This window comes from Haloleucobacter ellipsoideus, from assembly GCF_052491725.1.
Genome location: NZ_JBQWAR010000018.1, coordinates 168,603 through 282,306, shown reverse-complemented (window position 1 = coordinate 282,306; position 113,704 = coordinate 168,603). Strand labels below are relative to the sequence as shown.

At 64.2% G+C, this 113,704-nt stretch carries 104 protein-coding genes (1 of these 104 running past the window's edge); 32 read left to right on the top strand and 72 right to left on the bottom strand.

Features of this window, described 5'->3' with window-relative positions; all coding sequences use genetic code 11:
• The 3 genes from ACT6QG_RS08555 to ACT6QG_RS08545 all read right to left on the bottom strand — a co-directional run.
• Positions 1-716, bottom strand: partial view of a hypothetical protein gene (locus ACT6QG_RS08555; protein WP_444977149.1) — the 5' portion only. It extends 658 nt beyond the left edge of the window; the window shows 716 of its 1,374 coding nt (coding positions 1-716); the start codon lies at positions 714-716; its stop codon lies off the left edge, out of view.
• Positions 717-771: 55 nt separating this feature from the next.
• Positions 772-1,581, bottom strand: coding sequence for a WecB/TagA/CpsF family glycosyltransferase (locus ACT6QG_RS08550; RefSeq protein WP_444977148.1), 810 nt, complete (start codon positions 1,579-1,581; stop codon positions 772-774).
• Between the two features lie 64 nt (positions 1,582-1,645).
• Complete coding sequence (locus ACT6QG_RS08545) at positions 1,646-2,509, bottom strand: polysaccharide biosynthesis/export family protein (RefSeq protein WP_444977147.1); 864 nt, start codon at positions 2,507-2,509, stop codon at positions 1,646-1,648.
• A gap of 532 nt (positions 2,510-3,041) precedes the next feature.
• Between ACT6QG_RS08545 and ACT6QG_RS08540 the strand changes: the two genes are divergently transcribed.
• The 7 genes from ACT6QG_RS08540 (at position 3,042) to ACT6QG_RS08510 (ending at position 9,723) form a co-directional block, all read left to right on the top strand.
• Complete coding sequence (locus ACT6QG_RS08540; protein WP_444977146.1) at positions 3,042-3,518, top strand: FeoA family protein; 477 nt, start codon at positions 3,042-3,044, stop codon at positions 3,516-3,518.
• The gene (feoB, locus tag ACT6QG_RS08535; RefSeq protein WP_444977145.1) at positions 3,515-5,908 is read left to right on the top strand and encodes a Fe(2+) transporter permease subunit FeoB; all 2,394 of its coding nucleotides are present in this window, start codon (positions 3,515-3,517) and stop codon (positions 5,906-5,908) included. Before ACT6QG_RS08540 ends, feoB begins: the two co-directional genes overlap by 4 nt.
• Entirely contained in the window at positions 5,905-6,165 is a 261-nt protein-coding gene (locus ACT6QG_RS08530; RefSeq protein WP_444977144.1) for a FeoC-like transcriptional regulator, read from the top strand. The genes feoB and ACT6QG_RS08530 overlap by 4 nt, the downstream gene beginning before the upstream one ends.
• A complete protein-coding gene (locus ACT6QG_RS08525; protein ID WP_444977143.1) occupies positions 6,165-6,470 on the top strand; it encodes a hypothetical protein in 306 nt (101 codons plus the stop codon). The genes ACT6QG_RS08530 and ACT6QG_RS08525 overlap by 1 nt, the downstream gene beginning before the upstream one ends.
• 94 nt (positions 6,471-6,564) lie before the next feature.
• Complete coding sequence (locus tag ACT6QG_RS08520; protein WP_444977142.1) at positions 6,565-6,948, top strand: hypothetical protein; 384 nt, start codon at positions 6,565-6,567, stop codon at positions 6,946-6,948.
• Positions 6,949-7,004: 56 nt separating this feature from the next.
• Positions 7,005-7,634, top strand: coding sequence for a hypothetical protein (locus ACT6QG_RS08515; protein ID WP_444977141.1), 630 nt, complete (start codon positions 7,005-7,007; stop codon positions 7,632-7,634).
• 7 nt (positions 7,635-7,641) lie between these two features.
• Positions 7,642-9,723 (top strand): heavy metal translocating P-type ATPase, encoded by a 2,082-nt coding sequence (locus tag ACT6QG_RS08510; protein ID WP_444977140.1) that lies wholly within the window; start codon positions 7,642-7,644, stop codon positions 9,721-9,723.
• 89 nt (positions 9,724-9,812) lie between these two features.
• On the opposite strand, the gene rlmH is transcribed toward ACT6QG_RS08510, so the two are convergent.
• The 5 genes from rlmH to proB form a co-directional block, all read right to left on the bottom strand.
• Entirely contained in the window at positions 9,813-10,295 is a 483-nt protein-coding gene (gene rlmH / locus ACT6QG_RS08505; RefSeq protein ID WP_444977139.1) for a 23S rRNA (pseudouridine(1915)-N(3))-methyltransferase RlmH, read from the bottom strand.
• Positions 10,296-10,324: 29 nt separating this feature from the next.
• Positions 10,325-10,735, bottom strand: coding sequence for a ribosome silencing factor (rsfS, locus tag ACT6QG_RS08500; protein ID WP_444977432.1), 411 nt, complete (start codon positions 10,733-10,735; stop codon positions 10,325-10,327).
• Positions 10,736-10,860: 125 nt separating this feature from the next.
• On the bottom strand, positions 10,861-11,529 hold the full coding sequence (locus ACT6QG_RS08495; protein ID WP_444977138.1) for a nicotinate-nucleotide adenylyltransferase: 669 nt from the start codon (positions 11,527-11,529) through the stop codon (positions 10,861-10,863).
• 5 nt (positions 11,530-11,534) lie between these two features.
• Positions 11,535-12,833 carry a glutamate-5-semialdehyde dehydrogenase gene (locus ACT6QG_RS08490; RefSeq protein WP_444977431.1) on the bottom strand — a complete coding sequence of 433 codons (1,299 nt, stop codon included), beginning with the start codon at positions 12,831-12,833 and terminating at the stop codon, positions 11,535-11,537.
• A 122-nt stretch (positions 12,834-12,955) separates the two neighbouring features.
• Entirely contained in the window at positions 12,956-14,101 is a 1,146-nt protein-coding gene (gene proB, locus ACT6QG_RS08485; RefSeq protein WP_444977137.1) for a glutamate 5-kinase, read from the bottom strand.
• A 200-nt stretch (positions 14,102-14,301) separates the two neighbouring features.
• Between proB and ACT6QG_RS08480 the strand changes: the two genes are divergently transcribed.
• Entirely contained in the window at positions 14,302-14,751 is a 450-nt protein-coding gene (locus ACT6QG_RS08480; protein WP_444977136.1) for a GNAT family N-acetyltransferase, read from the top strand.
• Positions 14,752-14,853: 102 nt separating this feature from the next.
• On the opposite strand, the gene obgE is transcribed toward ACT6QG_RS08480, so the two are convergent.
• Positions 14,854-15,891 carry a GTPase ObgE gene (gene obgE / locus ACT6QG_RS08475; protein WP_444977135.1) on the bottom strand — a complete coding sequence of 346 codons (1,038 nt, stop codon included), beginning with the start codon at positions 15,889-15,891 and terminating at the stop codon, positions 14,854-14,856.
• Between the two features lie 222 nt (positions 15,892-16,113).
• Here obgE and ACT6QG_RS08470 point away from each other — a divergent pair, with 222 nt between their 5' ends.
• Entirely contained in the window at positions 16,114-18,309 is a 2,196-nt protein-coding gene (locus ACT6QG_RS08470; RefSeq protein ID WP_444977134.1) for a primosomal protein N', read from the top strand.
• Positions 18,310-18,353: 44 nt separating this feature from the next.
• Here ACT6QG_RS08470 and ACT6QG_RS08465 read toward each other — a convergent pair whose 3' ends face one another.
• From ACT6QG_RS08465 to ACT6QG_RS08455, 3 genes are read right to left on the bottom strand one after another with little or no spacing between them, the layout of a single operon-like run.
• Positions 18,354-19,541 (bottom strand): FAD-dependent monooxygenase, encoded by a 1,188-nt coding sequence (locus ACT6QG_RS08465; protein ID WP_444977133.1) that lies wholly within the window; start codon positions 19,539-19,541, stop codon positions 18,354-18,356.
• 5 nt (positions 19,542-19,546) lie between these two features.
• Complete coding sequence (locus ACT6QG_RS08460) at positions 19,547-20,851, bottom strand: MFS transporter (protein ID WP_444977132.1); 1,305 nt, start codon at positions 20,849-20,851, stop codon at positions 19,547-19,549.
• Positions 20,851-22,800: a TonB-dependent receptor gene (locus ACT6QG_RS08455; protein ID WP_444977131.1), complete on the bottom strand. Its 1,950-nt coding sequence runs from the start codon at positions 22,798-22,800 to the stop codon at positions 20,851-20,853. The genes ACT6QG_RS08460 and ACT6QG_RS08455 overlap by 1 nt, the downstream gene beginning before the upstream one ends.
• A gap of 260 nt (positions 22,801-23,060) precedes the next feature.
• Between ACT6QG_RS08455 and ACT6QG_RS08450 the strand changes: the two genes are divergently transcribed.
• On the top strand, positions 23,061-23,999 hold the full coding sequence (locus ACT6QG_RS08450) for a helix-turn-helix domain-containing protein (RefSeq protein ID WP_444977130.1): 939 nt from the start codon (positions 23,061-23,063) through the stop codon (positions 23,997-23,999).
• Positions 24,000-24,078: 79 nt separating this feature from the next.
• On the opposite strand, the gene cueR is transcribed toward ACT6QG_RS08450, so the two are convergent.
• Both cueR and ACT6QG_RS08440 read right to left on the bottom strand, forming a co-directional pair.
• Positions 24,079-24,528 carry a Cu(I)-responsive transcriptional regulator gene (gene cueR, locus ACT6QG_RS08445; RefSeq protein ID WP_444977129.1) on the bottom strand — a complete coding sequence of 150 codons (450 nt, stop codon included), beginning with the start codon at positions 24,526-24,528 and terminating at the stop codon, positions 24,079-24,081.
• A gap of 18 nt (positions 24,529-24,546) precedes the next feature.
• Positions 24,547-27,039, bottom strand: a complete 2,493-nt coding sequence (locus ACT6QG_RS08440; RefSeq protein ID WP_444977128.1) for a heavy metal translocating P-type ATPase — start codon at positions 27,037-27,039, stop codon at positions 24,547-24,549.
• 160 nt (positions 27,040-27,199) lie between these two features.
• On the opposite strand from ACT6QG_RS08440, the gene ACT6QG_RS08435 reads away from it, so the two are divergent.
• The gene (locus ACT6QG_RS08435; RefSeq protein WP_444977127.1) at positions 27,200-27,397 is read left to right on the top strand and encodes a heavy-metal-associated domain-containing protein; all 198 of its coding nucleotides are present in this window, start codon (positions 27,200-27,202) and stop codon (positions 27,395-27,397) included.
• A gap of 625 nt (positions 27,398-28,022) precedes the next feature.
• Here the strand turns inward: ACT6QG_RS08435 and ACT6QG_RS08430 are convergent.
• From ACT6QG_RS08430 to ACT6QG_RS08395, 8 genes are all read right to left on the bottom strand, one after another.
• Positions 28,023-28,445 carry a F0F1 ATP synthase subunit epsilon gene (locus tag ACT6QG_RS08430; RefSeq protein WP_444977126.1) on the bottom strand — a complete coding sequence of 141 codons (423 nt, stop codon included), beginning with the start codon at positions 28,443-28,445 and terminating at the stop codon, positions 28,023-28,025.
• A 241-nt stretch (positions 28,446-28,686) separates the two neighbouring features.
• Positions 28,687-30,123 (bottom strand): F0F1 ATP synthase subunit beta, encoded by a 1,437-nt coding sequence (atpD, locus tag ACT6QG_RS08425; protein WP_444977125.1) that lies wholly within the window; start codon positions 30,121-30,123, stop codon positions 28,687-28,689.
• Positions 30,124-30,156: 33 nt separating this feature from the next.
• A complete protein-coding gene (locus ACT6QG_RS08420; RefSeq protein ID WP_444977124.1) occupies positions 30,157-31,032 on the bottom strand; it encodes a F0F1 ATP synthase subunit gamma in 876 nt (291 codons plus the stop codon).
• 39 nt (positions 31,033-31,071) lie between these two features.
• The gene (atpA, locus tag ACT6QG_RS08415) at positions 31,072-32,601 is read right to left on the bottom strand and encodes a F0F1 ATP synthase subunit alpha (protein WP_444977123.1); all 1,530 of its coding nucleotides are present in this window, start codon (positions 32,599-32,601) and stop codon (positions 31,072-31,074) included.
• A complete protein-coding gene (locus tag ACT6QG_RS08410) occupies positions 32,601-33,155 on the bottom strand; it encodes a F0F1 ATP synthase subunit delta (RefSeq protein ID WP_444977122.1) in 555 nt (184 codons plus the stop codon). The genes atpA and ACT6QG_RS08410 overlap by 1 nt, the downstream gene beginning before the upstream one ends.
• Before the next feature lie 455 nt (positions 33,156-33,610).
• The gene (locus tag ACT6QG_RS08405; protein WP_444977121.1) at positions 33,611-34,969 is read right to left on the bottom strand and encodes a S41 family peptidase; all 1,359 of its coding nucleotides are present in this window, start codon (positions 34,967-34,969) and stop codon (positions 33,611-33,613) included.
• Entirely contained in the window at positions 34,966-36,360 is a 1,395-nt protein-coding gene (locus ACT6QG_RS08400; RefSeq protein ID WP_444977120.1) for a murein hydrolase activator EnvC family protein, read from the bottom strand. The genes ACT6QG_RS08405 and ACT6QG_RS08400 overlap by 4 nt, the downstream gene beginning before the upstream one ends.
• 150 nt (positions 36,361-36,510) lie before the next feature.
• Complete coding sequence (locus tag ACT6QG_RS08395) at positions 36,511-38,361, bottom strand: M3 family oligoendopeptidase (RefSeq protein WP_444977119.1); 1,851 nt, start codon at positions 38,359-38,361, stop codon at positions 36,511-36,513.
• A gap of 519 nt (positions 38,362-38,880) precedes the next feature.
• On the opposite strand from ACT6QG_RS08395, the gene ACT6QG_RS08390 reads away from it, so the two are divergent.
• A complete protein-coding gene (locus tag ACT6QG_RS08390) occupies positions 38,881-41,292 on the top strand; it encodes a L,D-transpeptidase family protein (RefSeq protein WP_444977118.1) in 2,412 nt (803 codons plus the stop codon).
• A 592-nt stretch (positions 41,293-41,884) separates the two neighbouring features.
• Positions 41,885-43,387, top strand: coding sequence for a peptidoglycan L,D-endopeptidase MepK (locus tag ACT6QG_RS08385; protein WP_444977117.1), 1,503 nt, complete (start codon positions 41,885-41,887; stop codon positions 43,385-43,387).
• Between the two features lie 205 nt (positions 43,388-43,592).
• Here ACT6QG_RS08385 and ACT6QG_RS08380 read toward each other — a convergent pair whose 3' ends face one another.
• Positions 43,593-43,856 carry a DUF2312 domain-containing protein gene (locus tag ACT6QG_RS08380; protein WP_444977116.1) on the bottom strand — a complete coding sequence of 88 codons (264 nt, stop codon included), beginning with the start codon at positions 43,854-43,856 and terminating at the stop codon, positions 43,593-43,595.
• A gap of 334 nt (positions 43,857-44,190) precedes the next feature.
• Here ACT6QG_RS08380 and ACT6QG_RS08375 point away from each other — a divergent pair, with 334 nt between their 5' ends.
• A complete protein-coding gene (locus ACT6QG_RS08375; protein ID WP_444977430.1) occupies positions 44,191-44,733 on the top strand; it encodes a DUF1036 domain-containing protein in 543 nt (180 codons plus the stop codon).
• A gap of 149 nt (positions 44,734-44,882) precedes the next feature.
• On the opposite strand, the gene ACT6QG_RS08370 is transcribed toward ACT6QG_RS08375, so the two are convergent.
• From ACT6QG_RS08370 to ACT6QG_RS08340, 7 genes are all read right to left on the bottom strand, one after another.
• Entirely contained in the window at positions 44,883-45,659 is a 777-nt protein-coding gene (locus ACT6QG_RS08370; protein WP_444977115.1) for a tetratricopeptide repeat protein, read from the bottom strand.
• Between the two features lie 151 nt (positions 45,660-45,810).
• A complete protein-coding gene (gene ykgO / locus ACT6QG_RS08365; RefSeq protein WP_444977114.1) occupies positions 45,811-45,936 on the bottom strand; it encodes a type B 50S ribosomal protein L36 in 126 nt (41 codons plus the stop codon).
• A gap of 139 nt (positions 45,937-46,075) precedes the next feature.
• Positions 46,076-46,798, bottom strand: coding sequence for an NUDIX hydrolase (locus tag ACT6QG_RS08360; protein WP_444977113.1), 723 nt, complete (start codon positions 46,796-46,798; stop codon positions 46,076-46,078).
• An 8-nt stretch (positions 46,799-46,806) separates the two neighbouring features.
• The gene (locus ACT6QG_RS08355) at positions 46,807-47,901 is read right to left on the bottom strand and encodes an alkene reductase (RefSeq protein ID WP_444977112.1); all 1,095 of its coding nucleotides are present in this window, start codon (positions 47,899-47,901) and stop codon (positions 46,807-46,809) included.
• Between the two features lie 226 nt (positions 47,902-48,127).
• Complete coding sequence (locus ACT6QG_RS08350; protein ID WP_444977111.1) at positions 48,128-49,030, bottom strand: PhzF family phenazine biosynthesis protein; 903 nt, start codon at positions 49,028-49,030, stop codon at positions 48,128-48,130.
• Positions 49,031-49,111: 81 nt separating this feature from the next.
• Complete coding sequence (gene pdxY, locus ACT6QG_RS08345) at positions 49,112-49,960, bottom strand: pyridoxal kinase PdxY (protein WP_444977429.1); 849 nt, start codon at positions 49,958-49,960, stop codon at positions 49,112-49,114.
• 172 nt (positions 49,961-50,132) lie between these two features.
• The gene (locus ACT6QG_RS08340) at positions 50,133-51,377 is read right to left on the bottom strand and encodes a porin (protein ID WP_444977110.1); all 1,245 of its coding nucleotides are present in this window, start codon (positions 51,375-51,377) and stop codon (positions 50,133-50,135) included.
• Between the two features lie 994 nt (positions 51,378-52,371).
• Here ACT6QG_RS08340 and ACT6QG_RS08335 point away from each other — a divergent pair.
• A complete protein-coding gene (locus tag ACT6QG_RS08335) occupies positions 52,372-53,583 on the top strand; it encodes an NRAMP family divalent metal transporter (RefSeq protein WP_444977109.1) in 1,212 nt (403 codons plus the stop codon).
• Positions 53,584-53,856: 273 nt separating this feature from the next.
• On the opposite strand, the gene ACT6QG_RS08330 is transcribed toward ACT6QG_RS08335, so the two are convergent.
• The 10 genes from ACT6QG_RS08330 to ACT6QG_RS08285 form a co-directional block, all read right to left on the bottom strand.
• Positions 53,857-54,237, bottom strand: coding sequence for a hypothetical protein (locus ACT6QG_RS08330; RefSeq protein ID WP_444977108.1), 381 nt, complete (start codon positions 54,235-54,237; stop codon positions 53,857-53,859).
• 142 nt (positions 54,238-54,379) lie between these two features.
• Entirely contained in the window at positions 54,380-54,655 is a 276-nt protein-coding gene (gene sciP, locus ACT6QG_RS08325; RefSeq protein ID WP_444977107.1) for a CtrA inhibitor SciP, read from the bottom strand.
• Between the two features lie 466 nt (positions 54,656-55,121).
• Positions 55,122-57,377 (bottom strand): glycine--tRNA ligase subunit beta, encoded by a 2,256-nt coding sequence (glyS, locus tag ACT6QG_RS08320; protein WP_444977106.1) that lies wholly within the window; start codon positions 57,375-57,377, stop codon positions 55,122-55,124.
• 5 nt (positions 57,378-57,382) lie between these two features.
• Positions 57,383-57,988 carry a cysteine hydrolase family protein gene (locus ACT6QG_RS08315; protein ID WP_444977105.1) on the bottom strand — a complete coding sequence of 202 codons (606 nt, stop codon included), beginning with the start codon at positions 57,986-57,988 and terminating at the stop codon, positions 57,383-57,385.
• Positions 57,985-58,905, bottom strand: a complete 921-nt coding sequence (locus ACT6QG_RS08310) for a glycine--tRNA ligase subunit alpha (protein ID WP_444977428.1) — start codon at positions 58,903-58,905, stop codon at positions 57,985-57,987. The genes ACT6QG_RS08315 and ACT6QG_RS08310 overlap by 4 nt, the downstream gene beginning before the upstream one ends.
• Before the next feature lie 327 nt (positions 58,906-59,232).
• Complete coding sequence (locus ACT6QG_RS08305) at positions 59,233-60,327, bottom strand: TRAP transporter substrate-binding protein (RefSeq protein ID WP_444977104.1); 1,095 nt, start codon at positions 60,325-60,327, stop codon at positions 59,233-59,235.
• A 260-nt stretch (positions 60,328-60,587) separates the two neighbouring features.
• Complete coding sequence (locus ACT6QG_RS08300; protein WP_444977427.1) at positions 60,588-61,748, bottom strand: Mrp/NBP35 family ATP-binding protein; 1,161 nt, start codon at positions 61,746-61,748, stop codon at positions 60,588-60,590.
• 170 nt (positions 61,749-61,918) lie between these two features.
• Positions 61,919-62,515, bottom strand: a complete 597-nt coding sequence (locus ACT6QG_RS08295) for a uracil-DNA glycosylase family protein (protein WP_444977103.1) — start codon at positions 62,513-62,515, stop codon at positions 61,919-61,921.
• A gap of 101 nt (positions 62,516-62,616) precedes the next feature.
• Complete coding sequence (locus ACT6QG_RS08290) at positions 62,617-63,228, bottom strand: glutathione S-transferase family protein (protein ID WP_444977102.1); 612 nt, start codon at positions 63,226-63,228, stop codon at positions 62,617-62,619.
• Between the two features lie 73 nt (positions 63,229-63,301).
• A complete protein-coding gene (locus tag ACT6QG_RS08285; RefSeq protein WP_444977101.1) occupies positions 63,302-63,967 on the bottom strand; it encodes a DUF421 domain-containing protein in 666 nt (221 codons plus the stop codon).
• A gap of 259 nt (positions 63,968-64,226) precedes the next feature.
• Between ACT6QG_RS08285 and ACT6QG_RS08280 the strand changes: the two genes are divergently transcribed.
• Positions 64,227-65,369 (top strand): sensor histidine kinase, encoded by a 1,143-nt coding sequence (locus ACT6QG_RS08280; RefSeq protein WP_444977100.1) that lies wholly within the window; start codon positions 64,227-64,229, stop codon positions 65,367-65,369.
• Between the two features lie 36 nt (positions 65,370-65,405).
• Here ACT6QG_RS08280 and cobT read toward each other — a convergent pair whose 3' ends face one another.
• From cobT to ACT6QG_RS08195, 17 genes are all read right to left on the bottom strand, one after another.
• The gene (gene cobT / locus ACT6QG_RS08275) at positions 65,406-66,431 is read right to left on the bottom strand and encodes a nicotinate-nucleotide--dimethylbenzimidazole phosphoribosyltransferase (protein WP_444977099.1); all 1,026 of its coding nucleotides are present in this window, start codon (positions 66,429-66,431) and stop codon (positions 65,406-65,408) included.
• Positions 66,432-66,523: 92 nt separating this feature from the next.
• Entirely contained in the window at positions 66,524-67,564 is a 1,041-nt protein-coding gene (cobD, locus tag ACT6QG_RS08270; RefSeq protein WP_444977098.1) for a threonine-phosphate decarboxylase CobD, read from the bottom strand.
• A 167-nt stretch (positions 67,565-67,731) separates the two neighbouring features.
• On the bottom strand, positions 67,732-69,654 hold the full coding sequence (gene ftsH, locus ACT6QG_RS08265; RefSeq protein WP_444977097.1) for an ATP-dependent zinc metalloprotease FtsH: 1,923 nt from the start codon (positions 69,652-69,654) through the stop codon (positions 67,732-67,734).
• A 195-nt stretch (positions 69,655-69,849) separates the two neighbouring features.
• Positions 69,850-70,917, bottom strand: coding sequence for a tRNA lysidine(34) synthetase TilS (gene tilS, locus ACT6QG_RS08260; RefSeq protein WP_444977096.1), 1,068 nt, complete (start codon positions 70,915-70,917; stop codon positions 69,850-69,852).
• Complete coding sequence (gene ybgF, locus ACT6QG_RS08255) at positions 70,904-71,788, bottom strand: tol-pal system protein YbgF (protein ID WP_444977095.1); 885 nt, start codon at positions 71,786-71,788, stop codon at positions 70,904-70,906. The genes tilS and ybgF overlap by 14 nt, the downstream gene beginning before the upstream one ends.
• 235 nt (positions 71,789-72,023) lie before the next feature.
• Entirely contained in the window at positions 72,024-72,521 is a 498-nt protein-coding gene (pal, locus tag ACT6QG_RS08250) for a peptidoglycan-associated lipoprotein Pal (protein ID WP_444977094.1), read from the bottom strand.
• A gap of 404 nt (positions 72,522-72,925) precedes the next feature.
• Positions 72,926-74,251 carry a Tol-Pal system beta propeller repeat protein TolB gene (gene tolB / locus ACT6QG_RS08245; protein ID WP_444977093.1) on the bottom strand — a complete coding sequence of 442 codons (1,326 nt, stop codon included), beginning with the start codon at positions 74,249-74,251 and terminating at the stop codon, positions 72,926-72,928.
• Between the two features lie 153 nt (positions 74,252-74,404).
• Positions 74,405-75,385, bottom strand: a complete 981-nt coding sequence (gene tolA, locus ACT6QG_RS08240; RefSeq protein WP_444977092.1) for a cell envelope integrity protein TolA — start codon at positions 75,383-75,385, stop codon at positions 74,405-74,407.
• Between the two features lie 8 nt (positions 75,386-75,393).
• Positions 75,394-75,855, bottom strand: coding sequence for a protein TolR (gene tolR / locus ACT6QG_RS08235; protein WP_444977091.1), 462 nt, complete (start codon positions 75,853-75,855; stop codon positions 75,394-75,396).
• A gap of 2 nt (positions 75,856-75,857) precedes the next feature.
• Complete coding sequence (gene tolQ / locus ACT6QG_RS08230) at positions 75,858-76,535, bottom strand: protein TolQ (protein WP_444977426.1); 678 nt, start codon at positions 76,533-76,535, stop codon at positions 75,858-75,860.
• Positions 76,536-76,989: 454 nt separating this feature from the next.
• Complete coding sequence (gene ybgC / locus ACT6QG_RS08225; RefSeq protein ID WP_444977425.1) at positions 76,990-77,511, bottom strand: tol-pal system-associated acyl-CoA thioesterase; 522 nt, start codon at positions 77,509-77,511, stop codon at positions 76,990-76,992.
• Positions 77,512-77,700: 189 nt separating this feature from the next.
• Entirely contained in the window at positions 77,701-78,114 is a 414-nt protein-coding gene (locus ACT6QG_RS08220; protein ID WP_444977090.1) for a DUF2852 domain-containing protein, read from the bottom strand.
• Between the two features lie 79 nt (positions 78,115-78,193).
• A complete protein-coding gene (locus tag ACT6QG_RS08215; protein WP_444977089.1) occupies positions 78,194-78,826 on the bottom strand; it encodes a TetR/AcrR family transcriptional regulator in 633 nt (210 codons plus the stop codon).
• 48 nt (positions 78,827-78,874) lie between these two features.
• Complete coding sequence (gene ruvB / locus ACT6QG_RS08210) at positions 78,875-79,915, bottom strand: Holliday junction branch migration DNA helicase RuvB (protein WP_444977088.1); 1,041 nt, start codon at positions 79,913-79,915, stop codon at positions 78,875-78,877.
• Between the two features lie 188 nt (positions 79,916-80,103).
• On the bottom strand, positions 80,104-80,721 hold the full coding sequence (gene ruvA, locus ACT6QG_RS08205) for a Holliday junction branch migration protein RuvA (RefSeq protein WP_444977087.1): 618 nt from the start codon (positions 80,719-80,721) through the stop codon (positions 80,104-80,106).
• A gap of 151 nt (positions 80,722-80,872) precedes the next feature.
• Positions 80,873-81,385 carry a crossover junction endodeoxyribonuclease RuvC gene (gene ruvC / locus ACT6QG_RS08200; RefSeq protein ID WP_444977086.1) on the bottom strand — a complete coding sequence of 171 codons (513 nt, stop codon included), beginning with the start codon at positions 81,383-81,385 and terminating at the stop codon, positions 80,873-80,875.
• Between the two features lie 195 nt (positions 81,386-81,580).
• Complete coding sequence (locus ACT6QG_RS08195; protein WP_444977085.1) at positions 81,581-84,106, bottom strand: hypothetical protein; 2,526 nt, start codon at positions 84,104-84,106, stop codon at positions 81,581-81,583.
• A gap of 334 nt (positions 84,107-84,440) precedes the next feature.
• Here ACT6QG_RS08195 and ACT6QG_RS08190 point away from each other — a divergent pair, with 334 nt between their 5' ends.
• A complete protein-coding gene (locus ACT6QG_RS08190) occupies positions 84,441-84,875 on the top strand; it encodes a MerR family transcriptional regulator (protein ID WP_444977084.1) in 435 nt (144 codons plus the stop codon).
• Between the two features lie 103 nt (positions 84,876-84,978).
• On the opposite strand, the gene ACT6QG_RS08185 is transcribed toward ACT6QG_RS08190, so the two are convergent.
• On the bottom strand, positions 84,979-85,728 hold the full coding sequence (locus tag ACT6QG_RS08185) for a YebC/PmpR family DNA-binding transcriptional regulator (protein ID WP_444977083.1): 750 nt from the start codon (positions 85,726-85,728) through the stop codon (positions 84,979-84,981).
• 349 nt (positions 85,729-86,077) lie between these two features.
• Between ACT6QG_RS08185 and pdeM the strand changes: the two genes are divergently transcribed.
• Positions 86,078-86,773, top strand: coding sequence for a ligase-associated DNA damage response endonuclease PdeM (gene pdeM / locus ACT6QG_RS08180; RefSeq protein WP_444977082.1), 696 nt, complete (start codon positions 86,078-86,080; stop codon positions 86,771-86,773).
• A 32-nt stretch (positions 86,774-86,805) separates the two neighbouring features.
• Here the strand turns inward: pdeM and ACT6QG_RS08175 are convergent, their stop codons facing one another.
• From ACT6QG_RS08175 to ACT6QG_RS08165, 3 genes are all read right to left on the bottom strand, one after another.
• Positions 86,806-87,387, bottom strand: coding sequence for a Smr/MutS family protein (locus ACT6QG_RS08175; RefSeq protein ID WP_444977081.1), 582 nt, complete (start codon positions 87,385-87,387; stop codon positions 86,806-86,808).
• Complete coding sequence (gene mltA / locus ACT6QG_RS08170; RefSeq protein WP_444977080.1) at positions 87,384-88,574, bottom strand: murein transglycosylase A; 1,191 nt, start codon at positions 88,572-88,574, stop codon at positions 87,384-87,386. The genes ACT6QG_RS08175 and mltA overlap by 4 nt, the downstream gene beginning before the upstream one ends.
• Before the next feature lie 388 nt (positions 88,575-88,962).
• Complete coding sequence (locus ACT6QG_RS08165) at positions 88,963-89,694, bottom strand: Tim44/TimA family putative adaptor protein (RefSeq protein WP_444977079.1); 732 nt, start codon at positions 89,692-89,694, stop codon at positions 88,963-88,965.
• Between the two features lie 475 nt (positions 89,695-90,169).
• On the opposite strand from ACT6QG_RS08165, the gene ftsE reads away from it, so the two are divergent.
• The 5 genes from ftsE (at position 90,170) to ACT6QG_RS08140 (ending at position 94,215) form a co-directional block, all read left to right on the top strand.
• Positions 90,170-90,829 (top strand): cell division ATP-binding protein FtsE, encoded by a 660-nt coding sequence (gene ftsE, locus ACT6QG_RS08160; protein ID WP_444977424.1) that lies wholly within the window; start codon positions 90,170-90,172, stop codon positions 90,827-90,829.
• The gene (locus tag ACT6QG_RS08155) at positions 90,816-91,940 is read left to right on the top strand and encodes a cell division protein FtsX (RefSeq protein WP_444977078.1); all 1,125 of its coding nucleotides are present in this window, start codon (positions 90,816-90,818) and stop codon (positions 91,938-91,940) included. Before ftsE ends, ACT6QG_RS08155 begins: the two co-directional genes overlap by 14 nt.
• 176 nt (positions 91,941-92,116) lie before the next feature.
• Positions 92,117-92,785 carry a YdcF family protein gene (locus tag ACT6QG_RS08150; RefSeq protein WP_444977077.1) on the top strand — a complete coding sequence of 223 codons (669 nt, stop codon included), beginning with the start codon at positions 92,117-92,119 and terminating at the stop codon, positions 92,783-92,785.
• A gap of 146 nt (positions 92,786-92,931) precedes the next feature.
• Positions 92,932-93,693: a lysophospholipid acyltransferase family protein gene (locus ACT6QG_RS08145; RefSeq protein ID WP_444977076.1), complete on the top strand. Its 762-nt coding sequence runs from the start codon at positions 92,932-92,934 to the stop codon at positions 93,691-93,693.
• 81 nt (positions 93,694-93,774) lie between these two features.
• Positions 93,775-94,215, top strand: coding sequence for a hypothetical protein (locus tag ACT6QG_RS08140; protein WP_444977075.1), 441 nt, complete (start codon positions 93,775-93,777; stop codon positions 94,213-94,215).
• A 61-nt stretch (positions 94,216-94,276) separates the two neighbouring features.
• Here the strand turns inward: ACT6QG_RS08140 and ACT6QG_RS08135 are convergent, their stop codons facing one another.
• Positions 94,277-94,861 (bottom strand): gamma-glutamylcyclotransferase, encoded by a 585-nt coding sequence (locus tag ACT6QG_RS08135; protein WP_444977074.1) that lies wholly within the window; start codon positions 94,859-94,861, stop codon positions 94,277-94,279.
• Positions 94,862-95,107: 246 nt separating this feature from the next.
• Between ACT6QG_RS08135 and ACT6QG_RS08130 the strand changes: the two genes are divergently transcribed.
• Together ACT6QG_RS08130 and argB are read left to right on the top strand one after the other, a co-directional pair.
• Positions 95,108-96,172 (top strand): DUF2125 domain-containing protein, encoded by a 1,065-nt coding sequence (locus ACT6QG_RS08130; RefSeq protein ID WP_444977073.1) that lies wholly within the window; start codon positions 95,108-95,110, stop codon positions 96,170-96,172.
• Between the two features lie 156 nt (positions 96,173-96,328).
• Positions 96,329-97,237, top strand: coding sequence for an acetylglutamate kinase (argB, locus tag ACT6QG_RS08125; RefSeq protein WP_444977072.1), 909 nt, complete (start codon positions 96,329-96,331; stop codon positions 97,235-97,237).
• A 96-nt stretch (positions 97,238-97,333) separates the two neighbouring features.
• On the opposite strand, the gene ACT6QG_RS08120 is transcribed toward argB, so the two are convergent.
• The gene (locus ACT6QG_RS08120; RefSeq protein WP_444977071.1) at positions 97,334-97,849 is read right to left on the bottom strand and encodes a GNAT family N-acetyltransferase; all 516 of its coding nucleotides are present in this window, start codon (positions 97,847-97,849) and stop codon (positions 97,334-97,336) included.
• A gap of 92 nt (positions 97,850-97,941) precedes the next feature.
• The gene (locus ACT6QG_RS08115; protein ID WP_444977070.1) at positions 97,942-98,730 is read right to left on the bottom strand and encodes a Bax inhibitor-1/YccA family protein; all 789 of its coding nucleotides are present in this window, start codon (positions 98,728-98,730) and stop codon (positions 97,942-97,944) included.
• 235 nt (positions 98,731-98,965) lie between these two features.
• Between ACT6QG_RS08115 and ACT6QG_RS08110 the strand changes: the two genes are divergently transcribed.
• Entirely contained in the window at positions 98,966-99,766 is an 801-nt protein-coding gene (locus tag ACT6QG_RS08110; protein WP_444977069.1) for a hypothetical protein, read from the top strand.
• Here ACT6QG_RS08110 and ACT6QG_RS08105 read toward each other — a convergent pair.
• Positions 99,754-100,722, bottom strand: coding sequence for a glucokinase (locus ACT6QG_RS08105; RefSeq protein WP_444977068.1), 969 nt, complete (start codon positions 100,720-100,722; stop codon positions 99,754-99,756). The two genes, ACT6QG_RS08110 and ACT6QG_RS08105, sit on opposite strands and share 13 nt — an antisense overlap.
• Positions 100,723-100,743: 21 nt before the next feature.
• A complete protein-coding gene (locus ACT6QG_RS08100) occupies positions 100,744-101,241 on the bottom strand; it encodes a universal stress protein (RefSeq protein ID WP_444977067.1) in 498 nt (165 codons plus the stop codon).
• 174 nt (positions 101,242-101,415) lie between these two features.
• Here ACT6QG_RS08100 and ACT6QG_RS08095 point away from each other — a divergent pair, with 174 nt between their 5' ends.
• Positions 101,416-101,880 carry a GlcG/HbpS family heme-binding protein gene (locus ACT6QG_RS08095; protein WP_444977066.1) on the top strand — a complete coding sequence of 155 codons (465 nt, stop codon included), beginning with the start codon at positions 101,416-101,418 and terminating at the stop codon, positions 101,878-101,880.
• 120 nt (positions 101,881-102,000) lie between these two features.
• Here ACT6QG_RS08095 and ACT6QG_RS08090 read toward each other — a convergent pair whose 3' ends face one another.
• Positions 102,001-102,591 carry a malonic semialdehyde reductase gene (locus ACT6QG_RS08090; RefSeq protein WP_444977065.1) on the bottom strand — a complete coding sequence of 197 codons (591 nt, stop codon included), beginning with the start codon at positions 102,589-102,591 and terminating at the stop codon, positions 102,001-102,003.
• Positions 102,592-102,787: 196 nt separating this feature from the next.
• Here ACT6QG_RS08090 and ACT6QG_RS08085 point away from each other — a divergent pair, with 196 nt between their 5' ends.
• A complete protein-coding gene (locus ACT6QG_RS08085) occupies positions 102,788-103,882 on the top strand; it encodes an AbrB family transcriptional regulator (protein ID WP_444977064.1) in 1,095 nt (364 codons plus the stop codon).
• 56 nt (positions 103,883-103,938) lie between these two features.
• Here ACT6QG_RS08085 and ACT6QG_RS08080 read toward each other — a convergent pair whose 3' ends face one another.
• On the bottom strand, positions 103,939-104,718 hold the full coding sequence (locus ACT6QG_RS08080; RefSeq protein ID WP_444977063.1) for a M48 family metallopeptidase: 780 nt from the start codon (positions 104,716-104,718) through the stop codon (positions 103,939-103,941).
• Between the two features lie 119 nt (positions 104,719-104,837).
• The gene (locus tag ACT6QG_RS08075; RefSeq protein ID WP_444977062.1) at positions 104,838-106,256 is read right to left on the bottom strand and encodes a polyhydroxyalkanoate depolymerase; all 1,419 of its coding nucleotides are present in this window, start codon (positions 106,254-106,256) and stop codon (positions 104,838-104,840) included.
• Positions 106,257-106,429: 173 nt separating this feature from the next.
• On the opposite strand from ACT6QG_RS08075, the gene ACT6QG_RS08070 reads away from it, so the two are divergent.
• Together ACT6QG_RS08070 and ACT6QG_RS08065 are read left to right on the top strand one after the other, a co-directional pair.
• Positions 106,430-107,785: an ActS/PrrB/RegB family redox-sensitive histidine kinase gene (locus tag ACT6QG_RS08070; protein ID WP_444977061.1), complete on the top strand. Its 1,356-nt coding sequence runs from the start codon at positions 106,430-106,432 to the stop codon at positions 107,783-107,785.
• Between the two features lie 40 nt (positions 107,786-107,825).
• Entirely contained in the window at positions 107,826-108,380 is a 555-nt protein-coding gene (locus ACT6QG_RS08065; RefSeq protein WP_444977060.1) for an ActR/PrrA/RegA family redox response regulator transcription factor, read from the top strand.
• 54 nt (positions 108,381-108,434) lie between these two features.
• Here the strand turns inward: ACT6QG_RS08065 and ACT6QG_RS08060 are convergent, their stop codons facing one another.
• Complete coding sequence (locus tag ACT6QG_RS08060) at positions 108,435-108,914, bottom strand: MmcB family DNA repair protein (protein ID WP_444977059.1); 480 nt, start codon at positions 108,912-108,914, stop codon at positions 108,435-108,437.
• Positions 108,911-109,807 (bottom strand): YihY/virulence factor BrkB family protein, encoded by an 897-nt coding sequence (locus ACT6QG_RS08055; RefSeq protein WP_444977058.1) that lies wholly within the window; start codon positions 109,805-109,807, stop codon positions 108,911-108,913. Before ACT6QG_RS08055 ends, ACT6QG_RS08060 begins: the two co-directional genes overlap by 4 nt.
• A 196-nt stretch (positions 109,808-110,003) precedes the next feature.
• Between ACT6QG_RS08055 and ACT6QG_RS08050 the strand changes: the two genes are divergently transcribed.
• Together ACT6QG_RS08050 and ACT6QG_RS08045 are read left to right on the top strand one after the other, a co-directional pair.
• Positions 110,004-111,071 carry an FUSC family protein gene (locus ACT6QG_RS08050; RefSeq protein WP_444977057.1) on the top strand — a complete coding sequence of 356 codons (1,068 nt, stop codon included), beginning with the start codon at positions 110,004-110,006 and terminating at the stop codon, positions 111,069-111,071.
• Positions 111,072-111,214: 143 nt separating this feature from the next.
• Complete coding sequence (locus ACT6QG_RS08045) at positions 111,215-112,906, top strand: acyl-CoA dehydrogenase family protein (RefSeq protein ID WP_444977056.1); 1,692 nt, start codon at positions 111,215-111,217, stop codon at positions 112,904-112,906.
• A gap of 212 nt (positions 112,907-113,118) precedes the next feature.
• Here ACT6QG_RS08045 and ACT6QG_RS08040 read toward each other — a convergent pair whose 3' ends face one another.
• Entirely contained in the window at positions 113,119-113,679 is a 561-nt protein-coding gene (locus tag ACT6QG_RS08040) for a prolyl-tRNA synthetase associated domain-containing protein (protein WP_444977055.1), read from the bottom strand.
• Positions 113,680-113,704 lie beyond the last annotated feature (25 nt).

Below are 113,704 nucleotides of genomic sequence, written 5' to 3'. Positions count from 1 at the left end.
AGCCTCTGCTTGTAGATCAGCAGCATGATCACATAGGCGACGAGCATGTAGAACAGATGGCTCCATTTGCGCTCCGCAATGAAGCTGCGCCCCAGATAGAACACCAGGATCATGCCGAAAATGGTCGACAGATAAACGCGGTTACCGCGCTCATTGTCATATTGCAGCAGCTTGCCATCCTCGGGCTTGGTGGCATACCAGGAATCCGGCGCAAGCACCCAGAGCACAACGAACATGATGAAGGTGAGAACGCCGAACCCGAGGAAGATCCGCTTCACCTTCACCATGGGCAGGGCCAGAACGGACAAAGCCCCGGCCAGAGCGAAATAATAGGTAAAAGGCCACACCTTGACCGTGGTGGTCATGGCATCAATGAAGTTGTTCCCCAGTTGCATGACAGAAATGAGCGGTGTGAAACCGATCATATAGGCCAGCAGAACAAAGAAGAGATCGCGCCCCGGCAGCCGCATCCGAAACACCGCATAAAGGGTGAAGGGCAGCATCAGGATCGGCCAGATCTTGGAGAGATAATAGGGCGGCGGCATCTCCAGCGTGTAGTGGAACACCTGTGCGAAGAAGGGCAGCATGAAGATGAGCACAAGGCTGCGCCAGAGAGGAACGGCCTGCACAGGCATGACCTGACGCCGCTGCTTCAGCGGCATGTCCACCCGGTGTGCGGGCCGTGGATTGACCCGGCCTGTTCTCTGCAATGTCATGCCTCACCGCATTCCCGCGCGCGCCTGTGCGCCCAGAGGGCGTGCCGCACCTCTTTCAGCCTTGTGGGCCTTTCTTTTCCGCCATGCCATAGGCCGCCGGGTTTCTCCAGGCCTTTGCGGCGGTCAGGAAAACCGGCATGGAATCCACGAATACGCGGCGCACATACAGCTTCGGGTCCTGGATCAGCCGGTGCAGCCATTCCAGCCCCCGCTTGCGAAACGCCTCCGGCGCGCGCTTGGACAGGCCAACAAGGAAATTCAGCGAATTGCCCACGCACAGCCCCGTGCCGATAGCCCCGCCACGCTGATAGACCAGCCGCGTGACATATTCCGAGCGCGGCGAACCGGTGACGAAGAACACATAGCGCGCGGGGTGATCCAGCACGAACTGCACGCACTTTTCCACCTCATCCGGCTTGTTGATGAAGCCCATGGGCGGCACATGCATGTGCACATTGGTCAGGTGGTAGCGTTCCACCAGCAGGCGCAGCATCTCGTCGCTGCCGCCAATGATGGTGATGGCGTCATCGGGCTGGATGAAATGGTTGAACAGCTCCGCGGTGATATCACTGCCCGGCGCCAGCGGGATGTGCAGATCGAACAGCTTGCGGGCGATGGCGCGCGGAATGGCGACATCCATGGTGTGCAGCCATGCGTCCTTGTAGATCTCGATGAAGACCGGATCCTTCAGCTCGTTCAGGCGCACCAGATTGGAGGCATTCGGCGTCACCACATAGGCGAAGGGCGCATCGGCCGGGCGCGCCGCGATGACGGCGGCCGCCTCCCGGTAGTCCAGGCATGCAAAGGGCACCCCCAGAAAAGTGATGGTCTGGCAAGAGACCGCGCTGACATCACCTTGGGACATAGAGGCTCCATTCATGCCACATGTCCCGGCCGCAAGGCACCCGGGACATGAGACGTCCAGATGATCACATCCCGAAGGGATTCACGCCCGGGTTCGTCTGGGAATACGTGCCCACCGTATAGCTGAACTGGCGCTGGAACGGCACCACCTTGTTGATGAACTGGTCGATCCACAGATTGACTTCGGAAATGGCGCTGTAAGGCACGAACACAACGTCACCGCTCATGAGCGGAACATCGGAATCCGAATATCCCTTCTCAATGATTTCCTTCACATCCACCACGCGCAGCATGGGCAGATTGTCCGGCCCGCGGCGGATGACGGCGACCTGGGTCGTGCGGCCGGTCTCGGAAATGCCGCCGGCCATCATGATGCCCTGAAGCACGCTGATGCCGTTGCTGTCCAGCTTGTAGACCGCCGGATTGACGACCATGCCGCCCACATAGATCTTCGGCGAGGCCGCCTCTTCCAGAGCGACGACCACCTTCTGGTCCACCAGCTCCTTGCGGGATTCACGGCGGATATATTTTTCCAGCGCCGGCAGGGACATGCCGTCCACCTGCATCTGGCCGATGGCGCGCGGGGCAATGGTGCCATCCGGCCCCACGATCAGCCCCTCATCCATCTCGCGCGTGATGAAATATTTCACCTGGAGCTTGTCGCCCGGGCCGATGCGGTAGCCCGGCATCTTGTTGGTCCAGGGGCGGAAACGGTCCGAGTTGATTTCCGTGAAGCGATAATTGTGGCCGGTCGAGAGCGGGGGCGTGCCGGTATGGTTGATCTGCCCCTCATTGGTCTTGCACCCGGCCACGGCAAGCGCGCAGGACAGCATGACGGCAGCCTTGCCGAAATGGTGCCTGCGGGTATTCCTGACGGCCAGCGCCGGCATGCGAGCGGACCCCATCCAGTCGCAGAAAGCCAAGACCATAAAACACTCCCGAAGCGGCGCGGCGAGAAACAGGCTGAAACAAACCATGTGCCCGAACCACACCGCACCCCTTTGAAAGAGGCAGGGCAACACGGCCGGAACAAATCACTCGATTTGCGAATATGGTGAACAGATATAGTTAATGCTTCGTAAACGTTGTATTGCCCCAATCAAATTTTGGAAACAATTGTTAAAATTATCCACAAGATGCAACCTGAGAGTGCGCTCATAATTGAAAAAATGGCGGGTCCTATATTCACCCCCGCACAGGAGCGCCTTCACTGAATCTCACCTCACGGGCCAGCCTCCGGATGCCGGAGAGTCACCTCATCGGCGCATCGCAATCAGCAGAATTCCATAGATTATAATTATTCAAATTCATGTATTCATCGGAATATACACTGATTTTTTCAGAAACCCCTGACAATCATCAAAGTTTATATTCACATACAGATGCAAACCATGGTCCTATAGATTCGGATGCCCGAATGTTGCGATTCAGGTTCGGCCGACCAAATGGGGCGCGAGTGTCATGGCGCAGGTAAAACTGTTTGAAGTCAAAACCGGCAAGGTGCGCGTGCGCCTGCTCGAAGGCGGGCCGGCGGAGGAAAAGCGCCTGAGCGATCTGGGCCTGCACCCCGGTTCGCGCGTCGAGATCCTCCAGCACAATGGAGAGAACGGCATCCTGCTTGCGGTGAACGAGGATACGCGCCTCGTGCTCGATCGGGAGACCGCCTTGCGCGTGTGCGTTGCAACCCTGGAGCCCGCCGGCCCCACCACATCCATCTCCGCCCTTCAGCCGGGAGATCACGCCCGCATCGTGGGCCTTGGCAAGAGCCGGCCGGAATATCGCCAGAAGCTGATGTCCATGGGCCTCACCCCCGGCGCCACCTTCGAGATCACCCGCGTCGCCCCGCTGGGCGATCCGGTGGAAATCAAGGTGCGCGGCTTCTCCATGAGCCTGCGCAAGGATGAGGCCGAAATGATAGCGGTGGAGAAGCTGTCATGAATGCCGCACGCAAGCCCGGGGAGAAAGTCACCGTCTGCGTGGTTGGCAACCCCAATTGCGGCAAGAGCACATTGTTCAACGCCATCACCGGCGCGCGGCAGGAAGTGGGCAACTGGCCCGGCGTGACGGTGGAGAAGAAGTTCGGCAGCTATACCCATGAGGGCATCACCTATGAGGTGGTGGACCTTCCGGGCGTCTACTCCCTCGGCGCGACCATCGAGATTTCCGAGGATGAGCGGGTTGCGCGCGATTATGTGCTCTCGGGCGAGGCCGACCTTGCCATCAATATCATCGATGCCTCCAATCTGGAGCGGAACCTCTATCTGACCACCCAGCTTCTTGAAATGCGGGTGCCGGTGGTGGTGGCGCTCAACATGATGGACATCGCCGAGCGTCGCGGCCTGAAGATCGATGTCGAGGCGCTGAGCGCGGCGCTCGGCTGCCCGGTTCTCTCCCTCGTGGCCGCGCGCGGCACGGGTATTGAGAAGCTCAAGACATATGTGGCCAGGCTGACGGCCGATCCTCACCCGCCGAAAGTCGAGCCGCAATACGGGCAGGTCATCGAAGCCTGCGTGAAGGATGTGGCCGCAAAACTGGAGCCGCTTGGCGTGGCGCAACCGCGCTGGCGCGCCCTCAAGCTCATCGAGGGTGACGCCCTCACCACACAGGAGACCGAGGCTGGCCTTGAGCCTGTGGTGAAGACAGCCCGTGAAACGGTGAGCGAGACCGAGGGCGAGGACACCGACATCGTGGTGGCCGATGCCCGCTTCGGCTTCATCACGGCGATCGTGGATTCCGTTCTCACCCGCCCGCGCGAAGCCTCGCGCACCTTGTCCGACCATATCGACAAGGTGGTGCTCAACCGCTTCCTCGGCATCCCGATCTTCCTGTTCATGATGTATGTGATGTTCGTCTTCACCATTTCCATTGGTGGTGCGTTCATCGATTTCTTCGATCAGGCTGTCGGCGCGGTTCTGGTGGATGGCGGCACGCAGGCGCTCACCTCCATCGGCCTGCCGGACTGGCTGGTGGTGCTGCTGGCGCAGGGCGTTGGCGGCGGCATCCAGACGGTGGCGACCTTCATCCCCATCATCGCCTTTCTCTATCTCTTCCTCTCCTTTCTGGAAGATTCCGGCTATATGGCCCGCGCCGCCTTTGTCATGGACCGGGCGATGCGCACCATCGGCCTGCCGGGCAAATCCTTCGTGCCGTTGATTGTCGGCTTCGGCTGCAATGTGCCGGCCATCATGGCCACCCGCACGCTGGAAAGCCGGACGGACCGCATTCTCACCATCATGATGGCGCCGTTCATGTCCTGCGGGGCGCGCCTGCCGGTCTATGCCCTGTTTGCGGCCGCCTTCTTTCCGCAGACCGGGCAGAACCTCGTCTTCCTGCTCTATATCATCGGCATTCTGGCCGCCATCGGCACCGGCTTCCTGCTGAAGAACACCGTGCTGAAGGGCACGGTCTCTCCCTTCATCATGGAACTGCCGCCCTATCATATCCCCACCCTGCGCACGGTTTTCCTGCGCGCGTGGGACAGGCTGAACAGCTTCATCTTCCGCGCCGGACGCTTCATCGTGCCCATGGTGGTGGTGCTCACCTTCCTCAATGCCATTGGAACGGATGGCACCTTCAACAATCAGGACAGCGAGAAGTCCGTTCTCTCCGAAGTGGGCCGCAAGCTGGTTCCGGTGTTCGAGCCCATGGGCATGCGCGAAGACAACTGGCCGGCGGCGGTGGGCGTGTTCACCGGCATTCTGGCCAAGGAGGCGGTGATCGGCACGCTGAACGCGCTCTACAGCCAGCTTGGTGATGCCGATGCCGCCAAGGCGGGCGACGAGCCGGCCAAGGCGGAAGAGGAAGAAGAGACGATCAGCGCCCAGCTCATGGCCGCTGTCGCCACCATTCCCGCCAATCTGGGCGATGCGCTCTCCAGCCTGACCGATCCGATGGGGCTGAACATGGCCTACACGCAGGATGGCGAGGCCGCCGCCGAAGAGCTTGAGGTGCAGCCCTCCGCCTTCCGCGCCATGGCCGCGCGCTTTGACGGACAGGCCGGGGCATTCGCCTATCTTCTGATGATCCTGCTCTACATGCCCTGCGTGGCGGCGGTGGGGGCGATCTATCAGGAAACCGGCTGGCGCTGGACCGCCTTCGCGGCGAGCTGGACCACCGGGCTTGGCTGGTGCGCCTCGGTCATCTTCTATCAGGCCATGCGCTTCGACCGCTCGCCCGCAACGGCCACATTCTGGCTGGTTGTGTGCGGCCTCATCCTTCTGGCTGCCTTTATTGCGCTGTATCAGACCGGCAAGCGCGTCGCCGCCATGCGGCAGAAAGAGCACCGGCTGATTCTTCCGGACGGGACATTCAAGGAGATGCGTCCATGACCACTCTGTCCGATGTGAAACGCTACATGCAGAACCACCACCGCGTGACCGTGGACCAGCTGGCCATTGGCGTTTCCACAACCCCTGATAATGCACGCAGCCTGCTGGAAATGTGGCGGGCAAAACAAAGGGTGCGTTTCATTCCATCCTCTTGCGGCACCTGCGGCAAAGGGAGCTGGGGAGGGTGCAACTGCCCTATGGCAACCCTTGATCCAGAAGTATACGAATGGGTGGAAGACAAGGAGCGCCAGCCGTAATGATCCCCGATCTGACCCCTTTTCTCCATCTGCGACGTTACATAACGATCGTGCATCATGTGCCGGGCCGCATCCGGCTCAAGCTCAGCCTGACTGCGCTGGCACATCTGCCGAAGGTCGATCCCGCGCCTTTTGTTGATCTGGTTGCACGGGTCAAGGGCGTGAAGGAGACGCGGGTCAACAAGTCCGCGCTTTCAGTCGTGGTGGAGTATGATCCCCAGGCCATTCCCGCACCGTTGTGGGAGCGTCTGCTCACGGCGGAGCCTGAGGAAGTGACGGCTATTCTGGAAGCCCACACGGCCTGAAAACCAAGATGTCACCATATCCCGGCGCATGGAAACCACATCCTGCGCCGGCCTATCCAGGACCTCCCGAGTTCCAAAGTTTAAGGGGAAGCTGATGTCGAATTACAACCAGCAATGGGGTGGCCCGCAGTCTGGTCCCTTCTATGGCCAGAATGGCTATGGCGCAGGGGCGCAGGGCAGAGGACAGCAGGGTGCAGGTTCCCAGGGCACGGGCCCGCAGGGGGCGGGTCCCCAGGGTGCAGGTCCGCAGCCGGGCGGCGCGCGGCGCATTGATGCGCTGGACGTGCTGGAAGGCGTGCTGCGTGACGGCTTCAGCCTCAGCAACTTCACCCGCATTGCCCGCGCCAGCGGTTCCAATTTCTGGATCGGCGCCGCCATCGGTGCCGGTGCCGTGGTGCTGATCAACCGCCATGATGTCCGCTCGGCGGTGAGCAACGTGTTCAAGGCCGCCTCGAACAAGGACAAGGCCGAGGGCTGATCGCTCCGGTTTCCGGATTTCCAGCCTTTTATTCCATTTGCAGGAGCAAGATGACAATGTCGAACAAGAACGGTTCGGACAAGAACGGTAGCGATCAGGGCGTTCACTACCACTATCACTTCTACGGTTACGGCGCGGGCCCGCAGGGTCAGCCGCAGGATCCGCAGGCCCAGCCGCAGGACCAGAACGGCTATTATGGCGCCCCCCAGGCTGCCGATCAGCAGGGCTCCTCCCAGAACGCCTCCTACCAGCAGGATGCGCGGGCCGAGGACTATGCCGCCCGCCCGCAGCAGGCTCCGGGCTTTGCCCCGGGCGCGGTGCCGCCTGGCTTCCCCTTCCCTCCCGGCGCCCCCTTCCAGCAGCAGCCGAACGGCGCGGCCGGTAACGGACAGGCAGCGGGCAATAACGGGCAGGCGGCTGGCGCCGCGGCCGGTGGCCTCAACTGGCATCAGCACCCCTCCGCGGACTCGCTCATCAAGGGTCTGGCGATTGGTGCGGGCGCGGCCTATCTGCTGACCAATGAAACCGCCCAGCGCACCATTCTGCGTTCGGCCGTACAGGTCTGGGCCCTGCTCCAGAACGGTATCGAGGAACTGAAGGAACGCCTGCAGGACGCGGAAGCGGAAGTTGCGGCTGCCGCCGAACCCGCTGAAGAGAGTGACCTCCCCACCACATCGGGGAGCTGAACCGGCCATGAACATCCGTGTCGCCCACGAGGTCGCCACGCGGCTGCGCTTGCGGCTCGACGCGGATCCGGACTTCCTGTCGCGCTCAGCGACAGCGGTCCGTGATTTGCGGGGCGTGAAGGCGGTTCGGATCAATCCCGGATGCCGGTCGATCATCGTCACCTATGACGGTTCGCCGGAAGCCCGGGAGCAGATCCTCTCCACCGCCGCCGCGCCGCCCAGCAATGTTCCCCCGCTGGCTGAACCACCCACCACCAACAGCTCGCCGCTGATCCTTTCCGGTGCGGCGCTGGTGGCGGCCAAGCTGCTGCCCAAGCCGGCAGCGGGCGTCGTCACCTGGCTCAACATCGCCCCCACCCTCGTCAAGGGCGCGGTGGCCGGTGTGCAGCACGGGCTGAAGGTGGAAGTGCTGGATGCGCTGTCCATGGGTCTGCCCAGCCTGCGCGGTGACTACACCACCGCCAACTTCACCCGCTTCCTGGTGGAGCTTGCCGACTATATCGAATCCACCACCGCCGAACGTTCGGACGAGTTGCTGCGTTCGCTGCTGCACCGCACGCCGGATGATGTGTGGGTTCAGCTGGAAACCGGCGAGCAGGTCCAGGTGCCGTTCAAGTCGCTCAAGGGCGGCGAGCATGTTGTTGTCGGCGTGGGTGAAACCATCCCGATCGACGGCACGGTGATTTCCGGCGATGCCTATGTCGACCAGTCGGCGGTGACAGGCGAGAGCCTGCCCATGCCGCGTTCGGCGGGCAGCCCGGCGCTTGCCGGCGGCATCATCACCGATGGCAGCCTGGTCATCCGCGCCGAGCGTGTGGGTGAATCCACCACCACGGGCCGTATCACGCGCTACATTCAGGATGCGCTGGAACGGCCGGCGGAAATCGAGGCCATCTCCGACCAGATCGCCGACAAGCGCGTCGGCATCACCCTTGCCTCGGCAGCGGGCGTGTTTGCGCTCACCCGCAGCGTGCAGCGCATGGAATCGGTCTTCATGGTGGATTATTCCTGCACCGTGAAGCTCGGCACGCCCATCGCGCTGAAGACCGCAATGTATCAGGGCGCCCGCAAGGGTTGCCTCGTGAAGAGCGGTCAGGCGATCGAGGGGCTGGCGGCTGTCGACACCGTGGTGTTCGACAAGACCGGCACGCTCACCGAGAACACGCTCCAAGTGACGGACATCTGCTCCCTCGCCGATGACGTGACCGAGGAACACGCCCTTGCGGTGGTGGCCTCGCTGGGTGAGCACACCACCCACCCCATCGCCCGCGCCGTGGTGGCTTTCGCCCGCGAAAGGCATCTGGCGCACATCCCGCATGAGGAAGTGAACTTCATCGTCGGGCATGGCGTGGAAGGCGTGGTGCAGGGCGAGATGATCCGCTTCGGCAGCCGCCGCTTCCTGGAAGAGGACGAGCATGTCTCCTTCAAGGAAGAGAACGCGCTGATCGCCAAGTTCCAGGCGGAGGGCAAGTCCCTTCTCTATGTGGCGCGGGACAACAAGCCGCTCGCCGTGATCGCCCTGCGTGACCAGCTGCGGGCGGATGCGGAGGCCACGCTTGCCCGTCTGCGTGAACTGGGCGTGAAGCAGCTTGTCATGATCACCGGTGATGAGAAGGCCAAGGCTCTGGCCTTCGGCAAGACGCTGGGGATCGACAAGGTGTTCTACGAGAAGAAGCCCGAGGACAAGGCCAACATCATCACCGAGCTGAAGAACGCCGGTGCGAAGGTGGCCTTTGTGGGTGATGGCGTGAATGACGGACCGGCTCTCATGGCAGCCCATGTGGGCGTGGCCATGCCCAAGGCGGCCGATATTGCGCGGGCCACCGCCGATATCGTGCTGACCGAGGACCGGCTCGGCTCTCTCTCCTCGATCCTGGAGATTTCGCAGGAGGCCATGCGCCTCATCAACTCGAACTTCAAGATCGCGGTGGGTGCGAACTCCGCCATTCTCGCCAGCGCGGCGGCGGGCCTGCTGTCGCCGATCGCCACCTCCGTGCTGCACAATGGCACCACCATTGCCGTGCTCATCCGCTCGCTTCTGGCCGGGCGTGAGCATGCGGAGCGCGCGCATATCGCCTCCAAGCAGTGACAGGTCCACCCTGGCCTCACGGTCAGGGTGCCCAAAAGAAAAGGCCGGAGGACGCCCCTCCGGCCTTTTTCATGTCTCACGCTGGAAGATCAGGCGCGGTGATAGGGATGGCCGGCAAGAATGGTCATGCCGCGATAGAGCTGCTCGGCCAGCATCACCCGCACGAGCTGGTGCGGGAAAGTGGCGGCACCGAAAGCCAGCAGAAGGCCGGCGCGGCTGCGCACGGCATCGCTCAGCCCATCCGCTCCGCCAATCAGCAGGCACATGGCCGCGCGTCCATTATCGCGCTCCTGCCCCATGCGGGTGGCAAGGTCTTCGCTGGAAAGATTGCGGCCGCGCGGGTCCAGCGCCACAAGCAGGGCACCGGGCGGGCAGGCCGCGAGCAGAGCCGTCCCCTCCTCCGCCATGCGATCCTCGGCACGGCGGGCGGAAGATTCGGCAATCTCCACCATCTGGACATCACCGAAGCCGAGCGCACGCCCGGAAGCCCGCGCCCGCTCGATATAGCGCGCGACAAGATCCCGTTCGGCCCCGGCTTTCAGCCGTCCGACACTGGCAAGAAGAAGACGCAAGGTGTTTCCGGGCCTTGTCCAGCCGGCCCTCAGGCCGGCGTGGACCCCGACCACATCTTCTCGATATTGTAGAAGCTGCGGACTTCGGGCTGGAACACATGCACGATCACGTCATTGGCGTCGATCAGCACCCAGTCACAGGCGGGCTGGCCTTCAATGCGCACATTGCGCAGGCCGGCAGCCTTCAGCGACTCGACAAGATGATCGGCGATCGCGCCCACATGCCGCTGCGAGCGGCCCGAGGCAATGACCATGAAATCGGCAATGGAGGTCTTCCCGCGCAGATCAATGGAGACAAGCTCTTCAGCCTTGTCGTCTTCCAGACGCGCGATGATGAGTGCGAGTGTTTCTTCCGCGTCCTTGGGCGCTTCAGAAACGGGGGCAGGCGTGCTGGCGTTGGTGTTCGCCTCGGCGTCTGCCGGGAGAGCCGTCGTGGACAGGGCTCCGGTTCCTCTTCAGTTGCGGGCACAAGAGCGTGCACCTTCTCTGTCTTTAGATTGCAGACAAACGCGCCATTTTTCAAGGCGGCAGTGCTGCTTTCACGTGCAACACCCACTTTCCCGCATCATTGTGCCCTGGCGGCACGGATTTGGGTGGAGGACATGGCGGATTTCAGCCCATGCAGAAACACCCAGACCGGTGCCTTCATCACCGGCAGGCGCATGGCCTCGCGCTCCGGCAGGCGGTAGCGGCCAAGGGCGCGGGCGGCGGGCGCGCAGATGGCGGCATGGCTGGCCCCTGCCCGGTCCACCACCGCAATGGGCATCAGCCCTGCAATCTGCCGCCATTTTTCCCAGCGGCTGAACTGGATGAGATTGTCCGCCCCCATGATCCAGACAAAATGCACCCCCGGCAGGCGGCGCTTGAGCTGCCTAACCGTATCATGCGTATAGCGCACGCCCCACAGCGCCTCACACCCCGTGACGATGATGCGCGGATGACGGGCGAGATTTCGCGCATAAGCCACCCGGGTTTCCAGAGGCGGCAAGGCGGAATTGTCCTTCAGCGGATTGCCCGGAGTCACCAGCCACCACACATGGTCGAGCTTCAGCCGCTTCATGGCGAGCAGCGCCACGGCCCGGTGGGTGTCATGCGCCGGATTGAAGCTGCCGCCCATGAGGCCGATGCGCATGCCCGCCCGTGCAGGCGGCACGCGGCGCACATCCCCCACTCCGGCCGGAGGTTCCCCTCCCGCCGGAAGCAAGGGCGGGCGCTCTTGCACAGCACCCGCCATGCTGTTCACGCCCGCGTCTGGCCCGCACCATGAATGCGGTATTTGAAGGAGGTGAGCTGCTCCGCCCCCACCGGCCCACGCGCATGCATGCGCCCGGTGGCGATGCCGATTTCGGCGCCGAAGCCAAACTCCCCGCCATCGGCAAACTGGGTGGAGGCATTGTGCACCACGATCGCCGAATCGACCTCGGAGAGGAAGCGCAGGGCGGCTTGCGGATCTGCGGTGATGATCCCGTCCGTATGGTGGGAACCGTGGGTCTCGATATGGTCGATGGCCTCATCCAGCCCATCCACCAGCTTCACCGAAATGATGGCGTCGAGATATTCGGTATCCCAGTCCTCATCACCGGCGGGCTTCACGCGCGGGTCCACCTTCTGGACATCGCCATCCCCGCGCACCTCGCAGCCGGCATCGAGCAGCATCTTCACCAGCGGCGCGAGATGGGTGGCGGCGACACTCCTGTCCACCAGCAGCGTCTCTGCCGCGCCACAAATGCCGGTGCGACGCATCTTCGCGTTCAGCACCACGCTCTTGGCCATCTCCAGATCCGCCGCCTTGTCGACAAAGACATGGACGATGCCTTCCAGATGCGCGAACACCGGCACGCGTGCATCACTCTGCACCCGCGCCACAAGGCCCTTGCCACCGCGCGGCACAATCACATCCACATTGCCGCCAAGGCCCGCCAGCATCATGCCCACGGCAGCACGGTCCGCCACATTCACGAACTGCACGACATCAGCAGGCAGCCCCGCCGAAACCAGCCCGGACACGAAGGCGCGGTGAATGGCGCCCGATGAGGCAAGGCTGTCCGACCCGCCACGCAGGATCACCGCATTGCCGGCCCGCACACACAAGGCGGCGGCATCGGCTGTCACATTGGGGCGGCTTTCATAGATGACGCCAATCACCCCGAGCGGCGTGCGCACCCGATCGATGGTCATGCCATTGGGACGGGACCAGCTTTCCAGCACCTTGCCGACAGGGTCGGGCAGATCAGCCACCAGCTCCACGCCGGCGGCCATGCCCTCCACCCGGGCGGGGGTCAGGGTGAGGCGGTCAATGAAAGCCTCATTGGCCCCATCCGCACGGGCGCGGGCCACATCACGGGCATTGGCCTCAAGAATATCCTGCGCGGCGGCGCGGAGGGCGGCGGCGGCGGCGCGCAGGGCGCGGGTCTTCACCTCGCCATCCATGAGCGCGAGCGTGCGGGCAGCGGCGCGGGCGCGCCGGCCCATCTCCACCATGGCCGCTTCCAGCTCCGCCGGCGGCATGGCCTGCTCCGCAACAGCGGGGGCATTCATGCGGGGGGTGGAAGCGATGGACATGATACAGATTCCCTCTCAGCGGGGGTTCAACGGGAGGATCTGTCTATCATGAAGCGCAGGCGGGCAAAACCACGAACCCGCGCAAGGCGGCCCCGCGCCTATTTCGCCCCCAGCGCCATGTCATCGCGATGGACCATTTCCGAACGGCCGTGATGGCCCAGCAGTTCCTCGATCTCATGGGTGGAACGGCCAATGATGCGCAGCGCATCCTCGGCATCATAAGCCACCAGCCCGCGACCGATCTCGCCGCCATCCGGCCCGCGCAGCAGCACCGCATCGCCACGCTCGAACTGGCCCTCGATGCGACGGATGCCGGCCGGCAGAAGGCTGGCCCCGCGATGGAGCGCGGCAACCGCGCCCTCATCCAGATACAGCGTGCCGCGCGGCTCCAGCGCCCCGGCGATCCAGCTCTTGCGCGCACGCACCGGATTTGCGGATGTGAGGAACCATGTGCAGCGCCCGCCCTCGCGAATACGGCGCAGGGGGTTTTTCACCTGTCCCGAGGCGATGACCATATGCGTGCCGGCATTGGTCGCGATCTTGCCCGCCTCGATCTTGGTGCGCATGCCCCCGCGGGAAAGCTCCGATGCAGCGGCTCCGGCCATGGCCTCGATCTCCGCGGAAATGCGCGGCACCACGGGAATATGCGTGGCATTGGGGTCCTTGGCCGGCGGGGCGGTGTAGAGCCCGTCAATATCGGAAAGCAGCACCAGCAGGTCCGCGCTGGCCATGGTGGCCACGCGGGCGGCGAGCCGATCATTGTCGCCATAGCGGATCTCGCTGGTGGCGACCGTGTCATTCTCATTGATGATCGGCACCGCGCGCAGATCAAGCAGCCGCTCCAGCGTGGAGCGGGCGTTCAGATAGCGGCGGCGCTCTTCCGTGTCTCCCAGGGTCAGCAGAACCTGTCCGGCGGTGATGTCCTCATGCGCCAGAGCCTCGGCCCATGTGCGCGAGAGCCCCACCTGCCCCACGGCGGCTGCGGCCTGGCTGTCCTCCAGGCGCAAGGCGCCGCCGGGCAGCTGAAGCACGGTGCGCCCCAGCGCTATCGCGCCCGAGGAGACAACCATCACATCACAGCCGCGCCGGTGCAGCGTGCCAATATCCTCCACCAGAGAGATCAGCCACGGCAGCCGCACCCGCCCCCGGTCACGATCCACCAGCAGGGCCGAGCCGACCTTGATGACGATGCGCTTGAAATCAGTCAGCGCGGGAACGGGAAGTGCAGAATCCACGATGCTCATGGGGGTTCACAAAGCCGCAAGGCGCCCGCCGGAATGCGGTGCGCGGAAGAAGGATGGGGCCTGATACAGCTTTTTGCGGCGGGCGTCGATGCAGCGCGCAAGGGTGAGGCACCTGATGACGCTTTTCTTTGTGACAAGAGAGGATCATGCTGCCGTCACCCGCCACAGCCGGCCGGCATGCATCTTCCCGTGAGGACATCATGACTCTTCAGATCCGCGATATCGAGGAGCGGGACGAGGCCCGCTGGCGCGCATTATGGGCGGGCTATAACCGGTTTTACGGTGCGCAGGTGCCGGATGAGGTGACCTCCCACACATGGCAGCGCCTGCTGGACCCCGCCGTGCCCATGCGGGGCCGCGTGGCGCAAGAGGACGGGGTCCTGTCCGGCTTCAGCCTGTGCGTGCTGCATGAGGGCAGCTGGGTGCGCGGCCCGGTGTGCTATCTGGAAGACCTGTTTGTGGACCAGAACTGCCGCGGGCGGGGGATTGGCCGCGCGCTGATACAGGACCTGACCGATCTCGGCCGGGTGGAGGGCTGGTCCCGCCTCTACTGGCATACACAGGCCGGCAATCCGGCCCGCAAACTCTATGACAGCTTCATTCCGGCGGATGATTTCGTGCGCTACCGGCTCACCCTCCAAGAAGGCTAGGCGGCAGGGGCAGAGGCGCGGCCCCACGCCCTGAAGGGGGGCTCCCCGGGAGCACCCCTTCAGGATGGTGTTTTCAGGGCCGCCGGTTCAGGGCTGCCAGCTTCAGGGCTGCCACGTCTGGTGAGCGGTCTCGGCTTCCTTTTCCTCCGCCCGCGCGCCCTCGACGATGGAGAGCAGCGCACGCAGCGCCTCCTGCACGCCCTGGCCCGACTGGGCGGAAAGCAGAAGCGGCTCCTGCCCGCAGGCCGCCTTCAGCCGGGCCTTCTGCTCGTCCAGAAACTCCGGGGTCAGCGCATCCACCTTGGAGAGAGCAACGATTTCCGGCTTCTCATCCAGCCCGTTGCCATAGGCTTCCAGCTCGCCGCGCACGGTCTCATAAGCCTTGCCGGCATCCATGCTGGACCCGTCCACCAGATGCAGCAGGGCGCGGCAGCGCTCCACATGGCCAAGGAAACGGTCCCCGATGCCCACGCCCTCATGCGCGCCCTCGATCAGGCCGGGAATATCGGCCAGCACGAATTCGCGCCCGTCCACCCGCACCACGCCGAGGCCCGGATGCAGGGTGGTGAAGGGATAGTCGGCAATCTTGGGCTTGGCGGCCGTGGTGGCGGCAAGGAAGGTGGACTTGCCGGCATTGGGCAGGCCCACAAGCCCGGCATCGGCAATCAGCTTCAGCCGCAGCCAGATCCATTTTTCCTCGCCCTCAAGGCCGGGATTGGCGCGCCTCGGGGCCTGGTTTGTGGAGGTCTTGAACTGGGCATTGCCGAAGCCGCCATTGCCGCCCCGCAGCAGGCAGATGCGCTGGCCCACCTCGGTCATGTCCGCCAGCAGCGTCTCGTCATCCTCATCGAAGATCTGCGTGCCGGCGGGCACGCGCAGCACCGCATCGGCGCCCTTGGCCCCGGTGCAGTTCGCGCCGCGGCCATGGTCGCCCTTCTTGGCCTTGAAATGCTGCTGGTAGCGGTAGTCGATCAGCGTGTTGAGGCCATCGACGCACTCAATCCACACGTCACCGCCGCGTCCGCCGTCGCCGCCATTGGGCCCGCCGAACTCGATGAATTTTTCGCGCCGGAAAGAGACGCACCCTGCGCCACCGTCACCGGAGCGCACATAAACCTTGGCTTGATCTAGAAACTTCATGGCCGAGCAGGTAGAGGCGCGGCGCACACAAAGCAAGGGGGCAGCCTGCCGCGCGCTGGCCATATCCGGTTTATTTTGCCAGATACGGCCTTTCCGGCTGCCCCTGCATCATTTGCAGGCAGGATAGACCAGACACGCCGTCCTGCACAGGGGCCACCGCCGGCCTGTGAAAGATGCCTCCCGCCCTTTGACGTTTGGCTCCCCGCAGCCCACAACACGCCCATGGATCTGTTCGCCGCCCCACGCCTTGTGAATGTGCTTCTGCCCATCGCGCTGGACGCCCCCTACAGCTATGCCGTGCCGGATGGCATGGAGCTGGCGCCGGGCGATATTGTGCGTGTGCCGCTGGGCAGCCGGGTGGTGCTGGGCTGCGTGTGGCCCTCCCCCGGCAGCGCGCCAACACCGCCCCGGCTGGACCTGAAAAAGCTGAAGGCGGTGAAGTCGAAACTGCCCTACCCGCCCTTGCCGGCCGAGCTGCTGCGCCTGATCGACTGGATGGCCGACTATACGCTTGCCCCGCGCGGCATGGTGCTGCGCATGGCCCTGCGCCATGGCGAGACGGTGAGCGCCCCGCGCGAGCGTGTGGGGGTGCGCGCCACGGGAAAGCAGCCGGAACGCAACACCGCGGCCCGCGCCCGCCTGCTGGAGTTTCTTGCCGACGGTTTCGTGCGCGGCAAGACGGAAGCCGCGCGCGAGGCAGGTGTTTCCCCCTCCGTGGTGGATGGGCTGGTCGATGATGGCGCACTGGAAACACTGGTGCTGCCGCCGGAGCCTGCCGCCTATCCGCCAGACCCGGACCACGCCCCGGCAACACTCGCCCCCGCGCAGGACGAGGCGGCCGCCACCCTGCGCGCTGCCGTGGAGGCGCACGGCTTTCAGGTGTTCCTGCTGGATGGCGTCACCGGCTCCGGCAAGACCGAAGTATATTTCGAAGGCGTGGCACAGGCCATTCGCGATGGGCGGCAGGTGCTGATCCTGCTGCCGGAAATCGCCCTCACACAGGCCTTTCTGGATCGCTTCACCAAGCGCTTCGGCGTGAAGCCGGCGGAATGGCATTCCGGCGTTTCCGCCCGCCGCCGCGCCCGCACGCTGGACGGGGTCGCCTCCGGCGAGGTCAAGGTGGTGGCGGGGGCGCGCTCGGCCCTGTTCCTGCCCTTTGCGTCCCTCGGCCTTATCATCATCGATGAAGAGCATGACCCGGCCTACAAACAGGATGACGGCGTTTCCTACAATGCCCGCGACATGGCGGTGGTGCGCGCGCGCATGGTGGGCGCACCCATTGTTCTCGCCTCGGCCACGCCCTCCATCGAGACCGAGGTGAATGCGCGGCGGGGCCGCTACCAGCGCCTTGCCCTGCCGGTGCGCTTTGGCGGGGCCAAGGTGCCCGGCCTCTCGCCCATCGACCTGCGCAAGGAAGGCCCGCCACGCGGGCGCTGGATTGCCCCGCGCCTTGAGGGCGAAATCAACCAGACCCTGGAAGATGGCGGGCAGGCCCTGCTCTTCCTCAACCGGCGCGGCTATGCCCCGCTCACCCTGTGCAATTCCTGCGGCCACCGCATGCGCTGCCCCTCCTGCACCGCATGGCTGGTGGAGCATCGCTACCGGCGGCGGCTGGAGTGCCACCATTGTGGCTATCAGGCCCCCGTGCCCGAGCACTGCCCGGAATGCAACGCCAAGGACAGCATGGTGCCGGTTGGCCCCGGCGTGGAGCGCCTGCAGGAGGAGGTTCAGACCCTGTTCCCCAATGCCCGCTCCATGGTGCTCTCCTCCGATATTCTGGGCGGTGTGGAGCGCATGCGGGCGGAGCTGGACGCCGTGGCGAAGGGGGAGGTGGATGTCATTGTCGGCACCCAGCTCGTGGCCAAGGGGCATAACTTCCCCGGCCTTGCGCTGGTGGGCGTGGTGGATGCCGATGTGGGCCTTGGCCATGGCGACCCGCGCGCGGCGGAGCGCACCTTTCAGCTCGTGCATCAGGTGGCCGGGCGCGCCGGGCGTGGCAAGACCGAAGGGCGCGGCTTCATCCAGACCCATATGCCGGAACATCCGGTGATGCGCGCGCTGGTGCTGGGCGAGCGTGATGCCTTTTATGACACCGAGATTGCCGCGCGTGAGGAAGCCATTCTGCCCCCCTTCGGGCGGATGGCGGCGCTGATCATCTCCGCCAGCACCGGGCCCGCGGCGGAAGGCCATGCCCGCCGCCTGCTCGCCAGCGCCCCCATTGTGCCGGAGGTGCGTATTCTCGGCCCCGCCGAAGCCCCGCTCGCCGTGCTGCGCGGGCGCCATCGCTGGCGCCTTCTGGCCCGCTGCCCGCGCGAGGTGGACCTTTCCGCCTATCTGCGCGAATGGCGCCGCCTTGCCCCCCGCCCCACCGGCGATATCCGGGTGGCCATAGATGTGGACCCGCAGAGCTTCTTCTGAAGATCCGCGAGCCCCCTGGCACGGGCAGGATGCCCGGCGCGCAGCTATGCCGCCCGCTGGTCTTGCTTCAGTTCCGGCCCCTGCGCCGCAGCGATTTCCGAATGCACGGCATTGAGGAAATAGCGGCCGATCCATTTGCGCGGCACATGCCGCAGGAACATGTTGCGCAAGCCGAAGGCGAAGGCGGAGCGGGGCACGAACATGCCTGCCATCTTCCGGCTGCGGGCCTGAAGCCGCAGAATGGAGGGACGCAGCCGGGCATCATGCGCGCGCAAGGCTTCCGGCACCGGCAGATGCGCCAGCTCATCCGCCAGAATGGCCGCCGATGTCAGGGCCATGCCGGCCCCCTGCCCGGAAATGAGCGTGAGGCAGTGGGCGGCATCTCCCAGCACCATCACCCGGCCGGTATGCCATGTGGGCAGTTCCACGAGCGAGAGATCATCCACCAGCGGCACTACACCTTCGGCGCGGGCAATCTCCATCTGCTCGCGCACAATGGTGTTGCTGCGGGCACAGACCTGCGCCAGCACGGACCAGCGCTCATCCGCCGGCACCGGGCCGGAGACATCCGAGCACCACACATGAAGGGCCGCCAGACGACCCTGCGTCAGCGTGTAATATTCCACGATGTGGCCCGGCTCCGTATAGGAGGCGAAATCCACACCCAGCCCCAGCCTGTCCTCCAGATCATACACCGCGAAACGGTAGCCCATGGGCTTGAGGCAGGCCTCATCCGGCGCAAAGAAGGTGGAGCGCAGGGGAGAGCGCATTCCGTCCGCCAGCAGAACGAGATCGGCCTCATGGGTGGTGCCGTCGGAAAGGGTGACGCGGGCGCGCTCTGCCCCATTCTCGATTGCGGTCACGGTGGTGGCGAGGCGCAGATCAACGCCCTCGGGCAGATCCTGCGCAAGGGCCGCGACCAGATCCGTGCGCCGCATGGCCACATGGTTCAGCCCCTTGGTGAACTCGTGAAAGCGCAGGCGCACCACTTCGCGCCCCTGCCTGTCGCGATACACATTCTCTTTCACATCATAGGCATAGGGCAGGATCTTCTGGAGAATGCCCATGCGCTCAGCACTCACGAAGCCGGGCCCGGACAGGCTCATCATATAGCCGCCGGCGCGCAGGTCCGCCCCACGCTCGACCACCTGAACCTGCCAGCCCGTGCGGGCCAGCCACCAGGCTGCGGCAAGGCCGGCAACCCCGGCCCCGGAAATGATAACGGATGGCATGATGCTTACGCTTTCATGTGCAGGGCCGCATGCGCGCGGCCAATGAGAAGGGGAAGAATGAGCAGGCTGCCGGCAGCCACCGCAGCCGCGGCCGCAAAGGTGATGCCATAGCCGAATTCAGCCGCGATCCGCGCCGCCACATATCCGGCAAGGCCGGCGACAGCGGCATCCGCGCACTGGAACAGGGTGAAATCCACCCCCGCCTGCTTGAGCGATGACAGCCCCATCAGCAGCGCATAGAGCGAGACGAACCCCATGGCCATGACCAGCGTTTTCAGCAGGACAAGGGCTGTCAGCGGCACCACGCCGATATGGAGGAAAGCCCCGGCGGCGAGCAGCGCCAGCGCCACGGCCTGTGCGGTGGCCGCCACCATGACCGCACGCTCGGCCCCCGCGACCCGGACCAGCAATCCGCCCAGAAGGGTACCCACGAGGCCCAGCATGACCCCGCCCACACCATTCACGATGCCCAGGGTCGCCAGATCCAGTCCGCGATCAATCAGGAACGGACCGGCCAGCACCTGCAACAGCCGCACGCCCGCCTCGAACAGGACCGCGATCAGCAATCCGGCCCGCACCTCCGGCCGGCGCAGGGCAAACCCCAGCGAGGGGCGGTGCCTGTCTTGTGGAATGGCCTGGGCCGGTTCCGGTGTCAGCAGGAAGGGAGCGGCCAGCACCAGCATGAAGAGCGCCATGACGCCCATGGCCACAGCCCAGCCGACCGAGGGCACGAGCACCAGAAACAGCCCGCTGCCCAGCACCATCCCCACATAGCCGCCGCCCACCTGGGCACTGTTGCCCCAGCCGCGATGCTCTTTCGCCAGTTGCTCCACCGCGAAGGCATCCGCCGCAATATCGACGGTGGCGGCGATGATGGCGACGACAGCCAGAATGGCGAACATCGGCCCCATGGCCTGCGGCCCAAGCCAGGCCAGAAGCGCCAGAAGCAGGGCGCAGGCCAGCTGCCCGATGCCCACCACCCGACGCGAGCGGCGCGTGCCATCGGGCCGGATGCGATACCTCTCCGCAAAAGGTGACCACAGGAATTTCAGCGCCCAGGGCAGCATCAGCAGAGAGACGAGACCGATCTGGTCCAGCCCCTTTCCCTCCGCCCGCAGCACGGCGGGAATGCCCATGAAGGTGATGCCGCCAATCATGCTCTGGGCGACATACACCCCGCCAATCGCCAGCAGGATCCGCCAGAGCGGCAGGGCGGCCAGCAAGCCGCCCTCCTCTTCCCGCACGGCCGGTGCATCGGCCGGAAGGCCGGGCGGGTCGCCCGGCAGCAGGCCGCCATCCATCTGCGCCATCAATAGGCCCCGCGCAGTGTCACACCAATCAGACGCCCCTGCCCCACATTGGAGAACACGTCGGCGCCGGAGGCGTAGCTATAGGTGCGATAGGTTTCGTCGAAGATGTTCTCGGCGAACAGGCGCAGGCTCACCCCGGAATCCCAGGCCAGCTCCAGCGCGATGTCGGCCGTGGCATAGCCGGGCTGGGACAGGGTGTTGGCCTCGTTGAACCATGTGGTGCTGATATAATGCACCGCACCTTCAAGCGCGATATTGCCGGCGATCAGGTTCTGCTCCAGCAGATAGCGGGCATAGAGATTGGCGGTGGCATTGGGCGCATAAGGCAGGGTCTTGCCATTCAGGTCCTGCCCGCTCACCGGATCGATGAAATCCGTAAACACCGAGCGGCCCCATGTGCCGGTGGCGGAGAAGCTCAGCCGTTCCGTCGCCTTCCAGCTCGCCTCCACTTCAACGCCATAGCTTTCCGCCTTGCCGACATTGCGGATGACCTGCATGCCCACCGGCCCCACATAGATCTGCTTGTTGTCAGAGGCGATGTAATAGAGCGAGGTGGACAGCTCGATCCGCCGGTCCGGCGTGGCCGTGCGCAGGCCGAGTTCATAGTTCCATGCGGTTTCCGGGTCGTAGGGGTTCACATCCTGGGGGAAGATGACCGCATGGTTGAAACCGCCCGGCTTGTATCCGCGCGAGACAAGACCATAGAAACGGGTCGTGTCATTGAGCTGATAGCCCAGCGAAACCTTGGGCTGGACACTGGTGAAATTGGCGCTGTTGTCGAAACTTCCGGCATAATAGCCATGATAGTTGGAGCCGAAGCGGGTGAATTCCACCGATGTGTCATCGTAAGAGACGCGCGCGCCGCCGGTGAGATCCAGCTTCGGGGAGATGCGCCATGTCACCTCGCCAAAGGCGGCATAGCTGTCGGTGTTGATCTGGTTGCGGGAAGGCCCGTAATAGGGGGAATAGCCTTCCGATTTCCGGGTGAAATTGTCATGCTGGTAGAACAGGCCCGCAACGCCCGCCAGCGGCCCGCCGGCATCATAGGCCAGCCGCAGTTCCTGCGAGAAGGCGGCATTGGTTTCCGGGAAGGACATCAACATGTTCGGCCCGGCTGCCACATCGCGCACCATGGTCACATCCTGATAGGATGAGATGCTGGAGAGGCGGAAATTGCCGAAATTCCAGTTACCGGTGGCGGCAAGCGTGGTCACGTCACGCTCCAGCATGGGAACAGGGCCCTGCCGGGTGCTGAAATAGACCCGGTCGCCGATCTGGTGGTCATACAGATACAGCTCTTCCTTGCTGCGGGTGCGCTCGCGGCTGGCGGTGAGGGCGCCATCGAAATTGCCCCCTTCAGGCGCATAGCGCAGGGCCACCCGGCCGATCATGTCGGTGGAGGTATCCACATTGCGCGAAGCGGTGGCCCAGTCATCCACCGTGCCGAAGGCGCGCTCGGCCTTGATGCCGAAATCGAGATAGGTGCTGCCGGGCACCACCGGCATGGTGCCGTTCAGCTCACCCCAGGATTGCGGCGTGCCGGCCGTGATCGCCCCGCTCACCCGGCCCTTGTCGGCTTTCTTGGTGATGATGTTGAGAACACCGCCATAGGCGTTGCGCCCGTAAAGCGTGCCCTGCGGGCCGCGCAGAAACTCCACCCGCTCCACATCCAGCAAGGGCTGCGTGAAGGCGGAGGGCTGCTGGGGCACCCCGTCCACATAAATTTGAACGGTCGGGTTATAATAATCCGGTGACGACATGCCACGCGCGCTGATATTGGCATAGGCGCGATTGCCGCGGGTGCGGATCACAAGTCCGGGGAAGACCTGCTCCAGGTCCGCCACAGTCGTCACGCCTGCCTCGCGCAGTTGATCCGATGTGCGCACGGAGACTGCACCATCCACCCGCTCCAGTTCCTGGGCGCGTTTGTTGGCGGTGGTGACTGTCAATTCCTCAAGATTAATCAGACTGCCCTCAAGAGGCTCCGAATTTTGAGCATATGCAGGCCATGCTACAAGTGAAAATGAGACTGCAAGAGCAGAATAACTTGCTTTTGAGAGCATTTCTAAAATAATCCCGAGCCGTTCGCCGATGTGCTCTACATGCGCTATGCTTACGCCTTCCCCCTGTCTAACACTTTTGGGGAATGAACTTTGCTGATCGGGGATTTTTAAAGGTTATGGAGTTGAGGCAGAACAGACGCATCTGCATGGGGGGCACACCGCAAACGGCCTATGCCCGGTGGCTGTCGGCCGCCGTTCCGCTGATGCACGACCTGGACTGGCAGCGCCATCTGAAGGTGGAGCAACCCGGTGAGGGCATTTCCATGGCCCTGCTCGACATCATGCCAAGAGAGGATGCGCATATCGCCGTTTCCGGCCCGCCCACCTTCTCCATCTCCATGTTTCTGGAAGGGGCCGGCACGCTTTCCATCGATGGCGGGGAGCCGCTGGAAATACAGTCCGGCATGGCGGTGTTCTGCACCACGGACCAGACCGTCACCGGCCTGAATGTCATTCGTGGCGGCACGCGCCTGCGCATGGTGGATGTGCGTTACGCCCGCTCTTTCCTCACGGATCTCGGCGGGCCGCTCTGGCGCAACTATGGCAGCGGCCTGCTGGTGGACCGCAGCGTGCCGGAACAGGGCGCGCTGATGATGGGCTTTCCCGCCTCCCCGCCCCTGCTGCTGGCGGCACAGCAGATCACCACCTGCCCCTACCAGCAGGAGGATGTGCGCCGCCTCTATCTGCGGGCCAAGGCTCTGGAAATTCTGGCCGGCCTCATCACCGCCCTGCGTGAGGCCGCATCCGAGCCGGAGCTGCGCAACGAGCGCGACCGGCAACGCATTGTGGAAGCCCAGCAGCTCATCGAATCCCGGCTGGATGAGCCATGGACGATTTCACGCCTCGCCCGTGCGGTGTGCCTCAACGAGAAGAGCCTGAAAAGCGGCTTCCGCACGCATGTGGGCCACTCCATCCATGCCTATCTCATCAAGGTGCGCATGGAAGCCGCCGCCTCCATGCTGGCGCAGGGGCAAAGCGTGACCGAGGTGGCACTGGCCACGGGCTTCGGCAATCTGAGCCACTTCTCCAAGACCTTCCGCAAGGCGACCGGTCTTTCCCCGCGCGAATATGCCCGCAGGACATAGGCCGGGAAAACATGGCCCGGCAAGGCACAGAGGGGCAGAAGCCGCGCCTTCATGAGGCTGAAGGCGCGGCCTGCAAACCTTACCGGCGCGCCAGCGCACCCCGCATGCGGCCATGCCCGGCCGCTCCCTCCGGCAAGGGGTCCGCGCGTTCCAGATCATCCAGAATCGGACAATCGGGCCGCTCATCGCCGGAGCAGCAGAGCGCCAGATGCTCAAGCGTTCCCGCCATCTGCTCCATGCCGGCGATACGCGCGCGCAGATCGGAAATGCGGGCTTCCGCTATCGCCTTCACATCCGCGCTGCGCCGGCTCTTGTCCCGCCACAGGCCGAGCAGATCGGATATCTCCGGGATGGCGAAGCCAAGATCACGCGCACGGCGGATGAAGCGCAGCTCATGCACATCCGCCGCATCATAATCGCGATATCCCGAGGCCGTGCGGCCAACCGCCCGGATGAGACCGATCTGCTCATAATAGCGGATCATCTTGGCGCTGACCCCGGAGGCTTGTGCTGCCTGTCCGATATTCATCGTGCCACTCCTCTCCGCTCAGACCACCGGGGCCCGGAAATGGCGCAGGCGCAGGGCATTGCCCAGCACGAACACGCTTGAGAGCGCCATCGCCGCCGCCCCCAGCACCGGAGAGAGCAAGATGCCCCACAGCGGATACAACACGCCCGCCGCAACCGGGATGAGCGCCGTATTATAGGCAAAGGCCCAGAACAGGTTCTGCTGCACATTGCCGATGGTCGCCCGCGAAAGGGCGATGGCATTGGGCACCCCCTTCAGGCTGCCCGACATCAGCACCACATCCGCCGTCTCGATGGCGACATCGGTACCGGTACCGATGGCAAAGCCCACATCCGCCTCGGCCAGGGCCGGGGCATCATTGATGCCGTCCCCCACATAGGCCAGGCTGCCATATTGTGCCTTCAGCTTGCGCACGGCCTCCACCTTGCCCTCGGGCAGCACCTCTGCCACCACCTCGTCTATGCCCAGCTGCCGGGCGATGGCCTGCGCCGTGCGGCGATTGTCGCCGGTGATCATCGCCACCTTCAGGCCCTGATCATGCAGGGCGCGGATGGCCTGCGGGGTGCTCTCCTTGATGGGGTCCGCCACCGCAATGATTGCGGCCAGACGGCCATCCAGCGCCGCATAGAGCGGGGTCTTGCCCTCGCCTCCCAGACGCTCGGCGCTGGCTGCAAAGGTGGAGACATCCAGCCCCAGCTTCTGCATGAAGCGGTCTGCGCCAATATCCACCCGCATCTCCTGCCCGTCTTCCACGCGCACCTGCGCGCTGACACCAAAGCCCGTGACGGATTCGAACGTGCTGACGGCCGGCAGGGCAATGTTCTGCGCCTGAGCCGCCTCCACGATCGCGCGGGCTATCGGATGCTCGGACTTGGCCTCCACCGCGGCGATCGCCCCCAGCACCACGCCATGATCAAAACCTTCGGCAAGATCCAGATCGGTGAGTGCGGGATGCCCCTCGGTGAGCGTGCCGGTCTTGTCCACCGCCACAACCCGCGCATCCTTCAGCAGCTGGAGCGCCTCACCCTTGCGGAACAGCACGCCGATCTCCGCCCCGCGCCCCGTGCCCACCATGATGGAGGTGGGCGTCGCCAGCCCCATGGCGCACGGGCAGGCAATGATGAGCACCGCCACCGCATTCACCAGCGCAAAGGTCAATGCCGGGCTGGGGCCGAAAATGAGCCAGACAATGAAGGTGAGCGCCGCAACCCCCATCACCGCCGGCACGAACCACATGGTGACCTTGTCCACCAGCGTCTGGATCGGCAGCTTGGAGCCCTGCGCCTCCTCCACCATGCGGATGATCTGCGAAAGCACCGTTGCCCCGCCCACGGCCGTGGCGCGGAAGGCGAAGGCCCCCTTCTGGTTCACCGTGCCGCCGACAACCGTGCTGCCGGCCTTCTTCTCGACAGGGATCGGCTCGCCGGTGATCATGGATTCATCGACATAGCTCGACCCGTCCACCACCTCGCCATCCACCGGCACCCGTTCACCGGGGCGCACCTCAACCACATCACCGGGCGCAACATCGGCAATGGCCACTTCCTGGGTGCTGCCCGCGCGGCGCACACGGGCGGTGCGCGCCTGCAGCCCCACCAGCCGGGTAATGGCCTGCGAGGTGCGCCCGCGCGCGCGTGCCTCCAGATAGCGGCCGATGAGAATGAGGGTGACGATAACCGCCGCCGCCTCATAATAGACATGCACCGTGCCCGGCGGCAGCAGGCCGGGCAGAAAGGTGGCCACCACCGAATAGGCATAGGCTGCCAGCGTACCCACGGCCACCATGGAATCCATATCCGGCGCGAGCTTCAGCAAGGCCGGCACACCCTTGCGATAAAAGCGCAGGCCCGGTCCGAAGAGCACGGCCGTGGTCAGCACGAACTGGAGAATCCAGTTCGCCTCCATGCCAATGGTGTCCATGATGAGATGGTGCATGCCGGGAATGAGATGGGAGCCCATTTCCAGCAGGAAGACCGGCAGCGTCAGCACCGCGGCGATGATCACCGCCGTCCTGAGATGCGCGGCCTCGATTTCCTTGCGCTCGGAAACCGTGTTTTCCTGCGGGCCACTGCCATCTATCAGGCGCGCTTGATAGCCCACCTTGTCGACAGCCTGGATGAGCTGTTGCGCATCCACATTGCCCTCGACACTCGCCCGCTCCGTCGCCAGATTGACCTGCGCGCGCGTCACGCCCGGCACCGCCTGCAAGGCCTTTTCCACCCGCCCGACACAGGAGGCGCAGGTCATGCCCTCGATGGAAAGGGTGAGCGTGGCGGGGCGCACATCATAGCCCACCTTCTCCACAGCCGAGACCAGGGCGCTGTAGGGCACAGAGGCGGTCGCCTGCACACTGGCCTTTTCCGTCGCCAGGTTCACACTGGCCGCCTGCACACCGGGCACGGCGCGCAACGCCTTCTCAACCCTGCCCACGCAGGAGGCGCATGTCATGCCATCCACAGACAGCGTGACCGACCTGACCCCGACAGGTTCATTTTTCACCGGCGCATTCACAGTTTTCGTCCTTCAAGACAGGGAACAGGCTTGCTGATTACGCCTTCCAACCTTGGGAAGGTCAACAGCCTGCCATCCGATTGGAATATTTCAGCCCTTGACCTTCCAACGCTGTCAGGTCCCATCTTCTGCACAGACAGACTCACCAGAGGACCATGCCATGCAGTTTCATATCGAGAACATGGAGTGCAACGGTTGCGCTCGCAGCGTGACCAAGGCTGTTGAAAATGTGGACCCGTCCGCGCAGGTGGAAATCGACCTGCCGCAGCGCAATGTCACCATCACCTCCACCCAGCCGGAAGCCGCTTTTGAAGCCGCCCTCTCGGAAGCCGGCTTCCCTGCCCAGAAGCTGTCCTGAGCAAGGAGGGGCCTGCTGAACAGCAGGCAGGCCCCGCTTTTTGGAGCTGGGACATCATGCGGGTGCATCCCGCCTTGCGGGCCGTGTTCAAATGGCTGTGTCTGCCGCATGCGAATGCCTCGCCATGCGTTCAAGGCTGCGACGCTCTCGGCACGGCGGCTCTTTTACACATGCTTACAGCCGGGCATGCACAGGGCGATGAGCTGCAAGGGGGCATGCTCAGCCCCCAAACCGCATATCCGCTCAGCGCTTGAGCACATTGCGGAAGTGGCTCTGGATCTTATGGCCCGGGCGGCGGGCCTCAACGGCAGCCGCGGATCTGCATCCCCATCCGGCCCGACACCCGGAGAGACCAGCGCGCAGAGGCCGGAAGAACTGCCCCGGCTTTGACTCTGGAAAGCGCGCCGCCCCAGTCCACGCACCTTCAGGGGCTCGGCACCCCCCTGTCGAGCACAGACCCGATCCGACACACCTGCAGAGCAAAACCAGTCACTCTGGCCAGATTACGCGCAGGAGCTGACGACACATGAAAAAGCCGGGGCGACCTTGCCACCCCGGCTTTCAAAATCATATCCGCATCACGGCCGAAAACAGGAGAGATCCTCCTCTTTCCTGAAAGTCACGCTCAATGCGTGTTCTTGCCGCCCAGACCGTTGGCCAGTGCATCCGCAACCTGCTGAAGGTCCGAAAGCAGGGCTTCGGCGCGCTGCCTGGCTTCATCGCCCTTGGCATCGGCCAGATCTTCACGCGCATTCTGGATCTGCTGCTGAATGTGCGAGGGATCCAGATCTTCCGTGGAAATCGCCTCTTCGGCGAGCACCGTCAGGCCAGAGGCATTCACTTCGGCAAAACCGCCGCGCACAAAAAAGCGCTCAGCAGCACCTGCCGCACGAATGGTCAGGATACCCGGCTTCAGCATGCCCACAAAAGGACCATGCCCCGCCAGCACGCCGAACTCACCCTCAGCGCCGGGAATGATCACTTCCGTCGCCTCGCCGGAAAACACCAGCTTCTCGGGCGAGACCAGCTCAAAGGAAAGAGTCGCCATCGTTATTCGTCTCCGACTCGCGTCCCGTAAGGACCTGTCTGCACGGCACATGCCGATGGCACGTGCCTGTCGCTTGGCCTCGATCAATGCCTGCCCCGCAACGGAACGGGCACATTCTGCATGCGTGTTTCAGATCTGAAAACCACGCACCCCGTCAGGGTGATCTCCAAGCCCGGAATTGCTCATGCCGCAATGGCATGTGTGTTGAAGCGGGCGCTCTCACGCCCGCTTCAACATGTCATCAGGCAGCCTCGGCAGCCATCTTCTTGCCCTTCTCGATGGCTTCCTCAATGGAACCCACCATGTAGAAGGCCTGCTCGGGCAGGTAGTCATACTTGCCTTCCACAAGGCCCTTGAAGCCAGCAATGGTGTCCTTCAGGTCCACCAGCTTGCCCGGCGAACCGGTGAAGACTTCAGCCACATGGAAGGGCTGGGAAAGGAAGCGCTCGATCTTGCGGGCGCGGGCAACGGTGAGCTTGTCCTCTTCGGAAAGCTCGTCCATGCCCAGGATCGCGATGATGTCCTGCAGGGACTTGTAGCGCTGCAGGGTCTGCTGGACCTGACGCGCCGTGTTGTAGTGCTCCTCGCCCAGAATGGCGGGGGAGAGCATGCGCGAGGTGGAGTCCAGCGGATCCACGGCCGGATAGATACCCTTTTCAGCGATGGAGCGCGAAAGCACGGTCGTCGCATCAAGATGGGTAAAGGAAGCGGCCGGGGCCGGATCGGTCAGGTCGTCGGCCGGCACGTAAATGGCCTGCACCGAGGTGATCGAACCCTTGGTGGTGGTGGTGATGCGCTCCTGCAGGGCACCCATGTCGGTGGCCAGAGTCGGCTGATAGCCCACCGCCGAAGGAATACGGCCGAGAAGCGCGGACACTTCCGAACCCGCCTGCGTGAAGCGGAAGATGTTGTCCACGAAGAACAGCACGTCCTGACCCTGGTCACGGAAATGCTCGGCAACCGTCAGGCCGGTGAGGGCCACACGGGCACGCGCGCCCGGAGGCTCGTTCATCTGGCCATAGACCAGCGCGCACTTGGAACCGGCGGCGGAACCACCGTTCTCGCGCGGATCCTTGTTCACGTTGGACTCGATCATCTCGTGATAGAGATCGTTCCCCTCACGGGTCCGCTCACCGACGCCCGCGAACACGGAGTAACCACCGTGCGCCTTGGCGACGTTGTTGATGAGCTCCATGATGAGCACGGTCTTGCCCACGCCGGCGCCGCCGAACAGGCCGATCTTGCCGCCCTTGGCGTAGGGCGCCAGCAGGTCCACGACCTTGATGCCGGTGACCAGAATCTCGGCTTCCGTCGCCTGCTCGGCATAGGAAGGAGCCGGCTGATGGATGCCGCGGGTTTCCTCGAAGGAAATCGGGCCCACTTCGTCCACCGGCTCGCCGATCACGTTCATGATGCGGCCAAGGGTGCCATCACCCACCGGGACCTGAATGGCCTCGCCGGTATCGGTGACATCCTGACCGCGCACCAGACCTTCAGTGGCGTCCATGGCGATCGTGCGAACAGTGTTCTCGCCAAGATGCTGGGCCACCTCGAGCACCAGACGGTTGCCCTGATTGGTGGTTTCAAGCGCATTGAGGATCGCCGGCAGATGGTCGTCGAACTGCACGTCGACGACGGCGCCGATGACCTGGGTGATGCGTCCGACCTTTTTCGCCATTTTCGTCGTCCTTCGTATCTCGGTCGTGAAGCGTCAGAGCGCCTCGGCGCCAGAAATGATCTCGATGAGTTCCTTCGTGATCATGGCCTGGCGGGTCCGGTTATAGGTGAGCGTCTGCTTCTTGATCATGTCACCCGCATTGCGGGTTGCGTTATCCATGGCGCTCATCTGCGCACCGTAGAAAGACGCCTGATTTTCAAGCAGGGCACGGAAAATCTGCACGGCCACATTACGCGGCAGAAGGTCGGCGAGAATCTCTTCCTCGGCCGGCTCATATTCGTAGACTGGCGCTGCTGCATCCGCTTCCCGCTCGGGGAAGCTGGCAGGAATGATCTGCTGGGCCACCGGCTCCTGCTGGATCACGCTCCTGAAGTTCGAATAGAACAGCGTGCACACATCGAATTCGCCACGGTCCAGCATCGCCAGAACCTTGGTCGCGACATCCTGAGCTTCCTTGAAGCCGAGGGTGCGCACGGCGCGCAGGTCCACCAGCTCAACAATATGGTCAGGATACACGCGGCGAAGCTGGTCATATCCCTTGCGGCCGACGCAGAAGATTTTCACTTCCTTGCCATCTGCCAGAAGGGACTGTGTCTTCTCGCGGGCGAGACGCACGATGGAGGTGTTAAAGGCCCCGCACAGTCCACGCTCGCCTGTACACACCAGCAGAAGATGTGTTTCAGCGCGCCCGGTTCCGGCCAGAAGGACCGGAGCCTGCGCATTACCCACAATGCCTGCGGCAAGGTTGCCCAGCACGGTTTCCATGCGGCTCGCATAAGGGCGAGCCGCTTCCGCTGCCTGCTGGGCACGACGCAGCTTCGCCGCGGCGACCATCTGCATCGCCTTGGTGATTTTCTGCGTCGCCTTCACCGAAGCGATGCGATTTCTAAGTTCCTTCAGACTCGCCATCGCGCCCGTCCGTCAGGTTCGAGGAACGTGAAACGCCGATCAGGCGAAGCTCTTGGAAAAGGTGTCGAGCACCTTCGTCAGCTTCTCAGCAGTTTCCTTGGAGAGTTCCTTGGACGTACGGATCGCATCCAGGATCTCGGAGTTCTGAGAGCGCAGCGTCAGCAGCAGGCCCTGTTCGAACTCGTGCACCTTGTTGACCGGCAGCGGGTCCAGATAGCCCTGGGTACCGGCATAGATGACGGCAACCTGCTCTTCCACCTTGAGCGGAGCAAACTGGCTCTGCTTCAGCAGCTCGGTGAGGCGTGCGCCACGGTTGAGCAGCTTCTGGGTGGAGGCGTCAAGGTCCGAACCGAACTGGGCGAAGGCCGCCAGCTCACGATACTGGGCCAGCTCGCCCTTGATCTTGCCCGCAACCTGCTTCATCGCCTTGATCTGGGCCGAGGAGCCCACGCGCGACACCGACAGGCCGACGTTCACGGCAGGACGGATGCCCTGATAGAACAGATCGGACTCAAGGAAGATCTGACCGTCAGTGATCGAGATCACATTGGTCGGAATATAGGCGGACACGTCGTTCGCCTGCGTCTCGATCACCGGCAGCGCGGTCAGCGAACCGGCGCCATTGGCGTCGTTCAGCTTCGCGGCGCGCTCCAGAAGACGGGAGTGCAGATAGAACACGTCACCCGGATAGGCTTCACGGCCCGGAGGACGACGCAGAAGCAGCGACATCTGACGATAGGCCACGGCCTGCTTGGACAGGTCATCGTGGATGATCAGGGCATGCATGCCATTGTCGCGGAAATACTCGCCCATGGCGGTGCCGGTGAAGGGCGCCAGGAACTGCATCGGAGCCGGATCGGAAGCGGTGGCGGCGACGATGATGGAATATTCCAGCGCGCCCTGCTCTTCCAGAACCTTCACGAACTGCGCGACGGTGGAGCGCTTCTGGCCCACCGCGACATATACGCAGTAGAGCTTGGCCTTCTCGTCATCACCCTGGTTGATGGGCTTCTGGTTCAGAATGGCGTCAAGAGCGACAGCGGTCTTGCCGGTCTGGCGGTCACCGATGATGAGCTCACGCTGGCCACGGCCGATCGGGATCAGCGCGTCAATGGCCTTCAGGCCGGTCTGCATCGGCTCATGCACGGACTTGCGCGGAATGATGCCGGGAGCCTTCACGTCGACGCGGCGACGCTCGGTGTACATGATCGGACCCTTGCCGTCGATCGGGTTGCCGAGAGCGTCCACGACGCGGCCCAGCAGACCCTTGCCGACAGGGGCGTCCACGATGGCGCCGGTGCGCTTGACGGTCTGGCCTTCCTTGATCTCACGGTCGGAACCGAAGATCACGATACCGACATTGTCGACCTCGAGGTTCAGCGCCATGCCGCGCGTACCGTTCTCGAACTCGACCATCTCGCCGGCCTGGACATTGTCGAGGCCATAGACGCGGGCGATACCGTCACCGACGGAGAGAACCTGCCCGACTTCGGAAACTTCAGCTTCCTGCCCGAAGTTCTGAATCTGCTCTTTCAGGATCGCAGAGATTTCAGCGGCTCGAATGTCCATCAGCGGACCTCTTTCATCGCATGCCGGATAGAATTGAGTCTGGTCTTCAGGGAAGCATCGACCATGCGAGAGCCGAGCTTCACAATGAGACCACCGAGAATGGACGGATCGACGGTCACGTCGAGATGCACGTCCTTGCCGGTCTTTTGGGCCAGCGTATCTTTCAGGGCCGCAAGCTGCTCATCGTTCAGGGGGGCAGCCGCAGTCACCTGCGCTGTAACCTCGCCACGATGGGCGGCAACGAGCGCGGCGTAATCCGCGATCATGCCCGGCAACCCGAACAGGCGGCGATTCTTCGCCACCAGTTTCACGAAGTTTCCGGCAAGACCGGCAATCTCCGCCTTATCCAGAATCGCACTGATGGCCTTCAGCTGCTCATCTGCCGTGAACACCGGGCTCTTGACGAGCCGGGTCAGATCCGCGCTCTCGGCAATCATTGCCGAAAGACGGTCCAGATCCGCTTTCACGGTATCGATGGCACCCGCTGCCTCAGCCAGTTCGAACAGCGCTGTCGCATAGCGCCCTGCCATGCCTGACACGATTGTCTCCGCCACCCCGCACCTCTCTCGGACTTGCAGCCGCCCCGCACACTTCAAGGCACCGTCTCAGCCCAAATCCTTGATCTGTTGGGAATATTCTTATGCGACCTCGTGAGCAGAGAAAACCCGACCCTCGAAAATCCCGGTGTGCCTAACACAGCCCGATCAAGGCGGCAACATGACCGAAGGATGGCAATTGGGCTGAATTGACGCACGGTGAGGCGAAAAAGGCTTGTCGCACCGTCACTTGCCCCACCAGAAGGCTATTTTGCGCTGAAACGAGATTCCTTTTCTCCACACCTTTCCAGAGCCGGAACCGGCCTTGGAACCGTTGCAGAACAAGGGCTCGCACCGGATATATCATGCCTTTGATGTACAGATTGTCGCAGGAAGATTCTTTTTATGGGCCGCACGCGAAAAACCCCGCCCAAATATTAGGCGGGGTTTCATTTTCGTGAGAAAAATCGAACTCAGTTGGCGCGGCTGGTCTTGTCCGGGCTGGCCGGGAAGGCGGCATTCTTCACCGAACCCTTCATCAGCTCGATCGCCAGCTTCAACTGGGTGTCATCCTTTGATTCTGGCGGAACATAAGACGGCGAACCGGATTGCTCCTCCTCGCCATTCTTCAGGTGCCCGCGCAGGGAAGCCTCGCCCTTGGAGGGGCCAACAGGCGCGCCCAGCTTCTCCTTCACCTCATCCGGCATGTCCTGCACCAGAACGATGTCCGGCTCGATTCCCTTGGCCTGGATGGAGCGGCCGGAGGGGGTGTAATAGCGTGCCGTGGTCAGGCGCAGGGCGCCATTGGAGCCCAGCGGGATGATGGTCTGCACCGATCCCTTGCCGAAAGTGCGCGAGCCCAGAACCGTGCCGCGCTTCTGGTCCTGAAGCGCACCGGCGACAATCTCCGAGGCCGAGGCCGAACCGCCATTCACCAGCACGATGATCGGCTTGCCCTTGGTGATATCCCCCGAACGCGCATTGAAACGCTGGGTTTCCTCCGCATTGCGGCCACGGGTGGAGACGATCTCGCCCCGATCCAGGAAGGCATCCGAAACCGCGATGGCCTGATCCAGAAGCCCGCCCGGATTGTTCCGCAGGTCGATGACATAGCCCTTCAGCTTGTCCTCGCCGATCTGCTTGGTGAGATCCTCGACGGCCTTCTTCATGCTGTCGAAGGTCTGCTCGTTGAAGGAATTGATGCGGATATAGGCCACATCGTCGGCCTCGACGCGCGAGCGCACCACCTGAATCTTGATGGTGTCCCGCACCACCTTGATATCAATCGGCTTTTCGGTGCCCTTGCGGACGATGGAGAGCGTGATGGGCGTGTTCACCGGGCCGCGCATCTTGTCCACGGCCTCATTCAGGGAAAGCCCCTGAACCTGGTCCCCGTCCAGCTTCACGATCAGGTCTCCGGCCAGCACGCCGGCGCGCGCGGCGGGGGTGCCCTCCATGGGGGCCACGACCTTCACCACACCATCCTCCATGGTGACCTCGATGCCAAGGCCGCCAAACTCACCCTTGGTCTGCACCTGCATGTCGCGGTGATTCTTCGCGTCCATATAGGAGGAGTGAGGGTCCAGAGACTGGAGCATGCCATTGATGGCTGATTCGATCAGCTTGGCATCTTCCGGGCTCTCCACATAATCGGAGCGGACCCGCTCAAATACATCGCCAAACAGGTTGAGCTGGCGATAAGTGTCTGAGGATGCTGCCTCTGCTGCCATTCCGAACAGGGAATCAGGCAGAAGCCGCGGCTGCACCGCACCCATCGCCACCAGGGCGCCGGCTGCCACGCCAAAAACAAAGAAAGAGGCCCGACGCATCATCCGCGTACCTTCCGACTGTCCGTTACTGCCCACCACGGGGCAGGATCGATAGAGTTCCCGTCCTTGCGGAATTCAACATATAAATGGGGCTGTCCCGAGGCCGCGCCAGAGGGGGATGTGCCACTTCTTGCGGCACCGCCCATGACCCCGACCGGCTCACCCGCCAGCACGAACTGGCCCAGCTCCACTTCAATCCGTTCCATGCCCGCCAGCAGGATATGGTATCCACCTCCGGCGTTGATAATCAAGAGTTGTCCGTAACTGCGGAACGGGCCGGAATAAACCACCCATCCATCCGCCGGCGCACTCACCTGCGCGCCGGGGCGGGTGGCGATGGTGATACCCTTTTCCTGCCCGCCAACGCCATCATCCGCACCGAAGTTCTTCAGCCGCTTGCCGGCGACAGGCAGGGGCAGAAGGCCGCGCGCATTGGCGAACGCCATGGCCGGGGCAATTCTTCCCGGATCATTGAGGGCGGCAAGCCCGGCGGCGCGGCTGGCCTCATCGGGCGGGCGGGTTGCCTCGGCGGCCTGTGCAGCGCCGGCGGCCCGGGCGGCGGGCGCAACCTCCGCCTCCAGCCGGTTCACCAGCGTATCCACCTCACCGGCATTGCGCGCCACGGCGGCGGCCCGGGTGCGGTCATCCGGCGAGACCGGGTTTTGCGCCACCTGCAGGCGCTGGCGCTCCTTCACCAGCGTTGCGATCCGCGCCTGATCCTCCACCAGCGCGGCGCGCAGGCTGGTCAGGGTCTCCCGGGCCTTGGCCAGTTCCGTGCGCACCCGCACCAGCTCGGAAAGATCGGCGGCCAGCGTTTCCGCCTCCACCCGCATTTCCGGCAGAAGAGCGCCCATGAGAATGGCGGAGCGCACCGAATCCAGCGCATCATCCGGGCGCATCAGCATGGCCGGGGGCGGATTGCGGCCCATGCGCAGAAGCGCGGCCAGCACCTCGCCCAGCACTTCACGCCGCTGGGCAAGGGAAGCGGTGAGCTCCGTCGCCGCGCCATCCAGCGGCTGCAACCGCGCCTCGACCACACTGAGCTGCTGCTCGATGGTGCGGGCGCGGGTGGTGCTTTCGATCAGCAGCTTGTTGAGCTTGGCCCGATCGCCCTTCGCCTCCTCCACCTCGGCCAGCAGGCGCGTGCGCAGCTCTGCCTCGCGCGCCAGATCCGCCTTCAGCGCCTCTGTATCCACCCCTTCCACCAGCGCGCGCGCGGGTGGGCGCGGCGGCAGGGGCACGATGGCGCGGGAGGGCGAGGAAGCCGGGGGCGTGGATGCGGAAGAGCCGGGAACCGGTGGAACGGGAGGGGAGGAAACGGGCGCCGCAGGCGATCTCTGGGCACCGGCGGCAGGAGCCGGGCTCTGGGCGTGCACGAGCGCTTGCCCGGCCATGCCGAACATCAATGCACATACAAGCCGGCCAGTGCGCCACATCATGCGGAGAAGATGCCCAGCAAAGGGTTGAAAACATGTAAAGCCGGGCCGCTCATCGCAGCCCGGCCCCACAGATTACAGAAAAAGCGCCTCCCGGCCCAGCCTGTCTCAGGCCTCCATGCCTTCCAGCTCGCTGATCATGCGGTCAATGAGCGAAAGGCCGGTCTGCCAGAAGGCCGGGTCGCGCGCATCCAGACCAAAGGGTGCCAGCAGTTCGGAATGATGCTTGGTGCCGCCCGCCGCCAGCATCTCCAGATAGCGCTCGGCAAAGCCTTCATTGGCATTTTCATAAACCGCATAGAGCGAGTTCACGAGGCAATCCCCGAAGGCATAGGCATAGACATAGAAGGGCGAGTGGATGAAGTGGGGGATATAGGTCCAGAAGGTCTCGTAGCCGGACGAGAGATTGATCGCCGGGCCGAGGCTTTCCGCCTGCACCTTCATCCAGATCTCGCCGATCGCCTCGGAAGTCAGTTCGCCCTTGCGACGCTGGGTGTGGACCTCGCGCTCGAAGGTGTAGAAGGCAGTCTGGCGCACCACGGTATTGATCATGTCCTCCACCTTCTGCGCCAGCATGATGCGGCGCGCCTCCGGGGTGGCGGCGCCATCCAGCAGGCGACGGAAGGTGAGCATCTCGCCGAAAACGGAAGCCGTCTCGGCCAGAGTCAGCGGGGTCGGGGCCATCAGCGCGCCCTGCCGGCCGGCCAACACCTGATGCACGCCATGGCCCAGCTCATGCGCCAGCGTCATCACATCGCGCGGCTTGCCCTGATAGTTCAGCAGCACATAAGGATGGGCTGAGGGCACGGTGGGATGGGCGAACGCGCCGGGAGACTTGCCGGGGCGCACCGGGGCATCGATCCAGCTCTTGTCAAAGAACACCTGCGCGATCTCGGCCATGCGGGGCGAGAAGGTGGAATAGGCGCCCAGCACCGTATCGCGCGCCTCGGCCCAGCTGATCTCGCGCGTCTCCACCTTGGGCAGCGGGGCGTTGCGGTCCCAGAACTCCAGCCTGTCCTTGCCGAACCAGCGCGCCTTCAGCGCATAATAGCGATGCGACAGGCGCGGGTAGGATGCGCGGATGGAATCCACCATCGCATCCACCACCTCCTGCTCCACCCGGTTGGCCAGATGGCGCGAGGAGGCGACATCCGGGAACTTGCGCCAGCGGTCGGAGATTTCCTTGTCCTTCGCCAGCGTATTGGTGATGAGGCTGAACAGGCGCAGATTCTTCGAGAAGGTCTCGGCCAGTGCCTGCCCGGCGGCCCGGCGCACCTCCTCCTTGGGGTCCTGCATCATGTTGAGCGTGGGCTCGATCGGCAGGTCCTGCCCGTTCACATGGAAGCGCAGGGAGGTGATGGTTTCATCGAACAGGCGGCTCCATGCGCTGCGCGAGGGCCCGGCCTTTTCATGGAAGAGCTGCTCGATGCGGTCCTCGAGCTGATAGGGCCGGTCCTTGCGCAGATCCTCGATCCACGGGCGATAATGGCCAAGCGCCGGCTCCGCCATGGCGGCCTCAAGCGCCGCATCATCCAGCAGGTTCATTTCCAGCGTGAAGAACAGCAGATGGGTGGAGGCGTCGGTGAGGCGCTCCTGAATATCACCATAGAACTTGGCGCGGGCGGGATCGGAGGTATCTCCCGCATAGACAAGGCTGCCATAGGAGGCGATGCGGCCGATGAGATCCTCGATCTCCTCATAGCGCTTCACCGCCCCGGCGAGCGCGGCGCCGCCCTTGCCGCCATCCAGCACCGTGGCCAGCCTGCCCTTGTAATCCGCCTCGAACGCCTTGCAGCCGGCATCCGCCTTGACCAGATCCGCTTCCAGCTCCGGCGCATCCATGGCCGAATAGAGATCGGTCAGGTTCCACTCCGGCAGGGTCTGCACCAGCGGCACCGCCGAGGCATCACAGGAGGAGCGGGAGAACAGGCCTGCGAAGGAGTCATCGAAAGGGAGCATGGGGCCTCCGGTGCAAAGCAATAGGGTCCCTCTCATACCGCGCCGCACGCCCGGCCTACAATGCAGCATTCTCACAGGAGCCATGCACGCTGCCGGAACGGGGCAAATCCTCCTTTTGCCAGCGCCGGTTAGGATTGGTTAACCATGATGGGTGATGCGACCCGCCGCTGAAGGGCACCATGGCACCATCGGCGCCTATCCCTCCGGCACCACCGCAGGGGATGTGCATGAAACGGCCTCCCGAATCAGCCCTGCTGCATCCGGCTGTCGCGCCATCCCCTTATCCGTGGAAAGATTGTTGCGGCGGAGTAACAGCCCCCCAAAATGCCGGCCCAAACACCCTGCTGTGAGTTGATCCTTTAGGATTGTCGCTGCACCACATGGGTTGGGGCGAGAGGTGTGAAGGAGGTTGCCATGCGGGCCGGCGGGCGGAACGAGCATTTTCAGTGTGTTACACAGAATCAGTCAGGGTCGTTCCATGTTCTGGCGCTGCCCGCGCGCAAGGCTGCACCGTCTCGCATGCTGCGCGGCGCAGTGATGCGCCTGTGCATTGCGGCCTCTGCCCTGGCCCTTCTGGCGCATCCGGCTCTGGCGCAGCAGGGACAGCCCAAACCCGGCCCTTCTGCCGCGGCGGTGACAGCACGTGAAATTCTGAACGGCCCGCGCCCTGAAATTCCCGTCACCACGGATCGCGCCGGCATGGGCACCCGTGAGGCACCGTCTGCCGCTCCGGCGCAGCCCCGTACTCCCGCACAGGGCACGGGCCCCGCTCAACCCGCATCCGCACCGGCGCAAGCAACAGCACCGGCGGCGGCCACATCCCCCAACGCCGCCACTCCCTCCGCTGTTCCCTCCGCCGTGGAGAAGCCCTCTTCCGCGCCACAGGCCGGGGCACCGGCGGCCGCACCGTCATCTGCCGCAGAAAGCGCTGCCCCCGTCACAACCGCCCCGCCCAAGGCCGAGGCCAAGGTTGAGCAGCCGGCCCCGGCCCCTACCGCTGCTCCCGCAGCCGCGACAGCACCTGCCACCTCGGCCGGCACTGCGGCTTCCGCTGCGGCTTCCACGCCTGCTGCACCCGAGCCCCCTGCTCCGGCCGCCTCACCCGCTGTTCCACCTTCCGGTTCAGCACAGGCTCCAGCGCCGGTCCGTGGTGGCATCGACAGTGCGGGCGATGCCGCACCCGCGCCACAGGCCGCCGCCACTCCCGCAGCCCAGACAGCAGCACCGGCCCATGCTCCGGCCCCGGCAACCCCTGCCGCGCAGGCCAGCACCGCCCCGGCTGGAAGCGCGCCTGCCGGAACATCCGCTGCCGGCCCAGCTTCTGCCGGCGCCCCGCCAGCCACCTCGGCCCAGACGGCACCGCCACCCGCCACCACACCGGCCGCCCCCGTACAGGGAGCGGCTTCCGCTCCGCCCGCCAAGGCGCTCTCCCCCATCGCTGATGCCCTGGCCACGGCCCTGCTCTCGCCCGAGAAGCTGGCGGCGACCAGTGATGAGCGTCAGGCGCTGTTCGTCTTTTATGCCGCCCGTGGCTATGAGCCTGTTTTCATGAATGAAAAGGGCATCACTGCGCGCGGCTCGGCCATTCTCAAGCGCCTTCGGGCCGCTGGCGAGGATGGGCTGAACCCGGCGGACTATCCCGCAAAGGCGCCGGCTGCGGGGGCGCAGGCCCCGGCTCTGGCCGAGGCGGAGCTGGATCTTGCGGTCGCGGCGCTCACCTATGCCCGCCATGCGCAATCCGGCCGGTTCAACCCGACCCGCATCTCCGCCATGGTCACGCCGACCCGGGACATTCCCCATCCCCAGGCGATTCTGGCGGACCTTGCCTCCGCCCGGGACCCCAATGCAGCGCTGGCGGCCTATAATCCTCCGCATCCGGGCTATCTGCGCCTGAAGGCTGTTCTCGCCTCAATGACAGAGAGGGAACCGGCCAAGCAGGTGACCATTCCGCCCGGCCCCCTGCTGCGGCCCGGCGAGCATGATGACCGCGTGCCCGCCCTGCGCGCCCGCCTCGGCCTGTCGCACGGCGAGGGCGATGAGCGGACCTATGACCCGGAGCTGATGGAAGCGGTGAAGTCCTTCCAGGAAACCCGCATGCATATCAAGCCCACCGGCATGGTGGGCAGCGCCACCGTGCAGGCGCTGAACCAGCGCAGCAGCCGCGGCGCCGGCGCCACGGCCGACATCATCGCCAATATGGAGCGCTGGCGCTGGCTGCCGCGGGACATGGGCCAGCACCATGTGGTGGTGAACATTCCCGAATACATGCTGCGCATCTATTCCGACGGCCGGGCCATCCACTCCACCCGTGTGGTTGTCGGCAAGGCGGATACGCCGACAGCGCTGCTCACCAAGCCCATTTCCTATGCGGTCATCAATCCCTCATGGACCGTGCCCCCCGGCATTGTGCGCCGGGACATGATGCCCATGCTGCAAAGGAACCCGGAGGCCCTCGCCCGTCGCGGGATCGAGGTCACCAAGACCCGTTCCGGCGGCTACACCTTCCGGCAGAAGCCCGGCCCGAACAATTCGCTCGGCCGCGTGAAATTCATGTTCCCGAACGATCACGCCATCTATCTGCATGACACCCCGAGCAAGGCGCTCTTCGGCAATGCCCGCCGTGCCAGCAGCGCCGGGTGCGTGCGCGTGCAGAACCCGTTCGATTTCGGCTCGGTTCTCTTCAATCTCGCGATGGAGGGACAGAAGTGGGATGAGACGCGCTTCACCAGGATGTTTGGCCCCAAGGAGCGCTATATCAACCTCAAGCAGCCCATCCCGGTGCATCTGGTCTATTTCACCACCTCGGCCGATGAGAGCGGACGCCTCTCCTTCCATGAGGACATTTACGGCTTCAATGCCGCGGTGAAGAACCGGCTGGGGCTCGACAGCCGCCGCCACGTGGCGGAGCAGGGCTCAACCCGGAAGAACTGAGCCGGCATCATCAGGGTGCGGGGCATGTCCATGCGGAAACCAGTTGGGACATGATGCCGCACCCTGACGCAAGCATCTGTCATGACAGGAGCTTGCTTGTGTCCGTTCCATCACAGGCATGCTTTTGTTTGCCGCGTGTTTTGTCCATACTGCGCTTCCATTGGCCCTCATGGTCGATACAGGATGACAGGTGAAATCCCTTGGGGACGCACGGCCCAGGCCGGCCCGGCCGCCATACAGGCTCCATAAGGGATGAAGCTGTCAGGATGAGCCTGAACCGGCATATCCGCCCAGGAGATGTCCGTGCCTGAAAATGGCCGGACGCATGCGAAAGCCCGTTGCCTGATGCATCGGGTTTCCCGGAGGCGATGAGAATGAAGCGGTGTGGACGTGACGGCCCGGAAATCTGCGGCGTCAACCTGACCTTAACTGGACCTGGAGAGACTCCATCCGTTTCATGCCGCGATTCTTCTCGCGGCACTGTTCAAAACTGAGTCTCGGGTTCGCGACATTGGCCACAACAACACCGCCGCCCACCACCTGCATTCCGCGCCCTGGCATGCGCATGCCTCTTCTGCGCCGTGGCGCAGGCATGCTGCGCGCATGCCTCGTCGGCGCGGCGCTCCTGGTGGCAGGAACCAGCGCACTGCAAAACGCAGTTGCCAATGGTGACACCCGGACCCTCAGCTTCAAGCACATGCATCGTGGCGAATCCGCCACCTTCACCTTCAAGAAGAACGGGCGTTACGACACCGCCGTGCTGAAGCAGATGGACTATTATCTGCGCGACTGGCGGAACGATAAACAGATCCGGATGGACCCGCAGCTGTTCGACATTCTGTGGGAGGTTTCCCAGGAAACCGGAGCGCGCGCGCCCATCCACATTCTGAGCTCCTACCGTTCGCCTGAAACCAACTCCATGCTGCGCCGGCGCAGCCGGGGGGTCGCCAAGCTTTCCCAGCACACGATGGGCAAGGCGATGGACTTCTTTATTCCCGGCGTTCCGGTTGCAGACCTGCGCGCCGCCGGCCTTCGGCTCCAGCGCGGCGGCGTGGGCTTCTACCCCACCTCCGGCTCGCCCTTCGTGCATCTGGATACCGGAAGCGTGCGCCACTGGCCGCGCATGACCCGCGCGCAGCTCGCCCGCGTGTTCCCGGATGGCAAGACCCTTCATGTGCCTTCCGATGGCAAGCCGATGTCCGGCTATGAAACCGCCCTTGCGGAAGCACAGGGACGCAAGTCCTCCACGGCCTCCAGCTCCGGCGGCAAGAAGAAGAACTTCTTCGCGGCCCTGTTTGGCGGCGGCCATGATGAGGAAGAGGATTCCGCGGCCGTGGCGGCAGCGCCCGCACCGCGTTCCGCACCGGAACCGCGCGCCACTCCGGCCCGCGCAACCGCCGTTGCCGAAGTTGCCCCCCGGCCTGAGCGCCAGCCTGAACTGCGCGCCCCGCGCCCGGCAACCGTAGCCTCCGCCGCCCCCCTGCCCGCCAGCCGGCCCGCAGCCCTGCGCGCGGATGAGGCTCCGGTGCCCCAGCCGCCCCAGATTGCCCGCGCCACGGAAGCAGAATCTGCGCATGCCCGCCTTGCCAGCGCAGCCCCCCTGCCGGTCCGCCGCCCATCGGAGCTTGCGGCGCCCGTGGCCGGTGTGACTGTTGCCCGTCTTGAGCGTGCGCCCCTTCCTGCTGTCATCACCCGCGGTTCCTCCGAAAGCGAGGGCACCCGTGCACTGGGCTATGCCGCAGATGGCGAGATTTTCGGGCCTGAGCCTGTGACCCGCATGGCTTCCGCCCAGACCGCCTCCTCCGCACGGCGCGCGGTGGAAACCCGCCGCAACCGTCGCGAACAGGCGCAGACCCCGAAGATCGCTTTCGACCAGCTCTTCCTCTCTCCGCGGCTGGCCAACACGCTGTATCTGCGGACCCCGGAAGTGCGCATCTTCACCTCCTTCGTCTCCGCGCCGCGTGAGGTGGTGGTCTCCAGCTTTGCGCAGGATCCCAGCTTCGGCCTGACCTCGGGTTTCACCGGGGATGCGATTGCCTCTCTTGATACCCGCAGCTTCAGCCCGCCCGCCATCGCCCTTTCCGGGCGCATGTAGGCGCTGAAGCAGACAGCGCGCCTGTCCTGCACAGGCCCCTAGATATCCGGCCCGCCGGCCCCCGAAGCCGGCGGGCTTTTTCATGCCTGCCGCACGCCTGCACACGGCCGGGCAAGGCACAAAAAAGAAGCCGGCCGAACTGATGTCCGGCCGGCTTCTTTTGCTGTCCCGTCAAGGCCGGGGCCATGACGTGAACGGCTTCAGCTCACAGATAGATACCCAGTGCCTGGCAATAGAGCTCGACAATGGCGTCATGCTCCTTGCGCGCATCCTCGTCTTCCTTGCGCAGCTTGAGAATGGTGCGCAGGGCCTTCACATCGAAACCATTGCCCTTGGCCTCCGCGAACACATCCTTGATGTCGTCCGAGATGGCCTTCTTCTCTTCCTCAAGGCGCTCGATACGCTCGATGAAGGATTGCAGCTGTTCCTTGGCGAAGCCCGCGGGGGCATCCGAAACGTCTTCCGCCACCTGGCAGATCTCCTTGATATGGGGTCAACGCGCCGTTCCGGGAAACATGTTCCCGGCATGCGGCCGGTGATGACATGCACTGTCATGCAGGAAGGGGGCAATATCGCGCCCCCGATTCCGCACAAGTGAGCCATCTCTATCATGCCCGCACGGGAGCAAACAGGAGGTGAACGACATGTTCCGCCTCCATGATGCCCTGATCGCGGCGCACAAGAGTGGACAGATGAAGATGTTCAAGGCTGTATAGCTCCTGTCCGAGATTGACGGGGCCTCTTCTGACAGGCACACAAACGGTCACATGTCTCACAGCTCTGTTCATACTGCCCCCTCCGCCATGGATCGCACCTCGCCCGTGCCATGCCGCATGCTGCTGCGCCGGCTGCGCACATTCACTCTCGCCGCCATGCTGGGCGTGCTGCCCGGCTCCATCCTCATGTCGAGCCTGGCCCATGCCGAGTTCCGCCTGTGCAACCGCACGCAAAGCCGTATCGGCATTGCTGTCGGCTACAAGGAGGGGAATGTCTGGCATACGGAAGGCTGGTGGAATGTCGGTGCGGAAAGCTGCGAGACGCTGCTGCGCGGAGACCTGATGGCCCGCTATTATTATGTCTATGCCGTGGATTACGATCAGGGCGGCGAGTGGACCGGCAAGGCCTATATGTGCACCCGCGACAAGGAGTTCACAATTCGCGGCGCGAATGACTGCCTGGCCCGCGGATTCGAGCGCACCGGCTTCATGGAAGTGGACACGCAGGAGCAAAGATCCTGGACGGTCCAGCTCACGGACAACAACCAGCAGCAGAACACGGCGAGCAACAAGCAGGCCGAAGCCCCGCCCTTGCCCATCGCCCCACCCCCCAGCGCCCGCAAGGACTAGGACAGCTCTGCGGCCCCTCTCCTCTGCGGCCCTGCCCGAAGGTTCGCATCATGCAGCGCGAGACAGGTAAACAGGCCGAGCAGGGCTGACCCCGATCTCCTGTCGCCGGCACATGGTGAGAGACTCAGGCCGCGGATAGGCCTGAAAGCTCAGGCCTCCCGCCCTTCGACAGTCAGGGTAAGCTGGCGCTCCATCTCACGCGCGCTTTCAAACTGCGGGTTCACCACAAGCGCCTTGCGCACCGCTTCCAGCGCCAGCTTGTCCTCACCCATATCCTTCAGAATCAGCGCGAATGCATAGAGCATGGTGAAGTGACGCGGTTCACGCGCCAGCACTTCGCGAATATCGGCAAGGGCCGCGCCGAAATCATCACGCAAATAATGCAGGGTGGCGCGGCGGGCGCGCAGGCCGAGGGCATCCGGCTCGATATCTATGGCCTGATCGAGCAGGTTCAGCGCCAGATCATTCTGCTTGGCATGCAGGGCCGCCGTGGCGCGGGACATCAGCAGATCAATCGCCGGGCTGCCCGTCTCCGCGAACAGGCGGTCGAGACGATCGCCAATCATCTGGGCGCTTTCCGCATCCGGTGCCAGACTGAGCGCGGAGAACAGGGCCTCAAGCCGTCCGCGCGGGTCCATCGGCTTTGCCGGGCGGGCGCTTTCGGGTTCAGCCGGCTGTGTCTTGTCTGTTCCGGCCTGTGCGGATGGGCGCGGGGCGCGCAACTCCATCGCCGGATCATCCGGCCGGATCTGCGGCCGAGACTGGGGCGCGGTGAATTCGGATGGAGGCAAAGCCCCCTCCCCCTCATCGGCCTCATCTGGGCCGACAAATCCGCAGAGCAATATGGCCAGAGCCGCACCGCCCATGGCGCGGGCAAAGGCCAGCCGCGCATGCGAACCATGGCCAAAGGGAGAAGAGAACTTCATCCGGCGCTCTCCTGCTTCCAGCAGGCCAGACAAACGAAAGGGCGGAAGCGCGACATTCATCCGGGGAATGTCGGACCTTCCGCCCGTTTCGTCAACCAATCTGAACATGCTCCACCCGAAACGCCTGCCTTGCAGGCGGGTGGAAGCGCAATCAGCCCTGACGCACCTTGAAGCGCTTCTGGGTCTTGTTGATGATGAAGACGCGGCCTTTGCGGCGCACCAGACGGTTGTCACGGTGGCGGGTGAGAAGCGCCTTCAGGGAATTACGGATCTTCATGACAATTGACCTTCGGCCGACCGCGGCGCGCATGCCGCGCGGCTCGTCGACACTGTTGTGTTGAATCTGGCTCGGGTGATAAGGGGCGGCAGGCGTCCTGTCAATGGATTCGCCCCTTCATCATGCTGACATATCAGATTCATGCACCCTGCCAGCGCGCCCGCAGATAATGCGCGGCGAAGGGCACGATGGCCGGCACCATATCCTGCTCGCCATGCACCACCAGCACATCGCTGAACTCCGGCATCTCCTCCCGGGCGATGAAGGCGCGGATGCGACAGGCCAGCTCCTGTGCCGGCATGGCAAAAACCAGCCGCTTCAGCAGGGCCAGCCGCGGGCCATCATACACAGCGGTGAAGCCCAGATCCTGCGCGACATCCTCGGGCAGGAGGCCGGTTTCCTCGGTCAGCTCGCGGGCGGCGGAGGCGGCCAGATCCACTCTCCCACCAGCCGTGACATCCGACAGGTCCGGCGTGCCACCGGGGAAATAGATGCGCCCGCTGGCGGATGTGTGCGGTGCCATGACACCCAGCACAATGCCACCGTCCGAGCCTTCCAGAACGTTCAGGGCAAAGGCATTGCGCAGGCCCATATCCGGCCAGCCCTGCGCCTGCCACCACAGGAAGGTGGCGAAATCGGTCTGGCGGAAAGCCCCGCGCAACACGCCATTTTTCAGTGCCGCATCGCGCAGCAGCAGAATCGCCCCATTCCACAGATGCGGATTGGCAGCCAGGCGCATCGCAAAATACGCCTCCACTTCGGCCCGATGCGGTTCCGTTTCCGGCCAGCCACCGGGCTCCAGCGTGAAGTCCAGCGCACGGACCGGCACGATGCGCCGGTCCTCTTCTTCATTCCAACCCAAAGCGGGGCTCACGCCTTCACGCCATCAAGCGCGGGATAGTCCACATAGCCCTTCGCACCACCGCCATAGAGGGTGGCCCGGTCCAGCTCGTTCAGCGGGGCATCCCGGCGCAGGCGCTCCACCAGATCGGGATTGGAGATGAACGGACGGCCAAAGGCCACCAGATCCGCCTTGCCTTCGGCAATCACCTTCCCGGCAAGGGCCTTGTCATAGCCGTTATTCACCATCCATGGCCCGGTGAAGCGGCGGCGCAGCTCATCGAAGGAGAAGTCCGGGGCAATGTCGCGCGGGCCGCCGGTTGCGCCCTCCACCACATGCACATAGAGCGGATGACGCTTTTCCAGTTCCTCCAGCACATGGTTGAACAGCGGCTGGGGGTTGCTCTCGCTGATGCCATTGGCCGGCGAAACCGGGGAGAGGCGCAGGCCGGTGCGGGCCGCGCCGATTTGTGCGATCACCGCATCCATCACCTCGAGCAGGAAGCGGGTGCGGTTGGCGATGGAGCCGCCATAGGCATCCGTGCGCCTGTTCGCGCCATCCTTCAGGAACTGGTCGATGAGATAGCCATTGGCCGCATGCACCTCCACGCCATCAAAGCCCGCCTTCACGGCATTGGCCGCAGCCTTGCGGTAATCCTCCACGATGCCGGCAATCTCGCCGATTTCCAGCGCCCGCGGCTCGGAAACATCCTCAAAGCTGTTGTTCACATAGGTCTTGGCCTGCGCGCGCAGGGCGGAAGGGGCCACGGGTGCGCCGCCGCCCGGCTGGAGCGAGCTGTGCGAGATGCGGCCCACATGCCAGAGCTGGATGACGATATGCCCGCCGGCCGCATGCACGGCATCCGTGATGGCGCGCCATGCCGCCACCTGCTCATCGCTCCAGATGCCGGGCGTGTCCTGATAGCCCTGCCCCTGCTGCGAGATGGGGGAAGCCTCGGTGATGATGAGTCCGGCGCTGGCGCGCTGGGTGTAATAGTCCACCGCCAGTGCGGAGGGCACATTATGGGCATCGGCCCGGTTGCGCGTGAGGGGGGCCATGACGATGCGATTGGCCAGCGTCATGGCACCAAGCTGAAACGTGTCGAACAGGGAAGGCGTGGTCATGAATGGTTCCCGCTTTGCCCGGGTATCAGGCCGAGCCTGCCCGGTTCCGGAGAAAGACGCCGCCCGCCGCATGGGATGGTTCTTCATCCATGCGCCCTGAAGGCTGCCTCTCCCGACAGGGAGAGATTGGCGTCAGCCCCCGGGACAACAGCGGTTCTGCCAGCGGCGCTCTGCGTATCGCGGTGCAGGATACGCCCTTCATGTGACAATGCAAAATGCCGCTGCGTCAGATATGCAGCACCCCTTCGGTGATGATGACCGCATGGCCGCCCACCGTGACCGAACCTTCCACCAGCGCGCCATCGCGCACGCTGAAGCCCAGTTCCATCCGGCTTGGCCGGCCCATCTCCACACCCTGGTCGATACGCACCTTGTGGTGACCATCCACCCGGGTTTCCGCATCCAGCAGAAGGGCGGGAAAGGCCGCGGCGGCGGAGCCGGTGGCCGGATCCTCCAGAATGCCAAGGCCGGGAGAGAACATGCGGGCGCGATAGTCCGCATCCCCCTCCTCATCAAGCGTGTAGACATAGACCGTCTCGCCATAGGCCCCGAGGGTTGCGAGGGAGGCGGCCTCATCCGGGCGGGCGCGGGCAAGGGCGGTCAGGTTCGCCACAGGCACATAGAGAAAGGACAGGCCCGCTGTCGCCACCACCGGGCGGTGGGCATCAAAGCCGATATCCTCCGGCTGAAGATTGAGCGCCTGCGCGCAAGCCTCGCGCGAGATGTCCACCGTGCCCAGCTCGCAGCGGCGCGGCACGGAAAAAACGGCGTGTCCCCGGCGCGGCTGGTCTTCCTGCAGGCTCACCTCGCAGCTCACCGGGCCGATCATCTCCTCCAGCACCATTTTGCCGCCCTTGCGCTGGGCCTCCATGGCCAGCAGGATGGCCGTGCCCACCGTGGGATGGCCGGCAAAGGGCATTTCATGGGCAATGGTATAGATGCGCAGGCGCGCCCGCCTCTCCGCCTGCCGGGGCGGAAACACGAAAACCGTCTCGGAAAGATTGAACTCGCGCGCAATCTGCTGCATCGCCGCTTCATCCAGCCCCTCGGCATCGAGAACCACAGCGAGCGGATTGCCGCCAAAGGGGCGTTGGGTAAACACATCCAGCGTCACGAAGCGGCGCGGCATCGCATTCTCCCTTCAGGTTCAGATGGAAGCGGCATCCCGGCAGGCGCACCGCAAACAGGCAAGGCAATGCCGCAGGCTGCCTCAAATCGCCACGGGCGTGAAGACCCGTGAGGGCCGCACAAACTCTTCCTGCGCCTCCACCAGCAGCAATTCGCGCGAGTGTGCCTTTTCCGTCTGCTCCAGAACCCCGAAAATGGAGGACACAGCCGCCTCCAGCGCCGTGGCGGAGCTGCCCGAGCGCAGCCAGTGGAAGAAGAACAGCGCGGCAATGGCATCCCCCGCGCCATTGGGCACCAGATTGAGCCGCGGCGTACGCACCAGAAAACGCCCCTCCGGGCCCGAGGCCAGAAGATCGATAAAGCCTTCCGGCGTTTCCCGCGTATGCAGGCTGGTGATGAGGATTTCCGCCGGTCCGCGCCGATGCAGAGCATCACACGCCTTCAGCGCATCAGCCAGATCCACCACCTCATGGCCGGCCAGATATTCAAGCTCGAACTGGTTGGGGGTGATGACATCGGCCCGGGGCAGCGCCTGATCGCGCATGAATTCCGGAATGCCGGGGCCGACAAAAACCCCGCGCCCCACATCGCCGATCACCGGATCACAGCAATAGGCGGCCCTGCCATTGGCAGCGCGCACCCGGGCCACGGCAGACAGAATCGCCTCGCCAATATCGGCAGAGCCCATATAGCCGGAAAGCACGCCATCACAGCCGGGCAGCACGCCCCGCGCGGCAATGCCCTCGACCAGATCGCCGATGATGCCGGCCTCGAACACCTGCCCCTGCCATGCCCCATAGCCGGTATGGTTCGAGAACTGGACCGTATGGATGGGCCACACCTCGACACCCAGACGCTGGAGCGGGAAAACCGCGGCGTCATTGCCGACATGCCCATAGGCGACATGGGACTGAATGGAGAGAATATTCATCCGGCGCATCATGGCGAAAGCTCTGGCAACCCCAGGAAGTGCAACGCGGCAGCGCTGCATGCATTCTGCCGGTATGCCTTCACCATGTGGCAGGATGCAAACACATTCGCCCGCAAGCCTGCGACAAATCCTCCGCAGGCAACAGTTCGCACCGTCACGGCCCACCGCCCGCTCAGAACACCCTTTGCGCCATGAGCAGGATCTGGGACGCCTTCTGGGCAGGCTCCGGCAGGCCATAGCCGGTATTCACATAGTCCCTGGCCTTGTACATGTTGTAATCATACTGGAGATACATGCTGAACGATGATGTGGCCTGCCAGACAATGTTTCCGCCAAAGTTGTAATTGACCCCGCCGGAAGCACCCAGGCTGGCCTGCGCCTCGGCACTGTTCAGTTCGAATGCGCCATAGCCGCCGAACAGGGTCACATTCCAGTAAGCGTTGAAATTATGCACATATTGCGCGGTGGCATTCCAGCCGCTCACCGTACTGATGCTGCCATCCGAATTGATGAAAGCATCCGGCGGATTGAAATTGCCGGATGGATTGACGAGGCCGAGATAGGAAACAGCACCATCCGTATAGGCCGCCTGCAAATAGAGATTATCCCCCTGAGCGATCTGCGGCAGATTGAACATCAGGCCGGCCTGTACCGCATAGCCCCAGATCGCGCCTTGCTGCCATGTGCGCAGGCCAGCGCCCGTGCCCTGCGTGGCAATGGCCGCCTCCCGGTGCAGGGCGCCGGAGAGCTGGAACTCGCCCCAGTCTCCGCTCTGCTGAATGTTGCCGACAAGATCGGGCAGTTTCGATCTGGCCGCGAACTGCCGCGCGATGGCGGCATTGGCATGGCTGATCCCCTCATTGCGCACGGATGATTCCTCCAGCGCCAGGGTCGCGGACCAGCCGCCGCCAAACTCCGTCGTGTAAGCCAGTATCGGAAGATGGGTTTCATCACCCACCGTTACAGGGTCTGTGCCATAGATATTCAGATTGGCGTAGAAATCGAAGGTGGATTGCTTCACCCCCGCTGTCAGCCCGCCAAACTGGAGATAGGCGCGCCAGGGCACCAGCACCGCCTCAGCACCGCCATTCGGCATGGACAAGCCCCAGTCCTGCGCGGTGCGCATCTGGAAGCGCAGATCCATCATGCTGCGCAGCAGGCCATATTCTGTATTGGTGCGCGCATCCAGCTCAAAACCATAGGTCGAGATGCTGTAAGAGCGGTGATCCTGCTGCGGCATGCCGGTATATGTATTGTAATATCCCTCTGCCCACAGATACCCGCCGAGACTGATGCAAGTGTCCGTTCCCGGTATCTGCCAGAATTTTCCATCAAAGCTCTCCCCATAGCCCGTGCACTGGCGGACATGGGAAGCGGCATGAGCCTTTCCGGTTCCGGGAAGCGGTTCTGCGGCCATCAGGACGGTCGAGGGTGAGGCAAAAGCCAGCACACCACTGAAAGCAAAAAGAATTTGCCGACCTGCCACCATCCAGCCAGATGTCTCATCCACCACGAATGCCCGGCCCCACCCGGAACAGGATCGTCCGGGAAGAGAGCCTTGAGGGAGCATCATCTCCCGCGAGGGGAAGAGGAATACACCATCCGTCGCATTATTCTAAGCGGCGCATCCATCCGGCAAGATGTGAAGGCCCGCATTTCCGGGGCGCACATGTCCGGCCCGGCGGATGGATGGTGACCTGCTGACGCCGGCCCTTCGCGCTATCTGTCGGGACTCACAGGCATGTTTGCGCGGCCGGGAATCGGGAGCGCCTTTTCCGGAGGCATCCCCAGCGCGCGACCTCCCGCTTTCTCATCCCCAAAAAGTTTAACATCCGGTGAAGAGAGGCGAAGGCGCATTCCCGATTGGAGCCGCATCAAGCAAATGCCATGGATATACTGTGAATATCAGCAACAAGCTGATCGGCCAAAATCTCCACAGATTTAACATATCACCTCATGAGCAATGTGCTTTATGTTTATTCTGATGACAAATAACATAAGAATACCATCGCCCTAAGCCGGATACAGATGGGGTGAAGACAGCAAATCCCCCTTAAAGCCATGTTTTTCTGGCATATGACATATGCGCGGACAGGCCGCTCTACGATCCAGAAAACCCGCCATCTGAAAGAGCCGGCCTTCACCCTGCAGCATTCACATACCGCTCCCGAGGCCTTTTCCAACAGTGGGAACCTCATACTTTCAGTCTAGGCGGGACCTCTTTTATATTTGATCTAAGGTACTGATATTGCATGGATTTCCATGCCAGCTATAATCCCTGCCGAGAGCATTATCTTGTTCATACTTTGGTACGACAAGAAAAGAAGGGGGATACTTTAATGGCAGAGAATTCAAACTCATCCAGTTCGAAGGGGGCGACTACAACCTCCACTGTAAAGCGCAATGCCTTTATGGCGTATCTTGCGGTAATGGGCCCCGGCCTTGTGGTGATGCTGGCTGATACGGACGCCGGCAGCCTTATTACAGCCGCACAAAGTGGTGCGCAGTGGGGTTACACTCTTCTCTCTGCCCAGATCATCCTCATCCCGATCGTATATATGGTGCAGGAACTCACCATTCGTCTTGGTGTCGTCACTGGCAAGGGCCATGGCGAGCTGATCGAGCATCACTTCGGTCGCGGCTGGGCCTATCTTTCCGTTTCCACCCTGATCATCGCCTGTGTGGGCGCGATTGTGTGTGAAATGAGCGGCATCGCCGGCGTGGGCCTGATGTGGGGCATTCCCACCTGGGTCTCCTGCGGCGCAATGGCTGTCTTCCTCATTCTGGTGGCTGTCACCGGCTCCTATCGCCGCGTGGAACATATCGCCATCGCCATCGGCCTGTTCGAGCTGGTGTTCCTTGTCACCATGGTCATGTCCAACCCGGACCCGAAGCAGGTGGCCGAAGGCCTGGCCAGCTTCCCCTATTCCAACCCCAACTACATGTTCCTCGTCGCGGCCAATATCGGCGCCGTGGTCATGCCCTGGATGATCTTCTACCAGCAGTCCGCCGTGGTGGATAAGGGCCTGAAGATCAAGGACATGGAGGACTCCCGCTGGGATACCGCCATCGGCTCCGTTATCACGCAGCTGGTCATGATCGCCATGCTGGTCACCACCGCCGCAACGCTGTGGGCCAATAATGAAGGCGGCGTGGACCTGAACACCGTGGAGCAGATCTCCGAAGCCATCACCCCGCATCTGGGTGAAACGGCCGGTCGCATCCTGTTCTCTCTCGGCATGGTGGGCGCCGCCCTTGTGGCTGCCATCGTGGTGAGCCTCACCGCGGCCTGGGGCCTTGGTGAAGTCACCGGCTATCGCCGCAGCCTGGGTGATGGCCTGAAGGCCGCCCCGTGGTTCTATGTGGTGTATGTGCTGGTTCTGGCCATCGGCGCGTCTGTCGTGCTCTCCGGCGTGAACCTGATCGACGTGAACATCTTCGTGCAGGTTGTGAACGCCCTGCTGCTGCCCATCGTGCTCGGCTTCCTTGTGGTGCTGTCCATGAAGGCGCTGCCGGAGAAGTACCGCCTGAAGGGCGCCTATATGTGGGTGGTCATCGTGGTGTCTGTCGTGATGTGCGCCCTGGGTGTGTATTCCGGCATCATGGGCATCTTCATGAGCTGAGGGCCCTGCCCGCTTCCATATCTCGACCGGCCGGGGCGACCCGGCCGGTTTTTTCATGCGCTCTTTCATGCGCGAAAGCGATTTATAGGGGCCTGAATGCGGATGACGCCGGAGCGCAGATACGCTCCGGCGTCATCCTGATCGAAGGGCCTCTGTCATCCACATGACGGGCCGGTGCCAGCGGAGCCGGAACTCAAACCAACCCCAGTATAACTGCGCCAACGAAGCCGAAGGCTGCACAAAACTGGACGATGGTGAGCAGATACTCCGTCATCACGGGCACCTCTCGCTATCGATCTTGAAAAGAGAATAGCCGAACCAGAAATTTTGAAAAGCCCCAAGATGTGCTGCATCGCAGGCAAGAAACCGCCGCAGCGCAACAGGATGAGAGGGGCAAAAATTCATGTGCCGGAGCTTCAATGCATTTTCCATCCCGCAGCATAGGTGCGGCGCAATACTGTGCTCTGGAAAATCTGAAAATATGAATCCGGGCGCGGCAAGAAAAAGCCATGGAACATGGCGCGCCTGATTCCTGTGCGGCCCCGCGGAGGCTTTGCGCTCAGGGCCGGACGGATCAAGCGGCAAGGTCAGGCGGCATCTACACGCCCGGACTTGTGAGGAACTGCCCTTGTGCTGCTCCGGGCTGAATGCCATCAGCCCCACCCGCTTGCGAGCGGGGAGCGAGGTGCAGGGCGGGAAGCCCTGACACCATCAATCCACTCTTGAAAAGAACCGGCGCACCGCGAACATCAGATCCCCTCAAGGAGCCGATGCAGCGCCGCGCAGGCGGGCGCCATCACTGGCGGTAATGCTGAATGCGCGTGGTGCGCAGGCCCGGCAGGCCATGGCGATCAATGGAAGCCTGCCAGGACAGGAACTCGTCCACTGTCAGCGTATAACGGCGGCACGCTTCATCCAGCGAAAGCAACCCTCCACGTACGGCCGCCACCACCTCCGCCTTGCGACGGATGACCCATCGCCGTGTATCTGGAGGTGGCAGGTCTGCAATGGTGAGCGGGCCACCATCAGGGCCGATCACATATTTCACCCTCGGCCGGCAGGCATCGGTCATCTCTACGCCACCTGTTCACTACTCAATACAGGCTGATAGTGGCCCAATGCCATGAACATTTTGCTAATGAAAACAATAACCTGAGTGTTTACCTCTATTAATGGAAGGTGAATTAATTATTTTATTTTGGTAAACGCCGGAAAATTGCCAGTGATAGAAAAACATATACTCAATTACTCAAGTTGAAATACAGGATACAAGACACATAAAACACACATCCGCCATATGATACCCCGATACCTCAGCAGAATAATGCGCTTCACTTGTAGCCGAATGGCGTATTACCCCCGCAGCCAGCTTGCGTGGAGGCGGCAAAATCTCTCCCGCGCCACCATTGGCAAAACAATGATCCTTCAGGCGCAGGCCCGCTGATGCAAAAACGAGAGGCCCGGAATGCGCATCACCGCATATCCGGGCCTCTTTCTGTATCCGCTCAGCCTTTTACAGCTTCAGATCCGCGCAAACCTTAACCTTCGATACGGTCGAAATCGGCAATGCCACGGGTGGCCGCGCGAATTTCATCCAGCAGTTTCAGGCGGTTCTCACGCAGTTCCGCTTCGGGCGCATTCACGGTCACCGCATCGAAGAAGGAATCCACCGGGCCACGCAGGTCCGCCAGCGCGGTCATCGCGGCCTCGAAATCCTCAGCCGCCACGGCCCGTGCCACCCGCCCCTTCACATCCTCGATGGCGGAAGCAAGCTTCTCCTCCTCCGCCAGCTTCAGCAGCGTGGCATTGGTGGGGCCGGCATAGGCGCGCCCATCCTTCTTTTCCTCGATGCGCAGAATGTTCACGGCGCGACGGTAGCCCGCCAGCAGGTTCTTGCCGTCTTCTGTTTCAAGGAAGCGGGCCAGCGAGGTCATGCGGTTGACGAGCTGGAACAGGTCATCCTGCCCCTCCAGCGCGAACACCGCATCCACCAGATCAAACCGCGCGCCATGATCGCGCAGATGCACCTTCAGGCGATCGGCGAAGAAGGAGAGGAGATCAGTAGCACAAGAATCAATTTTAGAGCGGAAACGGGGATGATCCAAGAATACAAAGCTATTAACATCTTCCGGGTCATCTGGGACAATATTCCCTGTTAGACGTGTTGCTACATCCTCTCCGAGATCCATACGTCCTGTCTGCTCACCAATATGCTTTGAGAGCTGTAACGCGGCTTCAACATCTAAAGATTGAATGGTTTCTAAAACCCCAGAAACACCAAGCCTAAACAAATCACCCAGCCGCACCCGCACCCCGTTCTCCAGAATGATGCGGATGATGCCGAGCGCGGCGCGGCGCAGGGCATAGGGGTCCTTCGAGCCGGTGGGCTTTTCATCAATCGCCCAGAAGCCGGCCAGCGTGTCGATCTTGTCGGCCAGCGCCACGGCGATGGAAACCGGCGCGGTCGGCACGCGGTCACCCGGCCCCTGCGGCTTGTAATGCTCCTCACTGGCCGCCGCGACTTCCGCCGGCATCCCCTCGCCCGCCGCATAATAGCGGCCCATCAGGCCCTGAAGCTCGGGGAACTCGCCCACCACCTCGGTGAGCAGGTCGGCCTTGGCCACCAGCGCGGCCTGCTCGGTGAGCGCCGCATCGGCCCCCACCTTTGGTGCCAGCACCTTCGCCAGCCGCACGATGCGCTCGATACGCGCCTGCTGGCTGCCCAGCTTCTCGTGGAAGGTGATCTGCGCGAATTTCGGCAGGTTCTTTTCCAGCCCGTTGGCCCGGTCCGTATCCCAGAAGAACTTGGCATCGGACAAGCGGGCGCGGATGACGCGGCCATTGCCGGCCACGATCGCCTTGCCGCCATCATGCGCCACAAGGTTGGAGATGAGGATGAAGCGGTTGGCGAGGCGCCCGGTCTTCGGGTCCTTCAGCACAAAGCACTTCTGGTTGGCGCGGATGGTGGCGCGGATGACCTCGTCGGGAATATCAAGGAAGCGCTCCTCGAATTCGCCCATCAGCACCACCGGCCATTCCACAAGGCCGGCCACCTCTTCCAGCAGCCCCTCATCCTCCACCAGCTCCAGCCCGCGGGCGAGGGCGAGATCCTTGGCGTCATTCAGGATGATGTCCTTGCGGCGCTCGCGGTCCACCACAACCTTGGCGGCTTCCAGCTTCGCCATCCAGTCATCCAGCCGCTTCACGCTGATGGCCTGCGGCGCGAGGAAGCGGTGGCCATAGGTGATGTTGGAGGCCTTGATGCCGTCGACCTCAAACGGCACCACTTCCGGCTCATCCACCTCCGTGCCGAAGGTGCAGACGATGGAATGCAGCGGACGCACCCAGCGCAGGCTGCCGGAGCCCCAGCGCATGGATTTGGGCCAGGGGAAGGTGCGGATGATCTGCGGCATGAATTCCGCAATCACCTCAGGGGTCGGGCGGCCGGCGCGGTGAATATGGGCGACATAGAAGTCCCCCTTCTTCGGGTCGCTGTGCACATGCGCCTGTTCAATGGACTCAAGACCCGCACTCTTGAGGAACCCCGCCAGCGCCGCCTCGGGCGCACCCACGCGCGGGCCTTTCTTTTCCTCATGCTGGTCGGCCTGCTTGCCGGGCAGGCCGTGCACCACCAGCGCCAGCCGGCGCGGAGTGACAAAGGCTTTCGCGCCCTCATAGAGCAGGCCGCGCTCCACCAGGGCATCGGTGACAAGCTTCTTCAGGTTTTCAGCCGCCTGCGCCTGCATGCGGGCGGGAATTTCCTCGGAGAAGAGTTCAAGCAGAAGATCGGGCATGGGCTCTATTCAGTAATGGCGCGCGTCGAGACGACAGCAGCGAAGCAATCATTGATTTCCGCAAGGGCGGCGTGATGCAGGATGTGGGCCGGAATATCCGCACCGCCCATCGGGTCGGGCAGCGCGCGGGTGGCGGCGCCGTCCCCCACCACAAAGGCGGGAATGCCCAGATGAAAGGCGGCGCGAGCTGTCGTGCTCACACACATATGGGTCATGAATCCGGCGAAGATCATGGTGCTGCGCCCGGTTGCACGGAAGCGCTCCAGCAGGTCCGTTTCATGGAACGAGCTGGGCTTTGTCTTCTGCACCACCGCTTCACCGGCAAGAGGAATGGCCGGGGCGGCAAAGCCGTATCCCGCCCCTTCCGGGTCAAATGGCGCACCGCTGCCCGCCGGGGCCTGATGCTGCACATGAATGACCGGCACCGCACGGGCGCGCGCCACGTCCAGCAGCTTGCCGATATTGGCCAGCGCGGGCTGCACGCCATCCAGCGGCAACAGGCCATCCACATATTCGCGCTGGGCATCGATCAGCACCAGCACGGATGAATCAAGATCGATAGCGGGCGCGGGAAGGCCGGCGAGCTGCACCAGGGTCTTTGCGCTGCTCATGCCGCGTCCTTGCCAAGGTTCACGCCGCCGGCATCCGTCTTGAGCCAGGCCGCGCCGCATGCCTTCGCCAGCTCGCGCACGCGCAGGATATAGCTCTGCCGCTCCGTGACGGAGATGACGCCGCGGGCATCCAGAAGGTTGAACACATGTGAGGCCTTGATGCACTGGTCATAGGCGGGTAGCGCCATCAGGTGCCTTTCGCCGGCATCCCCGGCCTCGATGTAGCGTTTGCAGGCCGCCTCCGCCATGCGGAACTGCTCGAACAGCATGTCCGTATCGGCATGCTCGAAATTGTGCCGGGAATATTCCTGCTCGGCCTGAAGGAACACATCGCCATAGCTGATCTTTTCAGCGCCCTCGCGACCATTGAAGTTCAGGTCGTACACATTCTCCACGCCCTGCACATACATGGCGAGGCGCTCCAGCCCGTAGGTCAGCTCACCCGATACCGGTGCGCACTCGAAGCCGGCGACCTGCTGGAAATAGGTGAACTGCGACACTTCCATGCCATCGCACCAGCACTCCCAGCCCAGCCCCCATGCGCCCAGGGTGGGGCTCTCCCAGTCATCCTCCACGAAGCGCACATCGTGCAGGCCCAGATCAATGCCGATCGCCTCAAGCGACTTCAGATACAGTTCCTGAAGATTCTCGGGCGAGGGCTTCAGGATGACCTGGAACTGGTAATAATGCTGGAGGCGGTTGGGGTTCTCGCCATAGCGCCCGTCCTTCGGGCGGCGGGAAGGCTGCACATAGGCGGCCCGCCAGTGCCTGGGGCCGAGCGCGCGCAGCGTGGTGGCGGGGTGGAAGGTGCCCGCGCCCACTTCCATGTCATAAGGCTGAAGGACAACGCAGCCCTGATCAGCCCAGAAACGCTGAAGGGTCAGCAGCAGGGCCTGAAAGGAACGGTCGGGCCGCATATGGGCGGGCAAGGCTGGGTCGATCATGAAGTCTCGCGGCAATGAACCTGCGGGGCCGGACATCACGCGCCTTCTGCCATTCCTCAAACGGAGGCCGAAAACCCGTGCCACCCGAACCCGGCGGGAAGAACGGACAGTGCCCTGAACGGGCACCGGGACAGTAGTTTTTCAACTCTTCGAGATCAAGGCGAAGATGGCGCCGCAGACAGGCGGAAGCCTTCCGGGCCGCAATCATCCCATGGGAAACGGAAAAGCTGCCCCATGAAAAAACCCGCGCGAAGGTCGCGCGGGCTTTTTGTTCATGCAGAGCGCAAAGCGCCCCCCGCCTCAGCCGCCACGGGCGCGGGCGCGCACCATGAAGTCGTCATAGGAGAACTCGCCGATCTGCCACCACAGATAGGAGCTGCTGCGCACGGCCTTGATCTGGTCCCATGCCTTGCGGAAATCCGGGTTGGTCTCGGAAATCTCGGCATAAAGCTCATTGGCCGCCTTGTAGGCTGCCTCCAGCACATCATTGGGGAAGCGACGCAGCAGGGCGCCCTGCTTCACCAGATTCTGGATGGAGACGGGGTTTTCGGCATCATAACGGGCGGTGAGGGTGTTGTTCGCCTCGGCGGCCGCCGCCTCCACCATGGCCTGGTAGACCTTGGGCAGCTTCTTCCACTCGTCCTGATTGATGAAATAGTTGACGCCCGCGCACCCTTCCCACCAGCCGGGATAGTAATAATAGGGCGCAACCTTGTAGAGGCCGAGCTTCTCGTCATCATAGGGGCCGACCCACTCGGCCGCATCAATGGTGCCGCGCTCCAGCGAGGGATAGATATCCGCGCCCGCAAGCTGCTGGGGCACCACGCCCAGACGCGAAAGCACCTGCCCGCCAAGGCCGGCGATACGCATCTTCAGGCCCTTCAGGTCATCCAGATTCTTCAGTTCCTTGCGGAACCAGCCCCCCATCTGCGCACCGGTGTTGCCGGCAGGCAGCATGTGGACATTGTACTTCTGGTAGAAGGTGTTCAGCAGTTCCAGCCCGCCCTGATAATAGAGCCAGGCATTGAACTGGCGGGTGTTCAGGCCGAAGGGAATGGTGCTGCCGAAGGCGAAGGTCGGATCCTTGCCCACATAATAATAGGAGGCGGTGAAGCACATCTCCACGGCCTTGTTCTGCACGGCATCCAGCGCCTGCAGGCCGGGCACGATCTCACCGGCCGCGAACACCTGCACCTGAAACTTGCCATCGCTCATCTCGGCCATGCGGCGGGCGAAATTCTCCACCGTGCCATAGAGCGTGTCCTGCGACTTCTGGAAGGAGGCGGTGCAGCGCCAGCGCACTTCCGGCTGGGTCTGGGCGATGGCCGGCATGGCAACCGCAGTGGAAGCTGCAATGCCTGCCCCAGCGGCAGTGAGAAATTCACGGCGTTTCATCAGGCCCACTCCTCAAACATGCACCCGTGCGCCAGGCAGGGCCGACGGGCATCCGTATTCTCGATCCTCCCGGCGGCACAGGCGCACCGGGGTGATGCCGGCACGCCAGACGCGCCAGATCATCCGCCACCTGTTTAAAGAAAGCGGGCAAGAGAAGAAAGGCTTTTCACACCTGAAAACAGAGCAAAAACCCCTGTTTACTGCCTGAAAAGCCCTTCCGCGAAGACAAGGGGAAAAGGATAAAAGGTCAGCAATACTGACTATTCCATGACAATCCGCGGCGCGGCCTTCACGTCCGTGCCCAGCCTTTCCAGCGCCGCCTTTACCCCAGCCGCCACATGCCGGTAAGGCGCGGCCTGCGGCCCGTCCGGGTCTGCCACCAGCACCGGGCGGCCGGCATCGGAAAGCTCGCGGATGCTCATATGCAGCGGAACCTCGCCCAGGAACGGCACGCCGAGCCGGTCTGCCTCCGCATGGGCACCGCCATGGCCGAAAATATCCGAGCGGCCGCCGCAATGGGGGCACACGAAATAGGCCATGTTCTCCACCACGCCGAGAATGGGCACATTCACCTTCTCGAACATGGCGATGCCCCGCCGGGCATCGATCAGCGCCAGATCCTGCGGGGTGGAGACGATCACCGCCCCGGCCAGTTTCACCTGCTGCGCCATGGTGAGCTGGGCATCGCCGGTGCCGGGGGGCATATCCACCACCAGCACATCCAGCTCGCCCCAGGCCACATCGCGCAGCATCTGGGTGATGGCGGACATCACCATCGGCCCGCGCCAGATCATGGCCGTATCCTCTGCCACCAGGAAGCCGATGGACATGACCTTCAGCCCGAAGGCATCCAGCGGCTTGATGAGCTTGCCCTCGCCTTCCGGCTTCTGGTTCAGCCCGGTCAGGCGCGGCACCGAGGGGCCATAGATATCGGCATCCAGCAGCCCCACCTTCAGGCCCAGATCCTTCAGCCCCAGCGCCAGATTGATGGAGGTGGTGGACTTGCCCACCCCGCCCTTGCCAGAGGCCACGGCAATGATGGATTTCACCCCGGGAATGCTGATGGCCCCGCGCGGGGCACCGCCGGCCGCCGGCCTTCCCGGCGCATGGGCATGTGCCGCCGCCCCGCCGGATGGACGGGCAGAGGCCGGGTTGTGCGTGGCGATGCCGGCCGGGCGCTCGGCGGTCAGCATCACCAGAGCGGAGACCACGCCGGGCACGGCGCGCACGGCATCTTCCGCCTGCGCCCGCACCGGCTCCCACGCCCGCGCCTGCGCCGGCTCCACGTTCAGCGTGAGATAGACCTTGCCGGCGGCAACGGAAACGCCGGAGAGCACGGGCGAAACAGACAGCGCCACACCTTCCGGGGTCCGCACCTGCGCCAGCGCATCGCGCACCATCTGCTCGCTCACCTCAGCCATGTCGTTGCTCCCGCGCCGTGTGGGCACATCCGTGTTGCTGCGCCCCAGCAGGCGCGAAACAGCATTCTGGAATTTCTCGAACATGCCTCTGCTTCGCATGATGCGTCATCCCTGGGAAGCCCCTCATATAAGCGCGGCCCGCCCGGAACCAACACAATGGCTCTGCTTCATCAGCGTACAGGCGCTTCCCCGGCCAGGATGCGGGCCAAATCGTCGCGCAGCCGGGGCAGAACATCCGCCTCAAAAAACGGATTGCGCTTCAGCCAGCCCGTATTGCGCCAGGATGGGTGCGGCAGAGGATAGACACACACAGGGCGCGGCAGCGCCAGCCCCGCGGCGCGCACATCCCGCCAGCCGGCGACAGTGTCCCTCAGGCTGCCGGCAACATACGCCCCCAGCCCCAGCCGGCGGAGATGATAGTGCTGCGCCGGCCGCCCCACGGCCAGCACCAGATGGAAAGGCGGCAGGGTGGCAAAGAGCTCATCATGCCAGGTGCGCACGCATTCCCGACGGGGCGGCAGGTCTGCGCCCTTTGCATCCAGCCCCGGAAAGCAGAACCCCATGGGAATGATGGCGATGCGTCTTTCATCATAGAAAAGATCACTGCCCACCCCCATCCATGCCCGCAGACGATCTCCGGAAGGGTCCGTGAACGGCATGCCGCTGGCATGGACCCGGGTGCCCGGGGCCTGCCCGGCAATCAGGATTCGGGCCGTGGCAGAGGCGCGCACCACAGGGCGCGGCGCATGGGGAAGTGGAAGACCCATGGGGTCTTCCACGCAGCGCCGGCAGGCCCTGATACGCGCCAGCAGGGCATCAAGGCCGCCGGATTCCGGCACCCGGCGGCCTGTACTCTCATCTGGAACCATCAGACCGCCATGCTGGGGCGCGCCGAAACCTCAGCACGCCAGCGCTGCAGATGCTCCAGCTTCGCCGGCACCTCGATCTGCGCCACCTTCATGAAATCGATGGTGGTGATCGCCACAATATCCGCATAGGTGAAGCGCGGCCCGGCAATATAGGCGCTCTCCGCCAGGCGCAGATCCAGAAACTCCAGCGCGGCCAGAACCTTGGGCCGGTTGGCCTCGCCCCATTCCGGCACCTGCGGCACCTCCGCGCGGGCCATGCCGGGGTGCAGATGCCGGAACACTGCACTCAAGGCCTGAAACAGGCCGAACTCCAGCCGGCGCTGCCACATTTCCACCTGCGCCACCTCCAGCGGTGTGCGCCCCATCAGGTTCGGCTCCGGATACAGCGCTTCCAGATAGCGACAGATGGCGCTGGTTTCGCTGATGCAGACCCCTTCATCCGTCTCCAGCACCGGCACCTCGGCCCGCGGGTTGAGGCGCAGAAAGGCGGGGGCATGATGGGCGCCGACGGTCAGGTCCACCATCTCGCGCGGGATATCGAGATTCTTCTCGGCGATGAAAATCCGCACCCGGCGCGGATTGGGGGCCATGGTGAAATCATAAAGCTTCATGAGCGCAGGCTCCTGCATCTGTGTCCCGCAGACAGATCACGTCATGCGGGCGGATGCAATCACCCTTGCGCCCTCATGCATCAACCTGCTCGCGCACCCGCTGCCCGTCCCGCAGGACAAAGCTGAAGCCGCCATCCCAGTATTCCCCCAGAAACACGTCATCCTGCTGGATATGCAGCCCGGCCAGCACCTTTTGCAGCTCCTCTTGCGTTTTTTCCGTGCTCTTGAGGTTGGCGTCGATGATCTGCCCGTCCTTCATCACGATGACAGAGGGAATGCGCGCCCGGCCACACACGGCCGTGAGCTGCCCGTTCGGCTCGATCTGCGCATAATAGATTTCCTGAAAGGCATTGATGCCCTGCTGGTGCATCTGTGATGCCACATTCAGAATGTCGATCTTCCCGCTCTTGTGGACGATATTGTCCATCAGGAACCGGCCATTCTTGATGATGGGGATGGGCTCGCCGATCGTCACCGTGCGGAAGGATGTGAGGTTCTTGCTGATGAAGTTCAGCAGGGAGATCAGCCCCACGCCGATGAACAGGACGATGATATACTGGAACATCGGCACGGTATCACTGTAGATCACCCCGCCAATGATTCCGCCAAGAACAAAGTTCCCGATAAGATCCACCGCCGTCATCTGCGAAAGCTGTGTTTTTCCGGAAATGTTCATGTGGGCAATGATGATGACAAAGCCGATGATGAATTTCAGCAGCACATAAAGATAATATTCCATGTCCCCGCCTCTGTCCCAGTACCGGGCGGCACCCTTGATATTATAGGGCGCTTTGGATGCAAGCAGAAGAAATGCCAGCACGGCGTGCAAGATACCACCCGCAGGACGCGGATGCGGAATAGGCCGTTTACCGTTCATTAACCCCATTGATGGAGGAGTTGGCCCCATGCACCTGCGGTGACAGGGCCCCCGCACATTTTTCCTCTTCCGGCATTGTGCAGCACGGGCCCGCCGGAGATGCCCGCATGGAAGGTGGGATATGGCAGCCATGGCCTGGGGATATCGCCGCACGGGCCGCTTCCCCCGCATGAAGGGGGGGCTCGCCAGCGATTGTGTCAGCCCCTCTTTCCATTCGGCCATCCGCGCCACCGCCCTGCCCTGTGCCGGCCTGCTGCTGACCCCAAGCCCCGCCATGGCGGCAACAGGCGCCGGCGCGAACACCCTGCCCATGTCCGGCCTTCTGCTGCTCTGCGGCCTGCTGGCTGTTTTGCTGGTGGTGGCCTTCCGGCGTCTGCGTGCAGTTCGCAGGGCCCATGACGAGGCCCTGATGCGCGCCACCCTCGCCGAGACCGCGCAGGCCCGGGCGGAAGAGGAAAGCCGGGCCAAATCCCGTTTCATGGCGGAGATGAGCCATGAGCTGCGCACGCCCCTGAACACGGTGATGGGCTTTTCCGAGATGATGGCGCAGGAGGTTCTCGGCCCCCATCTGGTGCCCAGCTATGCCGGTTATGCGCGGGATATCCACGCCTCCGGCCGCCACCTGCTGTCTCTCGCCGATGACATGCTGGATCTGGCCCGCATCGAGAGCGGCCATCGCATCCTGCTGGAAACTCCGGTGCGGCTGGATCATCTGGGGCAGGATTGTCTGGCGATGATGCAGCCGGAGGCGCAGCGGCGTCATCTGCATCTGGCCCGCATCACCGAGATGGTGCAGATCTGGGGTGATGAGCGCGCGCTGCGGCAGATCACCCTCAACCTGTTGACCAATGCCGTGAAATTCACCCCTGCCGGTGGTGAGGTGCAGCTTCAGGCGGGCATGGATGCCGAAGGCCGGCCCTATCTGGCCGTGGCGGATACGGGAGCGGGCATCGCCTCCCATGAGCTGCCGCTCGAAAGCTCCCATCATCATGAAAGCCGGCTGGATGTCTCAACCGGGCGCGGCGCCGGCCTTGGGCTGGCCATTGTGCGCGGGCTGGCGCATCTGCATGGCGGCACCCTCACCCTGACACGAAGGGCCGGTGGCGGCACCCTCGCCCGGGTGAGCCTGCCGGAAAGCCGGCTGATGCCCGCCTCCGCCCTGATGCGGCCAGCACCCCGGCCGGAATGCCCCGTGCAGGCCGAAGAAGCCCCCTGCCCGCGCGCGCCATGCCCGCCATTGGGGGAGCCGCGCGCGGTGGCATGACCCAAGGGGCCCTGTTCAGCCCCCGAGCGCGCCGCTTCACTCCTCGCCGGAAACACCTGCCTCCGCGAAGGTTGCCATGCCGCGATGGCAGGCTATGGCCGCCTTCACAACGCCCACCGCCAATGCCGCGCCGGAGCCTTCGCCCAGCCGCATGCCAAGGTCCAGAATCGGCTCAAGGCCCAGCCGGTCCAGCAAGGCACCATGCGCCGGCTCGGCGGAGAGATGGCCGGCAAGGCAATGATCCAGCGCACTATTGTCCAGCGCATGGAGAATGGCGGCGGCAGCCGTTACCACATATCCATCCAGCACCACCGGTATCTTTTCATGGCGGGCGGCCAGAATCGCTCCGGCAATGGCGGCAACCTCACGCCCGCCAAGGCGGCGCAACACCTCCAGCGGATCATCCAGCTCACCTGCATTCAGCGCCACGGCATCACGCACGGCGGCAATCTTGCGCTCCAGCACAATGCCGGTAGAGCCCGTGCCCGGCCCCACCCAGTCCTCTGCATTGCCGCCATACAGGCCATGGCAGATGGCGGCGGCAATGGTGGTATTGCCAATGCCCATTTCCCCAAGGCACAGCAGATCCGACCCACCCGCAATGGCTTCCATGCCGAAGGCCATGGTGGCCGCGCAGGCGCGTTCATCCAGCGCCGGCTCATCGGTGATGGCGGGGGTGGGATGGTCCAGCGCCAGATCGAACACACGCAAGCCGGCATCGAATGTGGCGCAGATCTGGTTCACAGCCGCCTTGCCTGCCGTGAAGGTATTCATCATCTGCCGGGTCACCGCCCCGGGATAGGGCGAGACGCCACGATCGGCGATGCCATGGGTGGCGGCAAACACCGCCACCATGGGCCGGTTCACCGTGGGCATGGAATTGCCCTGCCATGCGGCCAGATGCTCGGCAATGGTTTCCAGCCGCCCCAGCGCGCCGCGCGGCTTGACCAGCTTGTCCTGCCGCGCTTGCGCAGCCTCGCGCGCGCCATCGCTCGGCCCGGGCATGGTGGCGATGAGGTGGCGAATATCGTCAAAGGGCGCACGTTCTTCGGGAGGAAACATATCGGCAACTCGGCAATGGAGGACCTGCGCTGCATAGACCATTTTGCCGCCGCGATGAAACTCCACACGCACATCGCGGCCGGAAGGCGCGCCTAGGCGCCCCCTTGAAGCGCCTCTCCAAGGCGTATCCACTGCGCCTCATCACCTGGCAGGCCAATGCGCAACAGGCTGGAATCATGGGAGAATCGGCGCACGAAGATGCCCGCCTGCCCAAGCCGGGCGAAGATCTGCCCTGCATCCGGGGTACGGAAGGTGCGGAACAGGAAAGTGCCGCCCACAGGCGCACCCAGCACCGGGCGCAGCAGCGCATCCAGCCGGTCCGCATCCTGCGCACGGGCCTGCCTTGCCGCTCTCAGCCAGTGCGTATCGGCCAGCGCCTTCTGGCCTGCGGCCAGTGCCGGGCCAGAGACAGCCCATGGCCCGAGCCGCTCACGCACCCGCGCCGCCCGCCATGGCTCGGTGATGATGAAGCCCAGCCGCACCCCCGCCAGCCCATAAGCCTTGCCGAAGGAGCGCAGCACGACCGTGCTCTCGGGCAGATTCGGGATGATGCTGTTTTCATTCTCGAAATCGGCGAAGGCTTCATCCACCACCAGCAGGCCACCCCGGCGCACCAGCTTTGCGGCCAGATGCTGGAGGGAGATGGAGGAGAATCGCCGGCCATCGGGATTGTTGGGGTTCACCACAACCACGGTATCCGCCCCGCTGGCCGCATCCAGATCCGCCACCTCGAAAACCTCATGCCCTGCCTTTTGCCAGCAGATGGCATGCTCGGCATAGGTTGGCCCCAGCACCGCCACCCGCCCGGGCACGCGCAGGCGGGGCAGCAGCTCCAGCAGGGCCTGTGTCCCCGGCGCGGCGGCCACATGTGCAGGCGAGATCGCCCCATAGGCGCGCGCGGCGATCATCTCCAGCTCCGCCTGCTGCGTAGGTGAAGGCAGGCGCTGGAATATATCCGCCGGCAACTGACCCAGCGGATAAGGCTCGGGATTGATGCCGGTGGACAGGTCGATCCACGGCGCGCGGGCTTGCGGAAACATCCGCTGCGCCTCCGCAATATCCCCGCCATGCCAGACGGGCTCTGCGTTCAGGGCGAATGCGCTTTCGCGCCTGCTTTCCATGGCTGCGGACATGTTCCCTCCAGATCCCGACATATATCGCATGATGCCCAGCGCCACAGGCAGAAAGAGCGCCAGCTTCTGCATTACCGGAACTATAGACGGATACAACCTAAAAGGGAAAGGCGCTCGCATAGCGAGCGCCTTTCCAGTTCATACTGACCTGAAGCGGCCAGATCCGATCACGCCTGCGGCTGCGGCTCCACCGATCCGCCAGCCCCATCCGGGCGCGGGCGATTGCGCGAGGTGGGAATGGCCGAACCACGCGGATTGGCCGGCTCCACCGTGCTTTCGCGGTTGGGTGTCTTGCCGTTCAGCAGGTCCACGATCTCGTCACCGGAGAGGGTCTCATATTCGATGAGGCCCTGCGCCAGGGTTTCAAGATCATCGCGCTTCTCGGTGAGAATGCGCTTGGCCTCGGCATAGCCCTCATCAACCAGACGACGCACTTCGCGATCGATGGTCTGGGCGGTCGCCTCGGAGACATTCTGCTGGCGGCCCATGGACATGCCAAGGAACACCTCATCCTGATTCTCGCCATAGGCCACCGTGCCCAGTTCCGGCGAGAAGCCCCAGCGGGTGACCATCATCTTGGCGAGGCGGGTGGCCTGCTCGATGTCGGACGACGCGCCGGAGGTCACCTTGTCATGGCCGAAGATCAGCTCTTCCGCCACGCGCCCGCCCATCATGATGGCCAGACGGGAGGTCATCTGCTCATAGCTCATGGAGAGCTTGTCGCGCTCGGGCAGCTGCATCACCATGCCCAGCGCACGGCCGCGCGGAATGATGGTGGCCTTGTGCACCGGATCAGTCGCCGGAACATTCAGCGCAACCAGAGCGTGGCCGCCCTCGTGGTAAGCGGTCAGCGCCTTCTCGTCCTCGGTCATGACGAGCGAGCGGCGTTCCGCGCCCATCATCACCTTGTCCTTGGCGTCCTCGAAATCGCTCATGGTGACCATGCGCTTGTTGCGGCGGGCGGCCATGAGGGCAGCCTCGTTGCACAGGTTCGCAAGGTCCGCACCGGAGAAGCCGGGCGTGCCGCGGGCGATCACCTTCAGGTTCACATCAGGCGCCACAGGGATCTTGCGGGCATGCACCTTCAGGATCTGCTCGCGACCGACCACATCCGGATTGGGCACGATGACCTGACGGTCGAAACGGCCGGGACGCAGCAGTGCCGGGTCCAGAACGTCCGGGCGGTTCGTGGCGGCGATGAGGATGATGCCCTCATTGGCCTCGAAGCCGTCCATCTCCACCAGAAGCTGGTTCAGGGTCTGCTCGCGCTCGTCATTGCCGCCGCCAAGACCGGCACCACGGTGGCGACCCACCGCGTCGATCTCGTCGATGAAGATGATGCAGGGTGCATTCTTCTTGGCCTGCTCGAACATGTCGCGCACGCGGCTGGCGCCAACGCCCACGAACATCTCCACGAAGTCCGAACCGGAAATGGTGAAGAAGGGCACATTCGCCTCACCCGCAATGGCGCGGGCAAGAAGGGTCTTACCCGTGCCGGGCGGGCCGACGAGCAGAACACCGCGCGGAATGCGGCCGCCAAGACGCTGGAACTTCTGCGGATCACGCAGGAACTCGACAATCTCGGTGAGGTCGCTCTTGGCTTCATCGATGCCGGCGACATCATCGAAGGTCACGCGGCCATGCGCTTCCGTCAGCATCTTCGCGCGGCTCTTGCCAAAGCCCATGGCCTTGCCGGCGCCGCCCTGCATCTGACGCGAGAGGAACACCCACACGCCGATGAGCACCAGGAAGGGCAGCCAGGAGACGAGCATGCTCACGAACCACGGCACGCTGTCAGACGGCGGACGGGCCGTGATCTGCACGCCCTTGCCATAGAGGCGCTGCACCAGGCTCGGATCATTGGGCGCATAGGTCTGGAACTGGCGCCCGTCGGTGAATGTGCCGGAAATATTCGGGCCTTCGATCACCACATCGCGCACGCGGCCGGTATCCACGTCTGCGAGAAGCTGGGAGAAGGAAATATCGTTCGTGCTCGTGCGCTGGCCGGGGCTCTGGAAGAGCGAGAACAGCGCCAGCAGCAGCAGAACGATGATCACCCACAGGGCGAAATTGCGTAAATTGGCGTTCATTGAACCCTCATGGACGCGGTCACTTCCGAACAGCGGTTCACTTTGCGCGCGCCCGAACAGCGGGGGGCCCGGAACACTTCCGGTTGTACTCCCCACGGAAACTGACACCCCGCTTGCAACCTCGCCCGGTCTACCTCCCGCACTGTCTGCAGCCTAATCTAGGTGCGCACCCCGGCCTTGCCAAGGATAGACCCATCATATGAGGGGAGATTTCGGCGGTATCGTGCCCTTACGTCGCGGGGGAGCGGAAAAAATCCACATATTCCCCCTTTTTGTCACAAGCTGCGCACCGGCCAGCGTACGGCTGAAGGGGGCGGCCTTTCCATCGGGCGCGGCCCTCAGGCGAGTCAGCAGCGCCTCGGCCAGATCCTCGAGCTTGCCCAGTTCCACCGGCCCCTCATGCCCCATGCGGGACATGGCGCGCCCCAGAAGGCGCAGGGCGATTTCATCCGGAAGCGCCATGAAGGCATCAAGGCTCATCTGCAATGCGGTGCCGCCTTCATGTGCAACCTCATGCATCTGGCGGGCGGCCTCATCCACGGCACTTTCGAGCGCGGCATCGGCCCGGGCCATGCGGGCGGCAAAGCGACACAGGCGGCGGGCATCCAGCCCCTCGGCCGCAAGCTGTGGCGCAAGCGCGCGCAGGCGCACGCGGCTGAAGCGCGGATCGGCATTGGAGGGGTCCTGCACAAAAGGCACGCCGGCTCCCTCAAGGCTGGCCAGCAGCCGGGCCTTGGGCACATCCAGCAGGGGGCGCAGAAGAGCGATGTCCTCACGCATGGCAAGCTTGCGCATGGCCGCCAGCCCGGAAAGACCGGACCCGCGAGAAAGGCGGAACAACACTGTTTCCGCCTGGTCATCCAATGTGTGCGCCACAGCCAGCGCATCAGCCCCTTCCGCGCGGGCGAAAGCCAGCAACAGACCATAACGGGCCGCGCGGGCCGCCTCCTGAATGCCGCATGCGGGCTTTTCGCCCTGCCAGCTCAGAATATGGTGCGGAAGGCCCATTCGGGCGCACCAGCGCCCCACCGCCTCCGCCTCCCCTGTCGAATCAGGGCGCAGGCGGTGGTCCACTGTCGCGGCGAGAAGTTGAGGCCCATTTCCGTCCAGCGCGGCGCGCCAGCGCATGGCCAGCCAGGCCAGGGCGGTCGAATCAGGTCCACCCGAGAGGGCGATCACGATCCTGCGGAAAGACCGCAACGGCTCAAGCAGGCCGTTGCGCTCGGTATCGCCAATCCCTTCAGCTGCCTCAGCAGCCGACACGCTGCTGTTCCTTCTCCACCGCCTGGCGGATGGAGGATGCAGCACGGGGATATTTGCGCCCCACTTCCATGAAGGTGGCGCAGGCCGCCTCCTTCTCACCCAGCCCGGCCAGGGATTGCCCCAGACGCAGCAGGGCTTCCGGAGCCCTCACCGAATTGGGAAACTTGGTGGTGACCTCAAGGAAGGACGCCGCGGCCTCGGAAAAATCCTGCCGAAGGAACAAGGTCTCACCCACCATATAGGTGGCATCCGGCACCAGCCGGTCAGACCCGTGGCCGGAGATCACCGCGCGGAAGCTCTGCTCGGCCGCCTCATGTTGCCCCTTCTGGAGCGCGACGACACCGGCATCATAGAGGGCGCGGGCGGATGAGGTCCCGGCAGCGGGGTTTTCCAGCCCCGCATCGCCAATCACCGGCTTTGAGGCGCTGTCTGGCGATCCCAGCGGATGGGGCGTACCGGGCAGCTCCGGGCTGGTTTTCGGATCGAACGCATCGGAACGGCGGCCGGACGAGGCCGGAGCCGGAGCCGTTGCCCCGGCGGGCGGGATGGCGGATGCGGCGGAAGAGGCGCCACCGGTACGGGCACTGCCCCCCTCGGTCAGCATCTTCACCTGCGCCTCAAGCTGCTGGTTGCGATGCTGGAGTGTCTCGACCTGCCCGGTGAGCTGGCGCAGGGTCTGCTCCAGCCCGTCCAGACGTTCCATGATCTCGACATTCTCGGCGGCGGTGCGCTCCGCCTCGGCCGCGGCGCCCGGCGGCTTGAAGATATTGCCAAACAGGTTTCCACTCTGCTGGGCGGCTGCGGGCAGGCTGAGGCTGCACAACAGCGCCACAACCAGAGCGCCGGAATGCGGCAGGCGGATCATCTTCATGGGTGATGCATGCTCTAGAATGCCATTGCCCCCGGCATGTTGCGCAGAAAACCTGCGCCTGAACCGCGAGGGAAGGCTCTCACCATAAGACACGGATCGCGACCAAACTATGGCTGTGGTTCATCCATCCCCATTGTGCACCACGCCATTTTAGACGGCTGGCACGAAAAAGCCGGCGCACCAGGCGCCGGCTCTCTCAATCGGGGAAGCTTCAGGATGAACCGAAAGGGCGAGCTCAGGCACCGCCTGCGTTCAGCACAGTCACCGCGCGGCGGTTCTGCGACCAGCAGGAAATGTCGTTGCACACCGCCACCGGGCGTTCCTTGCCGTAGGAAATGGTGCGCATGCGCGACTGGTCGATGCCGCGGGCGGCCAGATAGTTGCGCACCGACTGGGCACGCTTGGCGCCGAGGGCGACGTTGTATTCACGGGTGCCGCGCTCATCCGCATGGCCTTCGATGGTGAAGGTGTAGCGGTTGTACTGCTGCAGCCACTGGGCCTGACGATCCAGCGTGGCGCGGGCCTGCGCGTTCAGGTCGGTGCTGTCGCTGTCAAAGAAGACGCGATCACCCACCGCCACCACGAACTGCTGCGGCGAACCGGGCGGGCCGCCCTGGCTGCCGAAGCCGGCATTGTTTCCAGAATTCTGTGTGTTCGCGCATGCACCCAGTGCCAGCGCAAGACCAAAAAGCGCCGCGAACCGGAGGCCGCGAGCCTTCCCTTGAAAACGCATCCGGTGTCTCCCATTCTCCACGCAACCCGGTGAGCTGCCTTAACAAGCTGCCGGTTAAGCGTTCGTTCCATTCACGGGTCTTGCGACCCAGATTCGGTGAAATCCAAGGGGCCTCGCCGGAAAGTGCGGGCCTTGGTTTCCATTTGATTAAAAGCCGTATCGCAAAGTGCCATCCCGGCATTCCCGCGCGCCTTTTGCAAAAAGGCCACAGCGGCAGATCACCGGCCGGACTTGACATGAGCCTTCACTGACCCGGCCTCGTGGCGGGATCATGGCGAGTCTGTGCAGCCACCATGACCTGTGTTCCCGAAAGCACAAACCCCGCAGATCCGTGACCAAAAAGACACAGATTGCGGGGCTGGAGAGGCGCGCCGAAACTGGCGCGCAAGCCTGAAAGCGGCGGCTCAGGAGCGCAATGGCGACCAGGCCGGGTCAGACGCATAAGAGGGTGTGGGCAGGCGCATCTCGTTATAGCCGGTGGTGTTCACCGTATAGAGCGAGGGCCCGGACCCGCCACCCGGATCCCGGAAGAAGGCCAGCACCCGGCCGTTGGGGCAGAAGCTCGGCCCCTCATTGTGATAGCCTTCCGTGAGCACGCGCTCGCCGGAACCGTCCGGCTTCATCACGCCGATGGCGAACTGACCCCGGCTGGAACGGGTGAAGGCAATCCAGTCTCCGCGCGGCGACCAGACCGGCGTGGAATAGCGCGCATCGCCAAACGAGATGCGCTGCTGGTTCGAGCCATCCGCATTCATGATGTAGATCTGCGAGGAACCGCCACGGTCACTCTCGAAGCAGATCTGCCGGCCATCCGGCGAATAGCATGGCCCGGTGTCGATGGCGGATGTGTTGGTGAGCCGGCGGGTCGCCTTGGAGCGCAGGTCCATGACGAAGATATTGGCATTGCCGTTCTGGTCCAGGCTCATGATGACGCTCTGTCCATCCGGCGCGAAGCGCGGGGAGAAGGTCATGCCCGGAAACTGGCCCACAACCTCGCGCTGGCCTGTCTCGATATTGAGCAGATACACGCGCGGCGCATTGCCGGTGTAGGACATGTAGACGATTTCCTGCGCGGTGGGCGAAAAGCGCGGGGTCATCACCAGTTCATCGCCGCGGGTGAGATAGCTTACATTCGCGCCGTCCTGATCCATGATGGCGAGGCGCTTGACGCGCTGCTGCTTGGGTCCGCTCTCATCCACAAAGGCGATGCGCGTGTCGAAATAGCCCGGCTCGCCCGTGAGCCGCTGGTAGATCACGTCTGCGATGATATGGGCGATGCGACGCCAGTTGTCCGGCTGGGCGACAAACTGCTGGCCGGTGAGCTGCTGGCCGGCGAACACGTCCCACAGGCGGAAGGTCACCTGAAAGCGGCCATCGGCCTGCCGGGTCACCCGCCCGGTCATCAGCGCCTGGGCATTGATGACCCGCCAGTCCTGGAAGCGGGGCGCATCCGGGTTGGTGATCTTCTCGATAAAGGCGTTGGGGTCGATCGGCGCGAACAGGCCGGAGCGCTTCAGGTCATTGGAAATGACCTCGGTGATGGCGCGCGCCTGCTGGGGATCGCCCAGCAGGTCCGGCAGCGCGATCGGGATCGGCTGCGGGGTGCCGGAGGTGATGTCCAGCTTGAGCTGCGCTGCGGCGGGGGTCGCCTGCAGCATGGCGCCGGCAGCAAGCGCGCCGCCTGCCGTCAGAAGGCGACGGCGGTTCAACACAAGTCCGTTGCTATTCATCAGCGGCATCACGATTCACAATCCCCGAGCGGGTCATCCAGCGTTTGCTGTTTATACCCGACACAATGATGACTTCTATATGGAAAACATGTCTTTGCACCCCCGGCAACCGCCCGCCGCCGGTGCCGGCAGCGAGGCTGGCCAGAGGTGGCGTCACCTGTCGAACTCCTGCGGACGGAATGTCAGGTCCATGCTCTTCCACTGGTTATAGGTTTCCTTGCGGAACATGGTGAAAGGCTGGCAGCGCACCAGCGCGGCAATGGCGGTGCGGGCCAGCACCGGGCCATAGGGCGGCGCGGTGCCACGCATCACCTGCGGCTCTCCTGCAAGAGAACCATCCGGCTTCAGGTCCACACGCACATCCACATAAACCGGCTGGTCATTGGGAATGCCGGTGGTGTTCCAGCACTGGCGCATGCGGGCGCGGAAGGCGTCGATCTCGCTCATGCTCAATGTCGCGGCCGTACCCTGCGGCGAGCCGAGGGACGTGGTGTCAGACACCTCGCCACCACTGGCCACCTGCCGGTTGGGCGTGCGCTTGTCGAGCAGCTCCTTGATTTCATCCGTGCTGAAATCCCGCGCCGGGGCATCGCTCTCCACCGGGCGCGGCGGCGTGCGCGGCACGGGCGGGCGGCGCGGTGGCAGCGGTGCAGGCTGAAGCGCGGCCTCCTGCTGCGGCTTGGTCTCCGCGGGCTTGGGCTCATTCTTCGGCGCGTCATCCGCCTTCGGCTGCGGTTCAGCCGGCTTGGGCTCTACGGGCTTCGGCTCCGGGGGCTTGGGCTGTGGCGGTTTCGGCTCCGGGGGCTTTTCCACCGGCTTGGGCTCCGGCGGCTTGGGGGGCTGGGAAGGCGGTGGCGGCTGGGTCACATCCACCGGCGCCTTGTCGCTGGCCTTCAGGCGATGATCGGCCGGCGGGGTGGGATCGCCCACCTTTTCGGCCACCTGCTTGGGCTTTTCGGTCTTCTCGCCGGTCTTCACGCCCTTGGTGAGCTTGGTGAAATCCGAGGCGGAGATGATGTCCACGGGCATGGATTCAGGCACGGGCTCAAACGGCTCCGCCCCGGTGAATGTCACCAGGGCCAGCACGAGCACACTCGCATGCAGGAGCGTTGATGCCGTAAGGCCGACCTTCATGGTGCCCTTTAGCCTCCCTGTTCCACTTCCGTCACCAGGGCCACGCGCTTGAATCCGGCCCCGGAAAGACGGCCCATGACACGCATGACGGTGCCATAGTCCACGCTCTTGTCGCCGCGCACGAAGATGCGCTCCTCCATGCCGCCACGGGCCTTGGTGATGGCTTCAAGCTTGGGCACGAGCTCCTCATAGGAGATTTCGCTCTCGCCCACGAAAATCTGGCCCTTCCCGTTCACGGAAAGGGTGATGGGCTCCTGGTCATTATCCTGGTTCACGCCGGAGGCCTGCGTCTGCGGCAGGTCGATCGGAATGCCGACGGACAGCATGGGCGCCGCCACCATGAAGATGATGAGCAGCACCAGCATGACGTCGACCATCGGCGTCACGTTGATCTCGGCCATGACGGGCGGTGCACGGCGGCGTGCGCGACGGCTCTGCCACCCGCCTCCTCCTCCTCCAGACATGCCCATGATCAGCCCCGCTCATCAATCTGCCGCGACAGGATGGCGGAGAACTCATCCGCGAATCCTTCGAGGCGCTGGGCCTGACGCCCCACCTGCGAGATGAACTTGTTGTAGAAAATCGTCGCGGGAATGGCTGCAATGAGGCCGATTGCCGTCGCGAACAAGGCTTCCGCGATACCGGGCGCCACCACCGCCAGAGAGGTGTTCTTGGAGGCCGCGATGGACTGGAAGGAGCTCATGATGCCCCACACCGTGCCGAAAAGGCCAATGAACGGGCCGGCCGAACCCACGGTCGCCAGCACCAGCAGTCGGCTTTCCAGCCGCTCCACCTCGCGGGCAATGGTCACATTCATCACCTTGTCGAGGCGCTGGTTCAGGCCGGCCAGGGAGCGCGCGCCGCCTTCATAGGTGCGCTTCCACTCCCGCATGGCGGCAATGAAGATGGCGGCCATGCCCTGATTGTTCCGCCCCGAAAGCGAACGGTACAGGTCCTCAAGGCTCTGGCCGGACCAGAACACCTGTTCGAACTGGTCCATCTCCCGCTTGTAGCGGCCATAGAGAATGGTCTTGTCGATAATGATCGCCCAGACCCAGATGGAGGCGATGATCAGCCCGAACATCACAAGCTTCACGACGAAGTGAGCCTGCATGAACAGGGAAAGGAAAGACATGTCCGGCGGCGGCATGCTGGAGGCGGCAGAGGCTTCCACCTCCTGCGCCAGAGCGGGCGCAAGGCCAAGCGCCAGCGCCGCGCACGCCACAAGCGTGCCGGTGGCCAGCATCCGCGCGGCGCGCGCCGGGGCAGGCCCCGCCATCCATGCGCGGGTCAAAGAGGCGGCGCTGCCGGCTTCACCTGAAAGCCGCACGCCAGTTCTACCGATCATAAGGTCCATTACCGGCTCCGCTGGGCGCGACACGGGGCCGCGCAGGACTGCCCCCGCCGCATCCGTCCAGAATTCCCTGTTGTTTCACAAGGTGAGTCTGTCCAAACTTTGACGGAAGCACCGCTTCCTGCTGCAGTGCACATGGCATCGCAGCTTTCAGCGAAGCTAGACATGATCATGCTTAAGGAGGCGTTAGCGCCCAATCATATTCGTTAAATGCAGGGCACATTTGCAGCAGACGCAGGCATATTTCGCCTCAACGCCGGGGAATATCCAGACTTTCCGTCTCGCGCGCATGTTCGGTCGTCACCTGCCGCAAGGCATCCGGGATGCGCTTGGCGCGCCCCTGCGAGACGAAAGCGACACGCACCGTGGCGCTCACCAGAAGCTCATCCCCGCGGCGCACCTGCTGCAACAGGGTGATGGAGGCCCCCGCCACCTCGCGTGAGAGCGTATAGACCTGCAACACATCATCAATGCGGGCAGGGCGCAGGAAATCGATCTGCATGCCCCGCACGACGAAATGGAAACCGGGCGCCTCTTCCGCCGCCTGCGCGAACAGCTCGCCCTGCACCACGCCCAGCAGGCGCATATAGTCCGAGCGGCCGCGCTCCATGAATTTCAGATAGTTGGCATGGTAGACGATGCCGGAGAAATCCGTGTCCTCATAATAGACGCGCAGGGCCAGACAATGCCCGCCCGGCACCAGCCGCCCGGCAAGATTGGGGTATGCCTCCAGCTCGCCCTGCGTCACCGCCCGCTCGCCTGCCACATCCATCTTCATGCCGGTATCCCGTTCATCATGTGCGCCACACTTGCTGCGGCACAACTAGCCCTCATCCTGGAAGAATGACAAGAGCCGCGCCCTGGCCCGCCGCCAGAAAAGAAAACGCGCTCCTGTGCACAGGAGCGCGTTCCCGTGCCGCCCGCGGGCTGGTCGCGGGCGGCAGATTCAGCTGTCAGGCGGTCAGTTCGCCGGCGGGGGTTCGGGCGCGGGGCCAGCGGGGCGCTCGCGGCGCTCTGCCATGAACTGGTCGAACTCCGCCTTGTCCTTGGCCTGACGCAGGCGCTCAAGGAAGGAGCGAAACTCCTTCTGTTCATCCTCAAGGCGGCGCAGCGTATCCTGACGATATTCATCGAAAGCGCTGTTGCCGCTGGAAGGCATGGCCTCGCTCCACCGGGTGAAGGCGCTGCGCACGGCATCCTCACCATTTTCACGCCAGCGCCTGAAACCAGATTTGCGACCAAAGCACATGCGTCCACTCCAGATTGTGTAAGCCAGAATCGCCAGTCCCAACGGCCACCAGACAATGAAGCTGATGACCACCAGCGCGATCCAGGCCGGCCTGCCATAACAGTCGAGCTTGTGTGCGAGCTCCATGCCAGTCGTCCCGGTTAATGTTTATTACATTAACATATATGGGAATGAAAATATGGCTTGTCAATGAGGCCGCAGCCATTCATGCGGAGGATGTGCCAAGACCCTTGAGATAGATCAGGAATCCGGCTTCGAGAAGGTCTTCCGGCGGCATTGGCAGCTTGCGGCGGGAGTCATCGGGGCGGCCAAAAAGTGACGCAACGCCATGGGCCAGAGCCCATGTATGCAGCGCCACCATCAGCGCCGGCGGCCGGCCCGGCCCGGAAAAATGGGATACCAGCACCTCCGCCGCCTCGCGCAACACGCCGAAAGCCCGGTCTCCCGCCTGCTCCAGCACCTTGTTTCCGCTGACCGGAAGCCCGCTCTCGAACATGGCCATATATTCAGCCGGATGGTGACGGGCAAATTCCAGATAGGCCCGCCCCACCCGCTCATAGGCTGCGGCAGGTGTTGGCTTGCCCTGCTGCCAGGCCGTCTTCAGCGCCTCGGCCAGACGGTCGAAACCGGCCCCGGCAACGGCGGCGACCATCTCATCGCGGTCGCGAAAATGACGATAGGGCGCGGCCGCGCTCACGCCTGCCCGGCGCGCCGCCTCGGCAAAAGTGATGCCTGCAACCCCCTTCTCAAGAATGAGATCAAGGGTCGCGCGCATCAGGGCCTCCCGCAGATTGCCATGATGATAGCCGCGCGGCTCGTCGTTTTGCTTCCAGCTCATGTGAAGGAGGTTTACATCTATCCGGGAAAGAGGTCGATATGGGGCGGATCAAGGCGCATCAGGGTCGAACAGGGGCATGGGGGCGGCCTGTTCGCGCCTGGGCTCGGGCAGGCCCATATGGCGATAGGCCAGCGCCGTGAGCATGCGCCCGCGCGGGGTGCGCTGGATGAAGCCCTGCTGAACCAGATAGGGCTCCACGATTTCCTCGATCGCATCACGCGGCTCGGAAAGGGCGGCGGCGATGGTATCCACCCCCACCGGGCCGCCATTATAGAATTCGGCGATCACGGTGAGATAGCGCCGGTCCATGGCATCCAGCCCCAGTGAATCCACTTCCAGTGCCCGCAAGGCGCGGTCCGCAATCGTGCGGTCGATCGCATCGCCCCCGGCCACCAGAGCGAAATCCCGCACCCGGCGCAGCAGACGGCCGGCGATACGCGGGGTGCCACGGGCCCGGCGGGCGATTTCGGTTGCCCCATCAGGCACAATGCCAACACCCATCACCCTGGCCGCGCGGGTGACGATTTTCTCCAGTTCCTCCACCGTATAGAACTGGAGGCGCACAGGAATGCCGAACCTGTCGCGCAGCGGTGTGGTGAGCAGGCCCGAACGGGTGGTCGCCCCCACCAGCGTGAATTTGGGCAGGGAGATCTTCACCGAACGGGCGGCCGGCCCCTCGCCGATCATCAGGTCCAGCTCGTAATCCTCCATGGCGGGGTAGAGAATTTCCTCCACCGCCGGGGAAAGCCGGTGAATTTCATCGATGAAGAGCACGTCTCGCTCTTCCAGATTGGTGAGAATGGCCGCCAGATCGCCCGCCTTGGCGATGACCGGGCCGGATGTGGAGCGGAAGCCGACGCCCATCTCGCGGGACATGATCTGCGCCAGTGTGGTCTTGCCCAGGCCGGGCGGGCCGACAAACAGCACATGGTCCAGCGCCTCGCCGCGGGCGCGGGCGGCCTTGATGAACACCTCAAGATTGGCACGCGCCTGCGCCTGCCCCACAAACTCCCCCAGAAGCTGGGGGCGCAGGGTGGAATCGGCTTCGTCCTCGCCGCGTTTCTCGCCCGAGATGAGACGGGTGTTCATCAGATCAAGCTGCCTGTCTTGTGGAAGCAGATGGCATCGGCCACAGCAGATGCACCCGTCCAGAAATCATCCGCGTCACATGCGCGCCGGCCTGGATCAAACAGCCGGCCCCTGCCGCAATAGCGCAGGGGCAGCATGGACGAAAGCGGAACATCGCAGAGCATCTGCGGAAAAACCAGCCCCAGCCTTTATTTCGCCAGCTCTTTCAGGCCGAGGCGGATGAGTGTTTCCGCCGAGGCATCCTCTCCGGCGGCCCGCAATGCGGCCGCCACTGCGGCATGCGCCTGCGGCAGGCCATAGCCCAGATTGGTGAGGGCCGAGATGGCATCCCCGGCCGCCCCCGCCTCTGCCGCGCCACCAGCGCCGGCCCCCGCCGCCACGGGGACGAAATCCCCGATCGCGCCGGCCGGAGCCTTGTCTTTCAGCTCGGTGATGATGCGGGTGGCAACCCGCGGCCCCACGCCCGGCGCCCGCGCCACCGCGGCCTTGTCTCCCAGCGCCACCGCCTGCGCCAGCTCTGCCGGACGCAGGGTGGAGAGCACGGCCAGCGCCGTTTTCGCGCCAATGCCCTGCACGCCCTGCAGCAGGCGGAACCACTCCTGCTCCGTTTCCGAGGCAAAGCCGTAAAGGCGGATCATGTCCTCACGCACAAAGGTCTCGATGAACAGCGCCACCGCCTCCCCGCCGCGCGGCAATGACTCCAGCGTCCGCGCGGAGCAATGCACCAGATAGCCGACGCCATGGACATCGAGGATCAGATGATCCTCGCGCACGGCCTCCACCACCCCCTTCAGCTTGCCTATCATGTGATATCCCTGCGCCAGCCGCCGACGCCTTTTTCCGAATGCGGAAGGCTGTCGAGGATGCTGGCCTGTTCTGAAAAGAAGATGCGCCCTTCAGGGCGCCCCGCATGCCGGCTCCCGGCCCGGCCTTCCGATATCCGGCCCGAACCGGGCGCTACTGCCCGGCCCGCAGCGCCCGCTCCACCGCGCCGCGATGATGGGCATGGGTGATGGCGATGGCCAGCGCATCGGCCTCATCCTCGCTTTCGGGAGAGGCCTTGGGCAGCAGCACATTCACCATCATGCGCACCTGCGCCTTCTCCGCCCGGCCCGCGCCCACCACGCTCTTCTTCACCAGAAGAGGCGCATATTCGGCCACGCTCAGGCCCTGCTGGGCGGGCACCAGCATCACCACGCCACGCGCCTGCCCCAGCTTCAGGGTCGAGGCGGGGTTCATGTTCACGAAGGTTTCCTCCACCGCCGCCTCATCGGGCGCAAACTGCGCCACCACCATGGACAGCAGCCGGTGCAGTTCCGCCAGCCGCTGCCCCATGGGCGCCTTTTCTGGCGGCAGCACCGTGCCGCTGGCGATATAGGAAAGGCGGGTGCCGGTCTGCTCGATCACCCCCCAGCCGGTACGGCGCAGGCCCGGGTCCAGGCCGATGATCCGAATCGCGCTTGTGCTCATGCTGACAGGGTGCTCCATCCGCCCAAGAGAAAAAAGGCCAAGAGAAAGGACAGGCAGAAAAGGCGGCCCGCCAGCCCTCACCCCCTGCCACCCCGCCCTGCGACCAATGCGCGGCAGGCGCTTGCCATGTCGCGCCCTGTGAAAGCCGGTGCGGCCTATGCCCCGCATGCCTTGCGCCCGCGGGAATAGCGCGCCTCAGCGCCGGCTGGCCAGCATCTGCCCGGACATGGAATTGATGGACTGGCCCGAGAACATCTGCGCGGGAATGTCCCGCGGCGCCTGCGTCATGTCCTGCGCCGGAACCCGGGCCCTGCCGCGTCCGGCCATCTTGTCGGCAGCCGGATCCGCCCATTCAGGACGCAGGGCCAGCGTGTTCACTGCCTCATTCACCGGGCGGGCGCGGAAGGCGGCGACACGGCGGCGCACCTCGTCAACCAGCGCGGGGTCCATCCGGCTGGCCAGTTCGTCCCGCTTCTGCGCGCTGTCCGTATCGCCCTGATTGGCGGCAATGGAGAACCAGTTGAGCGCCTCCTTCAGATCCGTGTGCCCGGAAAGACCGCGCGCATGGATGACGCCCAGATTGTGCTGCGCATCGCGCTTGCCATATTCGGCCGCGCTGCGGAACCAGTGAATGGCCTGCTCCCAGTCCGCGCCCTTGCCATTGATGCCCTGCGCATGCAGGGCGGCCAGATTGTGCATGGCCTGCACATGGCCCTGCTCTGCCGCCCAGCCATAAAAGCGCTTGGCCTCGGCCGGGTTGAACACATCATTCTCATAGAGGCTGCCAAGGGTGAAGGCGGCCTGCGCAGACCCCTTGCTGACAGCATAGCCCAGCCATTTCAGGGCAGCGTCCAGATCAACCGGAGTGCCCTTGCCCTCAGCATAGCGCACCGCGACCTCATGGGCGGCGGCAAGATTGCCGGCGCGCGCATCTGCCTGAAGGGCAGCCGGGCCCACGGGCGCGGGCAGATCGGCCATGGAGGCCACGCCTGCGGAACGGGCCGCCAGTGAATCCATCAGGGCCGAAGCATGGGTCTGCAACGCATCCCGCTTGATCCAGACCAGACCGGCGGAAGACACGAGCGCGACGGCGAGAACCGAAGCGGCAACCCCCTTCCAGCCCACATGATGCGGACGCGGACGCAGCTTCTGCCCCCGGACAGGCCGCTTCACACGCGGACGGGCCGACTGGGCATCATTGTGCGAGGCCTCGGCCGGGCCCTGACGCCCGGGGCGCGGGCCATTCGCCGCAGAATCAAAGGCCGGCTCCTGCCGTCCGCCGCCCAGCGCCTCGGCAAAGGCGGCATCGAATTCGGCATCCGGCGGCAGCTCTCCTGCCCTTTCTGCCGTGGGGGCGGACTGCGATGAGGCCCAGCGCGGTTCGGTGCGACGCTCCGAATGCCAGCTGTCCTCACGGGTCTCGAATACCGGTTCCCGATGCAGGGGCTCCGGATGCTCCTCATCAACGGCTTCCGCCATCCCGGAGGCAGGCATATCCGTCTGGGGCGGCGGGGGCATGTCTTCCGCATGCGGTGCCCAGACGCCATCATCGGTGCGGCCGAGAACGAGAGAATCGTCATGGAAGGGCTCGCCCAGCCATGCGCTGGCGCGGCGCTCCACCTCATTCTGGCGGGCCTCCAGCGCCGCAAGGCCGCGCTTCAGACCCACAACGGCGGGGCCGTCCGAAGCATCGGAAACCTTCAGCGCCACAGCCTGCACCGCCTCCGCCGTCGCCTCGGCGGAGCTGGCATGCGCATGCTGCAATTCAACCAGAACCTGCTGGAGACCGGCCTCGATCCCATCCAGCCGGCCCAGCCGCTCCTGCGTCTGCTGGAAGCGCCTGTCGAGGGCGCGCAGCTGTTCCTCCACCGCTGCTGTCAGCGGACCTGTGGCCTTTCCAGTGGCACCCAGTGCATCCAGCTTGCGGGAAATCCGGGCCAGATGGTCCGCCAGAGCGGGATCTGCCGGTGCAGGATTGTGGAACCGGGCACCCAGCTCATCCAGCCGCCTGTGCAGCTGGTCCATATCCTTGCGGGCGCCCTGCCCCATGTGATCCATGCGCGAGAGCAGCTCGCGGGCCTGATGCTCAAAGGCTGCGGTGGCCGCCTCCACCTTGCGGGCGGCGACATCCCCGGCGCGGGCAACCTGCGCGGAACACGCATCCAGCCGCGACAGCAGCGCCTGAAGCCCCGTGCCGGAAAGCGAGCGCCGCACCAGATCAGTGAGTTCATCGGACTGTGCCTGAAGGCGCGCCACCTCGACCGGGCTGACAGCCTTGGCGTCCATCACCTCGATCTTGCGGGTCAGGACATCGATGCCGGCCGCCAGCGCCTGAAAGCGCTCCGGCGCCCGCATCTCTTCCAGGGCCTTGCGCAGGTCGGTGAGTTCCCGGGCCAAATGGTCCGCCTCGGCCTGCCCCGTCTCTCCCTGTGCGCGGGAAATATCCTGCACCTGCCGATGCAGCATGGAAATCGCGCGGTCCATCTCCACCACGGCGCGGCGCGGGGCGGCCTGGGCCAGGCGGGCGCGCAGGGTTTCCAGCTCGGCCCTCATGCCCTGCATGGCGCTGGCCGCATCATCGCGGGGTGTACTGACCTGTTCCGGCGGCATGGGCGCGGAGCGGCGCATGACCGGCGGCATCTCCCGCGCGGAACGCGCCGGCCCTGCCGCTGCATTGCTTCCTGCCCAGGCCGTGCGCTGAATTCGCTCGGTCCGCTCCATGCCCGCCTCCTTGTCACTGGTGTGCTGAAGGCCTCGCACACCGGGTGACGCATCGCAGTGATTCGCGAGAAGTAGCATTTGGCGATCATGGTAAACAGTTGGTTAAAGCCTGATTTCATGAGGATTCCCCAACTCATGTAACTGTTACTTTCCCTTAGGGTAGCACACCACCACTCCCGGTCGGTCCCCGGTCCAGCTAGGAATCAGGCAGCGATATGGCGGAAGCGAAAAAGCTCCGCCGATGGCCGCAAGACCATATGCAGCGCCATATCCCACACGAATGGCGACGCCGGCGGAAAGCCGGCCTGTTGAACCCCACAGGGAGAGATGACCGATGAACGCCAGCGCCTTCCCGCTCAGCCCCCCACCCCATGCCCAGGCCACGCCAGAGGGTGAGGAACTGTTCACGATTGGCGAGCTCGCGCGTGAATTCAGCACCACCCTGCGCGCCCTGCGTTTCTATGAGGACAAGGGCCTGCTCTCTCCCCGCCGCGAGGGCATGACACGCCTCTATACCGCTGCCGACCGCGAGCGGCTGGGTGTCATCCTCAAGGGCAAGCATCTGGGCTTTACCCTTTCTGAAATTCGCGCGCTGGTGGCGGCGCATGCGTCCAGCACTGCCGCGCCGTCCGCCGAATGCGCCGAGGCGGGCCTTGCCCTGACCCGGGACCGCTGCCTGAAGCAGCTGGCCCAGCTTGAGCGCCAGCGGGCCGAGATCGACTCCGCCATCTGCGAGCTGAAGTCCCTGGCGGAAAGCATGCCGGCCTGAACCGGCCTCCATGATCCGCCCGTGCACCATGGGCGCAAACGGAAAACGGCGGGCCAGAGCCCGCCGTTTGCATGTTCAGAAATGATGGAACCGGCAGGCCGGCTCACTCGCTGCTGAGCTTGGCCAGCATGGCATCGGACAATTCGAAATTGCCGGTGACATTCTGAACGTCATCATTGTCCTGCAGATTATCGACCAGACGCAGCAGCTTCTCGGCGGTTTCATCATCCACCGCCACGGTGTTCTGCGGACGCCAGATGAGCCCGGCCTTGCGCGGCTCGCCGAACAGGGCTTCCAGCGCACGCTGCACCTCGGCCAGATCGTCGCCGGCGCAAATCACCTCATGCCCGTCCTCATCGGAGGAGACATCCTCGGCGCCCGCCTCGATGGCGGCTTCCATCATCGCATCGGCATCGGCCCTGGAGGCATCGAACTCGATTGCGCCCACCCGGTCGAACATGAAGGACACCGCGCCGGTTTCAGCCAGATTGCCGCCGGACTTGGTGAAATAGGAGCGCACCTCGGAGGCGGTGCGGTTGCGGTTGTCCGTCAGCGCCTCGACGATGACAGCCACCCCGCCGGGGCCATAGCCCTCATAGCGGATCTCTTCATAATTGTCGGCATCACCACCGGCGGCCTTCTTGATGGCGCGCTCGATATTGTCCTTGGGCATGTTCTCGGCCCGGGCGGCCAGAATGGCGGCGCGCAGGCGCGGATTCATGTTCGGATCCGGCATGCCCAGCTTGGCGGAAACCGTGATTTCACGGGCCAGCTTGGAGAACAGCTTGGAGCGCATGGCATCCTGCCGCCCCTTGCGGTGCATGATATTCTTGAATTGTGAATGTCCGGCCATTGCCGCGCCACCATCAGGTTGAAGACCGGCCCCGCGCCCCACCCGAAGGCGGCGCCGCCCGGGCCGATACCGTTGACTTCGCAAGCCTTATAGGGGGCCGGCAGCGCAAAGAGCAAGAAAGCGGGAAAACTGCCCTCCTGTCATCCTGCCTTTAAAATCGGCAGAACAGCGCCAGTGCCTCGCCCGGAGCGCGGCATGCCCGGCGCAACCCCGCGCCGATGCTGGTTTTCCGCACCGCCCGCGCGCCTGCCCTGCCCCCGGCAGGGCCGCATCCCGCCCCGCCGGGCTCTCACGACAACGTGCAGCATCCCGTGCTTGCCTGCCCGCTCGCGCGCGGCACAATCCGCCCATGCGCGCACTGGCCGAATCGCCCCCCGCCCTCACGTCTCTTGCCCTGGCCGGAACATCGGTGTTGCTGGACCCTTCCGGCGCCCTGTTCTGGGCGGATGAGCGCGTGCTGGTGGTGGCGGACATGCATCTGGAAAAAGGCTCCGCTTTTGCCCGGCGCGGCCAGATGCTGCCCCCCTATGACAGCCTGGATACGCTGGCCCGCCTTGGCGCCCTCATCCGCACCCATGCCCCGCGCCTCGTCATCACCCTTGGAGACAGCCTTCATGACCGCTGGGCCCATGAGCGCCTGAGCGCACCGGCTCTGGACATGCTCGCCACCCTCCAGCGCGCCTGTACCTTCATCTGGATTGCCGGGAACCACGATCCCGTGCCCCATGATCTTGGCGGGGAAGGCGTGGAGATGTTTCAGCTTGGGCCATTCACCTTCCGTCACGAGCCTTCCCCGGAAGCCGTGAGCGGCGAGATCTGCGGCCATCTCCACCCGGCCGCGCGGGTTTCGATCCGCGGGCGCAGCATGCGGCGGCGCTGTTTCATCACCGATGGCCAGCGCATGGTGATGCCCGCCTTCGGGGCCTTCACCGGCGGGCTGGATGTGCAGCACCCGGCCATTGCCGGCCTGTTTCCGGGCGAGCATGATGTGCATCTGCTTGGAGAAGGGCGAACCTATCGCCTGCCCCGGCGCGCCCTGAGATAACACGCCCCGCGCGAGGATTGCGGTAAAGCGCGTCAGCGCCGGCGGCGAATGCGCACATAGAGCGCGCCCTCGCCACCATGGCGGCGGCCGGCTTCCTCGAACCCCACCACCACGGCGCGCAGGTCCGGCGCGGCCAGCCAGTGCGGCACGGTGCGGCGCAAAACGCCGCGCTCCTCGCCAAACATGGCGGAGCCACCCCTTTCATCCGTCAGCCGCGCGGAACCGCCCTTTCCAGTGATGACCAGCACCACCGAATGGCCAATGCTCTGCGCTTCCAGCAGAAACATCCGCAGACGATAATGGGCGGCGGACTGGGTCATGCCATGCAGATCCAGCCGGGCATCTACCTCCGCTCCACGGGTGAGCCGACGGCGCGCCTTCGGCTCAAGCGTCGCAAGGGGCAGCGGAGGTGGAACCGGCGGCTTTTTCGGACGGGGAGCAGGGGCTGCCGCCTTCTCATCCTTCGTCTGCGGCGGCTCTTCGGGGGCAGGCGCGGAAATTTCGGGGGTCGGCGGCGGAGGAAGCGTATGCAGCGGCTTCACATGCTGCACCACATGCGCCCACAGGGCCCGTTCCTCCGGCTTCAGATCCCGTTTGCGCCCGCGCCGGCTCATGATCTTGGCACCAGAATGGTGAACTGCCCGCCATGGCGAATGCGCCCGGCCACCTCGGCCGCCCGCGCGCCCGCGCCGAAAAACAGGTCTCCCCGCGCCGGGCCAATGATGGCCGAGCCGGTATCCTGCGCGATCATCAGCCGGTTGAACGGCTCGGAAACACCGGGGCGGGAGAGCGGCAGGTCCGTTTCCACGAAAACAGGCGTGCCATAGGTGTGCACCCGCCGATCCACCGCCAGCGAGCGCCCGGTGGTGAGCGCGATGCCCTGCGCTCCCATCGGCCCGCTGTCACGCCCCAGTGCCCGGGTGGTGAAAAACACATAGGAGCGGTTCTGCCGCCGCAGCGCCTGCCCCTGCTGCGGGTTCTGCTCCATGAAAGCGCGGATGCGCGCCATGGACATCTCCTCGCGCGGAATGATGCCCTGCTCGATCAGGATGCGCCCCACGGGCGTATAGGGGTGACCGTTCTTGGCGGCATAATTCAGCCGCACCACCTTGCCATCCGGCAGGCGCATGCGGCCGGAGCCCTGGATCTGCATGAAGAAAAGATCGATGGGGTCCTTCAGGTAAGCCACTTCCAGCCCCTGCCCCGCCAGCGCGCCATCCTCGATGGCCGCGCGATCATGATAGGGAACCAGACGCCCGCCAACCTTGCGCCAGCCGCCTTTCTCATCCGTCACCAGATCCGCGGGCCGGCCCAGCACCGGCACCTCATAGCCGGGCCGTCGGGTAAGGGAGCCTTCCACCTCCGGCTCGTAATAGCCGGTGAAGAAGCCCGTGCCGCCTTCATCCGGCACCACGCGGAAAGGCTGGAACCTGGCTTCAAAGAACTGCCGTGCGGCCTGCGCGCCGGGCCTGGGCCCAAGGGCGGCCGCGGCCTTGCAGGCGGAGATCAGGCCCGGCCGCATGATGGCGGATGACGCCACGGACCCATCGGCCGGCCGGGCTGAAACAGCCGGGCAACCGGCCCGGAAGGCCCGGAAGGCGGCGGCATGGTCATCCCCCGTCCAGCCCCGCAAGTCGGAAAAGGAAACCGGAACGAGCCGCGCGCCGGGCAAGGCTGGCGCGCCCTGAGCCCCCTGTGACATGGCCGCCCTTCCCTGAGCCTGCGCTTCCACCGCGAACAGGGGCAGCGCCGAAACAGCCAGCAGCAGCATGCCCCGGAGAAGACCCGCACACCGCGCCATGCTCCCGCCACCCGCACGGGCGCGCATCCACCCACGCGCCCGCCGGCCTGCACGGGAGACAGGCCGGCGCGGGGCGATCAGGGCAGATGTGAGCTTCTCCAGCACCTTATCAATCCAGACATCGGGTTGCGGCGGGAACCGGCTCCCGCCCTTTCATTCTATGTGCAGGTGGGCAGCCTGTCTTGTCGAGTGCTCTTGTGGGAGCGGACACATGTTCTGCTGCGCTGCAACCGCTCCGCCCACCGGCGGACAGTGACAAAAAAGGGAGCGGACAGGCACATGCCTGCGCTCCCCCTTGGCGCCTGGAACCCTTGGCGCCTGGAACCCTTGGCGGCTGAAACCCGTGACGGATGAAACCGCTTCAGCCCGTTTCACATGGCGCGCAACCTCACTGGCCGGCTTCGGTCGCCACTAGCTTCCAGTTCGGGTCCTGCGTGCCCAGATCACGGGCGAAGGTCCACACGTCAGTCACATCGCCCACCGTATCCGGGCTGCCATCCACGACATTGCCGGCGCGATCCCGCGTCACGGAAATGAGCTGGGAGACGAAGCGCACCGTGAGCTGGGCCGAGCGCCCGCGCACCGTGGCCTCCTCCAGATCCGCCTTCTCGATGGCGACGAAACGGGTCTCCATCGTCTCGCCCCGGCTTTCACGCTCGGCGATGGCGGCGGCGAAGCCGTCATAGACATCCTTGGCCAGCAGATCCTTGAGCATCTTGCGATCACCTTCCGCGAAGGCGGTGACGATCATCTCATAGGCCGCCCGCGACCCGGAGAGGAAATGCTTCACATCGAAGTCGCTCTCCACGGTGCGGATCTGGTCCAGCGCATTGGCGGTGGGGCTGCCCTCGGCGGCGATCCCTTCCCAGCGATAGACGGGGGGCGTCTCATCCTCGTCATCCACGGAGCGCGGCTCGATCTGCGCGGGCGGAGGCGGGGCGCGACCGGGCAGCGGCACCACATTGTCGCCCTCGGGCCGGTTGGGACGGTTCTGGTCCTGCGAGGAATAGGGGTCGTAGGGCGGCCGCTCACGACCCGTGCGCTGCCCGAGCACCCCGCGCAGACGGAAGAAGATGAAGACGGCCAGAGCCAGAAAAATGATCGTGGTAAGATCGAACACTGCTTCGCCATACCTTTGGCGCACCGGCCGGAACCGCACGCCCTTGCCTTGAGAAAGACCTGATCCCGCCAGCGCGTCGCGCCACGCAACCTGTCCTGTCTTATGTACGTCGCCGCAACCGGATCGCCAGCCCCGGCACATGCAACGCGCACAATTTCCCGTCCAGCTTACGGCAGGAGAGGCCGAAGCGCCACCATATCCCAAAGCAGGATGCACAGGGCGCGGGCGGCATGCCCCCGCAAACCGGCCTGAGAGCCGCGAAAATTCACCGTTTGCGCCTCCGTGTTTACCTTCATTTACATAGGCTGGGGGCATTTTCGAAATGAGGGAGCCTTGCCGCCTTTCCACCGCAACCGCGGGCCACCAGTGTCCGCTGGGGCAGGCCCGTCAGCGTGGCGCGCTATGGCAGGCTTGGTTTATGGTCTTGCGTCGCGTTGCCGCGCGATTCGACATGATGCTTCACTGGGGGGCGCATTTGGTCCGGTTCGAGAATGTCGGCCTGAGATACGGAATGGGATCGGAAGTGCTGAAGGACGTGACCTTCGGCATCGAGCCCAGATCGTTCCAGTTCCTCACCGGTCCCTCGGGCTCGGGCAAGACCACCTTGCTGCGCCTGCTGTTTCTCTCGCTCAAGCCCACGCGCGGCCTCATCACCCTGTTCGGCCGCGATGTCTCCTCGCTCTCGCCCGATGAAGTGGCGGCGATGCGCCAGCGCATCGGCATCGTGTTCCAGGATTTCCGCCTGCTGGATCATCTCACCACCTATGAGAATGTCTCCCTGCCCCTGCGCGTGGCCGGCAAGGAGGAAGCCAGCTACCGCGCCGAGGTGACCGAACTGCTGCACTGGGTGGGGCTGGGCGAGCGCAGGGATGTGCTGCCCCCTGTGCTCTCCGGCGGCGAGAAGCAGCGCGCCGCCATTGCCCGTGCGCTCATCAGCCGGCCTGAATTCCTGCTGGCCGATGAGCCCACCGGCAATGTGGACCCGACATTGGCGCGCCGCCTGCTGCGGCTGTTCATCGAACTCAACAAGACCGGAACATCCGTGCTGCTGGCCACCCATGACATCGCCCTCATGGACCAGTATGACGCCAGACGCCTCGTGATCGCCGACGGACGGCTTTATGTCTATGACTGAAACGCCCGGAAAAGACACAGCCTCTTCAACTCAGGCGGGCTCTGGCCCGGCCGGGCGCGCGGGCTTTCGCACCCAGGCCACCCCCACCCTGAAAGAACCCGTTCCCGCGCTGAAGGACAGATCGCGCGAAACGCCGGCGGATGACGCCTCCGCCGCCCCGGCAGCCGAAAAAACCGCCGGGCCCGCCGTCACCCCTGCCGCGCAGCCCACGGCCAAGCCGCGCCCGATGACCCCCATCGTGCCGCGCTCCACCATTTCCGGGCGGGCGCTGATCGCCGTCGTGGCCATCATGACCTTTCTCGCCAGCATCACGGTGGGAGCGGCTCTGGCCGTGCGTTCCACCGCCGGGCAATGGCGCTCCGATGTGACGCGCGAGGTGACCATCCAGATCCGCGCCGGTGACCCCAAGACCACCGACGCACAGGTTCAACTGGCCGCCGAGATCGCCCGCAACACCCCCGGCGTGGCCGATACCCATATTCTCACCGCGGATGAAACCGGCCGGCTGCTGGAACCCTGGCTGGGTTCCGGGCTGGAGCTGGAGGATCTTCCCGTTCCGCGCATGGTGGTGGTGCGGCTGGACAATTCCACCCCCACCGATCTCAACAGCCTGAAACGCAAGCTGAGCGACCAGATCCCAACCGCCACCCTCGATGACCACCGCATGTGGGCGCACCGCCTCAGCGCCATGGCGGAAGGCGTGACATGGACCGGCATCGGCCTGCTGGCGCTGGTGGGGGTTGCAACGGTGCTCACCGTGGTGTTCGCCACCCGCGCCGCTGTCGCCACCAATCGCACCGTGGTGGAGGTACTGCATTTCGTGGGCGCGAAAGATGGCTTCATCGCCGCCCAGTTCCAGCGCCACTTCCTGAAGATTGGCGCGCAGGGCGGGCTGCTGGGCGGTGTTTCCGCGGCGGTTCTTTTCGCCATCATCGCCGCCCTGCCCCGCTTCGGCATTGCCGGGGAGCCGGACAATCCCAGCATTCTGGTCTGGCTCAACCCCGGCATCGCAGGCTTTATCGGCATTGCACTGGTGGTGCTGGGCGTGGCGCTCGCCACGGCCTATACATCCCGCGTCACCGTGTACCGCACATTGAGGACCATTCAATGAGCGCGATCACCGCCTCATGCGATGCTCTTCTCCTCGTCTGCGCCGCATTCTCCCGGCATTCTTGACCCATGACGCAGAATGAGCGCAGCAGCCCTCCATCCGGGGCTGAAACGCAGACGAACGGGACAACAGGGAACAGTGCCGGCAAACCCCGCCGCTGGCGCTGGTGGAGGCGTTTGCTCATTGCGCTGGTGCTGGTCGCCGGTTTCGGCATTGTCGCCATACTGGGCGGCTTTCTGGCCTTCACCACCCAGATCGCCACGCGCGAGCCCAAACAGCTCCGACCCATGGAGGCCATCGTCGTGCTCACCGGCGGGGCCTCTCGCGTGAGTGATGCGGTGAGCCTGCTCTCCAGAGGCTATGGCCAGCGCCTGCTCATCACCGGCGTCAACCCCACCACATCACCGGCAGAGCTGCGCCGCGCCCTGCCGGATGGTGAGGCGCTCATTTCCTGCTGCATCGATCTCGGCCACAAGGCCCTGAACACGCGCGGAAACGCCATAGAGGCGGCGGAATGGACCCGGGCGATGAACTTCCGCTCGCTGGTCGTCGTCACCTCCACATGGCACATGCCGCGCGCGCTGGTGGAACTGAACCGCTCCCTGCCGGATGTGGAGCTTCTGGCCTATCCGGTCGTCACCTCCCGCATGGAGGCGGAGCGCTGGTGGCGGGACCCGGCCGTGCTGCACCTGCTGTTCAAGGAATATCTCAAATATCTGATGGCGCAGCTCAAGATCCGTCCGGCACAGGCGGTGGCCAAGGGGCATCTGCCGGATAGGCCGCCCCTGCTGCAAAAGCCCCCTTCCATGGACAGCGGGACGGAGCAAAGCAGCATCGCCAACTGAGGCAGCCCCGCTTCCAGCTTCAATGACAGGACGAAATGGTCTAGAGCATCTTGCGTTTCCGCAGGGGTGCGCCGGGCATGCGCGCGCAAGCCCGTTTTTCACGCCCGCCTGGCATGCGCCAAGGTTCAAGACCGGGGAGCCCACAGGTGACGGTTATCCGCTCGCTGCTGTTCCAGATCTGCTTCTATACCGCCACCGTCCTGTTCATGCTGGCCTTCCTGCCCGCGCTGCCCTTCATCTCACGGCGCGGCCTGTGGAATACGGGCGTGAAATGGTGGCTTGGCACCATGAATGTGCTGTTGCGCGTCACCTGCGGCATCCGCACCCGGATCACCGGGCATGAAAATGTGCCTGAAGGCCCGCTGCTCATCGCCGCCAAGCATCAATCGGCCTGGGAAACGCTGGCCCTGCTGACGCATTTTCGGGATCCGGCCTTCATTCTCAAGCGGGAGTTGATGAACATTCCCGTCTTCGGCTGGTATCTGAAGAAGATGGGCATGATCCCCGTGGACCGGAGCGCCGGCCCCTCGGCCCTGCGGGACATGGCCAAGCGCGCCCGCGCGGCGGCGGATGAAGGCCGCCAGATCCTCATTTTCCCCGAAGGCACCCGGCGCCCGCCCGGGGCTCCCCCCGCCTACAAGCCGGGCGTGTCCTATCTGTATGCCGCGCTGAAAGCGCCCTGCCTGCCGGTGGCGCTCAACTCCGGCCTGTTCTGGCCGCGCCGCGCCTTTACCCGCCGGCCGGGCACCATTCGCGCCGAACTGCTGCCGCCCATCCCTCCCGGGCTGCCGCGCACAGAGTTTTCCACAAGGCTTGAGCACGATATCGAAACGGCCAGCAATCGCCTTCTGGATCAAGGACTTGCAGAGCTTGGCCCGCGCGCCCCTGAACTGCATAATGCCGGATAGGAACAGGAAGAGAACATCCCCGCTGTCCACTCCTGTGGAAAACTCTTGATCCACAGCGGCCTCTGTTCTAGTTCTGTTCACATGAGAACCGCTGATTCGATCCTTATCCCCCTGGTTGATGCCGGCTGCCTCAATGGCCTTCGGGCCAGTGCGCTTGGTTCGCGCTACCGCTTCTGGCGGGATGAGGACGGCATGCGGCACGTGTTTTCGGTCTATGGACCCGAGAATGCGCCAAGCTATCCCGACGCCATCGCCGTGGTGGCGCGGCGCACGCCGGCCGGCTCCATCGCCATGTGGGCCGGGCCCACCGGCCCAGCGGCGGAACAGGCCGCCCGTCGGCTCGATGGGGACGAGATCCACATCCATGTGCTGGGAGAACAGGCCGCACCCGCCCTTCGTCGCCTTCTGGCCCGTTCTACTCAGGCCCCCCGCGCGGCCGGCACAGAGCCGCAGCGCCCGGCCCGCCCCGAGCCGAAGCCCGTTCTGGAACCCGTGAGCACGCTCCACCGCCGCGCGGCCTGAACCATCCTGCCCCGCCGCACGGGTCAGGATGGATACGAACCTGCAGAAGGACGGCTGGCGCCTATCCCGCGTCCTCATCCTCAACCCGCCTGTGCGCGGGAGAGGCGCGCAGGCGATGCGTGATCCAGTTCAGGTCCGGTTCCTCGATGCCCAGCCTTTCCAGCTCTGAAACAGTCGAGATCACATAATCCGCATTCGGCCCGGCGCGGCCATGGGAGCGGCGCACCAGATGCAACTGCTCCTCCCGGGTGAGAGCGCCGGCATATTGCGCATGGCCCTGATGCGCCAGATAGGCCAGCGCCGGCGCCGTGCGCCCGCTGCCATCCATCATGTGAATGCGTTTCACCGCCTCACGATACACACCCGAAACCTGCTCGCGCTCTGTCAGATAGGCATAGGTCTGTTCCCAGTGCTGCGGCTCGATGCGATAGGCGATGCCATGGCATGCGCCCCCGTCCTCCAGCCCCAGCACCAGCCCCGGCGCTTCCGGCGTGCCACGATAATGGTAGGAATAGACGCACAGCGCCCGGTGCGCGCCGATCAGCCGGGCCTCACAGCGCTCGGCATAGTCAAATCCCGGGTTCCACATCAGCGAACCGTAGGCGAACACCCAATGGTCATGGTTCGGTGCATTATGGAGGAGCATGATGGTGCACTACAGTCTGGCGTTGACACCGTCCGTCGGCATCGTCCAGAGCGTTTCTCCATTTCGGGAAACCGGGAGAAACGCCCCGCTTGATCCGGGATGCCGCATTTTCTTCGCGCGAAACGGTATCCTCAGCGCTCGAAAATGCTCTAACAGGGGAAACTGCCCCTCGCAAGTCAACGCATGGATACGTTACCCGAAGGGCATAACCGCGCCCGGAACCCGGAACCGAAGCCGAGGCCTCGCATGACCGCATCTGAAGTTTCCTCGCCCCGCCGCCGCTCCCGGCTGGTGCTGTTTCTCATCGCTCTTGTCGTGCTCATCGCCGTCGGCTGGGCCGGGGCATGGGTGTATGCCGCCAACCGCGTTGAAAAGGAGCTGGACGCCTGGATCGAGCGCGAGGCCAGGGAAGGTCGCGTCTGGGCCTGCGCGGAGCGCGGGCTGGGCGGCTTCCCGTTCCGCCTTCAGCTGAACTGCGCCACCCCGACCCTCGACACCACCTCCGGCGACAAGCTGCACATCACCACCACATCTGCCCGCGCCACGGCGCAGATCTGGTCGCCCAACGCCATCAGGGCCGAATTCACCTCTCCGGCCCGCATCCAGAACAAGGAGACGGGTGAGGTGTTCGGCGCGCACTGGGACAGCCTGACCATGAATGGCGTGGGCGACATGGGCGGCCGCCCGCAGCGCGCGGCCCTTCAGGCCCGGGGCCTGCGTGTCGAGCAGATCGAGGAGGAGGATACGGACGCCTCGCCGCTGGCCTCCTTCGCCGAGCTCGACCTTGAGTCCAGCCTTGTGCCCGCCAATGCCGGCGGCCCGGAGGATGTGTCCTACAGCGCCACCATCAAGGGCGGCTCCAGCCCGATTCTGGTGCTGTTCGGGGAGAAGGGCCCGGTCGACCTGTCATTCACCGGGGTCGTCACCGCTGCGGCCGATCTCAAGCCCATGCCGCTGGAACAGCGCCTGCGCGCCTGGGCGGCGGCAAAGGGGGAGGCGCGCATCACGCAGTTCACCCTCTCCAGCCCCTCTGTTGCGGTCACCGCGCGCGGCACCCTGTCCCTTGATCCGCAGGGACAGGTGAATGGCAATCTCAATCTCGGCTTTGCCGGTGTCCAGCAGCTTGCCGGGCAGCTGAGCGCGGCCGGCATCATTCCCGAGGGTATGGCGCCCATGGTGGGGGCGCTGGCGATGGTGGGCCAGCCGGCGGATGTGGACGGGCGCCGCGGGGTTTCCTTCCCGCTGGCCTTCAAGGATGGGCGGCTCAATCTCTCCGGCCTTCCGGTGGGGCGCGTGCCTCCGGCTTTCTGATGTGAGCTGTCGGGCCGGGTCCTGCGCGCAAGGCGCGGGCCCGGCCTTGAATGGCGCTGCATTTTTCCCTGTCTCTCCATGGCCGCCCTTCCCCCCCGCCCGCGAAAGGGCTATGAGGGCCGCAACCCGGGGCCGCCCCTGAAGAACGAGCCTGCCATGAGCGAAAATACCGTTTCCCCCAACCATGAAGGCCAGTTGCAGGCCGCAGTTCTGGCCCGCGCCTTGCCGCATATGCAGCGCTATGATGATGCCATCGTGGTGGTGAAATATGGCGGCCACGCCATGGGCAATGAAGAACTCGCCCGCCATTTCGCCCGCGATATCGTGCTGCTGGAACAGGCGGGTGTGAACCCCGTGGTGGTGCATGGCGGCGGACCGCAGATTGGCGCGATGCTGGAAAAGCTGGGCATCAAGTCCCAGTTCGCGGCGGGCCTGCGCATCACCGACAAGGCCACCATCGATATTGTGGAAATGGTTCTGGCCGGCTCCATCAACAAGCAGATTGTCGGCTTCATCAATGAGGCCGGCGGCAAGGCCGTGGGCCTGTGCGGCAAGGATGGCAACATGGTGCGCGCCCGCAAGGCCAGCCGTGTGCTGACAGACCCGGACAGCAAGATCGAGCAGGTGGTCGATCTCGGCTTTGTGGGTGAGCCCGACGAGGTGGACACCACCGTTCTCGACCAGATCCTGCGGCGCGAGATCATCCCCGTTCTGGCCCCGGTCGCGGCGGCGAAGGATGGCGGCACCTATAATGTGAATGCCGATACGTTCGCCGGCGCAATCGCCGGTGCGCTCAAGGCCAAGCGTCTGCTGCTGCTGACCGATGTGCCCGGCGTTCTGGACAAGAACAAGAAGCTCATCCCCCAGCTCACCATTGCCGAGGCCCATGCGCTGATCGCCGATGGCACCATTTCCGGCGGCATGATCCCCAAGGTGGAAACCTGCATCTATGCGCTGGAAAAGGGCGTGGAAGGCGTCGTCATCATTGATGGCAAGGCGCCCCACTCCGTGCTGCTGGAACTGCTGACAGACCACGGCGCGGGCACCCTCATCACCCACGGCTGAGCGATACAGGGTTCAGGAAAAGGGCGCGCCTCAAAGGGTCGCGCCCTTTTTGCGCCTGGAGCCTCGCGAGACGCTGCCGCCTTCAGGGCCGGGGTTTCAGGGCGGAGTCTGCGCCCCTTCTCCCAGAGCGCGCTGCATCAGCAGCGTATCAATCCAGCGGCCGAACTTGAAACCGGTGGCCGGCAACGTGCCGGCCATATGGAAACCGCAGGCCCGGTGCAGGGCGATGGATCCCTCATTGTCCGCCCCGCCAATCACCGCCACCATCTGGCGGAAGCCGCGCGCCGTGCATTCGGCAATCAGCGCATCCAGAAGCGCGCGCCCCACGCCACAGCGCTGCGCGGCCTCATCCACATAGATCGAGTTTTCAACCACATGGCGATAGGCCATGCGCGGGCGAAACGTGCCGGCATAGGCATAGCCCAGCACATGCCCCTGCCGCTCCGCCACGAGGAAAGGGTAGCCCGCGGCGCACAGGGCCTGCTGTCTTTGCACCATTTCCGCCAGCCCCGGCGGCTCGGTCTCGAAGCTGGCCGTGCCGGTTGTCACCGCAACATCATAGATGGCGGTGATGGCGGGCATGTCTCGCTCTTCCACGCCGCGCAGCTTCATTGCGGCTCTCCCATGGCTTCTTCCATCAAAAAAGCCCCGGCCGGAGCCGGGGCTTTTCTACATATCACCACATGTTCCGCATCAAGCGCGGATCAGTTGTTGGAGCGGCCACCGAAGAGCTGGAGCAGCATCATGAACATGTTGATGAAGTCCAGATACAGGGCCAGAGCGCCCATGACAGCCTTCTTGCCCATCACCGCCGTGTCGTCGCCAGCGAAGTACATCTCCTTGATGCGCTGGGTGTCGTAGGCGGTAAGGCCCGCAAACACCAGCACGCCCACCACGGACACCACGAACTGCAGCAGCGAGGAGCCGAGGAAGATGTTCACCAGCGAGGCGATGATGATGCCGAACAGGCCCATCATCAGGAAGGAGCCCATGCCGGAGAGGTCACGCTGGGTGGTGTAGCCGTACAGGCTCAGCGCACCGAACGAGGCCGCGGTGATGAAGAACACGCGCACGATGCTCTCATGCGTGTAGACGAGGAAGATGGTGGCCAGCGAAACGCCCACCAGCGCCGCATAGACCCAGAAGGTCATCTGCGCGGCGGAAACGCTCATGCGCTCCACGCGGAAGCTGAGGAAGAAGACAGCGGCCAGCGGCGCCAGCATCACCACCCACTTCACCGGGCTGACAAACAGCGTGTAGCCGATCTGCGTCAGCATGATGTCGCCGGAAACCCGCGCCACCGCCTGCGCGGGATCCGTCGTGACGGCAAGCATGTACACGCCAAGCGCAAACAGGCCGGTGATGGCAAGGCCGAGCGCCATATAGTTGTACACGCTCAGCATATAGCTGCGCAGGCCCTGGTCGATTTCGGCCTGCGAGCGCGCCACCGACGAATTCCAACGGCCGGCGACGTTGCGATCATAATCGGACATCGTCGTTCCCTTTTAAACTTCTGCGAACCGTCGGCGAGGCCCGCTCCGGGCCTGCTGGTTCATGCCTGCAATATGGGGGGTATCGTGCGGCGCGGCAAGTGAAACCAATATGAAATTTACGCAAGGTCATGCCAGAGCATGACTTTCCCCACAGGATACAATCTGTATAAAGGAACAGGTTGCGCACAAAGCTTGGGTGCAGATGATTCCGCCTTCTGGGGGCCTGGCCCGACTTGTGAAACCAGCCCTGCCGGTGCTGCTGGCGTGGCTGGCGCCCGGCCTCTGGCAGCAGGCCCGGGCGGGTGCATGGACCATGGAGGAAAGCGCCGGGCAGGTGATTCTGCAAAGCAGCATCGTCTCCTCCAGCCGCAGCTTCGGCCCGCAATCGGATCTCTATTCCAGCCGCTCCTTTGACAAGGTCGAGGTCAATCTCGTCTTTGAATATGGGCTGAAGGACTGGCTCACCCTCATCGCCGCCCCGCAATTTCTGTATGTGCATCTCGGCGCACCCGACAGCGCCACCTATTCCGGGCCGGGCTATACGGATCTGGGTGCGCGGGTGCGCCTGTGGCAGGATGAAAGCCGGGTCTTCTCGGCCCAGAGTGTGGTGCGCCTTTCCGGCACTGGCGGCTCCGGCAGCGCGGCGGCCGTGGGCAATGAGAATACGGAGCTGGACCTGCGCCTGCTGGCCGGCTTCTCCTTCGATCTGTTCGGGCGCGCATCCTATCTGGATATCGCGGTGGCGGAGCGTCTGCGCTTTGGCGATCCGCCGGACGAGTTCCGGCTGGATGCCACCCTTGGCGTGCGCACCGCGCCGCGCTGGCAGCTTCTGTTCCAGTCCTTCAACGTCATTTCGCAGGGGGCGGGCAAGGGGCCCTATTTCAACCGCTCCTATGAATATTACAAGATGCAGGTGGGGGCCGCCTGGGATTTCACCCCGGCCATCACCCTGCAGGGCAGTGTGGTCAGCACGGTGTTTGCCCGCAACGCGCCGCTTGAGAACGGCATGGTGCTGAGCGCGCTCTACAAGTTCTGAAGCAGTTCCACACCCATGCGCCCCGCCCCCACCAGACCGGGCATCGGATGGGTGATGACATGCAGCGGCACCTGCGCCAGACGCGCCTCGAAGGGCGGATGGTTTTCAAACGCCTGCCGCAGGGGGCTCTGCGCCATCAGTGGGGCCATGGCCTGCCCCACGCCGCCTGCAATATACACCCCGCCCCGCGCCTCGAAGGCCAACGCCAGATCCCCCAGCACGCGCCCGAAAATCCGCAGAAAGAGCATGCAGCTTTCAACCGCTTCGCCCTGCCCCCCAAGGGCTGCCCGGATGATGGCGCGGGGGGAGAGGCCCTGCCCGGTGCGGGCGGCATGAATGCGCGCAAGGCCCGGGCCGGAAAGCACCTGTTCCACGCTTGAAGGCCCCATATGCGCCAGCAGGCGGGCCTCGTCCTCCATCACCGCGCCAAGGCGCATATGGCCGGCCTCGCTGGGCAGGATCATGCAGGCCGGGCCGCTGCCCCTCTCATCCGCACGCGGCACGACCAGCGCCGTCCCCAGCCCGGTGCCCGGCCCGCAAACCAGCATCGGCCCCTTCGGGGATGGCCCGCCCTGCCATGGGCCAATGCTCTGGACATCTTCCGGGCGCAGCCATGGCACCCCATGGGCAAGCGCGACGAAATCATTCACCAGCCGCACCTCGGTGAAGCCGAGAGCAGACTTCAGGCCCGCCGGTGAAATGCGCCAGTTCCGGTTGGTCAGGCGCGGCTCATCCTCCTCCACCGGGCAGGCCAGCGCAAGAATGGCCATGCGCGGGCGCACATCGCCCAGATGATGCAGACAGGCGCGCAGCAGATCTTCCAGCGAGGCGTGGCTGTCATTCTCCACCACATGGATCCGCGCCGGAACCCCATCCGCCCCCGCACAGGCCAGACGTGTCGTAGTGCCGCCAATATCCGCCAGCAGCATGGAACAATGCTCCGCCGGCAGCATCATGCAGGCTCCCGCCGGCCGGCCTCAGGCCACGGCATCGAGCGCGTCATCACTCAGGCTGCCGGGCACGATGGTGACGGGAACCGGAAACCGCGCCGCATAGGAGCCGGCAAGCTGGGAGACGAGCGGCCCCGGCCCTTCCTTGCCTGTACCCGCGCCCAGCACCAGAATGGCGATATCGCGATCCTCGGCAATGAGATCGGTAATGGCATCGGCCTTGTTGCCTTCACGGATGACGCATTCCGCCGAAACTCCGGCCACCTGCCGGGCGCGGGCGGTGAACTTGTCGAGCCGCATGCGGGCCTCGTCTTCCGCCTCGGCCCGCATCAGGTCGGCAATGCCCAGCCATTGCTGGTTGGCGCCGGCCATTTCCAGAACAGCGAGCAGCACCAGCCCGCCCTGCGTGCGCGCCGCACGGCGGCCGGCATAATAGACGGCCCGGTCGCACTCCGGCGTTTCATCCACCACCACCAGAAATTTCCGGCGGTGGCCGGGCTCATGGCTTTGTCGTGTCGCTGTCATTGGTGTTCGCGTCTCATCCGCGCAATTCCACATCCCGTCTGCCATGGTGCCATGAGGGGGGCCTGCAAGGGGAGTAAAAAATGCGGTTTCCCATGCCAGGCGCTGGATTTCGGCACCTGTCCTGTTCAAGCTGGGCCATTGCCTGCCCCGGGCCGGAACCGACAGGAGAGAGATGTGAGCTTTTCCCTTCCCCGCAGCACTGTCACGGAGCTGACGCTTGAAACCGCGCAGACCATTCTGCAGGCCGCCCTTGCGGAGGCTGGCGCCCGTGCCCTCAACCCGCTGGCCATCTGCATTCTGGATGGCCGGGGAGCAATGAAATGCGCGGCGGCACAGGATGGCACCAGCCTGAAACGCAGCGAGATCGCCCGTGCGAAGGCGGAAGGCGCGCTGGCGCTGGGGGTGGGCTCACGCGCCCTGCTCGGCCATGCGCGGGATCTGCCCCTGTTCATGAATGCCGCCACTCTGGTTCTGGGCGGGGCGCTGATTCCCGCGCCCGGCGGGGTGCTCATCCGCACACAGGGGGGCGCGCTGATCGGCGCGGTCGGCGTATCGGGCGACAGTTCAGACAATGATGAGGCCTGTGCCATGGCCGGCATCGCGGCGGCCGGGCTGATGGCGGACCCGGGCGAGGACTAGAACCGGCCCGGCACAGGCCTGAAAGCATGAAGGCCCTGCCGGTGGGCACAGGGCTCCACCAACAGGGCCCTCATGGCCAGAGGGGCCACGCCCCGGCTGCGCCCCGCAGGGCGCGCGGCATCACAGAATCTGTGCGGCCTCTTCAAAGGGAAGGCGCGGCAGGCGCTCGAACACCTTGCTGTGGTCTCCATGGCCCAGTGCGGCGATGAAATTGGCCTTCACTTTGCCATCGGGGAAGAAGGTAGCATCGACCTTTTCCGCATCAAAGCCAGACATGGGTCCGACATCCAGCCCCACGGCCCGGGCGGCGAGGATGAAATAGCCGCCCTGGAGCGAGGAATTGCGGAAAGCCAGCGGTTCGCCAGCCGCCTTGTCCTTTGCGAAATAATCCCGATAGCCCGGATTATGCGGGAAGAGCTGGGGAATTTTCTCATAGAACTCCGTGTCATAGCCGACAATGGCGATGACCGGCGCCGCCAGCGCCTTCAGATTGCCCTCAGCCAAAGCGGGGCGAATCTTTTCCTTGGCCTGCGCACTGCGCAGGAACACGAGACGCGCCGGCTGGGTGTTCAGCGCGGTCGGCCCATATTTCATGAGATCATAAATCTCGCGCAGCTCCTCATCGCTCACCGGCTGGTCGGTCCAGCCATTGTGCGAGCGGGCGGCGCGAAACAGGCGGTCGAGAGTCGCGCCATCAGTCTTCTGTGTCATCGGGGGGGTCCGGAATAGGTCAGATATTGTCCTGATGTAGTATCGCGATGCAGCAAGAACAACACGCACCCGTGCAATGATCCTGTTGCATCCATGCATGGAGCGGGGCATCACTGTTGCCATTCTTGCCCCGCACCCGGCCTGCCGCCATTCCCGATGCATATGCAGGCCGGTATTTCATGGAGTTTCTGAAGGCGTGAAGGCACCTGCGCGCACGCGCCTGCACTGGCTCGGCCTTGTCCTGCTGACCCTTGTGGCCGGAACGGCCGGGGGTGCGCTTTTTCATGCCATGGGCCTGCCGGCCCCCTGGCTCTCGGGTGCCATGGTATTCACCATCGTGCTGGCGGTGGGGGGAGTGGACGTGCACCTGCCAGAACCCTTGCGGCATCTGGCCCTGCTGATTCTCGGCGTTTCCATGGGTGCGGCGCTGACCCCGCAGATGGTGGCGCGGGCCGCCGCCTGGCCGGTGACGATGGCCTTCCTCGCCCTTTCTGTCGCCGCCACCATGGCCGGCGGCATTATGTTCCTGCGCCGGGTTGGGCGATGGGATGGGCCCACAGCCTTCTTCGCCGCGGCACCGGGTGCCTTTTCCACGGTGATCGCCCTGGCCAGCGATACGGGGGCGGATCTGCGCCGGGTGGCTTTTGCCCAGGCCGTACGCCTGTTTCTGCTCATCGCCGCCCTGCCCGGCCTGTTGCGCGCCGCCGGGCTGACCCGCGAGACACCGCTGAATGTGATGGCGGATGAAGCAGACCCCGCGGCGCTTTCTTTGTCTGATCCGGCCGGGCTGATGGATCTTGGCCTGCTGCTGGCCCTGTCTGCCGCAGGCGGTTATCTGGCGGAGCGGGCGCGCATTCCCGGCGGCCTCATTCTGGGCGCGCTGATTGTGAGCGGGGCCCTGCATCTGGGGGAATGGTCCCATGCCCAGCTTCCGCCTTCCCTTCTGCTGCCGGCCTTCATTCTTCTGGGCGTGAATGTGGGCACGCGCTTTGTCGGCACGCGCATCTCCACCATCGTTTCCTTTTTCGCCGTGTCTCTGGGGGCCTTTGTCGTCTCCATCGTGATTTCGGCCGCCTTTGCGCTTATGGCCTCGCAGATCACCGGGGATGATTTCGGCAAGGTGCTCACCGCCTATGCCCCCGGCGCACTGGAGGCGATGGCCGCGCTGGGTTTCGCGCTGGGCTATGATCCGGCCTATATGAGCGCACACCATGTGTTCCGCTTCGCCGGGCTCTCCATCGCCCTGCCGCTGATTGCCCGGCTGCTGTTCCGCATTCTGCCGAAAAGCTGAGTCTTGCGCAGATCTTTCAGAAGGTATCGGCCGGGCGGGCGGGCTGGAGACCGTCCTCAGCCCCCATAGCGGTGAAGGCTTGCGCCATGAATGCGCAGCCAGGTTTCAGCCTTCTCCCGCTCCGGAAACACCCGGTCCACCGCCTTCCAGAACCGGGGGCTGTGGTTCATTTCCAGCCGGTGCGCCACTTCATGCGCCGCCAGATAATCCAGCACCCCCGGCGGCGCGAGGATCAGCCGCCATGAGAAGGACAGGTCCCCCTTCGCGGAGCATGACCCCCAGCGGCTCGTGGTATCGCGCAGGGTGATGCGGTTGACCTGAACCCCCAGCACTGCTGCATATTTCTCCACTGCCGCGGTCAGGTCATGCCGCGCCTCCCGCTTGAGGAAATCCCCCACCCGCCGGGGCAGATGCGGCGCCTCGCCGGCCACATGGAGGGTTTTTTCCTCTCCCGCCCCCAGCCAGACCGTGCCGCGCGCGGATGGCTCATGCACGATGCGGTGCGGCACCCCCCGGAAGGGAATGATCGCCTCCGCCTCGAAAGGTACGCTTTCCGGCAGCCGGCCCAGCCGCACCCGCACCCATTCGCGGTGGCGGATGGCGAATTCCTTGATGCTGGCGATGGAGACATGGGGCGGAGCTGTCAGCACCACATCGCGCGAGGCCGCCCGCACCCGCAGGGTGAGCCGGCGCGCCTTGGCATTGCGGCGGATGAAGACCGGGGTGCGCACACCATCCAGCTCCATGTCCAGCCGCTCGGGCACGGCGACGGCCGGGGTCTTCTCCCGCGGGCGCAGGAAGGACAGGAGGCCGGATGTGAGAGGATTGGTTTTCATCCTGCCTGTCTATCAGCTTTGCCGCGCCCTGCCGCATGTTCGGGTTTCAGCATCATGACAATCCCCGCAACAAAAAGGCGCCCCGCAGGGCGCCTTGGTTCATTTTGCCGTCCTGAAACTCAGGCCGAGGGGCTGCGGGGAGACTGGCCCGAGGCCCTTCTCGGCAGGGCGAACACGTCCGGCTCTTCCGGTCCATGATCCACCGCCTCGCTCTTCACCGGCTCCCGGACGGTGCCCTTGGGCAACTCGTTGGAGAGGATGAAATCGCGGATGCGGGGCGCGATTTCCGAACGGAAGCGGGAGCCGTTGAAGACACCGTAATGGCCAACGCCCGGCTGCTCGTAATGCACGCGCATGTCCTCGGGAATCTGCGGGCACAGGCGGTGGGCCGCCTTGGTCTGGCCAATGCCGGAGATGTCGTCCTTCTCGCCCTCCACCGTCATCAGGGCCACGCGCTTCACCGCCTGGGTCTTCACCAGCTTGTCATGGTGCATGATCTCGCCCTTGGGCAGGGCATAGGTGATGAAGACATTCTCGACGGTCTGAAGATAGAATTCCGCCGTCAGGTCCATCACCGCGAGATATTCGTCATAGAATTCCCGGTGCTTGTCCACGCTGTCGCCATCGCCCTCCACGAGATCCCGGAACAGATCCCAGTGGGCCTTCAGATGGCGGTCCAGATTCATGCTCATGAAGCCGTTGAGCTGGAGAAAGCCCGGATAGACCTCACGCAGCGCGCCCGGATGCGGCCACGGCACGCGGGTGATGACATTGCGCTTGAACCAGTCAATGCCGCGCTCCTGCGCCATGGCATTCACCGCGGTGGGAGATTCACGGGTATCGATCGGCCCGCCCATGAGGGTCATGGACTTGGGCACGAAGGGGTCTTCCTCCTCCTCCATGCGGGCGATGGCCATCAGCACCGGCACGGCTGGCTGGCACACGGCCATCACATGGCAGTCACCGCCGAGGCGATGGAAGATGGAAATGAGATAATCGACATAATCGGAAAGGCCGAACTGGCCCTGATCAAGCCGCACCAGCTTCGCGTCCACCCAATCGGTCACATAGACATCATGGTCGGGCAGCATGGCTTCCACCGTGCCGCGCAGCAGTGTGGCATAGTGACCGGAAACCGGTGCCACCACCAGCAGCTTGGGCTGCGGGGTCTTGGGCGGGGTCGGGAAGGCGCGTTCGAAATGCAGCAGGTTACAGAAGGGCCTGCTCCACACCGTATTGATGTGAACCGGAACGCGCTGGCCGTTATAAGTGGTATAGGGCAGCCCCCACTCCGGCTTGGCATAGCGGCGGGTGGTGCGCTCGAACAGCTCGCACGCCGCCGCCATGGACTTGCCAATGGTGGTGTGGGAAACCGGATTGATCGGGTTCTTGAGCATGAGGCGGCTGGCGTCCGCCATGGCGCGTGAAGGATTCAACGCCGCGTTGCTCATCTCATAGAGCCAGTAGATGGGGGAAGTGGGTGCCACATGCGCCTTGTTCGGCATACGCGTCACGCCCGTGAACTCTCCAATGGCCATGTTAAGAACCTCGCGGTTGCCTTGGCCGTTGAGGGTGGTTCAATCCCCCTCATTGGTCAAATTGGACAAAGGTTAAGAAACTGACACCCTCCCGACAAGGACATAGATGTCACAATGTCGCGTGTTTCTACACAAATCATTACGCGCCTAACCTTGACTGAAGGTGAATCAAAATGACCCCCGCCTTCGCAACCCCGCTTCAGGGCCGCTCCGCCGGCCTGCGGCTCGATACCTTGATTCGCCTGCGCTGGCTGGCGGTGGCCGGGCAGCTTGTCGCCGTGGTAGTGGTGCATTTCGCGCTGGGCTTCCATCTGCCCATCATGTTGTGCCTTGCTTTGGTGGCGCTTTCCGCGCTGGTGAATGTGGCGCTGCGGATGAAATATCCGGTGGCGCGGCGGCTGGGGGATGATGCGGCCGGAGCGCTGCTGGCCTATGACGTGCTCCAGCTCACCGCCCTGCTCTATCTCACCGGCGGGCTGAAAAACCCCTTCGTGCTGCTCTATCTCGCCCCGGTGATGATTTCCGCCACCGCGCTGGCGCGCACCACCACCATCCTGCTCGGCATTCTGGTGGCGATCTGCGCCGGGGCGGTGGGGCTGTGGGCCAAGCCCCTGCCCTGGTATGATGGCACGCCCTTCATACTGCCAAACCTGTATCTGGCCGGGGTCTGGGTGGCGGTCATCGTCGCCATCGGCTTCATCGGCATCTATTCCTGGCGGGTGACGGAAGAGGCGCGCGAGCTGGGCAACGCCCTTGCGGCCACCGAGCTGGTGCTGGCGCGCGAGCAGCATATTTCCGCGCTGGATGGCCTTGCGGCCGCCGCCGCCCATGAGCTGGGCACGCCGCTGTCCACCATCGCCCTGGTGGTGAAGGAAATGCAGCGCTCCATTCCCCCGGACAGTCCCCATGGCGAGGATGTGGCCCTGCTGCGGGACCAGGTGAATCGCTGCCGCGACATTCTCCAGACGCTCACCTCCCTGCGCTCGGGTGATGCCCCGTTTGACCGTATGCCGGTGCGTCTGCTGCTGGAGGAAGTGGTGGAGCCGCATCGCAATTTCGGCATTTCCATCATCATCGATGTTCCTGAGGATGCCGACAGGCCGGTCATCGCCCGCAATCCGGGCCTGCTTTACGGGCTTGGAAACCTTGTGGAGAATGCTGTCGATTTCGCCTCCGGGAAGGTCGAGATCAGCGCTGCCTGGACCCCGACGAGCCTTGTGATCATCGTGCAGGATGACGGCCCGGGCTTCTCGCCCGAGGTGAGCGCGCGGATCGGCCAGCCCTATGTCACCTCCCGCGCGCGGGACCGGCAGGAGCCGGACGAGGAAAGCGGTCTCGGTCTTGGCGTCTTCATTGCCAAGACATTGCTGGAGCGCACCGGCGCAACCCTTTCTTTCGGCAACAAACCGGCCCCTGCGGCAGGTGCGCGCATCAAGATCACTTGGCCGCGCAGTGCTTTGGCCATAGAAATGGAAGACAATGCGCGCACACAGCGTGCACCGGGCACGCTGACGCCGCCCCCGGCATGAGCAGGCCCGATGCAGAACGGACCCTTGAGGGCAACAACAGATGACAGATACACTGCCACTCGAAGCTGGTGAGGATCGCTCGGTCCTGCTCGTGGATGATGACCGCTCCTTTCTCCAGCGTCTGGCACGGGCGCTGGAAAGTCGCGGATTTGATGTGACAAGCGCCGAGAGTGTCGCAGACGGGCTGGCCCGCGTGGAGGAACGCGCCCCGGCCTATGCTGTCGTGGACATGCGCCTTGGCGATGGCAGCGGGCTGGATGTCATCTCCGCCCTGAAGAAGCATCGCCCCGGCGCGCGGGCCATCATCCTCACCGGCTATGGCAACATCACCACCGCCGTGACAGCGGTGAAGCTGGGCGCGGTGGATTATCTGGCCAAGCCTGCCGATGCCGATGATGTCGTCGCCGCGCTGATGGCCAATTCTGACCACAAGCCCAGCCCGCCTGAAAACCCCATGTCTGCCGACCGGGTGCGCTGGGAACATATCCAGCGGGTCTATGAACTGTGCGGGCGCAATGTCTCGGAAACGGCGCGCCGCCTCTCCATGCACCGGCGCACGCTCCAGCGCATTCTCGCCAAACGCGCCCCGCGCTGAGGGCTACATATTCCGGAAAAGGCCGGGCGGGCGCTGCTCCCCGGCCTTTTCACGTCAGCGCACAAAGCGCATCAGATCGGGATCGAGCACACCACACAGGCGCATGGCGGCGGTGCGCGCGAAGCGCAGGGTCAGCGCCTTGCGGGTCGCCGGAGCCAGAGGGTGGCGCGGGCCATCCCGCAGCATCTGCGCCCCATAGGCATCCGCCACCAGAAGCCCGGCATCTTCGGGCAGAATGTCATGCGGGAAATCCAGCGGCACGGCGAACAGCAGCCTGTCGCAAAAGGCGCGATATTCCGGCCATTTGGAATCGCTGCGGAAGTCCTGAACCGAGGATTTGATCTCCACGATCACCACCTCGCCCCGGCCATCCAGCGCCAGAATATCGGCCCGCCGCCCCGAGGCGAGGGCGAATTCACACAGGCTTGCCAGCCCCAGCGCACCGAAATGGCGCAAAACCCCGCGCTGCACACTCAGGGCGGCGGGGGACTGGCGACCATCCACCCACGCCCCGCCTGCCGCGGAAGGGCTCATGCCCCGTTCTCGAAGCCGGAATGCAGGCGGGTGATTTCCGGCGGCAGCGGATCATAAGGCTCACGCGCCTTGCGATCGCGCGCGATGGCGGCATTCAGTTCCCCGCCGAACAGGAAGATGACCGCCGTGAGATAGAGAAACACCAGCGCAATCATCACCGAGGCCAGCCCCGCATAGGTGGTGACATAATTGCGGGCGAACTCGGCCAGATACATACCGAAAACCGTGGCCCCCACCAGCCACAGCACCAGCGTCACGATCACCCCCGGCGCGATATCCCTCAGCTTGCGGCGGCCACCGGGCAGCCACATATGCGCCACGACAAGGGCCACAACCAGAAGTATGGATGTGACGCCGAAGCGCACCAGCGTGACCACCCCGCCAAAGGGCTGGATGGCCGGCACATGCTTCAGCGCCATCTGCCAGAACAGCGGCGCCAGCACCACGAGAAAGGACAGCGCCAGAAAGGAAATGCCCGCCAGCAGCACATAGCCGATGGATTCCAGCCGCAGCCAGTACCAGGCCCGCATCTCCTTCGCGCCATAGGCACGGTTGAGACCGATGCGCAGGCTCTCGATCCCGTTGGAGGAGAAGTAGATCGCCAGCGCCACACCATAAGTGAGGACATCGGCGCGCACCTGGCTCACCACATTATGCAATTCCCGCGCTATCGGCTCGGCCACCTGTCTGGGCCAGGATTCCAGCATCAGCGAAATGGTTTCGCTGGAGAGCGGCTGCAGGTTGAAGAAACCGGCCAGCGCCGTAACAAAGATCAGGAACGGAAACAGCGACATCAGTCCCGACAGAGCGATATGACTGGCGATCGCCCAGCCATCATCTTCGGAAAACCCCCAGATCGCGTCTATCAGGATATGGTAGGTGCGCCGTATCATTGCCTCTCCTGTCTGGGTTGCAGATGTCAAATCGGCCTTTACGGGTGAATTGGCAAGTCCGGGAGAAGTCAGAAACAGGTCATCACCGCGCCTGCCTTCAGCCATATCCCTTTATTAATCTTTCCGCAAAGCGTCTGTAACTTCAAACAATCTCTCACCGCACCAGGCTCCGGGGTCTCCATTGCCAGGCTTGAACATGTCCCAGCTCATATCTTTCACGCCCGCGCATCTGCGGCTGGGGGTGCGGGCGGCCGTGGCCGCGCTGGCCTCCTATGCGCTGAGTCTCGGGGTGGGGCTGGAGAATGGCTACTGGGCGGTGATTACCTCTGTTCTGGTTGTGCAATCCACGGTTGGAGCCAGCCTCTCCATCGCGGTGGAGCGGGCCCTGGGAACGCTGGTGGGCGGCATTGTCGGGGTTGGCGGCGCGCTGCTGGTGGGCACCTCCCTGAGCCTGAATTTCGTGGCGCTGGCCTGCGGCATCCTGCTGACCAGCACGCTGGCGGCCCGCTCATCGGCCTTCAAGCTTGCGCCTGTGACAGTGGCCATTGTCCTGCTGGCGATTCCAACGGATGCCGACCCGATGAGGCCGGCCATGTTCCGGCTGCTGGAAATCGGCATTGGCGGGGTGGTGGGGGTTCTCAGCGCCCTTCTCGTCCTGCCCGCGCGGGCCGTCTCCCTGTTGCAGGAGAATTGTGCAGATGCGGTGCGCCAGTGCGCCATCCTGCTCGCCGTGGGCCGTGATGGCCTTCTGGGCGGGCCATATGGGCCGGAGGTTCTGGGCTCGCACAGCGTCAGCATCCGCAAGGCCCTGCGCACAGCCGACACCCGCGCCAAGGAGGCCCGGGCGGAACGCCGCTTTGCCGACCAGATGGACCCGACCCCGATTGTGCGCAGCTGCCGGCGTCTGTGGCACTCCGTCATCATCCTGCTGCGCAGCGCCAGCCACCCCCTGCCGGACTTCATGAAGGTGCAGATCGAAACCCAGCTCCATGCGGCGGTGGAGGATCTGTGCGACTATATGGTCGTGATCGCCCGCCAGCTTGAAGGCGCGGATGCCGATGAGGAAACCGCCCTGAAGGCCCATGCCAGTGTCTCGGAACTGGAGGCACGGGCGGCGGAGCTGAATGCCGAGGGCAAGCTTGATCCGGCAACCGGGCCGGACCTCACCTCCCTGTTTGCGGCCATTTCCGCCTGCACCCATGTGCGCGACAATCTGGATGACCTCTCCACCCGCCTTGCGGACAAGGTTTCCGCCCAGCGCTAGACATGCCGGCGCTTGTGCCAGACGGCAGGGCTGCGGGGCGCATGCACGGCCGGCCTGTCCAACCAATTGCCATGTGTCTCCGTCTTGGCATTTCGCACGGCCGATATTAGAGTTTGTGCAACGCACATAAGAGGAAATGCGCCATGGCCAGCAGCGTCCAGTCTTGTCCCGCTGAAGCTCACCCGATTGATGCGGTCGGCCTTGGCCGTATCGCCGCCGCCCGGCTGGAAAAACTGCTGGCTGAAGCCACCTGCGCCGTGCAGGCCCGCGTTTCCGAGAATGGCCGCCTCTCCCATGCCCTGCTGGAGCGCGAGCAGCGCGCCACCCATGGTCTGGCCTGGCTTGCAACCTATGTGTTTTCCGTGCGCGAGCTGGTGCATTATGCGGACCGGCTGGAAGGCATGGGCCGCTTCGGCACTCTGGAACGCCTCATCGTGCAGATCGGCCTTGGCGAGTATGTCGCGCAGATTCTCGGCGGCATCCCCATGAGCCAGGGCGAGATCGTGCGGCTGGCCGATCTCTACCTGCCGGCGGAAAGTGAAGCCGCCCTGCGCGCGGAACCGGAGATTGCCCGGCTCGCCGCCCATGGCAATACCGCCGGGAGCCGCGCGGCACTCGCGCAGATCATCCGGGAGACCCACCCCACGGGCACCATTGGCGAAGCCGGTCTCGACGAGACCATGGAGGCCATGCGCACCGAGATGCACCGTTTCGTGGAAGCGGAAGTGGCGCCCCATGCCCATGAATGGCACCTGAAGAACGATTACATTCCGCTTGAGATCATCTCCCAGCTTGCGGAAATGGGCGTGTTCGGCCTCACCATTCCCGAGGAGTTCGGCGGTCTCGGCCTGCCCAAGGAAGCCATGTGCGTGGTGACCGAGGAGCTGTCGCGCGGCTATATCGGCGTCGGCTCGCTGGGCACCCGCTCGGAAATCGCGGCCGAACTGATTCTGGCCGGCGGCACGGATGCGCAGAAGGAAGACTATCTGCCGCGCATCGCCTCAGGCGCGGTGCTGCCCACGGCCGTCTTCACCGAGCCGAACACCGGATCCGACCTTGCCTCCCTGCGCACCCGCGCGGTGAAGGACGGGGATGTCTACAAGGTCTCCGGCAACAAGACCTGGATCACCCATCCCGTGCGCGCCGACATCATGACCCTGCTGGTGCGCACCAATCCGGCGGAGCCGGGCTACAAGGGCCTGTCCATCCTGCTGGCGGAAAAGCCGCGCGGCACGGATGAGAACCCCTTCCCCGCCGAAGGAATGACCGGTGGCGAGATCGAGGTTCTCGGCTATCGCGGCATGAAGGAATATGAAATCGGCTTCGACGGCTTCGAGGTGCCGGCGCAGAACCTTCTGGGCGGGGAAGAGGGACAGGGCTTCAAGCAGCTCATGACCACCTTCGAGAGCGCCCGCATCCAGACCGCCGCGCGCGCAGTGGGTGTGGCGCAGGCGGCCATGGAAGTGGGCCTGAAATATGCCGAGGAGCGCATCCAGTTCGGCAAGCCGCTCATCGCCTTCCCCCGCGTGGCGGACAAGATCGTGATGATGGCGGTGGAGACGATGATCGCCCGCCAGATCACCTATTTTGCCGCCCGCGCCAAGGATGAGGGCCGCCGCACCGATCTTGAGGCCGGCATGGCCAAGCTGCTGGGCGCCCGCGTGGCATGGGCCGCGGCGGACAACGCCTTGCAGATCCATGGCGGCAATGGCTTCGCGCTGGAATATCCGGTCTCCCGCATTCTGTGTGATGCGCGCATTCTCAACATTTTCGAGGGTGCGGCGGAAATTCAGGCTCAGGTCATTGCCCGCCGTCTGCTGGATGGCGGCAACTGATGATTCCCGGCGCATGCGGAAATCGTGAATTCCGGATGCGCTGACCCCCCACGGGTTCCAGCCCTGTCGCCTCTCTGGCAGCAGGGCCTGCCAAACACACAGCGCGGAACAGGCTTTCAACCGTTTCCTCTGGGCAACTTCAGGCAGTGCTCTTCACAAAAGGAGCACTGCTCTTTTCTGTTTGCCGGCCTGTCTCCCGCCCTGCCTGCCCATCAGTTCCCGCTGCCGGCTCCGTCCTCCGGCGCGGACGCGGATTCGGGCGCGGGCTCAGCGGCCCCGCCTGCCATATCCAGCCACACGGGCTCATGCCCGGTGAGAGCCAGAAAAGCACGCAGGGCATCCGGGGCCAGAATGGTCGTGCGTTCATTGGTCAGCGGGTGGCAGCCAATATGTGCGGCCTCCATCAGGGCGGAATCGATGGCGACACGCACCTGATGACCCCTATCATTCGCCAGCGCCAGAAGCGTCACCGCGCCCGGAACCACACCCAGATGCTCCATCAGCAATTCGGGCGCGGCAAAGGAGAGGGAGCCGCGAGCCCCCAGAGGCGCCCGTAGCCCCTTCAGATTCACCACCGCATCCTCGCTCAGGGTGACGAGATAGAGAGTCTTCTTCGCATCCCGCAGGAAGAGATTCTTGGTGTGCACACCCGGAATTTCTCCCCGCAAGGCCTTGGACTCCTCGACAGTGCGCAGGGGCCGATGCTGGAAGGTCTCACAGGCAATGCCGTGGCTGGCCAGAAGGGCCAGAAGCGAGTCCGGTGTCAGGGCCATTGATGTCTCCGGTTCAGGGCGGATC

Excerpts from the sequence above, each read along its gene's own strand:
- ACT6QG_RS08550 (WP_444977148.1), bottom strand. The coding sequence starts at position 1,581 with ATGTCCCAAGGTGATGTCAGCGCGGTCTCTTGCCAGACCATCACTTTT.
- ACT6QG_RS08545 (WP_444977147.1), bottom strand. The coding sequence starts at position 2,509 with ATGGTCTTGGCTTTCTGCGACTGGATGGGGTCCGCTCGCATGCCGGCG.
- ACT6QG_RS08540 (WP_444977146.1), top strand. The coding sequence starts at position 3,042 with ATGGCGCAGGTAAAACTGTTTGAAGTCAAAACCGGCAAGGTGCGCGTG.
- feoB (WP_444977145.1), top strand. The coding sequence starts at position 3,515 with ATGAATGCCGCACGCAAGCCCGGGGAGAAAGTCACCGTCTGCGTGGTT.
- ACT6QG_RS08530 (WP_444977144.1), top strand. The coding sequence starts at position 5,905 with ATGACCACTCTGTCCGATGTGAAACGCTACATGCAGAACCACCACCGC.
- ACT6QG_RS08525 (WP_444977143.1), top strand. The coding sequence starts at position 6,165 with ATGATCCCCGATCTGACCCCTTTTCTCCATCTGCGACGTTACATAACG.
- ACT6QG_RS08520 (WP_444977142.1), top strand. The coding sequence starts at position 6,565 with ATGTCGAATTACAACCAGCAATGGGGTGGCCCGCAGTCTGGTCCCTTC.
- ACT6QG_RS08515 (WP_444977141.1), top strand. The coding sequence starts at position 7,005 with ATGTCGAACAAGAACGGTTCGGACAAGAACGGTAGCGATCAGGGCGTT.
- ACT6QG_RS08510 (WP_444977140.1), top strand. The coding sequence starts at position 7,642 with ATGAACATCCGTGTCGCCCACGAGGTCGCCACGCGGCTGCGCTTGCGG.
- ACT6QG_RS08495 (WP_444977138.1), bottom strand. The coding sequence starts at position 11,529 with ATGGCGGGTGCTGTGCAAGAGCGCCCGCCCTTGCTTCCGGCGGGAGGG.
- ACT6QG_RS08490 (WP_444977431.1), bottom strand. The coding sequence starts at position 12,833 with ATGAATGCCCCCGCTGTTGCGGAGCAGGCCATGCCGCCGGCGGAGCTG.
- proB (WP_444977137.1), bottom strand. The coding sequence starts at position 14,101 with ATGAGCATCGTGGATTCTGCACTTCCCGTTCCCGCGCTGACTGATTTC.
- ACT6QG_RS08480 (WP_444977136.1), top strand. The coding sequence starts at position 14,302 with ATGACTCTTCAGATCCGCGATATCGAGGAGCGGGACGAGGCCCGCTGG.
- obgE (WP_444977135.1), bottom strand. The coding sequence starts at position 15,891 with ATGAAGTTTCTAGATCAAGCCAAGGTTTATGTGCGCTCCGGTGACGGT.
- ACT6QG_RS08470 (WP_444977134.1), top strand. The coding sequence starts at position 16,114 with ATGGATCTGTTCGCCGCCCCACGCCTTGTGAATGTGCTTCTGCCCATC.
- ACT6QG_RS08465 (WP_444977133.1), bottom strand. The coding sequence starts at position 19,541 with ATGCCATCCGTTATCATTTCCGGGGCCGGGGTTGCCGGCCTTGCCGCA.
- ACT6QG_RS08460 (WP_444977132.1), bottom strand. The coding sequence starts at position 20,851 with ATGGCGCAGATGGATGGCGGCCTGCTGCCGGGCGACCCGCCCGGCCTT.
- ACT6QG_RS08450 (WP_444977130.1), top strand. The coding sequence starts at position 23,061 with ATGGGGGGCACACCGCAAACGGCCTATGCCCGGTGGCTGTCGGCCGCC.
- cueR (WP_444977129.1), bottom strand. The coding sequence starts at position 24,528 with ATGAATATCGGACAGGCAGCACAAGCCTCCGGGGTCAGCGCCAAGATG.
- ACT6QG_RS08435 (WP_444977127.1), top strand. The coding sequence starts at position 27,200 with ATGCAGTTTCATATCGAGAACATGGAGTGCAACGGTTGCGCTCGCAGC.
- ACT6QG_RS08430 (WP_444977126.1), bottom strand. The coding sequence starts at position 28,445 with ATGGCGACTCTTTCCTTTGAGCTGGTCTCGCCCGAGAAGCTGGTGTTT.
- atpD (WP_444977125.1), bottom strand. The coding sequence starts at position 30,123 with ATGGCGAAAAAGGTCGGACGCATCACCCAGGTCATCGGCGCCGTCGTC.
- ACT6QG_RS08420 (WP_444977124.1), bottom strand. The coding sequence starts at position 31,032 with ATGGCGAGTCTGAAGGAACTTAGAAATCGCATCGCTTCGGTGAAGGCG.
- atpA (WP_444977123.1), bottom strand. The coding sequence starts at position 32,601 with ATGGACATTCGAGCCGCTGAAATCTCTGCGATCCTGAAAGAGCAGATT.
- ACT6QG_RS08405 (WP_444977121.1), bottom strand. The coding sequence starts at position 34,969 with ATGATGCGTCGGGCCTCTTTCTTTGTTTTTGGCGTGGCAGCCGGCGCC.
- ACT6QG_RS08400 (WP_444977120.1), bottom strand. The coding sequence starts at position 36,360 with ATGGCCGGGCAAGCGCTCGTGCACGCCCAGAGCCCGGCTCCTGCCGCC.
- ACT6QG_RS08395 (WP_444977119.1), bottom strand. The coding sequence starts at position 38,361 with ATGCTCCCTTTCGATGACTCCTTCGCAGGCCTGTTCTCCCGCTCCTCC.
- ACT6QG_RS08390 (WP_444977118.1), top strand. The coding sequence starts at position 38,881 with ATGCTGCGCGGCGCAGTGATGCGCCTGTGCATTGCGGCCTCTGCCCTG.
- ACT6QG_RS08385 (WP_444977117.1), top strand. The coding sequence starts at position 41,885 with ATGCTGCGCGCATGCCTCGTCGGCGCGGCGCTCCTGGTGGCAGGAACC.
- ACT6QG_RS08375 (WP_444977430.1), top strand. The coding sequence starts at position 44,191 with ATGGATCGCACCTCGCCCGTGCCATGCCGCATGCTGCTGCGCCGGCTG.
- ACT6QG_RS08370 (WP_444977115.1), bottom strand. The coding sequence starts at position 45,659 with ATGAAGTTCTCTTCTCCCTTTGGCCATGGTTCGCATGCGCGGCTGGCC.
- ykgO (WP_444977114.1), bottom strand. The coding sequence starts at position 45,936 with ATGAAGATCCGTAATTCCCTGAAGGCGCTTCTCACCCGCCACCGTGAC.
- ACT6QG_RS08355 (WP_444977112.1), bottom strand. The coding sequence starts at position 47,901 with ATGACCACGCCTTCCCTGTTCGACACGTTTCAGCTTGGTGCCATGACG.
- ACT6QG_RS08350 (WP_444977111.1), bottom strand. The coding sequence starts at position 49,030 with ATGCCGCGCCGCTTCGTGACGCTGGATGTGTTTACCCAACGCCCCTTT.
- pdxY (WP_444977429.1), bottom strand. The coding sequence starts at position 49,960 with ATGAATATTCTCTCCATTCAGTCCCATGTCGCCTATGGGCATGTCGGC.
- ACT6QG_RS08340 (WP_444977110.1), bottom strand. The coding sequence starts at position 51,377 with ATGGCCGCAGAACCGCTTCCCGGAACCGGAAAGGCTCATGCCGCTTCC.
- ACT6QG_RS08335 (WP_444977109.1), top strand. The coding sequence starts at position 52,372 with ATGGCGTATCTTGCGGTAATGGGCCCCGGCCTTGTGGTGATGCTGGCT.
- ACT6QG_RS08330 (WP_444977108.1), bottom strand. The coding sequence starts at position 54,237 with ATGGCATTCAGCCCGGAGCAGCACAAGGGCAGTTCCTCACAAGTCCGG.
- sciP (WP_444977107.1), bottom strand. The coding sequence starts at position 54,655 with ATGACCGATGCCTGCCGGCCGAGGGTGAAATATGTGATCGGCCCTGAT.
- glyS (WP_444977106.1), bottom strand. The coding sequence starts at position 57,377 with ATGCCCGATCTTCTGCTTGAACTCTTCTCCGAGGAAATTCCCGCCCGC.
- ACT6QG_RS08315 (WP_444977105.1), bottom strand. The coding sequence starts at position 57,988 with ATGAGCAGCGCAAAGACCCTGGTGCAGCTCGCCGGCCTTCCCGCGCCC.
- ACT6QG_RS08310 (WP_444977428.1), bottom strand. The coding sequence starts at position 58,905 with ATGCGGCCCGACCGTTCCTTTCAGGCCCTGCTGCTGACCCTTCAGCGT.
- ACT6QG_RS08305 (WP_444977104.1), bottom strand. The coding sequence starts at position 60,327 with ATGAAACGCCGTGAATTTCTCACTGCCGCTGGGGCAGGCATTGCAGCT.
- ACT6QG_RS08300 (WP_444977427.1), bottom strand. The coding sequence starts at position 61,748 with ATGGCTGAGGTGAGCGAGCAGATGGTGCGCGATGCGCTGGCGCAGGTG.
- ACT6QG_RS08295 (WP_444977103.1), bottom strand. The coding sequence starts at position 62,515 with ATGGGTCTTCCACTTCCCCATGCGCCGCGCCCTGTGGTGCGCGCCTCT.
- ACT6QG_RS08290 (WP_444977102.1), bottom strand. The coding sequence starts at position 63,228 with ATGAAGCTTTATGATTTCACCATGGCCCCCAATCCGCGCCGGGTGCGG.
- ACT6QG_RS08285 (WP_444977101.1), bottom strand. The coding sequence starts at position 63,967 with ATGGAATATTATCTTTATGTGCTGCTGAAATTCATCATCGGCTTTGTC.
- ACT6QG_RS08280 (WP_444977100.1), top strand. The coding sequence starts at position 64,227 with ATGGCAGCCATGGCCTGGGGATATCGCCGCACGGGCCGCTTCCCCCGC.
- cobT (WP_444977099.1), bottom strand. The coding sequence starts at position 66,431 with ATGTTTCCTCCCGAAGAACGTGCGCCCTTTGACGATATTCGCCACCTC.
- cobD (WP_444977098.1), bottom strand. The coding sequence starts at position 67,564 with ATGTCCGCAGCCATGGAAAGCAGGCGCGAAAGCGCATTCGCCCTGAAC.
- ftsH (WP_444977097.1), bottom strand. The coding sequence starts at position 69,654 with ATGAACGCCAATTTACGCAATTTCGCCCTGTGGGTGATCATCGTTCTG.
- ybgF (WP_444977095.1), bottom strand. The coding sequence starts at position 71,788 with ATGAAGATGATCCGCCTGCCGCATTCCGGCGCTCTGGTTGTGGCGCTG.
- pal (WP_444977094.1), bottom strand. The coding sequence starts at position 72,521 with ATGCGTTTTCAAGGGAAGGCTCGCGGCCTCCGGTTCGCGGCGCTTTTT.
- tolB (WP_444977093.1), bottom strand. The coding sequence starts at position 74,251 with ATGAATAGCAACGGACTTGTGTTGAACCGCCGTCGCCTTCTGACGGCA.
- tolA (WP_444977092.1), bottom strand. The coding sequence starts at position 75,385 with ATGAAGGTCGGCCTTACGGCATCAACGCTCCTGCATGCGAGTGTGCTC.
- tolR (WP_444977091.1), bottom strand. The coding sequence starts at position 75,855 with ATGGGCATGTCTGGAGGAGGAGGAGGCGGGTGGCAGAGCCGTCGCGCA.
- tolQ (WP_444977426.1), bottom strand. The coding sequence starts at position 76,535 with ATGCCGCCGCCGGACATGTCTTTCCTTTCCCTGTTCATGCAGGCTCAC.
- ybgC (WP_444977425.1), bottom strand. The coding sequence starts at position 77,511 with ATGGATGTGGCAGGCGAGCGGGCGGTGACGCAGGGCGAGCTGGAGGCA.
- ACT6QG_RS08220 (WP_444977090.1), bottom strand. The coding sequence starts at position 78,114 with ATGGAGCTCGCACACAAGCTCGACTGTTATGGCAGGCCGGCCTGGATC.
- ACT6QG_RS08215 (WP_444977089.1), bottom strand. The coding sequence starts at position 78,826 with ATGAGCTGGAAGCAAAACGACGAGCCGCGCGGCTATCATCATGGCAAT.
- ruvB (WP_444977088.1), bottom strand. The coding sequence starts at position 79,915 with ATGAACACCCGTCTCATCTCGGGCGAGAAACGCGGCGAGGACGAAGCC.
- ruvA (WP_444977087.1), bottom strand. The coding sequence starts at position 80,721 with ATGATAGGCAAGCTGAAGGGGGTGGTGGAGGCCGTGCGCGAGGATCAT.
- ruvC (WP_444977086.1), bottom strand. The coding sequence starts at position 81,385 with ATGAGCACAAGCGCGATTCGGATCATCGGCCTGGACCCGGGCCTGCGC.
- ACT6QG_RS08195 (WP_444977085.1), bottom strand. The coding sequence starts at position 84,106 with ATGGAGCGGACCGAGCGAATTCAGCGCACGGCCTGGGCAGGAAGCAAT.
- ACT6QG_RS08190 (WP_444977084.1), top strand. The coding sequence starts at position 84,441 with ATGAACGCCAGCGCCTTCCCGCTCAGCCCCCCACCCCATGCCCAGGCC.
- ACT6QG_RS08185 (WP_444977083.1), bottom strand. The coding sequence starts at position 85,728 with ATGGCCGGACATTCACAATTCAAGAATATCATGCACCGCAAGGGGCGG.
- pdeM (WP_444977082.1), top strand. The coding sequence starts at position 86,078 with ATGCGCGCACTGGCCGAATCGCCCCCCGCCCTCACGTCTCTTGCCCTG.
- ACT6QG_RS08175 (WP_444977081.1), bottom strand. The coding sequence starts at position 87,387 with ATGAGCCGGCGCGGGCGCAAACGGGATCTGAAGCCGGAGGAACGGGCC.
- mltA (WP_444977080.1), bottom strand. The coding sequence starts at position 88,574 with ATGGCGCGGTGTGCGGGTCTTCTCCGGGGCATGCTGCTGCTGGCTGTT.
- ACT6QG_RS08155 (WP_444977078.1), top strand. The coding sequence starts at position 90,816 with ATGTCTATGACTGAAACGCCCGGAAAAGACACAGCCTCTTCAACTCAG.
- ACT6QG_RS08140 (WP_444977075.1), top strand. The coding sequence starts at position 93,775 with ATGAGAACCGCTGATTCGATCCTTATCCCCCTGGTTGATGCCGGCTGC.
- ACT6QG_RS08135 (WP_444977074.1), bottom strand. The coding sequence starts at position 94,861 with ATGCTCCTCCATAATGCACCGAACCATGACCATTGGGTGTTCGCCTAC.
- ACT6QG_RS08130 (WP_444977073.1), top strand. The coding sequence starts at position 95,108 with ATGACCGCATCTGAAGTTTCCTCGCCCCGCCGCCGCTCCCGGCTGGTG.
- argB (WP_444977072.1), top strand. The coding sequence starts at position 96,329 with ATGAGCGAAAATACCGTTTCCCCCAACCATGAAGGCCAGTTGCAGGCC.
- ACT6QG_RS08120 (WP_444977071.1), bottom strand. The coding sequence starts at position 97,849 with ATGAAGCTGCGCGGCGTGGAAGAGCGAGACATGCCCGCCATCACCGCC.
- ACT6QG_RS08115 (WP_444977070.1), bottom strand. The coding sequence starts at position 98,730 with ATGTCCGATTATGATCGCAACGTCGCCGGCCGTTGGAATTCGTCGGTG.
- ACT6QG_RS08105 (WP_444977068.1), bottom strand. The coding sequence starts at position 100,722 with ATGATGCTGCCGGCGGAGCATTGTTCCATGCTGCTGGCGGATATTGGC.
- ACT6QG_RS08100 (WP_444977067.1), bottom strand. The coding sequence starts at position 101,241 with ATGACAGCGACACGACAAAGCCATGAGCCCGGCCACCGCCGGAAATTT.
- ACT6QG_RS08090 (WP_444977065.1), bottom strand. The coding sequence starts at position 102,591 with ATGACACAGAAGACTGATGGCGCGACTCTCGACCGCCTGTTTCGCGCC.
- ACT6QG_RS08080 (WP_444977063.1), bottom strand. The coding sequence starts at position 104,718 with ATGAAAACCAATCCTCTCACATCCGGCCTCCTGTCCTTCCTGCGCCCG.
- ACT6QG_RS08075 (WP_444977062.1), bottom strand. The coding sequence starts at position 106,256 with ATGGCCATTGGAGAGTTCACGGGCGTGACGCGTATGCCGAACAAGGCG.
- ACT6QG_RS08070 (WP_444977061.1), top strand. The coding sequence starts at position 106,430 with ATGACCCCCGCCTTCGCAACCCCGCTTCAGGGCCGCTCCGCCGGCCTG.
- ACT6QG_RS08065 (WP_444977060.1), top strand. The coding sequence starts at position 107,826 with ATGACAGATACACTGCCACTCGAAGCTGGTGAGGATCGCTCGGTCCTG.
- ACT6QG_RS08060 (WP_444977059.1), bottom strand. The coding sequence starts at position 108,914 with ATGAGCCCTTCCGCGGCAGGCGGGGCGTGGGTGGATGGTCGCCAGTCC.
- ACT6QG_RS08055 (WP_444977058.1), bottom strand. The coding sequence starts at position 109,807 with ATGATACGGCGCACCTACCATATCCTGATAGACGCGATCTGGGGGTTT.
- ACT6QG_RS08050 (WP_444977057.1), top strand. The coding sequence starts at position 110,004 with ATGTCCCAGCTCATATCTTTCACGCCCGCGCATCTGCGGCTGGGGGTG.
- ACT6QG_RS08045 (WP_444977056.1), top strand. The coding sequence starts at position 111,215 with ATGGCCAGCAGCGTCCAGTCTTGTCCCGCTGAAGCTCACCCGATTGAT.
- ACT6QG_RS08040 (WP_444977055.1), bottom strand. The coding sequence starts at position 113,679 with ATGGCCCTGACACCGGACTCGCTTCTGGCCCTTCTGGCCAGCCACGGC.